General features: G+C 38.0%; 92 protein-coding genes (1 of these 92 running past the window's edge). 53 read left to right on the top strand and 39 right to left on the bottom strand.

Features of this window, described 5'->3' with window-relative positions; genetic code table 11:
- The 17 genes from rpsH to rpmE form a co-directional block, all read left to right on the top strand.
- On the top strand, positions 1-357 hold the 3' portion of the coding sequence (gene rpsH, locus IQ215_RS04465) for a 30S ribosomal protein S8 (RefSeq protein WP_015223448.1). It extends 45 nt beyond the left edge of the window; the window shows 357 of its 402 coding nt (coding positions 46-402); its start codon lies off the left edge, out of view; it ends in the stop codon at positions 355-357.
- Between the two features lie 134 nt (positions 358-491).
- Positions 492-1031: a 50S ribosomal protein L6 gene (gene rplF, locus IQ215_RS04460; RefSeq protein WP_015223447.1), complete on the top strand. Its 540-nt coding sequence runs from the start codon at positions 492-494 to the stop codon at positions 1029-1031.
- Between the two features lie 2 nt (positions 1032-1033).
- Positions 1034-1396 (top strand): 50S ribosomal protein L18, encoded by a 363-nt coding sequence (rplR, locus tag IQ215_RS04455; RefSeq protein WP_015223446.1) that lies wholly within the window; start codon positions 1034-1036, stop codon positions 1394-1396.
- 12 nt (positions 1397-1408) lie between these two features.
- A complete protein-coding gene (rpsE, locus tag IQ215_RS04450; protein ID WP_015223445.1) occupies positions 1409-1954 on the top strand; it encodes a 30S ribosomal protein S5 in 546 nt (181 codons plus the stop codon).
- 24 nt (positions 1955-1978) lie between these two features.
- Positions 1979-2443, top strand: coding sequence for a 50S ribosomal protein L15 (gene rplO / locus IQ215_RS04445; RefSeq protein ID WP_193800115.1), 465 nt, complete (start codon positions 1979-1981; stop codon positions 2441-2443).
- Between the two features lie 241 nt (positions 2444-2684).
- Positions 2685-3998 (top strand): preprotein translocase subunit SecY, encoded by a 1314-nt coding sequence (secY, locus tag IQ215_RS04440; RefSeq protein WP_193800114.1) that lies wholly within the window; start codon positions 2685-2687, stop codon positions 3996-3998.
- Between the two features lie 135 nt (positions 3999-4133).
- Positions 4134-4688: an adenylate kinase gene (locus tag IQ215_RS04435; RefSeq protein WP_193800113.1), complete on the top strand. Its 555-nt coding sequence runs from the start codon at positions 4134-4136 to the stop codon at positions 4686-4688.
- A 77-nt stretch (positions 4689-4765) separates the two neighbouring features.
- Positions 4766-4993, top strand: a complete 228-nt coding sequence (gene infA, locus IQ215_RS04430) for a translation initiation factor IF-1 (protein WP_193800112.1) — start codon at positions 4766-4768, stop codon at positions 4991-4993.
- A 203-nt stretch (positions 4994-5196) separates the two neighbouring features.
- On the top strand, positions 5197-5310 hold the full coding sequence (gene rpmJ, locus IQ215_RS04425; protein ID WP_015223440.1) for a 50S ribosomal protein L36: 114 nt from the start codon (positions 5197-5199) through the stop codon (positions 5308-5310).
- An 83-nt stretch (positions 5311-5393) separates the two neighbouring features.
- Positions 5394-5774 carry a 30S ribosomal protein S13 gene (gene rpsM / locus IQ215_RS04420; RefSeq protein WP_015223439.1) on the top strand — a complete coding sequence of 127 codons (381 nt, stop codon included), beginning with the start codon at positions 5394-5396 and terminating at the stop codon, positions 5772-5774.
- Between the two features lie 178 nt (positions 5775-5952).
- Positions 5953-6345 (top strand): 30S ribosomal protein S11, encoded by a 393-nt coding sequence (rpsK, locus tag IQ215_RS04415; RefSeq protein WP_015223438.1) that lies wholly within the window; start codon positions 5953-5955, stop codon positions 6343-6345.
- A 120-nt stretch (positions 6346-6465) separates the two neighbouring features.
- Positions 6466-7452, top strand: a complete 987-nt coding sequence (locus IQ215_RS04410; RefSeq protein WP_193800111.1) for a DNA-directed RNA polymerase subunit alpha — start codon at positions 6466-6468, stop codon at positions 7450-7452.
- A 75-nt stretch (positions 7453-7527) separates the two neighbouring features.
- Entirely contained in the window at positions 7528-7878 is a 351-nt protein-coding gene (gene rplQ / locus IQ215_RS04405) for a 50S ribosomal protein L17 (protein WP_193800110.1), read from the top strand.
- A gap of 23 nt (positions 7879-7901) precedes the next feature.
- Positions 7902-8720, top strand: coding sequence for a tRNA pseudouridine(38-40) synthase TruA (gene truA / locus IQ215_RS04400; RefSeq protein WP_193800109.1), 819 nt, complete (start codon positions 7902-7904; stop codon positions 8718-8720).
- Between the two features lie 18 nt (positions 8721-8738).
- Positions 8739-9194 (top strand): 50S ribosomal protein L13, encoded by a 456-nt coding sequence (gene rplM / locus IQ215_RS04395; RefSeq protein WP_193800108.1) that lies wholly within the window; start codon positions 8739-8741, stop codon positions 9192-9194.
- Positions 9195-9196: 2 nt separating this feature from the next.
- Positions 9197-9595, top strand: a complete 399-nt coding sequence (gene rpsI, locus IQ215_RS04390) for a 30S ribosomal protein S9 (protein ID WP_193800107.1) — start codon at positions 9197-9199, stop codon at positions 9593-9595.
- Between the two features lie 126 nt (positions 9596-9721).
- The gene (gene rpmE / locus IQ215_RS04385; RefSeq protein WP_193800106.1) at positions 9722-9970 is read left to right on the top strand and encodes a 50S ribosomal protein L31; all 249 of its coding nucleotides are present in this window, start codon (positions 9722-9724) and stop codon (positions 9968-9970) included.
- A gap of 239 nt (positions 9971-10209) precedes the next feature.
- On the opposite strand, the gene IQ215_RS04380 is transcribed toward rpmE, so the two are convergent.
- Genes IQ215_RS04380 through IQ215_RS04370 form a run of 3 tightly spaced genes read right to left on the bottom strand, consistent with a single transcriptional unit; the run spans position 10210 to position 11857 of the window.
- Positions 10210-10698 carry a chemotaxis protein CheW gene (locus IQ215_RS04380; RefSeq protein ID WP_193800105.1) on the bottom strand — a complete coding sequence of 163 codons (489 nt, stop codon included), beginning with the start codon at positions 10696-10698 and terminating at the stop codon, positions 10210-10212.
- Positions 10699-10716: 18 nt separating this feature from the next.
- A complete protein-coding gene (locus IQ215_RS04375; RefSeq protein ID WP_193800104.1) occupies positions 10717-11259 on the bottom strand; it encodes a hypothetical protein in 543 nt (180 codons plus the stop codon).
- A 31-nt stretch (positions 11260-11290) separates the two neighbouring features.
- Positions 11291-11857 carry a DUF2062 domain-containing protein gene (locus IQ215_RS04370; RefSeq protein WP_193800103.1) on the bottom strand — a complete coding sequence of 189 codons (567 nt, stop codon included), beginning with the start codon at positions 11855-11857 and terminating at the stop codon, positions 11291-11293.
- Positions 11858-12044: 187 nt separating this feature from the next.
- Here IQ215_RS04370 and dndC point away from each other — a divergent pair, with 187 nt between their 5' ends.
- Positions 12045-13592 carry a DNA phosphorothioation system sulfurtransferase DndC gene (gene dndC, locus IQ215_RS04365; RefSeq protein ID WP_193800102.1) on the top strand — a complete coding sequence of 516 codons (1548 nt, stop codon included), beginning with the start codon at positions 12045-12047 and terminating at the stop codon, positions 13590-13592.
- A 298-nt stretch (positions 13593-13890) separates the two neighbouring features.
- Here dndC and IQ215_RS04360 read toward each other — a convergent pair whose 3' ends face one another.
- From IQ215_RS04360 to crtB, 4 genes are all read right to left on the bottom strand, one after another.
- Entirely contained in the window at positions 13891-16143 is a 2253-nt protein-coding gene (locus IQ215_RS04360; protein WP_193800101.1) for a GumC family protein, read from the bottom strand.
- A gap of 29 nt (positions 16144-16172) precedes the next feature.
- A complete protein-coding gene (locus IQ215_RS04355) occupies positions 16173-17333 on the bottom strand; it encodes a polysaccharide biosynthesis/export family protein (RefSeq protein WP_193800100.1) in 1161 nt (386 codons plus the stop codon).
- Between the two features lie 90 nt (positions 17334-17423).
- Entirely contained in the window at positions 17424-18332 is a 909-nt protein-coding gene (locus tag IQ215_RS04350; RefSeq protein ID WP_193800099.1) for a cyanoexosortase B system-associated protein, read from the bottom strand.
- A gap of 42 nt (positions 18333-18374) precedes the next feature.
- Positions 18375-19310: a cyanoexosortase B gene (crtB, locus tag IQ215_RS04345; protein WP_193800098.1), complete on the bottom strand. Its 936-nt coding sequence runs from the start codon at positions 19308-19310 to the stop codon at positions 18375-18377.
- A gap of 475 nt (positions 19311-19785) precedes the next feature.
- On the opposite strand from crtB, the gene IQ215_RS04340 reads away from it, so the two are divergent.
- Together IQ215_RS04340 and IQ215_RS04335 are read left to right on the top strand one after the other, a co-directional pair.
- Positions 19786-20790 (top strand): ABC transporter permease subunit, encoded by a 1005-nt coding sequence (locus IQ215_RS04340; RefSeq protein WP_193800097.1) that lies wholly within the window; start codon positions 19786-19788, stop codon positions 20788-20790.
- 397 nt (positions 20791-21187) lie between these two features.
- On the top strand, positions 21188-23329 hold the full coding sequence (locus tag IQ215_RS04335; protein ID WP_193800096.1) for a Tex family protein: 2142 nt from the start codon (positions 21188-21190) through the stop codon (positions 23327-23329).
- 483 nt (positions 23330-23812) lie between these two features.
- On the opposite strand, the gene hpsP is transcribed toward IQ215_RS04335, so the two are convergent.
- The 4 genes from hpsP to psbH all read right to left on the bottom strand — a co-directional run bounded on the left by hpsP (position 23813) and on the right by psbH (position 26803).
- On the bottom strand, positions 23813-24994 hold the full coding sequence (gene hpsP / locus IQ215_RS04330; RefSeq protein WP_193800095.1) for a hormogonium polysaccharide biosynthesis glycosyltransferase HpsP: 1182 nt from the start codon (positions 24992-24994) through the stop codon (positions 23813-23815).
- 23 nt (positions 24995-25017) lie between these two features.
- The gene (gene hpsO, locus IQ215_RS04325) at positions 25018-26190 is read right to left on the bottom strand and encodes a hormogonium polysaccharide biosynthesis glycosyltransferase HpsO (protein WP_193800094.1); all 1173 of its coding nucleotides are present in this window, start codon (positions 26188-26190) and stop codon (positions 25018-25020) included.
- Positions 26191-26263: 73 nt separating this feature from the next.
- Complete coding sequence (locus IQ215_RS04320) at positions 26264-26536, bottom strand: TatA/E family twin arginine-targeting protein translocase (RefSeq protein ID WP_193800093.1); 273 nt, start codon at positions 26534-26536, stop codon at positions 26264-26266.
- Positions 26537-26599: 63 nt separating this feature from the next.
- The gene (gene psbH, locus IQ215_RS04315; protein ID WP_193800092.1) at positions 26600-26803 is read right to left on the bottom strand and encodes a photosystem II reaction center phosphoprotein PsbH; all 204 of its coding nucleotides are present in this window, start codon (positions 26801-26803) and stop codon (positions 26600-26602) included.
- 481 nt (positions 26804-27284) lie between these two features.
- On the opposite strand from psbH, the gene IQ215_RS04310 reads away from it, so the two are divergent.
- Positions 27285-29480 (top strand): Na-K-Cl cotransporter, encoded by a 2196-nt coding sequence (locus IQ215_RS04310; protein WP_193800091.1) that lies wholly within the window; start codon positions 27285-27287, stop codon positions 29478-29480.
- Between the two features lie 219 nt (positions 29481-29699).
- Here IQ215_RS04310 and hrcA read toward each other — a convergent pair whose 3' ends face one another.
- From hrcA to IQ215_RS04295, 3 genes are all read right to left on the bottom strand, one after another.
- Positions 29700-30785: a heat-inducible transcriptional repressor HrcA gene (gene hrcA / locus IQ215_RS04305; protein WP_193800090.1), complete on the bottom strand. Its 1086-nt coding sequence runs from the start codon at positions 30783-30785 to the stop codon at positions 29700-29702.
- A gap of 330 nt (positions 30786-31115) precedes the next feature.
- Entirely contained in the window at positions 31116-31754 is a 639-nt protein-coding gene (gene cbiM / locus IQ215_RS04300; protein WP_193800089.1) for a cobalt transporter CbiM, read from the bottom strand.
- Positions 31755-31792: 38 nt separating this feature from the next.
- Positions 31793-32329, bottom strand: a complete 537-nt coding sequence (locus IQ215_RS04295) for a carboxypeptidase-like regulatory domain-containing protein (protein ID WP_193800088.1) — start codon at positions 32327-32329, stop codon at positions 31793-31795.
- Positions 32330-32482: 153 nt separating this feature from the next.
- Here IQ215_RS04295 and IQ215_RS04290 point away from each other — a divergent pair, with 153 nt between their 5' ends.
- Positions 32483-32938, top strand: coding sequence for a peroxiredoxin (locus IQ215_RS04290; protein ID WP_193800087.1), 456 nt, complete (start codon positions 32483-32485; stop codon positions 32936-32938).
- A gap of 51 nt (positions 32939-32989) precedes the next feature.
- Here IQ215_RS04290 and hslO read toward each other — a convergent pair whose 3' ends face one another.
- Positions 32990-33883, bottom strand: a complete 894-nt coding sequence (hslO, locus tag IQ215_RS04285) for an Hsp33 family molecular chaperone HslO (protein ID WP_193800129.1) — start codon at positions 33881-33883, stop codon at positions 32990-32992.
- Between the two features lie 270 nt (positions 33884-34153).
- Positions 34154-39442 (bottom strand): tetratricopeptide repeat protein, encoded by a 5289-nt coding sequence (locus tag IQ215_RS04280; RefSeq protein ID WP_193800086.1) that lies wholly within the window; start codon positions 39440-39442, stop codon positions 34154-34156.
- Positions 39443-40110: 668 nt separating this feature from the next.
- Between IQ215_RS04280 and IQ215_RS04275 the strand changes: the two genes are divergently transcribed.
- From IQ215_RS04275 to IQ215_RS04245, 7 genes are all read left to right on the top strand, one after another.
- Positions 40111-41559 carry an FAD-binding domain-containing protein gene (locus IQ215_RS04275; RefSeq protein ID WP_193800085.1) on the top strand — a complete coding sequence of 483 codons (1449 nt, stop codon included), beginning with the start codon at positions 40111-40113 and terminating at the stop codon, positions 41557-41559.
- Between the two features lie 123 nt (positions 41560-41682).
- Positions 41683-43626, top strand: a complete 1944-nt coding sequence (locus IQ215_RS04270) for an ABC-F family ATP-binding cassette domain-containing protein (RefSeq protein WP_193800084.1) — start codon at positions 41683-41685, stop codon at positions 43624-43626.
- A complete protein-coding gene (locus tag IQ215_RS04265) occupies positions 43596-44735 on the top strand; it encodes a hypothetical protein (RefSeq protein ID WP_193800083.1) in 1140 nt (379 codons plus the stop codon). The genes IQ215_RS04270 and IQ215_RS04265 overlap by 31 nt, the downstream gene beginning before the upstream one ends.
- Positions 44728-45786 carry a DNA cytosine methyltransferase gene (locus tag IQ215_RS04260; RefSeq protein WP_206688504.1) on the top strand — a complete coding sequence of 353 codons (1059 nt, stop codon included), beginning with the start codon at positions 44728-44730 and terminating at the stop codon, positions 45784-45786. The genes IQ215_RS04265 and IQ215_RS04260 overlap by 8 nt, the downstream gene beginning before the upstream one ends.
- Before the next feature lie 154 nt (positions 45787-45940).
- Positions 45941-46897 carry a cytochrome c oxidase subunit II transmembrane domain-containing protein gene (locus tag IQ215_RS04255; RefSeq protein WP_193800082.1) on the top strand — a complete coding sequence of 319 codons (957 nt, stop codon included), beginning with the start codon at positions 45941-45943 and terminating at the stop codon, positions 46895-46897.
- 61 nt (positions 46898-46958) lie between these two features.
- On the top strand, positions 46959-48614 hold the full coding sequence (ctaD, locus tag IQ215_RS04250) for a cytochrome c oxidase subunit I (protein ID WP_193800081.1): 1656 nt from the start codon (positions 46959-46961) through the stop codon (positions 48612-48614).
- Between the two features lie 233 nt (positions 48615-48847).
- The gene (locus IQ215_RS04245; protein ID WP_193800080.1) at positions 48848-49468 is read left to right on the top strand and encodes a cytochrome c oxidase subunit 3; all 621 of its coding nucleotides are present in this window, start codon (positions 48848-48850) and stop codon (positions 49466-49468) included.
- Between the two features lie 66 nt (positions 49469-49534).
- Here IQ215_RS04245 and carB read toward each other — a convergent pair whose 3' ends face one another.
- The 4 genes from carB to hisG form a co-directional block, all read right to left on the bottom strand.
- On the bottom strand, positions 49535-52783 hold the full coding sequence (gene carB / locus IQ215_RS04240) for a carbamoyl-phosphate synthase large subunit (protein ID WP_193800079.1): 3249 nt from the start codon (positions 52781-52783) through the stop codon (positions 49535-49537).
- Positions 52784-53137: 354 nt separating this feature from the next.
- Positions 53138-53371, bottom strand: coding sequence for a DUF4327 family protein (locus IQ215_RS04235; protein ID WP_193800127.1), 234 nt, complete (start codon positions 53369-53371; stop codon positions 53138-53140).
- Positions 53372-53519: 148 nt separating this feature from the next.
- Positions 53520-55100: a glycoside hydrolase family 3 protein gene (locus IQ215_RS04230; protein ID WP_193800078.1), complete on the bottom strand. Its 1581-nt coding sequence runs from the start codon at positions 55098-55100 to the stop codon at positions 53520-53522.
- A 251-nt stretch (positions 55101-55351) separates the two neighbouring features.
- Positions 55352-56005 carry an ATP phosphoribosyltransferase gene (gene hisG, locus IQ215_RS04225; RefSeq protein ID WP_193800077.1) on the bottom strand — a complete coding sequence of 218 codons (654 nt, stop codon included), beginning with the start codon at positions 56003-56005 and terminating at the stop codon, positions 55352-55354.
- A 777-nt stretch (positions 56006-56782) separates the two neighbouring features.
- Here hisG and IQ215_RS04220 point away from each other — a divergent pair.
- The 3 genes from IQ215_RS04220 (at position 56783) to IQ215_RS04210 (ending at position 63181) form a co-directional block, all read left to right on the top strand.
- Positions 56783-61009, top strand: a complete 4227-nt coding sequence (locus IQ215_RS04220) for a choice-of-anchor I family protein (protein WP_193800076.1) — start codon at positions 56783-56785, stop codon at positions 61007-61009.
- Positions 61010-61126: 117 nt separating this feature from the next.
- Positions 61127-62296, top strand: coding sequence for a 1-deoxy-D-xylulose-5-phosphate reductoisomerase (gene dxr, locus IQ215_RS04215; protein ID WP_193800075.1), 1170 nt, complete (start codon positions 61127-61129; stop codon positions 62294-62296).
- Positions 62297-62314: 18 nt separating this feature from the next.
- Positions 62315-63181 carry a hypothetical protein gene (locus IQ215_RS04210; RefSeq protein WP_193800074.1) on the top strand — a complete coding sequence of 289 codons (867 nt, stop codon included), beginning with the start codon at positions 62315-62317 and terminating at the stop codon, positions 63179-63181.
- 436 nt (positions 63182-63617) lie between these two features.
- Here IQ215_RS04210 and IQ215_RS04205 read toward each other — a convergent pair whose 3' ends face one another.
- The 5 genes from IQ215_RS04205 to IQ215_RS04185 form a co-directional block, all read right to left on the bottom strand.
- Positions 63618-65480, bottom strand: coding sequence for a choice-of-anchor Q domain-containing protein (locus IQ215_RS04205; RefSeq protein ID WP_193800073.1), 1863 nt, complete (start codon positions 65478-65480; stop codon positions 63618-63620).
- Between the two features lie 148 nt (positions 65481-65628).
- Positions 65629-67059, bottom strand: a complete 1431-nt coding sequence (locus tag IQ215_RS04200; RefSeq protein ID WP_193800072.1) for a DUF4214 domain-containing protein — start codon at positions 67057-67059, stop codon at positions 65629-65631.
- Between the two features lie 522 nt (positions 67060-67581).
- Positions 67582-67731 carry a hypothetical protein gene (locus IQ215_RS04195; RefSeq protein ID WP_193800071.1) on the bottom strand — a complete coding sequence of 50 codons (150 nt, stop codon included), beginning with the start codon at positions 67729-67731 and terminating at the stop codon, positions 67582-67584.
- A gap of 295 nt (positions 67732-68026) precedes the next feature.
- Positions 68027-68770 carry a DUF3120 domain-containing protein gene (locus IQ215_RS04190; protein ID WP_241735250.1) on the bottom strand — a complete coding sequence of 248 codons (744 nt, stop codon included), beginning with the start codon at positions 68768-68770 and terminating at the stop codon, positions 68027-68029.
- Positions 68771-68845: 75 nt separating this feature from the next.
- Entirely contained in the window at positions 68846-69721 is an 876-nt protein-coding gene (locus tag IQ215_RS04185) for a mechanosensitive ion channel family protein (RefSeq protein ID WP_193800070.1), read from the bottom strand.
- A 340-nt stretch (positions 69722-70061) separates the two neighbouring features.
- On the opposite strand from IQ215_RS04185, the gene ald reads away from it, so the two are divergent.
- Positions 70062-71147, top strand: a complete 1086-nt coding sequence (gene ald, locus IQ215_RS04180; RefSeq protein WP_193800069.1) for an alanine dehydrogenase — start codon at positions 70062-70064, stop codon at positions 71145-71147.
- A 19-nt stretch (positions 71148-71166) separates the two neighbouring features.
- Here ald and IQ215_RS04175 read toward each other — a convergent pair whose 3' ends face one another.
- The gene (locus IQ215_RS04175) at positions 71167-72324 is read right to left on the bottom strand and encodes a response regulator (protein WP_193800068.1); all 1158 of its coding nucleotides are present in this window, start codon (positions 72322-72324) and stop codon (positions 71167-71169) included.
- 260 nt (positions 72325-72584) lie between these two features.
- Between IQ215_RS04175 and trpE the strand changes: the two genes are divergently transcribed.
- Positions 72585-74117: an anthranilate synthase component I gene (gene trpE / locus IQ215_RS04170; RefSeq protein ID WP_193800067.1), complete on the top strand. Its 1533-nt coding sequence runs from the start codon at positions 72585-72587 to the stop codon at positions 74115-74117.
- 224 nt (positions 74118-74341) lie between these two features.
- Complete coding sequence (gene cbiQ / locus IQ215_RS04165; RefSeq protein ID WP_193800066.1) at positions 74342-75109, top strand: cobalt ECF transporter T component CbiQ; 768 nt, start codon at positions 74342-74344, stop codon at positions 75107-75109.
- A 67-nt stretch (positions 75110-75176) separates the two neighbouring features.
- Here cbiQ and proS read toward each other — a convergent pair whose 3' ends face one another.
- Positions 75177-76961 carry a proline--tRNA ligase gene (gene proS / locus IQ215_RS04160; RefSeq protein WP_193800125.1) on the bottom strand — a complete coding sequence of 595 codons (1785 nt, stop codon included), beginning with the start codon at positions 76959-76961 and terminating at the stop codon, positions 75177-75179.
- Positions 76962-77655: 694 nt separating this feature from the next.
- On the opposite strand from proS, the gene IQ215_RS04155 reads away from it, so the two are divergent.
- The 5 genes from IQ215_RS04155 to IQ215_RS04135 all read left to right on the top strand — a co-directional run bounded on the left by IQ215_RS04155 (position 77656) and on the right by IQ215_RS04135 (position 82308).
- Positions 77656-78036 carry a DUF7682 family zinc-binding protein gene (locus IQ215_RS04155; RefSeq protein ID WP_193800065.1) on the top strand — a complete coding sequence of 127 codons (381 nt, stop codon included), beginning with the start codon at positions 77656-77658 and terminating at the stop codon, positions 78034-78036.
- Between the two features lie 235 nt (positions 78037-78271).
- Positions 78272-80674: a GH116 family glycosyl hydrolase gene (locus IQ215_RS04150; protein WP_193800064.1), complete on the top strand. Its 2403-nt coding sequence runs from the start codon at positions 78272-78274 to the stop codon at positions 80672-80674.
- A 163-nt stretch (positions 80675-80837) separates the two neighbouring features.
- Positions 80838-81257, top strand: a complete 420-nt coding sequence (locus IQ215_RS04145; protein WP_193800063.1) for a hypothetical protein — start codon at positions 80838-80840, stop codon at positions 81255-81257.
- 110 nt (positions 81258-81367) lie between these two features.
- On the top strand, positions 81368-81718 hold the full coding sequence (locus tag IQ215_RS04140) for a helix-turn-helix domain-containing protein (RefSeq protein ID WP_193800062.1): 351 nt from the start codon (positions 81368-81370) through the stop codon (positions 81716-81718).
- Positions 81719-81741: 23 nt separating this feature from the next.
- Positions 81742-82308: a PIN domain-containing protein gene (locus IQ215_RS04135; RefSeq protein ID WP_193800061.1), complete on the top strand. Its 567-nt coding sequence runs from the start codon at positions 81742-81744 to the stop codon at positions 82306-82308.
- A gap of 70 nt (positions 82309-82378) precedes the next feature.
- Here IQ215_RS04135 and IQ215_RS04130 read toward each other — a convergent pair whose 3' ends face one another.
- The 3 genes from IQ215_RS04130 to IQ215_RS04120 all read right to left on the bottom strand — a co-directional run bounded on the left by IQ215_RS04130 (position 82379) and on the right by IQ215_RS04120 (position 86593).
- Positions 82379-82552 (bottom strand): type II toxin-antitoxin system Phd/YefM family antitoxin, encoded by a 174-nt coding sequence (locus tag IQ215_RS04130; RefSeq protein ID WP_193800060.1) that lies wholly within the window; start codon positions 82550-82552, stop codon positions 82379-82381.
- Positions 82553-82698: 146 nt separating this feature from the next.
- Positions 82699-84114, bottom strand: coding sequence for an acyl-CoA dehydrogenase family protein (locus IQ215_RS04125; RefSeq protein WP_193800059.1), 1416 nt, complete (start codon positions 84112-84114; stop codon positions 82699-82701).
- Between the two features lie 160 nt (positions 84115-84274).
- Positions 84275-86593, bottom strand: a complete 2319-nt coding sequence (locus IQ215_RS04120; RefSeq protein ID WP_193800058.1) for a DUF3769 domain-containing protein — start codon at positions 86591-86593, stop codon at positions 84275-84277.
- A gap of 266 nt (positions 86594-86859) precedes the next feature.
- Here IQ215_RS04120 and hemE point away from each other — a divergent pair, with 266 nt between their 5' ends.
- Positions 86860-87897, top strand: coding sequence for a uroporphyrinogen decarboxylase (hemE, locus tag IQ215_RS04115; RefSeq protein WP_206688503.1), 1038 nt, complete (start codon positions 86860-86862; stop codon positions 87895-87897).
- Positions 87898-88269: 372 nt separating this feature from the next.
- Here the strand turns inward: hemE and IQ215_RS04110 are convergent, their stop codons facing one another.
- Positions 88270-89433 carry a GuaB3 family IMP dehydrogenase-related protein gene (locus tag IQ215_RS04110; protein WP_193800057.1) on the bottom strand — a complete coding sequence of 388 codons (1164 nt, stop codon included), beginning with the start codon at positions 89431-89433 and terminating at the stop codon, positions 88270-88272.
- Between the two features lie 262 nt (positions 89434-89695).
- Between IQ215_RS04110 and petM the strand changes: the two genes are divergently transcribed.
- From petM to IQ215_RS04085, 5 genes are all read left to right on the top strand, one after another.
- Positions 89696-89806: a cytochrome b6-f complex subunit PetM gene (petM, locus tag IQ215_RS04105; protein WP_015221724.1), complete on the top strand. Its 111-nt coding sequence runs from the start codon at positions 89696-89698 to the stop codon at positions 89804-89806.
- Positions 89807-89868: 62 nt separating this feature from the next.
- Positions 89869-90786, top strand: a complete 918-nt coding sequence (gene thyD, locus IQ215_RS04100; RefSeq protein WP_193800056.1) for a thylakoid membrane protein ThyD — start codon at positions 89869-89871, stop codon at positions 90784-90786.
- A gap of 212 nt (positions 90787-90998) precedes the next feature.
- A complete protein-coding gene (gene tkt, locus IQ215_RS04095; RefSeq protein ID WP_193800055.1) occupies positions 90999-93011 on the top strand; it encodes a transketolase in 2013 nt (670 codons plus the stop codon).
- A gap of 47 nt (positions 93012-93058) precedes the next feature.
- Positions 93059-94240 (top strand): glycosyltransferase, encoded by a 1182-nt coding sequence (locus tag IQ215_RS04090; protein WP_241735249.1) that lies wholly within the window; start codon positions 93059-93061, stop codon positions 94238-94240.
- A gap of 226 nt (positions 94241-94466) precedes the next feature.
- Positions 94467-95726, top strand: a complete 1260-nt coding sequence (locus IQ215_RS04085; protein WP_193800054.1) for a glycosyltransferase — start codon at positions 94467-94469, stop codon at positions 95724-95726.
- A gap of 43 nt (positions 95727-95769) precedes the next feature.
- Here the strand turns inward: IQ215_RS04085 and IQ215_RS04080 are convergent, their stop codons facing one another.
- On the bottom strand, positions 95770-96096 hold the full coding sequence (locus IQ215_RS04080; protein WP_193800053.1) for a DUF3155 domain-containing protein: 327 nt from the start codon (positions 96094-96096) through the stop codon (positions 95770-95772).
- Positions 96097-96416: 320 nt separating this feature from the next.
- Between IQ215_RS04080 and IQ215_RS04075 the strand changes: the two genes are divergently transcribed.
- Positions 96417-98534, top strand: a complete 2118-nt coding sequence (locus IQ215_RS04075) for a TIGR00300 family protein (RefSeq protein ID WP_193800052.1) — start codon at positions 96417-96419, stop codon at positions 98532-98534.
- A gap of 286 nt (positions 98535-98820) precedes the next feature.
- Positions 98821-99501, top strand: coding sequence for an NlpC/P60 family protein (locus IQ215_RS04070; protein WP_193800122.1), 681 nt, complete (start codon positions 98821-98823; stop codon positions 99499-99501).
- A 77-nt stretch (positions 99502-99578) separates the two neighbouring features.
- On the opposite strand, the gene IQ215_RS04065 is transcribed toward IQ215_RS04070, so the two are convergent.
- The 4 genes from IQ215_RS04065 to IQ215_RS04050 form a co-directional block, all read right to left on the bottom strand.
- On the bottom strand, positions 99579-101168 hold the full coding sequence (locus IQ215_RS04065; protein ID WP_193800051.1) for an NAD(P)H-quinone oxidoreductase subunit 4: 1590 nt from the start codon (positions 101166-101168) through the stop codon (positions 99579-99581).
- Positions 101169-101662: 494 nt separating this feature from the next.
- Positions 101663-105853: a CHAT domain-containing protein gene (locus tag IQ215_RS04060; RefSeq protein WP_193800050.1), complete on the bottom strand. Its 4191-nt coding sequence runs from the start codon at positions 105851-105853 to the stop codon at positions 101663-101665.
- Positions 105854-106178: 325 nt separating this feature from the next.
- Positions 106179-107834 (bottom strand): ABC1 kinase family protein, encoded by a 1656-nt coding sequence (locus IQ215_RS04055; protein ID WP_193800049.1) that lies wholly within the window; start codon positions 107832-107834, stop codon positions 106179-106181.
- A 77-nt stretch (positions 107835-107911) separates the two neighbouring features.
- Positions 107912-108235, bottom strand: coding sequence for a hypothetical protein (locus tag IQ215_RS04050; protein WP_193800048.1), 324 nt, complete (start codon positions 108233-108235; stop codon positions 107912-107914).
- Positions 108236-108453: 218 nt separating this feature from the next.
- Between IQ215_RS04050 and IQ215_RS04045 the strand changes: the two genes are divergently transcribed.
- From IQ215_RS04045 to IQ215_RS04035, 3 genes are all read left to right on the top strand, one after another.
- Positions 108454-108834 (top strand): DUF4346 domain-containing protein, encoded by a 381-nt coding sequence (locus IQ215_RS04045; protein WP_193800047.1) that lies wholly within the window; start codon positions 108454-108456, stop codon positions 108832-108834.
- A 216-nt stretch (positions 108835-109050) separates the two neighbouring features.
- Positions 109051-110004, top strand: a complete 954-nt coding sequence (locus IQ215_RS04040) for a succinylglutamate desuccinylase/aspartoacylase domain-containing protein (protein WP_193800046.1) — start codon at positions 109051-109053, stop codon at positions 110002-110004.
- 64 nt (positions 110005-110068) lie between these two features.
- Positions 110069-110452: a hypothetical protein gene (locus tag IQ215_RS04035; protein WP_193800045.1), complete on the top strand. Its 384-nt coding sequence runs from the start codon at positions 110069-110071 to the stop codon at positions 110450-110452.
- 34 nt (positions 110453-110486) lie between these two features.
- On the opposite strand, the gene IQ215_RS04030 is transcribed toward IQ215_RS04035, so the two are convergent.
- Both IQ215_RS04030 and IQ215_RS04025 read right to left on the bottom strand, forming a co-directional pair.
- Positions 110487-111731, bottom strand: coding sequence for an FGGY family carbohydrate kinase (locus IQ215_RS04030; RefSeq protein WP_193800044.1), 1245 nt, complete (start codon positions 111729-111731; stop codon positions 110487-110489).
- A gap of 71 nt (positions 111732-111802) precedes the next feature.
- Complete coding sequence (locus IQ215_RS04025) at positions 111803-112108, bottom strand: hypothetical protein (RefSeq protein WP_193800043.1); 306 nt, start codon at positions 112106-112108, stop codon at positions 111803-111805.
- 206 nt (positions 112109-112314) lie between these two features.
- On the opposite strand from IQ215_RS04025, the gene IQ215_RS04020 reads away from it, so the two are divergent.
- Positions 112315-113496: a TRC40/GET3/ArsA family transport-energizing ATPase gene (locus IQ215_RS04020; protein WP_193800042.1), complete on the top strand. Its 1182-nt coding sequence runs from the start codon at positions 112315-112317 to the stop codon at positions 113494-113496.
- Between the two features lie 376 nt (positions 113497-113872).
- Here the strand turns inward: IQ215_RS04020 and IQ215_RS04015 are convergent, their stop codons facing one another.
- Positions 113873-114898 (bottom strand): ABC transporter permease, encoded by a 1026-nt coding sequence (locus IQ215_RS04015; RefSeq protein WP_193800041.1) that lies wholly within the window; start codon positions 114896-114898, stop codon positions 113873-113875.
- A gap of 97 nt (positions 114899-114995) precedes the next feature.
- On the opposite strand from IQ215_RS04015, the gene IQ215_RS04010 reads away from it, so the two are divergent.
- Positions 114996-115343 (top strand): hypothetical protein (locus tag IQ215_RS04010; RefSeq protein ID WP_206688502.1); only part of this gene is annotated, 348 nt, incomplete at its 3' end.

Below are 115343 nucleotides of genomic sequence, written 5' to 3'. Positions count from 1 at the left end.
AACGCTTGTGCCGTACGCCACCCGACCGTGGCAATCCCCAGCACTCGCATGACTCGCAGTATCGCTGAGGTATTAAAAACCGAAGGCTTTATCGGCACTTACGAAGAAGTCGGCGAAGGAGTAAAAAAAGACATCGTACTCTCCTTAAAATACAAAGGCAGAAATCGTCAGCCTATTATTCATAACATCCGTAGAGTAAGTACCCCCGGTTTAAGGGTTTATAGTAAGAAAAAAGACTTACCCAGAGTCCTCGGTGGTATTGGGGTAGCAATTATTTCTACTTCCCACGGCATCATGACCGACAGAGAAGCCAGAAAACAAGGTATCGGCGGAGAAATTCTCTGCTACATCTGGTAACAATTGACAATAAACAATGGACAATTAACAATAACTTAATTCCTAACCCCTGTGGTTTTGTAAACAGAATATTGAAAATTATTAGTTGTTTATTGCTTAGACAAATTCACAATTTAGAACTTAGAAATTAAATCATGTCTCGTATTGGAAAACGTCCCATAGCGATACCTGCCAAAGTAAACGTCGATATTAACGGTCAAAACGTTAGCGTTTCCGGCCCTAAAGGCAACCTGGCCAGAGAATTACCCTCTTTGGTTACCGTTGTCCAAGAAGGGGAAACCATCCAAGTAAACCGTGAAAACGACTCCCGCAAAGCTAGAGAAAGACACGGCCTATGCCGTACCCTCGTAGCCAACATGATTGACGGAGTCAGTCAAGGTTTCGAGAAAAAACTCGAAATTCAAGGGGTAGGTTATCGTGCCCAAGCACAAGGATCAAAATTAACCCTTAACGTCGGTTATTCTAAACCCGTAGAAATGCAAATGCCCGAAGGCATCTCCGTTGCTGTTAACAGCAATACCGAGGTCGTCGTCAGCGGTATTGATAAAGAATTAGTAGGCAACATGGCGGCGAAAATCCGTGCGGTTCGTCCTCCTGAAGTTTATAAAGGAAAAGGTATTCGCTACGCTGGTGAATATGTAAGACGTAAAGTAGGTAAAGCAGGTAAGAAATAATTATGACTATTAACCGTAAAAATCTAGTCCAACGTCGCCATCTTCGCATTCGCAAAAAAGTAACTGGCACCGCTGAACGCCCTCGTTTAGCCGTATTTCGTTCCAATTTACATATTTATGCTCAATTAATTGACGATGTAGCCCAACATACCTTGGCGAGCGCATCTACTTTGGATAAGGAATTAAGAGATAAACTTGGTTCTAGCTCCAACTGTGATGCTTCCGCTGAAGTTGGTAAATTAGTCGCTCAAAGAGCATTATCCAAAGGCATTGAGAAAGTAGTTTTTGACCGTGGTGGTAACTTATACCATGGACGAGTCAAGGCCTTAGCTGATGCCGCCCGTGAAACAGGTCTTAACTTTTAAGAGGAAATCATCATGGCAAAAGAGCGCGAACAAAAAGATCAACGCAAAGGCAAACAAAGAAAACGTAGAGAAAAAGACAACAGCTGGCAAGAAAGAGTGGTTCAAATCCGCCGTGTTAGTAAGGTTGTTAAAGGTGGTAAAAAACTTAGCTTCCGTGCGATCGTTGTTGTTGGCAACGAAAAAGGTCAGGTGGGAGTGGGAGTTGGTAAAGCAGGAGACGTAATTAATGCGGTTCGTAAAGCTGTTACCGACGGTAAAAAACACCTTATCACCGTTAAAATCAACAAAGCTAGTTCTATTACCCATGTCAGCAATGGTGTAGCTGGTGGAGCAAAAGTATTCATGCGTCCCGCCGCTCCCGGTACTGGGGTAATTGCAGGGGGTGCCGTGCGTACCGTCTTAGAATTAGCAGGAATTAAAAATATTTTAGCTAAACAACAAGGATCTAATAATCCTCTCAATAACGCTCGTGCGGCGGTTAATGCCCTTGAGCAAATCCGTAGTTTCTCTGAGGCTGCCCAAGAGAGAGATATTCCTTTAGAACAAATTTATTCATAAGCCCATTGCTAAATAGTAATAACTATGAGACTTCATAATATTGGACCCAAACCCTCATCTAAAAAGCGTCGTCGCCGTATCGGTAGAGGTATTTCTGCTGGACAGGGTGCAAGTGGCGGTTTTGGGATGAGAGGTCAAAAATCTCGTTCTGGTACTGGTACTAAACCGGGTTTTGAAGGGGGACAAATGCCCCTTTACAGACGAGTACCTAAGTTAAAACACTTTACTGTTGTCAATCGTAAGGAATACACCATTATTAACGTAGAAAAGTTGGCAGGTTTACCTGCTAATTCTGAAGTTACCCTAGAATCTTTAATGGATGCGGGTATCATCACCACCAATGATGGTCCTTTAAAAGTTTTAGGTAATGGAGATTTAGGAGTTGCTTTAACTGTTAAGGCGGCTGCTTGGTCTAAATCTGCTCAGGAGAAAATTGAGACCGCTGGTGGTTCAATTTCCGCCCCTGACCATGGCAATACTGATCAATAAATGTCAAGATACTAAGGGGAGAGGTCAAATAATTGATAGGAAGTGATTGACAATTGATGGTTAATTACTTTTAACTTAAATTTAGACGGTTATTTATTTAACTTAAGTTCTGAATAAGAACTATCAGTCTGATTAGGTTTGAGGATTCTGATTGCAGGTTACAAGTTGTTAACTGTCAATTGTCCATTGTTTGACCCTTAATTGTAATTTATTCACCATCATTATATTGATATTTTAAATCATGGTTGTCAGCAGAGAAAAAACACCTACTGCTCAGGAAACCTTCATGCAAATGGCACAAGCCGCAGGGCTTCGCAGTCGTTTGCTTATTACGGTAGGTTTATTAATTGTAGTTCGTTTGGGAATTTATATTCCCATACCAGGTATTGATCGTGATGCTTTTGAAGCGGCGGTTCAAAATTTACCTTTTTTAGGTTTTTTAGATCTCTTCACGGGGGGCGGTTTGGCTACTGTGGGGATTTTTGCGTTGGGAATTTTACCTTACATTAATGCTTCTATCATCATTCAACTTTTAACTTCTGCGATTCCTGCTTTAGAGGATTTACAGAAAAATGAAGGGGAAGCCGGACGCCGTAAAATTGCCCAAATCACCCGTTATGTGGCTCTTGGTTGGGCGATAATTCAATCCACAGGTATTACTATCGGTTTATTACGCCCCTATGCAGTGGATAATAGTCCTATTTTTATTGTTGAAACAGTACTGGCTCTGGCTGCTGGTTCAATGTTTGTGATGTGGGTGTCTGAGTTAATTACTGAAAGGGGTTTAGGAAATGGTGCTTCTTTGTTGATTTTTGTCAACATTGTAGCGGTATTACCCCGTACTTTGGGTAATACTATCGATTATGCTCAAACTGGAGGGCGGGAGGCGATCGCCCAGGTTGTCTTACTCATCCTTGTTTTCTTGGTCATGATCGTGGGTATTGTCTTTGTACAGGAAGGAACTCGTCGTATTCCTATCATTTCTGCCCGGCGTCAAGTGGGGCGCCGCTTATACCGTGAGCGCACCAGTTACCTACCTTTAAGACTTAATCAAGGTGGGGTAATGCCGATCATTTTCGCTTCTGCGGTTTTGGTTTTACCATCTTCTGTGGCAGGATTTGCCGATGGTACACCTTTCAACAGTTTTATTAACAACGTGGCTTTAGCACTACGTCCAGGTTCTATCTGGTATGTGGTTGTTTACTCTGTGTTAATTATCTTCTTCAGTTATTTTTATGCTTCTTTGATTTCTAATCCTGAAGACATTGCCCAAAACTTGAAGAAAATGGGGTCTAGTATCCCCGGGATTCGCCCGGGTAAAGCTACTGTGGCTTACATTGAAGGGGTTTTAAATCGTTTAACTTTATTGGGGGCGATTTTCTTAACCATCGTGGCCACTGTGCCTACTTTTGTGGAAAGCGCGACGGGAGTAACTACTTTCCAAGGTTTCGGTGCTACTTCTTTACTGATTTTGGTGGGGGTTGCCATTGATACTGCGAAACAGGTTCAAACCTATGTTATCTCTCAACGTTATGAAGGTATGGTTAAAGACTAAAGTCTTTTCCCCTCTTTTGGGGGGCTTTACTATTCCTTTTTTCTTTGGTGTGATTTATACGCCATCTGATATTTGATTCTGATAAGTAAATATTTCATTGTCAATTGTCAATTATCAATTATCAATTACGAAAACATGACTAGATTAATTTTTTTAGGAGCTCCAGGGGCAGGAAAGGGTACTCAGGCTGAGATTTTGGCAAAAGGTTTGAGTATTCCCCACATTTCTACTGGAGATATTTTACGGAGTGCGATCGCCCAGCAGACTCCTTTAGGAATCAAAGCTAAATCCTATGTGGATAACGGCGATTTAGTACCCGATGAGTTAATCCTTGATCTAATCAAAGATAGATTGAGTCAAGATGATGCTCAGAAAGGTTGGATTTTAGACGGTTTCCCCCGTAATGTTCCCCAAGCGGAGTTTCTTTCCACTCTCTTGAGGGGATTAGATCAAAATTGTACGGCAGTAATTAACCTCGCAGTACCTGATTCTACTTTAATGCAAAGGCTTTTAGGTCGTGGCAGAAAAGACGACAACGAGGAAACCATCGCCAACCGTTTAGAGGTTTACCGTCAGAAAACTGCTCCCCTCATTGATTTTTATCAACATACAGGGTTATTGAAAACAGTTAATGGCGATCGCACCTTAGAAGAAATCAGTACCGACTTACAAACAATAGTGAAATCCTAACCATAACCGTAATTTCTTAAAACAAAGAGATTTGGTATGATCAACAAGGATTTAAAAAATATAAAGAGGACTATTGTATGTCAAAAAAAGATCTGATTGAAATGGAAGGCACCGTAACAGAATCCTTGCCTAACGCCATGTTTCGTGTGGACTTAGATAATGGATTTAACGTACTTGCCCATATCGCCGGGAAGATTAGACGTAATTACATCAAAATTTTACCGGGCGATCGTGTCAAAGTAGAACTCACGCCCTATGATTTGAGTAAAGGAAGAATTACTTATCGTCTCAAAGGGAAAAAATAATATTTATTTTCAGATTCAAATTCAACAAATCGAGAGGAAAATTCAAAGAATTATTTTTTAATCATTATAAAAATGTTAGAGAATCATGACATAAAAAAGCTCTCGGAAAACCGTTGAAAACAGCTGAAAATAGGTAAATTAGTATATTTGACACAAAAATAAAATATTGTTATAATTAAAGGCTTGCAGTGTAAACTAATACTATGAAAGTTAGAGCATCAGTCAAAAAAATCTGTGACAAATGCCGTGTAATCCGCCGTAAAGGGCGAGTTATGGTAATTTGCGAAAACCCAAAACATAAACAACGCCAAGGGTAAACTTTAACCACAAGTTTAACCTAAGAAAACCAAAAGTTGACCAAATTGGGAAAAAATAAAGAAACAAAAGGAAACTATTAGACATGGCACGGATATCCGGTATTGACTTACCTCGTGATAAACGAGTAGAAATAGGACTAACCTACTTATACGGCATCGGTTTAGTAACCTCACAAAAAATCTTAGCTGCCACAGGAGTAAATCCTGATACCAGAGTTAAAGATTTAAGTGACGAAGATATTGCTAAACTCAGAGCCCATATCGAAGAAAATTATCAAATAGAAGGGGATTTGCGTCGTTTAGAAGCGATGAACATCAAGCGACTAGGGGATATTGGCACCTACCGTGGTCGTCGTCATCGTCAGGGTTTACCCGTCAGAGGGCAAAGAACCAAAACCAACGCCAGAACCCGTAGAGGTCGCAGAGTTGCTATTGCAGGGAAGAAAAAAGCTCCTAAGAAATAAAATATTGTTTATGTGGAAGCAAAAACATATAGGCGGAAAAACGTTGCATCCAAATATTGTTATTCTTCCCTTAGCGATTTCCCAGAGGAGAAAAAAAATTAGTGCCTAAAAGTAGAAATTAGATTAATTAACAACCAGAACTAAATTAAACAAATTCAGTAAAAGAGGTAAAAAAACCATGGCAAAACCCACAAAACGGGGAGGTCCAAAAAAACAAAAGAAAAATATTCCTAGTGGTACTGCTTACATCAAATCCACATTTAACAATACCATTGTTACTATTACCGACACCACTGGCAACGTAATCTCTTGGGCAACTGCGGGATCTAGTGGTTTTAAAGGCGCAAAAAAAGGAACTCCTTTCGCGGCTCAAACCGCTGCCGACAGCGCCGCTCGTACCGCCATGGATAACGGTATGAAACAAGTAGAAGTGATGGTCAGTGGACCAGGGGCAGGAAGAGAAACCGCCATTAGAGCATTACAAGGAGCAGGATTAGAAATCACTTTAATTCGTGACATCACCCCCATTCCTCACAATGGTTGTCGTCCTCCGAAAAGAAGAAGAGTATAGTTTTGTTTCCAGTCCTATTTATGCTGTTATCACGACCACTAATTAGGATCAATCAACAGAACTGTTACTTATCAAAACTCAAATCCAAACCTGACTTCATACATCGAGGAAATAATCACTGTGGCTGTGTTTAAAATAGACTGTTTAGAAAATAAAACTCAAAAAAATCAAGGTCAATACGGAAAGTTTGTCCTAGAACCTTTGGAAAGAGGTCAGGGCATTACCGTTGGTAACTCCTTGAGAAGGGTTCTTTTATCTAACTTAGAGGGTGCAGCAGTGACTGCCGTAAGAATTGCGGGGGTTAACCACGAGTTTGCTGTGATTGACGGGGTGAGGGAAGATGTGTTGGAAATTATGCTAAACATGAAAGAACTCGTGTTTAAGAGCTACAGTGACACACCCCAAATCGGTCGTTTGGTGGCAACAGGTCCTGACACGGTAACCGCCGCTCAGTTCAGTTTACCATCAGAGATTGAGATAATTGAACCAAATCACTATATTTGTACCTTGGGCAAGGGTGCAAAATTAGAAATGGAATTTAAGGTAGAAAAAGGTAGGGGTTATCGTGCCATTGAGAAAGGTAATGATGAAACTTCTTCCCTTGATTTTCTGCAAATAGATTCAGTATTTATGCCTGTTTCTAAGGTTAACTTTACGGTGGAAGAAGTACGCCATGAAGGACAGTTAGCGGATCGCTTAATTTTAGAAATCTGGACTAATGGCAGTATGAAACCTGAGGAAGCTCTTTCTGAGGCGGCCTCTATTTTAATAGGTTTATTTACTCCCTTAGAAGATGTGGATAACATCAGAGGAAAAACTGAGGTTCAACCCGTAGAGGAAGATCCTACCAGTCAAATTCCCATTGAAGAATTAAATCTATCTGTAAGGGCTTACAACTGTCTAAAACGGGCTCAAATTAATACCGTGGCAGATTTACTTGAGTATTCCCAAGATGATTTATTAGAAATCAAAAACTTTGGTCAAAAGTCAGCAGAGGAAGTTATAGAGGCTTTACAACAGCGTCTAGGCATCACTTTAGCGGAAGGGAAGGCTAAAGATGTGACGGGGGATTTGATTGATAATCAAGAGCCTGTTGCGACACCCTAGGGTTATCAATCTTGTTTTTGAACAGTAATCTAAGATCAAAAAATCTTTATTTATCATTTATTAAGGAGGAAATCCATGAGACATCGTCGTAAGGTAGCCCAGTTGGGTTTACCTGCTGATCAAAGAAAGGCTCTTTTAAGGGCTTTGACTACTCAGTTATTGAGAGAAGGGGAAATTGTAACTACCAAGGCTCGTGCTAAGGCTGTTCGTTCTACTGCGGATAAAATGATCACTTTAGCTAAGGATGGTTCTGTGGCAGCTCGTAGAAGAGCTTTAGGCTTCATCTATGATAAGGATTTAGTTAATGATATTTTTGCTAAAGCAGCGGAACGTTATGGCAACCGTAACGGTGGTTATACCCGTTTAATTCGTACTAAAAACCGTCGTGGGGATAATGCTGAAATGGCTATCCTTCAGTTAGTATAGTTATTTCTTTGGCTATTGATCTGATGAATTCTTCTAACCTTGACTTAAAAAGAATTGCTTTGGTAGTTCAGTATATCGGTACTAACTTTCATGGTTGGCAAAGACAACCTCATCATCGTAGCATACAGGAAGAAATTGAAACGGCGATCGCCCTTACCCTTGGTCATGATGTAACCATTCATGGAGCAGGTAGGACAGATAGTGGAGTCCATGGAGCGGCTCAGGTGGCTCACTTTGATGCGGTATCAAGTATTCCCCCCGAACGTTGGGCAAAGGTGTTAAATACTCGCCTAGGGGATGATGTTTTGATCAGAGCATCGGCAGAGGTTAGCCAAGACTGGCACGCTTGTTTTTCCGCTTTAGCTCGTCGTTATCGTTATACTATATATACTGGGAAAATTCCCAATTTATTCTTAAAACCCTTTACTTGGCATTACTATCATCACCCCTTAGATGCGGAAATCATGGCAGAGGCTTTACAACCTTTGTTAGGGACTCATGATTTTAGTGCTTTTCGCCGTGCAGGTTCTCCCCGTCCCCATTCTTTTTTAGAAGTTCAAGATGTCTCCTGCCAAAGAATCAAAGACTTAATCCATATTGAGATTCAAGCCAGTGGTTTTTTGTATGGTATGGTGCGCTTGTTAGTAGGATTGTTAGTGGAGGTAGGATCTAGAGTGCGATCGCCCTTAGAATTTAAAAACATTTGGGTCAATCAACGTCGAGATCTTGTCAAATACTCAGCACCAGCCAAGGGACTATGCTTTTTAAGAGTTCATTATCCAGAGTTTCCCATCCCCGAATCGGTGTGGTATAACAGTCAACCTATTTTTACTTTTAGTTAAAATTGACCATCAAATAAAATGAATAAAACAACAGTACCCAAAATAGAAGACATCGATAAAAAGTGGTTCGTTGTCGATGCCGAAAATCAACGTCTAGGACGTTTAGCCACCGAAATTGCTAACGTTTTAAGAGGTAAAAACAAACCTAACTTTACTCCCCACCTAGATACAGGAGACTTCGTTATCGTTGTTAACGCCGAAAAAGTTGTAGTAACTGGTAACAAAAGCTCCCAAAAATTATACCGTCGCCATTCAGGGCGCCCAGGCGGTATGAAAACTGAAACCTTTGAAAAATTACAAAACCGCATTCCCGAAAGAATTATCGAAGTGGCAGTTAAAGGAATGCTTCCTAAAAATAGCTTAGGACGTAGTTTATTTACTAAACTTAAAGTTTACACCGGGCCTAGTCATCCCCATGAGGCACAACAACCCGAAGCATTAAACATCCAAACCATTCCCGCAGGAGGTAAATAAGAATGTCTGATAAAGTAGTTTACTTAGGAACAGGTCGCCGTAAGGCTTCCGTTGCTCGTGTTCGTTTAGTTCCAGGATCTGGATCAATTACGGTTAATGGAAAAGATGCTGTTGATTATTTTCAACAAATTCAAGGATACATTCAAGCTGTAAAAGCTCCCCTCGAAACCCTAGGTTTAGAAAGTGAATATGACATTTTAGTTAATGCCCATGGTGGTGGTTTAACTGGTCAGTCGGATGCGGTTAAATTAGGAGTAGCTAGGGCTTTATGTCAGCTTGATCCTGAAAATCGTCAACCCCTAAAAACCGAAGGTTATTTAACCCGTGATCCCCGTGCGAAAGAGCGTAAGAAATACGGTTTACGTAAAGCCCGTAAAGCTCCTCAATTCTCTAAACGTTAATATTATTTACGGAGGTTTTAGGTACTGCTATATTAACGATTTGGTTAATTGAAGTGTACTTAAACTCCTTTTTAATATTTTGTTCATTTTCATAATTTATTATCAATTTATAGTTAGGAGAAAATAATGCCTAAGTCTGGAATTCATCCTGAATGGTATCCCGATGCCAAAGTAATTTGTAACGGTGAAGTCGTTATGCACGTTGGTTCTACTAGACCCGAAATTAATGTGGAGGTTTGGTCTGGAAACCATCCTTTTTATACTGGAACTCAAAAAATTATTGACGCTGAAGGTCGTGTGGATCGTTTCTTACGTAAATACGGTATGCTCTCAGGGAATCAACCCAAAGAGAATAAAACCGAAGAAAATAAATAGTTTTGACCTTATTGCTACTATTCAAACCCTTCTCTTATTTTGAGGGGGGTTTTTTATATTGGAGTTTCTGAATTTATACAAAACAAACTAAACCACCATAATATGATGCCAAATCCGATTCAGAAAACATATCATCACTCCCCTTGCAATGAATTACAAGGCTAACAGATAGTTTATCGTTCAATAAATTGACCTGAGGTATATTTTGATTCACGGATTTAGTATGATTTAGCAAATCCTTATTTATTGATTGGTAAAACTAACTCATCTGGATCTAGAATAAATACAGTTATTTGGTTCTCATTTTCCTCAATCATTGTTACATGGGAAGCTATTTTAAAAGTATCCGCTTGACGATAGGATGGGGGTAATGCTCTGATATTGTCGGGGGAAACATCATATAAACTCGGGGTGTTGCTTACGATGATGCCAAACTTTTCTCCAGTGCTGTTGGTAACAAGGAGTAAGTATTTTTTGTCTTCTCCTTTAAAGGTACTCGGGGTATTAAAAAATTTTTTGTGTAAGTCAATGACAGTTATTTCTTCTCCTTCTATGGTAGCCATGCCGTAGTGATTTAAACCGCTACTGTAGATGGTGGAAAAATTGACTACCTTTTGGACAACGTCTATATGAAAAGCTGTGTTGAGTTTACCAATGGGAAAACTTAGTAGTTTTATTTTACTTACTACGGTATTAGGTTCGGGGGAAGATAGGTTGGCAAGATTCATGAACTTAGTGTTTTATTGTTAGATATTTTTGTAAACCACAGCACCATCACTATGTCTATTGTACCCACAAATTAACTGCTCTGTTTCTAGTTTCAATAATGTTTCTTTAACGATGGTGGGGCTTAATTCTGTGGCGATAATTAAGTCGGAAACGGTCATTTCTCCTTGTTTTTTAATAGCTTTAAGAATTTGAAGTTCGAGGCTCTGAGGTTGGGGATTATTGGGGGGTGATAGAGGTAATTGGTTTTGGATTAGGCTAAAAGGTAGGGGGTTATTTCCAGTCTGGGAACTCTGGGCGATCGCCAATTTGTCCCGTGCATGACGAACAGAAATAATATTTTCAATGGTGCCACCTACGGCAACTACCCCCCAGATGTCTTCAAAGTCTGGTTCTTCTACCATGGCAAAAAAGATGAAAAAAGTAATGGCAGCCGCCCAATAACGATTAGTATATAGGTAGCCGAATGGAGAGAAAAGAAATGTTAAAATTCCTGTAACAAAAAGATTTTTTTTTGCTCTTTTTTCGAGGTTATATAGTTTCTCAAGATTTTTTTCACCCATGGTATTAACCTCAACTTACTATAGTTTTATTTTAACATTTATCTTTTTTTTTCCAATATTTTTTATGTAAAGTTTTATTTTGTTTTTTAATAAGAATTAATATCAAATAGTAAGCAAGAATAGAAAGGGTTAGTCCGACAAAAAAAGAACCTGTTAAGAGTGTTACGGTAATTTCTGCCCCTGAATCAGCTAAATTTTGCCATGACTCGGAATTAAATTCATCTAGGTTATTGATGGAAATTTGAAAAATATTTTCGAGGATAAATAAACCAATTTGATAATTGAATAAAAAGATAGGAACATAGGTAAAAGGGTTACTAATCCAAGTACCCATCATAGCGGTTGCTTTATTTGCTCTTAAAATAATTGCTAATAGTAAAGCGACGATCATTTGTAAACCAAAAAAAGGAAAACTACCTGTAAAAACACCGATAGCAAAACCACGGGCGATCGCCTTTGGCTTTTCTTTAACCCTTAAAATACGTAAAATAAAATATTGATAATAACGTTTAATAAATGATTTTTTTGGCTTTTTCTTCAAGGAAATATCTTTTTTTTCAGAAAGATTATGAATAGATTTTGATTTATTTTTTAGCATTGAGCTATAATATAAATGTTGTTTTTAATATATTTATCTTTATAGACAAAATATAAACATGATAGGTTTATTTTTAAGATTATAATAACAAATTATTTTCATAGTAAAAGTTGAGTAACCCTTGACATTTTCGACTTTCCCGATTTTCTCAGATAAATAATATTGTCGATATTCTATTTTCTCTTCAATGACAACTAACAAGCAAATTCCCCTATTTCCACCCCGTACCGTCGATGAATTAGTGGCTGATATTGAATTGCTCACCGCAGAAATTCAAGAACTATATTGTCAAGATCAAGTACCGTGGATAATTGGATATAGTGGCGGTAAAGATAGCTCCTGTATTTTACAATTAATCTGGAGTGCGATCGCCCTGTTGCCCCCCAAAAAAAGACAAAAAAAAGTTTACGTCATTACCAACGATACCTTTGTGGAAAATCCCATCGTATCCCATTGGGTAAAAGGCTGTATTAACACCATCAACCAATCAGCCCAAGAACAAAATATGCCCTTCATTGCCCATATTACCCACCCTGTCGTTAAAGACACCTTCTGGGTATGCCTCATCGGAAAAGGCTACCCTGCCCCCCGCCAAGGCTTTCGCTGGTGTACCGATAGAATGAAAATTCAACCAGCGAATCAATTTATTAGGGAAACTGTCCGAGCCAATGGAGAAGTTATTCTCGTATTAGGCACTCGTAAAGCAGAAAGTACCACCCGCAAAAAAAATATGGAAAAACATGAAAAAGGTAGATTTAGAGCTAGATTAAATATCAATTCTCGTTTACCTAACTCCTATATTTATACCCCCATCGAAGATTGGCGCACCGATGAAGTGTGGATGTATTTACTTCAATGGCAAAATCCATGGGGAGGAGATAATCAAGACTTATTCACCATGTATCGAGGCGCTACCGCCGACAACGAATGTCCTTTAGTAGTGGATACATCAACCCCTAGTTGTGGGGATTCTCGCTTTGGTTGTTGGGTGTGTACCATGGTAAGCAAAGATAAATCCATGGAAGCCATGATTCAAAATGACGAAGATAAAGAATGGTTACAACCTCTGTTAGATTTGAGAAATGAATTAGATATTCGGGATGATCGAGATAAAAGAGATTTTAGGCGTATTTATGGTAAAGTCGAGCTTTTTGAGCGTAATATCGATGGAGAAACCACCGTACAAAATATCCCTGGCCCTTATTTAAAACAATGGCGAGAATATTGGTTAACCAAAGTCTTAGAAGCCCAAATGAGTATTAGAAATAATGCTCCCCCCGAATTTCGTGACATAGATTTAATCTCCATTGCTGAATTGAGTGAAATTAGAAAAATTTGGCTAGAGGAAAAACACGAATTTGATGATAGCTTACCCCGTATTTACCAAGAAATAATTGGCGAAGAATTTCCAGATCCTCGTATCGGTGCAGGTAATTCCCTTTTAGGTTCAGAGGAATGGCAAACCCTAGAGGAATTGTGCGAAGGAGATAGTATGCACCTAGAATTAATGACTCGTTTATTAGATACTGAAAGACAATATGTCACCAAAGTTCGTCGTGTGGGTATTTATCAAGCCCTTGAAAAATGTTTTCACACAAGTTCTCGTTCTCAAGAAGAGGCGATCGCCAATGCCGAGTACATTAGAGAGGTCAAAAATGCAGCTAAAAAAGGGGATATAAAAGAATTACAACAGAAACTCTCTTGGGGCAAAATGAAGTTTAACGGAAAACAGTAAAGGTGTAAATAATGGACAAGTGACAATTAATAAACGCTTACCTGCAACCAGTTACCTAAAACCTCACAATATTAATAACGGCGTTGGTGAATTAAGGTATGATTCTTAGTGGAGTTTGGCAATATAGAACGGGCAATGGGCAATATTAATAATAGTTTTAATAGTGTACATTTACTGTAATTCAATAATGCTTCATACTTAAAATCAGCAATGCTTTAACAACTGTTATCCCGAACTGAGGTTTAATTATTATTACCTAAACCCCCCATCACCCACACTGTCAACTATTATGCCAAACTTAAGTTGCATCACCAGAGAAGAAAGAAGAACTATCATCATTATCATCCTCTCCATAATTAGTATTTAAAAAGCTAGACTCATCATCCTCTAACGGTTCAATTTCCTGATTGTCAAAACCAACATTATTAATCACCGCCCCAATGATAGGTAACTCCTCCTCAATAAAATCATCAATGGTAGTGCCTAAAAGATTTCTCAAACTCTTACCAGGATGAGTAACCAAAACAATACCATCCACAAAAGGTTCTAACAATAAAGCATCATTACAACTAGATAAAGATGGAGTATCGATGACCACAAAATCATACTGCGATCGCACATAGCGCAAGAAAGACTTAATCTCGCTAGACTCAAGAATAGCCGGGGCTTGTTTTTGAAAACCAGGACTAGGAACAATGGAAAAATTAGGAATTTCTGGCACACGCTGAACCAAAGAACTTAAATCTCCATTACCTCCCCCTTGAAAATCATAATAACTAACAGGATTAATCGATAAAGCCGGATCAGGTTGTAACTGAAAATACTTACGAGAACCAGGATTCTTATCCCGTAAATCTAACTCCACCAACAAAGTACGTTTCCCCGCATTAGCAGAGGCGATCGCCAAATTATAAGCAGTGACAGTGCGTCCTTCATCAGCAATCACACTAGCCATCATCACCACTTTAGTATTATCACCACCTAAGCGACGAATATTACTACGAAAACGCTCATAAAACCTTGAATAAGGAGAATCAGACTCAAATATGATCGGCATAGCCTTACGAAAAGGCTCAGGATTTTGTACCATCGGCAACTCCGCCAACAAAGGAACATCCCGCTCTCCAAAAAAGTCTTGTAACTCCTTAGAAGTATGTAATCTTTCATCCAAAGTAGCAAAGAGGAAAACTACCCCCATAGCCGAAGCAAAACCAATAACCACACCGATACCCACAATTAAAATGGGACTCGTAGCAGGAGGTACAGGGGGACTAGGCTCACGAATCAAAAAAGCAGGTTGCACAATGGTAAAACTACTATCGGCCTCCGCCTCCGCCGATTGAGCATCCACCAAAGCCGCAAAAATAGTCTCATATAAAACCCTCTGAGCCTGAACTTCTTGAATGAGGGAAGTTTGTTGGGTTTGTCTTTCAGGAAACTGCTCATACTCTTGACGCAAAGTATTTTGCACCTCCTCCACCGCCCTTAACTGTCCTGCCACCGCATTTCGTTGGCCCTGTAAATCAATTAACCGTGCGGCTAACTGCGCCCTCGTTTGATCTAAATTACTAGCATCACGGACGCTACCATCAACGGGTTGAAAAACTCGATCAGTGCCAATCACCTCCCTACCCCTTTCCTCCAATAATCTTTCATTGAGGGCTTTTTGTTCCCTTAACTCAACCATAGTAGGATGATCATCCCTTAAGTCCGTTTGTAGTCGCTCCAACTCCAAATCATTTTGTAAAATCAAAGCCCTTAAATTAGCAATAATGGGATCAGCACTCAGAGCAGAAGAAACATAAGCCTCCTCAGGGGTTAACTGTAACTGCTCTTGTAAGGTTTGAATTTCCGCATCAATTCCCGACAACAATACATCTAATTGCCTTTTTTGTTGTTCAGAACTGGTAATTCCCCCAAACAAACTGCCATCTTGCACAGATAACAGTAAAGCTCCCTCATTGGAAATATAACTATAGTAGTCTTGTTCGGCTTCTCTTACATCCTCTCGAACCTGATTGAGTCTTGTTTGTAAATCCGTAATCTTATTTTGTAGGCGAATGGTATTGATACGATAACTTTCATTAACAATCTCCTCCATAAAAACCTGTAACACCGTTCTTGACTCCTCTGGAGTTCTGCCCCCGTCATAGCGAAAGGTTATCAACGGTACTCGGTTATCGGGAGTTGCCGTGGGGGCGGGTTCTTCCTCTGGTAAACCTAGAATTAAATCAGCCACAGCCCTTTCGGTTTGTCTCAAATTAAAATCAATACGATTAGCAATATTTTGAATTACCTGTTGAGAAATAAGATCTTGAATATTACTTGAGCGCCCCTGACTTCTTAATTCTTCCCCCGCCGAAGTGAAAATAGGTAAAGGACTATTTACAGATAAACGACCAAAGGCCAAAATTTGGTCTTCTGCCCTTTCTGGTTCGGGGACGAGGGTAAAAAGGAAAGAACCCCCCGTAATCACTGTAAAGACAATTAAACCAAGCCATTTATGTTCATTAAGGGAAATTAAAAAACGGGTAACAATAGGAGGTGCCATAAAGAATAGTTACTATCAATGAATTTATTTTAAAAACGGAAATTATTATTACGATTATTGCTATCAAATAAGTTGCCATCAAAGACATCTTGGATAAAGTTAGTAAAACCAAAAATATCTCTGATAGGTTGAGTGATAATCCTGATTCCCCCCAAAATTCTGCCTAAAAGAGTTCGACTAACCACAATAACATCATCTTCCCTTAGGGGAACATTTTGGGCCATATCTCCTTGTTCGATGGTTTGACGGACATTAAGGGATTGGGTGACAACCCTTCCCAATTCGGGGTCAAAACGCATTAAGGTAACTTCGTTATTGGTGACTAGGGGAATAAATTCGGGAAGCAGTGCTACCGCATCAAGGAAGGTACTACCGTTAGGAATATTAATATTACGGAGGGTTGCCCCTGCCGCCCCTGTGGGTGCTACTACCCTGACTTGGATTAGGGGTTGGGGAACATTAGTACGGGAGATAAATACTTGGTCATAGTCTTGATCTTCTCCTACTTCTAGGGCAGAAACTACTACGGTATCTCCCGGTTGAAGGCGGATGCGGGGTTCTCCTGTGCCTTCAATGAGTGGTTTATAAAGATCTACTTCTTCTTCTATTAGGGTATCATCGGTAAGGCGACGACGAACGATAATTGAACGCATATCAGCTCGATTGGTTGTTCCCCCTGCTAGGGTAAGGAGAGAACTCATGGGGATTCCATCACTAACGGTATAATAGCCCGGTCTGGCAACTTCTCCAATAACGGTAAGGTTAAATGGTCGTTGCCCTGTGAGTACGGCTAAAACTTGGGGGGGTTCTCTAAGGTAGCGGTTTCCTAGTTCAAAACTAATTTTGTTTTCTATTTCTTCGGTGGTTAAACCTTTGAGGGATATGCGTCCAAGGATTGGTACAACGACGTTTCCTTGAGCGTCTAATGTTCCGGAGAAGTTAAATTCGGGAAATCTGGCTACGGAGACGTTAATGGAGTCGCCAAAGTCGAGGCGATAATCGTTGAGGTGTTGGGCGTTGCCTTGGTCAAAGGGTTCTGGTTCGTAGCCTCTGGGTACGGAGGGAAAGTTGCTTGGGGGGGTAGTTTGTAAGGGGGAGTTATTTTGTGACCATGCTATTTTTTGGGGTGTAAGAATCACGACTAGGAGAGGGTATAAGAGTATGAGGAGGAGATTAAACTTATTAGCCATTGTGATCTTGGTTATTTTTATGTTTCAGAGTATAGCAATTTTGATGGCGGGAAGAAAGGGAATTTTGGTGATGATTTTTTGATTGGTAAATTATTTTTCTGGGGTGATTTTGGTCATGATTTGGGTTTGAACTTGTTGGGCGAGGGTTGTTATTTCTTCTTGTTTTGGTTTTATTTCGGCTAGAGGTTCTATGTATAGTCTTAAACTGATGGCTACCCACCCAGTGCGATCGCCCTTTATTTGACTTTTCAAATCACTAAAAAACCAATGATAGGGTTTATGGTGTCCACCATCTTTCCATGTGTACCAATTCATCATTGCCACGGTGTTATTATTATTCCAACCCCTTTGAAATAATGCGGTAATCGTATCATTATTGTCAGCATTAAAGGTAATGGTTTGTTGGGAATCCGTTGACCAATCTTGAGGATCAATTAGGGGAATTATTGTTTGTTGATTGTCTCTATTGGTGATGGTAAAAGCTCGAGAACATCTTGTATCTAGGGATTCTAAAATGATGTTTAATGTGTTTTTATCAACGTTTTTTTGACTTATTAATTCACCAATATTTTTTGCTGATGATTGTATATTTAGTTCTTCTGGTGCTAGGGTAAGTTTATCGGAGATTTCCTGTAAACAAAAGGAAGCACTTACGTTTAAATTTTCTAAATCAGTCCATTCTACACTTGGTTTATCCTTAAAATAGGGCTGAGGATGTATTAACAAACTAACTGTTTGATTATCTTTTTCCATGATTTGCCAATACCAATTTTTACCATTTAGTCTGACTAGATTTCTATCAATAAGTTCCCAATCCTCTAACAAAATTGGCTCATTTCTCAACTGACGAATTAACCCCATATTGCTAGGTTCATTTTCTTGACTCCAACTCCAATTACCTCCTTTAAAATAGCCAGGTAGAATACCAATAATAATTAATAGCATTAATACTATTATTAAGATTATATAGTAATATTTTTTTTGTTTTTTAGTAGTCATTTTATGACATTATTAATGTGTATTGTATATTGATTTAATGTCCTAAAAATTAAAATTAAAATCATCTTCGTCATTAGTTGTTAATTGATTTAATTTTGGTTCTGAATTAGAGTAAAAGTTGATTTTTTCAATCCATAAAAGTAGTCCAAAAATACAAATTAACATTCCCGTGGAATAAACTTCTCCTCCCCAACTATCATGAAACCAAACAAATAAAGAATCTTGTCTTGCACCGTGAAAAAATGCCAAAATAGTATTACGAAACACATTGCCGATGACGCTAATAAATACCGCCCCTACTAATAATAATAAAGAGCGAGTGCGATCGCCCAAAACACCCCGCCAATAGAGTAAAATAAGGGAAATATATAAACTGGTAAAAAGCATCTTTAATCCCGCACAATAGGGGGCAACTTCTACCAAACGCCCATTGACGGAGATATAAATACCATTAACACTCACATCAAAACCGAGATGAAACAATAAAAACCCTGAAAGGGTAGCAATCAATCTTTGTAACCAAAGGGTATAAGGAGTAATCAGATAGGGAATAGAATTAGGAGTAGCAAGGATAATGAGGATAAAGGGAAACCAAAGTAACTTCAAACCAGCCTTACCTTTCAAAAAGTAACATATTCCCAACAAAATAATGGGAAATGAAAGATTAACTAATTCTGGCACTCCTGAAAGATAAAAAATACTAGCGATGGTAATGGGGAAAAATCCTTGTGGGCGATATTGATTGGGTAATTGATGCCATTTTTTTCTATCCAACCAACATAGATAGAAAGCGAAGGGAATTCCAATCACTCCATGGCTAAAATATTCATGCTCAATACTAATGGTTTTATTTAACCAACCATCATACCAGTGCCACATAAGGGGAAAATACATCAAACATAGAAATCCTAAGATTATGTAAAATATTTTTTCCTCATTTAGATTGAGGTAGGTTTGTTTACTTTTTATGAGTGCCATTGTTATTATTTTTTAGTAAATTATGATTAATCTTTTCTGTAGAAAGAATTTATTGTAATTATATCTTTCTATATTTGTTATTTTATCTAAAATATACGTAAGTAGATTATATTTTTAATGAAGATTGACTACTATAAAGATATTATAATTATGAATTAGTGATAATAAAAATAATTATTGTTTCTAAAAAGTGAACGTTTATTTGTATTTTTGATTATAAAAACACTCTCAGTCAATTTAATATTAATAGTAATAACTCACATTAACAAGTTTAAGTTTAAAAAAAAATCTTATCTATAATAAATGAGATCATTAATAATTAAAAATAACCTTTCTCAAACTAAGATGAGTGATAATTTATGAGTGAGTATTTGAATCAGATTTATATTATTTATAAACTAAGTTGCTCTCCATAATCTAAAAATGTTAATCTAAACGTGACTAATAGACATTATAAATAAGACTATATATATCTGTGAAAAGTTTTTTATTGAGTGAAAACACCATTTATGTTTTTAAAAGACTCTCCCAAGGATTGTTGACTCTTTTATTGGCTTCTATGCTTAGCTTTATGATTATTCAGTTAGCGCCTGGAGATTATCTTGATAACTTACGACAAAATCCAACAATCTCCCCTGAAACCATTGACGAGTTACAAATACGTTTTGGGCTAGATAAATCACCTCTACAACAATATTTATTATGGTTTAGACAAGTAATTACTAGATTTGATTTTGGAGAGAGTTTTGTTTACTCGCGCTCGGTTTCTTCCCTGATTCTTGAACGTATTCCCGCTACTTTATTATTAGCCATTTCATCTATTATAGTAACATGGGCGATCGCCCTTCCCCTAGGAATAATCAGCGCCGTTAATCAAAATAAAACCATCGATAAAGTTTTAAGGGTAGTTAGTTACTTTGGGCAAGGATTCCCTAGCTTTATCACCGCCTTAATTTTATTAGTTGTCGCCCAAAATTTATCCCCCCTTTTTCCCGTAGGTGGCATGACAAGTATTAATCATAATCAACTGTCTCCCCTAGGTAAATTTTTAGATATTGTTTGGCATATGATATTACCCACCATCGCCCTTAGTATTACCAGTTTTGCAGGATTACAACGACTAACCCGAGGGCAATTATTAGATGTATTAAGACAAGATTATATTCAAACCGCTAGGGCAAAAGGGCTTCCAAAAAATCGAGTTTTATATGTCCATGCCTTACGCAATGCCATTAACCCTCTGATTACGCTACTCGGTTTTGAGTTTGCCAGTTTATTAAGCGGTGCGTTTATTGCCGAATTTTTCTTTAACTGGCCAGGTTTAGGTAGATTAATATTACAGGCAGTACAAGCCCAAGATTTATATTTAGTTATGGCTAGTTTGATGATGGGGGCTACCATGTTAATTGTCGGTAATTTAATGGCGGATTTATTATTAAAATTTGTTGACCCTCGTATTAAATTGGAAAACTTGGAATAAACTCATTAATAATTTTATCACCATAATTATTTATATAGAGTTATACAAACTTTAAATAAATTATTTTTGTCAGTAGTGATTTATTATCATAAATTTAAAATAATTTCATCATAGAATCAAAATTCATACTCAGTTAATTTTAATCTCACTGAATATAAATAATCTCAATTCAGGATAATATTTGTAAGCATGATTATATTTTTTTGGTGACTGCTTGGACATTGATAGTTTGTTAATTTTCCAGATCAATTTTTAACTTGAAAATATTAAAAATGTTATACCTAACTTAAGTTAAATGAATAAACATAGTATTATTTATTAACTTACTTTACTTTTTTTTTAAATAAATACCATCATATTCAATTACGAATTATTCATTAAATTATTCTCAAAATAAATGATTAACATTTCTCAAATTATTGCCCAAGAATTATGCTTAAAAATAGAGCAAGTAAATAGTGCTTTAAATTTATTTTCAGAAGGAGCAACAATCCCTTTTATTGCCCGTTACCGTAAAGAAATAACAGGTTCTCTTAATGAGATACAATTGAGGGATATTCAAGAACGTTTTAACTATTTACAGGAACTAGAACAACGTAAACAAGTTATCTTAGAGGCGATCGCCCTTAAAAATCAACTCAGTGACTCTTTAAAAGCTCAAATCACCGCCTGTTTACAAAAAAATGAACTTGAAGACCTTTACCTACCCTTTAAAACTAAAAGGCGCACCCGTGCCACCATGGCAAAAGAAAAAGGATTAACTCCTTTAATAGAATTAATTAAACAACATAACTATCCTCAAACAAAATCTTTTAACTTAGAAAAAGAAGCCCAAAAATATCTTAATGAAGAAGTAGCCACCATCGAAGAAGCCATTGCAGGGGCAGGGGATATATTAGCCGAAGAAATTGCCGAAAAAGCACAATTAAGAGCCTATTTAAGAGACTTTATTTTAAAAAATGGTTGGTTTGCATCTACCATAAAAAAAGATTACGAAGAAGGTACAACCAAATATGAAATGTATCGCAACTTTCAAGGAAAACTAACAAAAATTGCCCCCCATAATATCCTCGCATTATACAGGGGAGAAAATGAAAAAATATTGACCTTAGATATTACCTTTGATGAAGAAAAAAGCCTTATCTACCTAGCATCAAAAACCATCAAAACCAAAGAAAATAACCTAGTTAATTTCTACGAAAATACCATCAAAGATAGCTTTAATCGTTTAATTAAACCTGCCATATTAAGAGAAGTAAGAGCAGAAAAAAAAGCATGGGCTGACGGTGAATCTATCAAAACCTTTGAAGCCAATTTACGAGAATTGTTATTATCTGCCCCCGCAGGAATGAAACCCACCATGGGAATTGACCCGGGATTTAGGACAGGTTGTAAAGTCGCTATTCTTTCGGAAACAGGGCAATTTTTAGACTATCAAACCATATTTCCCCATTCAGGAGATAAAAAAAGACAGATCTCCACTAATACAATTCAAAATCTTATTCGTGAGTATAACATAAAATTGATTGCCATCGGTAATGGTACAGCGGGGAGAGAAACCGAGCAATTTATCACCGAGACGATCGCCCCTTTAAACCCCAAACCAATTAAAGTAATGGTCAATGAATCAGGGGCTTCCATCTATTCAGCTAGTGATATAGCCATCGCCGAATTTCCTCACCTTGACATTACTGTTAGGGGTGCTATTAGTATCGGTAGGAGACTGCAAGACCCTCTAGCCGAATTAGTGAAAATTGACCCCAAATCCATTGGCGTAGGACAATATCAACATGACGTTGACCAAAAATTACTCAAGAAAAAATTAGAAGAAACCGTCGAAAGCTGTGTTAATTACGTGGGAGTAGATTTAAACACCGCCTCCCAAGAATTACTAACCTTCGTATCAGGTATTAATCCCACCATTGCCAACAATATTGTTAATTATCGCAACGAATATGGGGCATTTAAAAGCCGAAAAGAATTACTCAAAGTCAAAAAATTAGGAGCAAAAACCTTTGAGTTGGCCGCAGGTTTTCTCAAAATTCGGGGGGGAAAAAATCCTTTAGATAATACCGCCGTGCATCCTGAAAGTTACGCCATCGTTGAAAGTATTGCCCAAGATATTAACATATCTCTCAATCAAATTAACAAATTTAGCTCCCATCTTCCTCAGTTAGACTTAAAAAAATACGTTACCGATACCGTTGGTTTACCCACCCTAGAAGATATTCGGCAAGAATTAGAAAAACCAGGTAGAGATCCTCGCGCGGAGTTTCGCTATGCTACTTTTAAGGAGGGTATTAATGAAATTAGTGATCTTCAAGAGGGTATGGAGTTAGAAGGGGTTGTTACTAATGTAGTGAATTTTGGTGCTTTTGTCGATGTAGGAGTCCATCAAGATGGTTTAATTCATATTTCCCAATTAGCGGATAAATTTATTGAAGATACCAATGAGGTGATTAAGGTAGGAGAGGTTGTAAGGGTAAGGGTTTTGGAGGTTAATCAAAAACTTAAACGCATTGGTTTAAAAAGAATTTAATGGATGGGGTTTATTAAAAAAGTGGTGTCATGGGGGCAGAGAATGGGCAATGATTTTTTTCTTTTTATCAAAAAGAATGGATTGGATAATTCGTTATAAATGGATTGTATCTTTGCCCACTGTGTAATAAATTACAAGGCTAACGGTTTATCGTTCAATAAATTGAACTAAGATAACCTCAGTTCGGAATATATAGGTCATAATCTATTAATCATCAATTATCAATTATCAATATAAATGGATTGTATCTTCACCCACCTTGTAATAAATTACAAGGCTAACGGTTTATCGTTCAATAAATTGAACTAAGATAACCTCAGTTCGGAATATGTGCGTCATAATTTATTAATTGTCAATTATCAATATAAATGGATTGTATCTTCACCCACCTTGTAATAAATTACAAGGCTAACGGTTTATCGTTCAATAAATTGAACTAAGATAACCTCAGTTCGGAATGTATAGGTCATAATCTATTAATTATCAATTATTTTTAATAGCCTTGGTATATATTTCTATGAGTTGACGGGCGATCGCACTCCAGCTATAATTTTGTTTGACTAAGTTAAAACCATTTAAGCCCCGTTGCTGTCTTTCTTCCTCACCACTTTCTAGGGCAACCATTAACTTTTTAACTAAATCATCCTCATTAAGACTACATATCCACCCTGCCTTAGCTTTCTCAATTTCCCGATAAATATAAACTTGGTCAGAAATTAAAACAGGTGTACTAAAGGCGATCGCCTCTACCACGGCAATGCCAAAATTTTCGTAAAAAGAAGGAAGTAAAAATAAATCAGCTTTTTGTAACAAAGCCATCTTTTCATCCCCCGTTACAAAGCCAGTTATAGTAGTACAATCAGACAAACTAGAAGAAGTAATTTGAGTCTGTATCTGTGCCTCATAACTCCTATCTTGAGGATTTGCCCCCGCCAAGACAAAATGAAAATCGTATCCTTGATTTAATAACCGTTGTAAAGCAGGAATCAGAAATTGTAAACCCTTTTTTGGCTCAATGCGAGACATAAACAATAATAAAGGTTTACCACGGGGAATTTGATACCTATCATAAATCATATCATCATCTAAAGTGCGATCGGGAATTTCCACCCCCAAAGGCACTATTAAACGGTTAATTCCTGCCCCGAAATCCTCAGAAACATCCGCTTCCTGCTGACTCGTAAAATGTACCCCAAAACTGCCCCTTAAATTAGCTTTCTCCAGCAAATTACCATATATTTTTTTTAAACCTCTCTTTTTTTGTAAATCCTTAGGGTCTAAAGTTCCTAAAGGACGTAAAATATAAGGTAAACCTTTTTGACGACAAATCCAAGCCGCCATGGTAGTTACAGGAGAAAATAAAGCATGGATATGCGCCACATCATAATCACCACAGTGCGTCCATAACCAGCGCAACAAATCCACAGAAAACTTATAACGGCGGAAAGGGGCGCAATTAAAATAAACTACCCTATAACCATCTTTTTCCACCGCACATTGCAAAGGCACATCCAAAGGAAACTGCCCTTGATCTCCATTAGCATTAGTGGTGATAATAGTAACATCCTCCCCCTCCTTTGCCAAAGCCTTAGATAAGCCTAAAATCATTTGAGAAGGGCCACCATAAACCAAAGAAATAGAAGGGATAATTTGTAAAATTTTCATAGTTTTATTTTTTCACCTAATCCCTAGGACATTAAAACCTGTTCATAAAACTTTAATAAATCCCTCGCCAAAGCCTTATTAGTGTATTTTTCCATGGTTTTTTGATAACCCCTTTCTCCCAAATCCCTAGCCAAATCAGGATTATTCATCAATTGCTCAAGACAATCCTTTAAACCCTTATCATCCTTCTCCTGGAATACTAAACCATCGTCCCCAATTACATAGGGAATCTCCCCTGAATTAGAGCCAATGACAGGCACTTTACAAGCCATTGCTTCTATTAAAACATGACCAAACTGTTCTTTCCATCCCTTTGCCGAAATCGTTTTAAAACTCTCATCGGTTTGCGAAGGTAATACCAAGGTATCCATTAAATTAATATAACGGGGGACTTGATTATGGGCAACACTAGGGATAATAATTAACTTATCTTTTAGTCCTAGTTTTGTGACTTCTTCAATTATTTTTTGTTCTAATTCTCCCCTACCCAAAAGTAACAATTTCCAGTGATTATTTTCTAAACTGCTAACTGCTTTTATTAGGGTTAAAATGCCTTTTTCAGAAACAAATCTACCCACAAAACCAATTACAAATTCATTATTTTTAATCCCTATTTCATCTTTTAGATAAGGTTCTTTTTTGGGGGCAAATAAAATATCATCAATACCCAAATTAGGCATTACAACAGACTTACCACGGTAACCATGGTCATTAATAATATCTAAAGCATCTTGATTTCCTGCAATAAATCCATGGGTATTATTAAGGTTAAATTTTTCTAGCCAACTAAAGGGAAATTTAAGATCGTAGGGAATATTCCACCAAGTAAAAAAGAAATTTTTAGCTTTTAGTCCTAGTATTTTATTTAAGATAATTAATTGGGCATAGGCAAAGGATTTTATTCCTTGTTCTACATGAATAATATGGGGTTTAAAATCTTTTAAAAAACTAATTATTTCTGGACTAAAGGTTAATAAACCTTGATGATTTTGACTATAATTAGTAATGGGAATAATTTTAAAATTACCCTCGTCTTTAAACTCAGATGTAATAATTTTATTTTGTACCCCCCCCGGATTCCAAATTTTAGGCACAACTACCCTAACTTGAATTTCGGGGCTGATTTTGGCTAATTCCCTTAGTTTTTCACAGTTTAAATCTACTATGTAGGAATGTCCCACTACTAATATATTCATGATGATGGCAATTATTAACTATGCTTAATCAAATAATAGTGGAAAACAAAAAACATTGACCATTTGTTAGTTATTACTCAGATTTAGAATTAGCATTTTCTGTGGGGCTAGGAACTTTTTCTTGATCCTTGCTAGACTCTATTTGAGCATTCATGGAAATAGTTTCTTCAATTTGTTGAGCTTCTTTTTTAAACTCATCTTGAAACTCTTTAGAGGCATCTTGAAAACCTTTGAGGGTTTTTCCTAAAGTCTTACCGATTTCTGGTAATTTTTTCGGGCCAAAAACTAAAAGGGCTACCACAAAAATCAAAATTAATTCAGGAAGTCCGATGCCAAAAACATTCATAATAATCTTGTCTTAACTAAAGAGTCTGTAAATCAACAATCAACCTTATATCAATAGGAGAATTTATCTTCCTAAACTTGACCAATCTACCACGATTCCATCAAGAAGGAGAGAGGAGTTATAAATTTGGAGAATAATGAGCAGGAATACTAAAAATAAGAGCATGAAAACACCCATTAAAGGGGTGGTACTCCAACCGGGGGCTACTTTTCCGTATTCGGAGTTAAGGGGTTTTAGTAAATCGCCTAAAGGGGTACGTTGTGACATATTGAATCTTATATATATTTTAAATTTTTCGATGGTCTTTTTCGACAAGACGATTATAGCAAAATATGGGTCGTTTTTTTTGCAACTAAATGGGACGTTGAGGGGGAATATGAGGGATAGGGAGTGTGGGTGATGGGGAGTATGGGTGATGATAGTTCAATTATTTATTGTTAGTTGTCAATGGTTTACATTTTTGAAGATTATACATTTTATTCTGAACTCAAGTTAATTAAGATATAAGTGATCAAAAATATAGCTAAAATTTAAAGGTTATTATTTGATGGTTTGAATGATAATAAACTTTGGTTAATGATTTGTTTTTTAATGGTTAATATTAGACGATCGCCCTTAATAAGTTAATACTATTATGATCAAAAAATATATAGATCAGAGAACATTAATCAAGAAAGCATAACCGATAAAATAATCAAAATTGCTTAAAAAGCATATCTAAAAATAAATTTTTAATTAGTTGAATTATATGAATGTTAACGAACAAAAATCCTCCGGCTTAAGTGCCTTTGGGGGAGTTTACACCCCGTCTATTCTGACTATTTTGGGGGTAATTATGTATCTCCGTTTTGGTTGGGTGGTGGGTAATGTGGGTTTACTCGGCACTTTTATCATTGTTACTCTTTCTAACGCCATTACCTTTTTAACGGCTTTGTCGGTATGTGCGATCGCCACGGATCGAGTGGTTAAGGCCGGGGGTGCGTATTATATGATTAGTCGCTCTTTGGGCATTGAAACAGGGGGAGCGGTGGGAATCCCTTTATATATCGCTCAGGCGTTGTCGGTGGCGCTTTATACCCTTGGTTTTGCGGAGAGTGTCACCCAAATAGTACCTGCTTGGGCAGAATATCAACTTTACATAGCCTTAGCTATCACCATTGGCGTGGGTGTGTTAGCCCTCACCAGTGCTGAAATTGCCATTAAAGCTCAATATTTTATCATGGGGGCGATCGCCCTTTCCCTAGTATCTTTCTTTTTGGGGCAACCTGTGGAAGAGACACAAATGGAGCTATGGAGAAGCACAGATCAATCTTTTTGGCAAGTGTTTGCGGTGTTTTTTCCTGCGGTGACGGGCATCATGGCAGGGGTGAATATGTCGGGGGATTTGAAAGATCCTAGCAAAGCCTTACCCATTGGTACTTTGGCCGCCGTTGGCACTGGTTATGTCATTTATATGATTATTCCGATTTTTCTAGGTTTTAGGGCTGATGCTCAAACCTTGATTGATGAACCCTTTATCATGGCGAGGATGTCTTTTTGGGGAGGGGCGATCGCCCTTGGAGTATGGGGAGCGACATTAAGTAGCGCCATTGGTAGCATTTTGGGCGCACCGAGGGTATTACAAGCCCTAGTCAGAGATAATATTTTTCCCAAATCCCTCAGTTTTTTGGGGCAAGGGGCAGGTAAAAATGATGAACCAAGATTAGGTACAGCGGTAACTTTAGGCATTGCCGTAGCGGCGGTATGTTTAGGGGATTTAAACTTGATTGCTCCCATTTTAACCATGTTTTTCCTGACTACTTACCTAGTGTTAAACGCCTCCGCAGGTATTGAAAGTTTCCTCGATTCCCCTTCCTTTCGCCCCACCTTCAAAATCCATTGGAGTTTGTCGGTAACTGGTGCTTTGGGTTGTTTAGGGGTAATGTTTCTCATAAATGCGATCGCCACTATAGTCGCCGCCATTATCGTCTTAGGTATTTATCTATATCTGCAAAGACAGGAATTACAAGTAACTTGGGGGGATAGCCGTCGGGGAATGTGGATGGCATTACTACGCACAGGGATTTATCAAGTAGAAGAAGAAATCCCAGATCCCAAAAATTGGCGTCCCCATATCCTCACTTTCTTCCATTCTCCCCAGAAAAATTGGTCATTGGTCAAATTAGCCGACAGTTTTAACCACAAAGGCTTTTTAACCGTTGCCAGTGTCATTCCCGAAAGACGAGACTATCAAAGTAAACAAAACCTCGAAAATACCGTCAAGGAATACTTAACCAAAAATGAAGTACAAGGATTAGTAAAAATTGTTCGCTCTGATGACACCTTTGGCATCGTGCCTAAATTGGTAGAAAGCTACGGGATTGGTGCTTTAACCCCTAATACCATCATTCTCGGTAGTAGCACCGCTTGGCTAAGGGATGATTGGCAAGGGCATCAAGACTATTGCCAGATGGTTAGCCAAATTCATCAATTAAACAGAAATATCCTTATCCTCAAACAAAACCCCACCAATCCACTGGGTAAGCATCGCCGTATCGATGTTTGGTGGGGGGGAATGCAAGCCAATGGTAGTCTGATGATTTTACTTGCTTATCTGCTCAAAAACGACTGGCACTGGTCACGGGCGAACATTTACCTCAAATTAGTTGTCGGTAATCCTAACGCCCTAGAACCGACAAAAAACAACATTAGGGAGCTTATTCAAAAACTAAATATAGAACTGATTCCCGAAGTTATTGTCAGTGAAGAAAGTTCCTTTGATGATATTTTGCAGGAAAACTCTCGGGGCGCTGATTTAATCTTTTTGGGTTTAGCCCCCGCCGATGAAAACTTTGCCGAATATTACCATAGTTGGTTGAAAAGAACGGAAAATTTACCTACCGTTGCTTTTGTCATGGCCGCCAATGATTTTCCCTTTGAGGAAGTTTTACAAAAAGAAGGATGATTTATTATCAAATTTTCTGGTTAAGGCAGGGAATGGGCAATAGTAGATGTACTGCCCACCGTATAATGAATTACACGGCTAAGAGTAGTTCGTTCAATAAATTGAACTAATTGATATTACTAATTTATAAGTGGTCAGGCGGACTTGATATGATTCACTAACTTAAACAATATTTTATATCGAGGATCAGTTATTAAAATAACCTACTCCCCATCACCCCTACTCCTCCATGGCATTGGTAAGATAATCGGCGGTGGATTCCACAAGGGCGATCGCATCTTCATAGGCTATGCGAGTGGGGCCAATAATGCCCACACTGCCCACAGGGTAAGTACCTTGATAATAATTAGAAGAAATTAAACTGCAATAGTGCATAGATTGAAGGGGATTTTCCGAACCGATGGTAATTTTTACTTTGGAAAAAGATTCCTTTTGTTCATCTAAATTAAATACCACAGGGAAAAGTTTTTCCTGTTCCTCTTCTAGTAATTGTAATAAAATTTGTAAATGTTCTATCTGGGCAAATTCAGGCTGACGCACCATCTTGGCAATACCTTGTACCAGAATGGGACTGTAATTGGAAATACGGTAGTTTTCGGTAATTTTATCCAAAAGATGGTTAATAAAGTGGGCATATTGTTTAAAATCTTGTTCTAACTCACTCCAATCTAAATTATCTATGTCTAAGAGCGATCGCCCCTTGAGTTTATGATTAAGAAAATTAGACAACATCTGCAATTCCTGATCAATTACCTCCCCCATCTGATGATCATGATCTAAATTAAAATCTTGATGGTCAAATAATACCGACTCCGTTTGATAATTATCAATCACCATCACCAACATAATTTTTTGTTCCCCAATCCTCAACAACTGTAAATGGTAGATAATATTACTAGCAGTTTGGGGAAGGGTAACTAAGGCAATACAACCACTCAAATCCGATAAAACCTGAGTAATTTTTTTAAATAAAATCTCATAATTTTTCTGTGGCGCTCCCATTTGACGACTGAGATTTTTCGCCAAAGACTTTTTTAAAGGTTTTTTAGAAGGTAAAAGTCGATCTACATAAATACGATAACCCGAATCCGAAGGAATACGCCCCGCCGAAGTATAAGGCTGATAAAGAAAACCTGCTTTCTCCAACTTACCCATGACATTACGCACAGTGGCAGAACTTACACTAAAATCATATTCTTGAATTAAGGTTTTTGAGCCAACAGGTTCGGCAGTAGCTATATAATGTTTAACCGTTGCCTGTAATATTCTTTGATGGCGTTCATTAAGGTTAACTTGAACAGTCATCGTACAAAAATTGGTTGATGGTGAACAAAACGAAGTTTTATAAAATATTTATATTTTGATAGTATAACGTTTCATTCTCATTATGGTTAGTTTGCAGATTACTGGTTGATGGGGGGTTAAGGAGATGAGGAGTAGGGGAGATGAGGTGTTAGATATCGGGTATCAGGTTCAAAAATTTAGAACAACTCTACATTAATTAATGGTCTTATTTTCACTTCCTCAATAACTTAATAAAAACTTTTCATATTTTTAACCTGCCACCTGCTAAAAAAAATATGAGAACGTAAAATCAGTTAATAAAACGAAAAAGATATTAGTATTATAAAAAAATTAGTTACTAATAATTTCTGGCTTAATTTTTTCAAAAAAAGAAATAACAATAACTACTAAAATACCTTCAATAATTCCTTGAATACCGTAACCTATTAGAGAGGTAAAAAAAGTTGCTCTTTCTAATTCTATATTTAAATCAGGGCTGATATTAGCAAGATTAATAGAAATAAATAATAATGCCGATAGAAAAACTCCTAAAAATCCACCCAAAAAAAATATAATATTTTTGTCTATCTTAAAGTTAAATAAACTATACTTTTTGCAATGCCATAAAAAATAACTAATCAAAGCAGGTAAACCCAAAATAATACCATTAATTCCTAGGGTAGATAAACCACCATGTTGAAAAAAAACTGCCTGAAAACATAGGCCAATTAAAATGCCCAGAAAAGAAAAATATCCTAACATAATACCCATTAAACCGTTTAAAATTAAATGAATACTAAAAGGAGGAATGGGAATATGTATCAGTGAAGAAACGAAAAAAACAGCAGTTAATAAAGAGGCTTTAGGTATTTGTTCTTGATAGTTAGGTATTTTATGAATTTGTCGGAGACAAAACCACGTTAAGCCCCCTGTCATAGCATAACCCGAAATTGAAACGGTGGGAGATAGTAAACCATCAGGAATGTGCATTTGAGCAAATATATTTTAATAATAAATAGTAATAATTGTTATTGAAATTTTTCTTTATTAGAACGGGAAAAAAATAGAGCCGTGCCGACTAATCCCCATACCCCTGACATCGCCATTAATAACTTTTGTCCATTGTTGGGAGTTGCTGATATGTTATTAGAAATTTGACCTTGACTAGAATTAAAAATAACATTGTTATTTTCTTGGTTATTAATATTATTATCTGGGGTAATTTTCCCCACATCAGATGATAGAATAGGTATATTAATAATACTGCCATGACCTGCGGTGGTAACCTTTACAGTCCAAGTTCCCGTAGTATTTTGAGCCGGATAAAAAGTAAAATTACCATTTTCATCGGTTATACCTTGTAAATAAGGCTCTTGACTTGTATCTGGTGCATATATCAGCACTTGGGCATTTTTCATCGGTTGTCCAGTGTCATATTGAGCTTTAAGGGCGATCGCCCCTACCTTTTCATATTCAAGCAAAACCCCATGGGCAGAGGTTTTAACAGGAGAAAATAAAGTAGAAATAATCAAAATAGAACTAAACCATAATGATTTTTTTAACATGGAAAATATAGTAAAGATAATATACCCTTTCTATGTTTTAATATCGTCGTTATTTTTTCAATACCCCTATAGGGCATCAACTTTTATAACCCTCTAACATAGAGTCATAAGGCAATATAGAATATTACTATAAACCTTTATATATCATTAATTATGTCTGCATTGAAAATAGGCGATCGCATTCCTAACTTTACCTTACCTTCAGCAAACGGAGAAAAAATTAATATCGAAGACTTCATCGGCAAAAAATCCCTCGTTATTTACTTTTATCCCAAAGACGACACCCCCGGATGTACCGCCGAATCTTGCGCCTTTAGAGATAGCTACGAAGTATTTACCGATGCAGGGGCAGAAGTCATCGGCATCAGTGGAGATAGCCCCCAATCCCATCAACAATTTGCCCAAAAATATAACCTTCCCTTCATCTTACTAAGCGATCAAGGAAATAAAGTCAGAAAACTATTTGGTGTACCCTCCACCCTTTTTATTCTACCAGGGAGAGTTACTTACGTCATTGATAAAGAAGGTATTGTTAAACATATCTTTGACTCCATGCTAGACTTTAAAGCCCACGTTGACGAAGCCATAAAAACCATTCAATCCATGTAATAACAAACAAGGGGTTTTACCCCCTTGGCAAGAAATTGTTTAACTATGAATTTACTGAGCCTTAATATTTTCGATAACTTCCCGTAAATGCTCAGGGGTAGCATGGTAAACCTCATTGCAAAAATGACAAGTAGCCTCCGCACCGCCATCAGTGACAATCATATCTTCCAATTCATCCACCCCCAACATTCTCAAAGCCCCTAACATACGATCAAAAGAGCAACTACAATCAAACCTAACCATTTGTACCTCAGGGAAAATATGTAAACCAAAATCCCCCAACAAATCATTAAAAATATCCGTTAAACTTTTACCCTGTCTAAGTAGAGGAGTAAAACCCTTTAACTGCCCAACGCGCCCTTCCAAGGTAGCAATCAAATTTTCATCATGGGAAGCCTTGGGTAACACTTGTAATAAAATTCCCCCGGAAGCAGTAACTCCATCCTTGCCCACAAATACCCCCACCAACAAAGCCGATGCGGTTTGCTCGGAATTTACTAAATAATTGGCAATATCTTCCCCTACTTCTCCAGAAATAAGTTCTACGGTACTAGAATAAGGGTAGCCATAGCCCACATCCTTGATGACATACAAAAAACCTTCTTTACCCACTGCCTTACCAACGTCTAATTTTCCCATGGCATTGGGGGGTAATTCCACGGAAGGATTAGCCACATAACCCCTGACGGTACCATCTAACCCTGCATCTACTAATATTCCCCCTAAAGGCCCATTTCCTTTAATTTTGATATTTACCCTTGAGCCTTCTTGTTTCATGCTAGAGGCGAGTAATAAACCCGAAGACATCGCCCTACCTAGGGCGGCGGTGGCAACATAGGATAAGTTATGTCTATCTTTGGCTACTTGTACACTTTTGGTGGTGATTACTCCCACTGCACGGATACCGCCATCGGCTGCGGTTGCTCTAATTAGTTGATCGGCCATTTTGTTACATTTCTCAATATTTACTTTTTTATTATCGAATATTGCTGGGAAATCGACAAAAAGATCTTGGTTAATCTGAATTTGGGATAATATTTGATGGAGGACGGGCAATGGGCAATGGGCTAAAGATTTGAGGTGGGTGATAGTAAACTTTACTAATCGCATTTTACATAATTGATTATACTTTGGCTAAATCATTAACCTGACACCCAAAACCTGAAACCGAAGCATATTGACAAATCCCGAGCGGAGTTTATTTATAAGAGATTACTAACTTGAGATAAAAATACCTGCGGCCTCCTTCCATTTTCCAGCGCGCCGTAATAGATTGGCTGCTTTTAATTTATTACCCGCATTTAACCATGCTTCAATGGCTAAATCTTCTTTTTCTTTGCCTTGTTTTTCACAACAAAGGGCGATTTTATCCCAACGGGGAATGGTGCGCCAACATTCTTCTGCCAAATCCCATTGCTCGGCTAATTCATAATTCACTGCGGCTTTTTCCTGTTTATCCTCTAAGTCTGTTTTTAACCATATTTGGGCTGCCTGATCATAAATTTTACCTTGTTCAAGAGCGATCGCACCTTTAACCCAATTACCATCAGTTTCCCAAGCCCCGAAGGCTTCGAGCCAATAACCACCCTTTTCATAGGCCAAAGCGCAAGAATGCCAATTTTGAATCATTGCCCAAGCCTTTCCTGCCTCCCGCCACTTCGATTGTTGCTCACAAACATAGGCTACCTTCTGCCAATCCTTTAACTCAATCCAGCATTTTTCTGCCTCTGCATATCCTAGAATTTGTTCATATATTGCCCCAGCTTTCGCCCATTCTTGGGCTTGTTCATAGGCATAACCAACTTTTTGCCATTTTTGCTGTTTTTCACAAACGTATGCTAATTTTAGCCAATTTTCTTGCCTCTCCCAAAGAATCTCAGCTTTTGCCCAAAAACCGCCATTTTCATAGCATAGAGCTGATTTTTCGGTATTTTCCGCCTGTAGCCAAGCATCTCCTGCTTTTTGCCAATTTTGCAAAGACTCCCAAGTTTGGGCGGCATTTGCCCATTTATCAAGTTTTTGCAGACAAATGGCCACCTTATGATAATTTTGTAACTTCTGCCAACAATCTTGGGCATCCTGCCAACTATTTCCCTTTTGAAAACAGATAGCCGCCTTTTCCCATTCCTCTACCTTTAACCAAGCCTCCCCTGCATTCTGCCAATCCCTTTGTTTTTCGCAACACATTGCCACTTGACTATAATTTTGTAATTTCTGCCAACAACCTTGGGCATCTTGCCAACTATTTCCCTTTTGAAAACAGATAGCCGCCTTTTCCCATTCCTCTACCTTTAACCAAGCCTCTCCCGCATTCTGCCAATCCCTTTGTTTTTCGCAACACATTGCCACTTGACTATAATTTTGTAACTTTTGCCAACAACTTTGGGCATCCTGCCAACTATTTCCTTTTTCAAAACAGATAGCAGCCTTTTCCAACTCCCCTACCTTTAACCAAGCCTCCCCCGCATTCTGCCAAGCGCTTTGTTTTTCGCAACAGATTGCCACCTGACGAAAATCATTTAACCTCAACCAGCAATTTTGTGCCTCCTGCCAACTATTATCACGCTGATAACAAAGGGCTGCTTTTTTGATTTCCTCTGCTTTTTCCCAAGCCTTTCCAGCATTAAACCATTGCTTTTCTTCTTCCCAAATGTGGGCCGCTTTTTGCCAATCTCCTTGAAATTCAGCCAGAAGGGCAAGGTTATCAATATTACCCACTTGTTGCCAACAATATTCTGCCTCTTGCCACAATTGGGCTTTTTCGTAACAGGGGGCCGCTAATTCTAGTTGATTAATTTTAGCCCATATTTTAGCCGCTCTTTCCCATTCTTGTAAGTCTTGCCAAATTTGGGCGGCTTCTGCCCATTTTTCTTGGGCTTCACATATTCTAGCCACCTTTACCCAATTAGATTCTTTTCTCCATAGTGTTTCTGCCTTTTCCCAATCTTGTATTTTTTCGTAACAAAGTGCTGATTTTACCAAGGGGTTAACTTCCTTCCAAGCCTGGGCAGCTTCTAACCATTTACCTTGTTTTTCACAACATATCGCCACACAAGCCCACTGTTTTAATTGTCGCCATCCTTTTTCTGCTTTTTGCCATTGTCTGGCTAATTCATAACAACGGGAGGCATTGGGAATTTGTTGTAATTTTTGCCACATATCTCCTGCTTCTAACCATTTTTCTTGTTTTTCACAGGCAGAAGCAACTTTTGCCCATTGTTGTTGTTGACGATAAATCCTTTCTATTTCTTGCCAGTGATTACCTTTTTCATAGGCGATAATGGCTTTATGGATGTCGTTTTGTTTTTCCCATGCTTCTCCTGCTAGTTGCCATTGCCCAAGGGTTTGCCAAATTTGGGCGGCGGTTTCATATTTTTCTAGTTGGTAACAGGTAAAGGCTACTTTTTGAGGGTTATGGAGTTGTTGCCATAATTCCAAGGCTTGTTGCCATGCTTCTATTTTTTCGTAGGCGAGGGCAGCTTTTTCTATTTCCCCTAAATTTTGCCAAATATTTCCTGCGTCTAACCATTTATCTTGTTTTTCGAGGGTGATGGCGATGTGATGGGGTTGGTTGAGTTGTCGCCAACAGTTTTCTGCTTTTTGCCATTGTTGACATTTTTGATAACAGTGGGCGGCTTTTAAGATTTCGGTTGCCATTTCCCATGCAAATCCAGCCCTCAACCATTCTTGTAAGTCTTGCCAAATTTGGGCGGCTTTTTCCCATTTGTTTTGACATTCACAGGCGATAGCTATTTGGGGAAGTTGGTTTAATTCTCGCCAACAGATTTCGGCTTTTGCCCACTCCATAGCGTTTTGATAACAATGGGCAGCGGATTCTATTTCTTGGGCTTGGGTAAAGCAGTGGGCTGCCTTTTCCCATTCTTTTAGTTGTTGCCAAATTTGGGCGGCTTGTAACCATTTATCTTGTTTTTCACAGGCGATAGCTATTTGGGGAAGTTGGTTTAATTCTCGCCAATGGATTTCTGCTTTATCCCAATGGTTACTTTTTTCATAACATTGGGCTGTTTTTTCTGGGTTGTTTTCTTTTAGCCAATTTTCGGCGGCGGTTTCCCATGCACCTAGTTTTTCCCAGATGAGGGCTGCTTTTTCCCACATACCCAGTTTTTCCCACATTTTTCCTGCGGGGGCGAGGTTTTGTTGTTTGAGGTAATTTTCTTCGGCTAGGATGTAGTTTTGTTGGGCTTTTTCTTGTTGATTATTTTGTTGGTAAATGTCGGCGATGGTTTCCCATTGTTTATTTTTTTCCAGACAATGGATATAGCCTTCTTGGTTATTGGATTTTTGGTAACAAATTTTGGCAAGGGTATATTGATGTTTTTGGGCGAGATAGTCTGCTTTTTCTTGCCATGCTTCGGGGGTTAAGTCTGCCCATTTTTCTAACCATAGTTGGGGGTGTATTTCTTGCCATGCTAATACGGCTTTATCCCATTGTTGTAGTTGATTCCATAAGTCTCCTGCTAAATCCCATTTTCCTTCTAATTCGGCAATGGGGGTTTGAAGATATTTTATTTGTTTATGGTTACCTAGGGTTTGATAACATTGTTGGGCTATTTCCCAGGCGCTTTGTTGGTGATAGTGGTGGGCTAGTTTTGTGATTTCGTCTCGATTTTTTTGGTTAAGGATAGGGGCGATCGCCTTTAGTCCTGATTTATGAATATAATTGTTAAGGATGGGATAATGTTCAAAAATATCGTAGTCACTTTCGTAGAAAAAGACTTTTTGGTTAACGGTGTTAAGACAAGGATAGAGGTATCTTTGAATAATTTGGCATAGGGATTGGGCATTGATGTGGTTAAAATGGGTGAAGAAATTCCAAATGATAACTTGATGGAATTGATAGTTATTGATTTGGTGAATGGTTAATATTTGTGCTGTTTTTTTATCTAGTTTGGCAACTTGATTGAGGAGGGTTTGTTTTTCTTCTACACTAGGTACAATAATGACGGTATCGGGCTGTAATTCTTCTAGGGCAGAGATAATATTTTCATGGCTTGATATTAACCAATGACAGTTTTCAATGGTGTTAATTACATGATTAATTTTTGGTTGATATTCGAGTTTATTACTTAAGTCTAGGATGATTTTTTCTAACTCAATCAATTCATAGTTATCTGTTTGGGCAACGGTTAGGGTTAATGGCTTGGGAAAATTATGATGTAATGATTCTAGTTTACATTCTTCTAAAATCATCTCAAATATATTATCTAATTTTTCATAGAGAGTTGATTGTCGTGTATGTAATAAGGCTTCATCGTAGGTAAAAATAACTTTGGCTTTTGTCTGTTGAGGATTTATTTTGACTAATCTTAATAATAGTTTTAGGGATAAGTCACTTAAGTTATGAATATCATCGGCAAAAATTATGTCATATTCTCCTCTAAAATAAGAGGGTAATTTGTTTAATACTGTTTGGGTTAAGTCTTCTACATCCCAATATTTATTCTCTTTTAACCAGTCTTGATATTTTTCAGCAATTCTATAAATATTATCTGCTTCTAGGCTCTGTTTTTTTGCAAATTGCTCTAAATAATTACTAAGGGATATTAATCCTTTATTATCTAAGGAAGAGTCAATATTTCCTTTTAATACAAATTGTATTTCTTCCCATAGATAAATAACTTCTATTTCTGGTAAATCCCAATCTCCGACAAATAATTCTTTGAATTTATTATAATCAATAAGGTGCGATCGTCTGTAGCTATTTTCGGGAATTAATTGTAAACTATGGGCAGTGTTTCTAACTAAATCAATATAGTTATTAATCCGTAAATTGCAATTATTTTTTTCCGTTAATTGTTGATAAGCATTTTCTAAACGATATTGACTAATTCTATCGGTGCTAACTAATGCTAAATCTTGATAATCATTATTTACACTAGCATTAAAAGCGTTTAGTAATAAGTTTTTTGTTTTACCCATTTTACCATTACCCTTTAATAACAAAGGTAATGGAGATTCAATAATTTTTATTTGTTCTTCTGAAAGTAAAAGAGATAAACTGAGGTTATCATCTTGATTTTCAATTATATAGGGATAAAAATCATTGGACTTAATTTCAAAATCGGTTTTATTAACTCTAACACTATTTTGCCCTTGAAAAATTTTCAAATCTTCTGGTTTTAAAGCAATCTTATTTTGATCAGTGTTAATATCAATGTCAATAATTTGATGAGGAATATTGTTACTAACTAATATGGCTTGTTTTAATTTTGTTTTATCAGAAATACTCAGAAATTTAATTATTTTTTGTTCATTTTGTACTATGGAAATAGCAATTAATTCGAGACGGTAATTATAATTAATACGATGAATAACATTAACATCCTCTTTTACTTTTTTATTAATACTTTTGGCAAAAGAAGGATTTTCAATAATTGCTTCAAAATATCCTAGTAAATCTGCCCGTAGTCTCGTGGGCAAACTATTCATTTTTTGATAAAGTTTAAAATCGATACTGAATAAATAGCTATTACTAGGAGTCATGATAAATAATGAATTATGTAATTAGTTAGTAACGAATAAGGAATAATTTATAGTTAGTTAGCATTTCGGTAATTATTTGAAAAGATAAAACTTCGATAATTGACCTAATTTTCTAAGATTGTAGCAAGATAGTTTACGATAAGGGGACAGGTGATAAGGATTTTTTGAAATAGGAAAGAAGATAGACTTGTTTAAAACTATTTTTTTGTTTTAATGAAAAGGATATATGAATGACCATTATATTGTTTTGCTTATCAAATTCTCAAGTTTATAATAGTATCAAATCAATTCTTGCTGGTTTATTTAGATAGTAGTTGTAAACTATAAAATATAGCACTAATGACCATAATTTATCTTTAAATATGAGATTCAAAGTTTAATGGTCGATGGTTGATTATCATCAAACCTTTGATACTTTTTTTAAAAGGATAATTTATCACATCGAAAGTAGCAAAGTCAAATAAGAAAATTATCTAGTATCAATGGGAGTTATTTAGTGATAAAAAATAATCTAGTCTGATAATAAGGACTTTATTATTTAGATAATTATTAAAAAAATAGATAATGAGAATTTAGAGTATATAACAAAATAATAAATTACAAACTTATAATAAAATATGTTGGAGAAATTATAGTATGATAATAAATCAGTTAAAGCGATAATATTTATGGACAATTTAATTTTATTTTGGCATAGAAAAGACTTACGTATTAATGATAATATAGGGCTAAGTGAAGCCGAAAAATATAGTAAAAAAATAATAGGCTTTTTTTGTTTAGATCCTTATATTTTAAATGGTGATGACGTTGCCCCTGCTCGGGTAAAGTATATGATGGGTTGCTTGGCTGAATTAAGGCAAAAGTATCAAGAAAGAGGGGGAACTTTTTTAATTTTTAAAGAAAGCCCTAAAAATATTATTCCTTCTTTAATGAAAAAACTTCAAGGAAAAGCAATTTTTTGGAATAAAGATGTAGAACCTTATAGTCGAAATAGAGATAGAGAAATTGCTCAAATTCTCAAAGACGAAAACATTGAATATAATGTATTTTGGGATCAATTAATGCATCCTCCGGGGGATGTTTTAACTAAAAGTAATAATAGCCCTTATAGTGTTTATGGTCCTTTTTGGCGTAGTTGGGAAAAATTAGAAAAACGATCTCCTTTTTTTGCCCCTACTTCCCTAATTGGTTTAGATGAAAAAGAAACAGAAATTGTTAATCAGTTAGGGGCTATGGATTTACCAACGGCTGAAGCATTGGGATATGACTGGCAAGGTAATTTTATGTTAGCCCCCGGGGAAAATGCAGCATTGGAAAGATTAGATTACTTTTGTTCTGATTTATTGGTAAACTATGATGAGCATCGTAATTTCCCTGCTATGGATGGTACTTCCTTATTAAGTGCTGCTCTTAAGTTTGGTGCGATCGCCCCTAGAACCATTTGGCAAAAAACCGTCGAAGAATGGGAAAACACCCAGAGTGATGAAGCAAGGGAAAACATTACCGCATGGCGTAAAGAATTAGCATGGCGAGAATTTTATCAACATTGCCTATACTTCTTTCCTGAATTAGCCCAAGGGCCTTATCGAGAACATTTCAAAAACTTTCCTTGGGAAAACGACGAGAAAAAATTTCAGGCATGGTGTGAAGGCAAAACAGGTTATCCCATCGTAGATGCCGCCATGCGTCAACTAAACGAAACAGGGTGGATGCACAATCGCTGTCGTATGATTGTCGCCAGTTTTCTTACCAAAGACTTAATCATTGATTGGCGTTGGGGGGAAAAATATTTCATGCAAAAACTCTACGACGGCGATTTAGCCGCCAATAACGGTGGTTGGCAGTGGAGTGCTTCCAGTGGAATGGATCCCAAGCCTTTGCGGATTTTTAACCCCGCTTCCCAAGCCCAAAAATTCGACCCAGAAGCCCAGTATATTCGCCAATGGTTGCCCGAAATTAGATTTTTGGACACAAAAGACCTCGTGACAGGGAAAATAACCCCTATGGACGCAACGAGTTATGGATATGTTCCCCCCATCGTAGATCATAAAGAACAACAAAGAAAATTTAAGGCATTATACGCCCAGGTTAAAGAGCAATGGACAATGGACAATTGACAATGGACAATTATTATTTTTTGCCGAGTTGATGAGGGTAGTCGAATCAGCAAGAGTGCTCACCAAATTTTATCCCGAACTCAGGTTAAACTAGATATTAGTTTTTGTTAGTATTACCCAAACATGACCATTTTAACCGTTCAATCCCTCAAAAAAGACTTTGGTATCAAAGAAATCATCAAAGATGCCAGTTTTAGCATTGAAGATAATGATAAGGTGGGTTTGATTGGGGTAAATGGCGCTGGTAAGTCAACTTTACTGAAAATGTTGGCGAGTATCGAACCCACAGACGGGGGAGAAATGGTAACTAAATCGGGGGCGAGAATTATTTATCTACCTCAACAGCCTGATATTGACCCTGATCATACAGTATTAGAACAGGTATTTGCCGATTGTGGAGAACAAATGCAGTGGATAAGGGAATATGAGGATTTATCCCACCGCATCGCCCATGCGGATACGGCAACCCAAGAGCAGTTGATGGGGCAGTTGGCAAGGGTTACGGAAAAAATTGATAGTCATAATGCTTGGAATCTGGAGGCGGAGGCAAAAATTATCCTCGATAAGTTGGGGATTCAGGATTTTGAGGCAAAAATGGGTAGTTTATCGGGGGGTTATCGTAAACGGGTTGCCCTTGCTTCGGTTTTAATGGCTGAACCTGATTTATTATTGATGGATGAACCTACTAACCATCTCGATGCGGAGTCGGTGGAATGGTTGCAGGAGTATTTGAAACAGTTTTCGGGGGCTATTTTTTTGATTACTCACGATCGCTACTTTCTCGATCAGGTAACTACCCGTATATTAGAGGTGGATAGGGGTGAAGTGTTTAGTTATGCAGGAAACTACAGTTATTATCTGGAGAAAAAAGCCCTAGCGGAAGAATCTGAGGCGAGTAGTGAGCGCAAACATCAAGGGGTATTACGCAGGGAGTTGGAGTGGCTAAAACGAGGGCCAAAGGCTCGTAGCACGAAGCAAAAGGCGAGAATTGATCGCATCTCGGATATGAAAAATAAGCAGTTTCGTAAGGCTCAAGGGAAGGTGGAAATTGATACCCCCAGTCGTCGCATTGGTAAGAAGGTAATTGAGTTACACGGTATTGGTAAGAGTTATGGCGATCGCACTTTAATCAATGATTTTACCTATATTTTTGAACCCGATGACAGGGTGGGCATTATCGGCGGAAATGGGGTAGGAAAATCCACTTTAATGAATATGATTATGGGTAAGGTAGAACCTGATGATGGTTATGTGGATATTGGTGGTACTATAAAAATTGGTTATTTTGACCAACATTCCGATGATTTAATTACCGCTAAAGAACAACAATTAAGGGCGATCGAGTATATCAAAGAAGTCGCCACCTACATCGAAACCTCCGACGGTGGACAAATCAGCGCCTCCCAACTCCTCGAACGATTTTTATTCACCCCCAACCAACAATACGCCCCCATCGAAAAATTATCAGGGGGAGAAAAAAGACGATTATTTTTACTGAGAATGCTCATTAGTAATCCTAACGTTTTAATTCTCGATGAACCTACTAACGATTTAGATGTACAAACCCTTGCGGTATTAGAAGAATATATAGAAACCTTCAAAGGCTGCGTCATTGTAGTATCCCATGATCGCTACTTTTTAGATCGCACCGTAGAAACTATTTTTGCTTTCCAACAAGATGGCACATTAAAACAATATCCTGGTAATTATTCCATTTATTTAGAGTACAAAAGAAGACAAGAAGCCAGGGAAAAAGAAGAACTAGAACAAGTTAAGGCAGTTGAAAAAAACAAGAAAAAACAACAACATTCTAATAAAAAAGAAATCAAAAATCAAAAATCAAATAAAAAATTATCTAACTTTGAACTAAGAGAATTAGATAAATTAGAGAATAAAACTATTCCAAATTTAGAAGAAAAAAAAGCGAACATAGAAAATAAACTATATCAAAATCAAGGAATAGACTACGAAGAATTACAAAACTTGACCCAAGAATTAGCGAATATTAATAAAGAGTTAGACAACGCCACCGAAAAATGGATGGAACTAGCGGAAATGGTAGATTAATGAACTATAAAGAACTATTAATATCTATTTATAACGAAGCAAAACAAAGAAATTGCTACAAAGCAGAATTAAATGAAAAAACATTAAATAACATAAAGATTATTGCTGACAAATGCTTTAGTCAAAAGGGTGTTTATACTGTACTAATTACCTTATCTATTTATAAAATTCTTCATCCTAAACAAGATATTAGAAATCATCAAACACAAATTAAAAATGGTTTCTCAGGAAGAACTATTGATACGCAATTTATAACACCAACATTAAAGCAATTAAATTTGCCCTCAATGGCAGAAAGCGGTTGGCTTACTCGTTCATTAGAACAACCATATCCTTATAAGTTAAACTATCAAGGAAAAATAGGTAATAAAAAAGTAAAAAATGCATTTTTAGAATTAGTAAATACCATCCAAGTTGACCAAGTTAATCCTAAATATATCTTGGTAGAATTATTGAGACATATAATTCAAATCCAAGCACAAAATACCATAAAGATTCAACCTTTAAGTAATCCAGAAAAATCAACTATTTCTAAAGTAATCAATATTTTAAATGAGCAATTTTCTTTTAACTACAATGCTTTTGGTGGTTCTAAATTACCTGTTTTAGCTTTTTATGCCATCTATCAAGTTCTATTACAGGAAATTATTCGCTATAATACTTGTGAATTAAAATCATTGGGTAGTCATACTGCTTCGGATAAAACATCTAAAGCTGCAGGAGATATTGAGATTGTAAAAAATAAGAAGTTATTTGAGGTTTTAGAAATTAAATTAGATAAACCTATTGATAGTAATATAGTCAGAATTGCCCAAGAAAAAATTATAAAATATAATCCAGAAAGATATTATATTCTATCTTATTTAGAAGTTAAGCAAGATGATTTTAATGTTATTAATGATATTATCAATGAGGTAAAAAATAATCATGGCTGCCAAATTATAGTCAACGGAATAATTCCCACGCTTAAATATTATTTAAGATTAATTTCTAGCTTAGATAAATTCATTGATCTATATTCTAATCTCATAGAAAATGACTCAGAATTAAAAATTATTCATAAACAAAAATGGAGCGAATTAATAAAACAATTAGAAGATAATGTATAAATTTATTGATTTATTTGCGGGAATAGGGGGCTTTAGAATAGGCTTTGCAAAGGTTGGTTTTAAATGTGTTTTTAGCTCAGAAATAGATTCCCATGCTAGACAGATGTATTTTCATAATTTTGGAGAATTACCAGCAGGAGACATACAAGCAATTAAAATTAAAGAAATTCCCAGTTTCGATATTTTATTAGCTGGATTTCCTTGCCAACCTTTTAGTATTGCTGGAGAAAAAAAAGGATTTAATGATATTAGGGGAACTTTATTTTTTGATATTGCTAGAATTGTTGAATATCATAGACCAAAAGTGATCGTTTTAGAAAATGTAAAACATTTTAAAAATCATGATAACGGTCAAACTCTAGGGACAGTATTAAAAACTTTAAATAGTCTGGGTTATACAACTAATTGGAGTTTATTAAATGCCATTGATTTTGGAGTTCCACAAAATAGAGAAAGAACCATTATTGTTGGTTGCTTAGATAACGTCAAATTTAATTTTAGTTGCTTAAAAAAACGTCAATTACCAAAACTAAAATTTATTTTAGAAGATGAGAATAAACAAGAGTTTGAGTATTTAAAAGAAGAAGACTATACTTTAATTGATAATCCTAAACAACAAGTATCAGGCTTGATTTTTGCTGGTTATAGAAATAAAAATATAAGAGTAAATGGCATCCGCCCTAACACAAAGCATTTATCAAGAGTGCATAAACAACCCAACCGAATTTACTCCTCCGAAGGTACTCACCCGACTTTATCTTCTCAAGAATCTGCAGGTAGATATTACATCCTACACCATGGAAAAGTAAGAAAATTAACCATCAGAGAATGTTATCGCTTAATGGGTTTTCCTGATGATTTTAAATTAGTCGGTAGTAAGGGAAAACTTTATAACAGAGTAGGAAACTCCATAGTTATTCCCATGGTTGAGGAAATAGCAAAACAGGTTAAAGAGCAATTATTTAATCCTAGTCATGGAATACAACACCATTCATCTCCACAGCAAATGTCCTTATTTGACTTAGGACTGTTGCTAGAATCATCAAAATAAGCATTTTAAGAATATTCCTTGAATCCAAGGCACAACCTAAAAAAAACCTAAAGAATCGTCACACAAACATAACAAAACCGTAACAGATCAAGAAAATTATCTTATCCTAGGAACTAGATGATTAAATTATCGAACAAGATTAGGATAAATAATTGTGAATATTCCAGGTAATATTATCACGCTGATCGCAGGAATCGCTCTAACCCTGATCAGTTTGTGGTATGGACAAAATCATGGTCTGATGCCCATAGAAGCATCTCAAGGAGCGCAAGACGTTGACGAATTATTTAACCTAATGATGACCATTGCAACGGGCTTATTCCTTATTGTAGAAGGGGTAATCGTCTATTGCATGATTAGATTTAGGCGCAAAAAAGGAGATCAAACCGATGGACCTGGCATTGAGGGTAATGTTCCCCTAGAGATTGTCTGGACTGCTATTCCGACGGTGGTAGTGTTTATTTTGGCATTATACAGTTTTGAAGTATATAACAATCTGGGGGGTTTAGATCCTGAAACGTCGAGGGATTTTCCCCAAGAGGAAATGCAAATGGCAGAGGGTGGCAATCAAGGCAAAATGGTTGCTTATAACCCTCATCAAGGACATTTATCTTTAGGTATTGGTAATGCCAATGCTGATATGGAGGTGGATGTTAATGGTATTCAGTATGCGTGGATTTTTACTGGGCAGGATAATGGTATTGTTTCTGGTGAGCTTCATGTGCCTGTGAATAAAAGGGTTAAGTTAAATATGAAGGCTGGGGATGTTATCCATGCTTTTTGGGTACCTCAACTTAGGTTAAAGCAAGATGTTTTACCGGGTAGAGACTCTAATTTGACTTTTATCGCCAATAGGGAAGGTAAGTATCCCATTATCTGTGCGGAGTTGTGTGGCCCTTATCATGGTGGTATGAAAACTTTTCTCTATGTCCACAGTGAGGAGGAGTATGAGCAATGGGTTCAAGATAACACTTTTGCTAATGCCCAAGAAAAGGCTGATACCATGGCAAGTTTATCAGCGCCCATAACCGATGAAAGTCGTTTACAAATGCACTCCCATCATTTGGGTATTGATGAGGATGTTTTAAAACAATTGACAATTGATAATTGACAATTATGGGGTTTTATTATCTCAATTTAGTTTCTAAAAATTTTTCATAGTAATATTTTTTATGTCAAGCAATAGTATTTCAGAAAATACGCACCATAAGGAGCGTAAGTTAATTGATTACTTTACCTTTAATACGGATCATAAGGTAATTGGTATTCAATATCTTGTTACTTCGTTTTTGTTTTATTTCATTGGCGGAGCGTTTGCGGAGGTGGTGCGCACGGAGTTGGCTACCCCTGATCCCGATTTTGTTTCCCCTGAGTTGTATAACCAGATTTTTACGCTCCATGGTACGATTATGATCTTTTTGTGGATTGTACCTGCGGGGGCTGCTTTTGCTAATTATCTGATTCCTTTGATGATTGGTACTGATGATATGGCTTTTCCTCGCTTAAATGCGATCGCCTTTTGGATGATTCCTCCAGGGGGTATTTTGCTATTAAGTAGTTTCCTTGTGGGTGCGCCTCAGTCGGGTTGGACTTCTTACCCTCCCCTTAGTTTGATGACGGGGAAATGGGGTGAGGAATTTTGGATTTTGAGCCTACTATTATTGGGTACATCGTCTATTTTAGGGGGTATTAACTTCGCCACTACCATCTTAAAAATGCGCATGAAGGATATGGATTTGCACAGTATGCCCCTATTTTGTTGGGCTATGTTGGCAACTTCTGCCCTCATTTTACTTTCTACCCCCGTATTGGCAGGGGCATTAATTCTTCTTTCCTTTGATTTGATGGCGGGGACAAATTTCTTCAACCCCTCTGGTGGCGGTGATCCTGTTGTATATCAACATCTATTTTGGTTCTACTCCCATCCTGCGGTGTATATCATGATTTTGCCCTTCTTTGGCATTGTCTCAGAGGTGATTCCTGTGCATTCAAGAAAGCCTATTTTTGGTTACCGTGCGATCGCCTATTCTAGTTTAGCCATCAGCTTCCTAGGATTAATCGTCTGGGCTCACCATATGTTTACCAGTGGTACTCCCGGTTGGTTAAGAATGTTTTTCATGGCAACCACCATGTTAATTGCTGTACCCACAGGCATTAAAGTATTTAGTTGGTGTGCCACCATGTGGGGTGGTAAAATTGAACTTAATAGCCCCATGTTATTCTCCATCGGCTTTTTGTCATCCTTCCTCATCGGCGGTATTACAGGGGTAATGGTAGCTTCTGTACCTTTCGATATTCATGTCCATGATACTTATTTCATCGTAGGACACTTCCATTATGTATTGTTTGGAGGTTCAGCCCTAGCCCTATTTTCTGGTTTTTACCACTGGTTTCCCAAAATGACAGGGAAAAACTACCATGAAGGCTTAGGACAACTACACTTTATCCTTACCTTTGTGGGTTTAAACCTTACCTTTATGCCCATGCACCAATTGGGCTTGATGGGAATGAATCGCCGTATCGCCTTATACGATATTGAATTTCAACCCCTAAACCTTCTTAGCACTGCGGGGGCTTACACCATGGCTATCTCTACCCTTCCTTTCGTCATCAATGTAGCATGGAGTTTATTTAAAGGTACTCAAGCCGAGCGTAATCCTTGGCGGGCGCTTACCCTCGAATGGCAAACCGCTTCCCCTCCAATTATTGAAAATTTTGAGGAAGAGCCTGTTTTATGGAGCGGCCCCTATGATTACGGTATTGATGAAGAATATGACTATGAGCAGGAAACTGTCTCGGATATGTTGGCGGATGTGGGAGTTAAATAATTGAGAATTGACAATGGACAATGGACAATTAATTTTTATTTGATATTGTCTTGTTGATTATCAACGGCTTTGGTCAATTCATCATTAAACATATCTAAAAATTAGTATTTTTGCACCATATTTCTGGACAAATATATTAACAAAAAAAATAAGCCTCATAGTCGGGTGGGCATTGCCCACCATTCCCCTCTTCTGCTAAAGATTTTATGCACATTATAAGAAAATAAGGAATTATGCAAAGTACAGATATAAATTCACAAGTTACCGTCGGTTATGAGAAAGAAGCCGAAGGTGGACATCATGGACATCCAGATTTTAGGATGTTTGGTTTGGTGTTATTTTTGGTGGCGGAAAGTATGATCTTTTTTGGTCTTTTCAGCGCCTATATGATTTACTATGCCACCATGCCAGAATGGCCCATGGGTGATATTGAGTTAGAGTTACTTTTACCTAGTATTAACAGCGTCATTCTGATTTCTAGTAGCTTTGTGATGCACAAGGGGCAAAGCTGCATTAAAAATAATGATGAAAAGGGTTTAAGAATCTGGTTTGGTATTACTGCCCTGATGGGGGCTATTTTCCTTGTGGGGCAGGGTTACGAATATGCTACCACTGGTTTTAGTTTGACAGACAATCTTTTTGCTAGTTGTTTTTATGTGTTGACTGGTTTCCACGGTTTACACGTTGCCGCTGGTTTATCGTTTATTTTGGCGGTTTTGTGGCGATCGCGCCAGGCTGGTCATTATTCGGCTGAAAATCATTTTGGTGTGGAAGCTGCGGAGTTATATTGGCACTTTGTGGATGTGGTTTGGATAATCCTTTTCGGTTTAGTTTATCTTTTACCTCTAAGTTAAAGCCATTGATAAATCACCCCAAAAACTAATAGGGGGTTAAACCCCTACTAGAAATAAATATATTATTTAGGCAAAGTAGTCTTGAAGAGCTTTAACTTGGAGAGGTTCAGACTGTAGAGAACGAATGGCTTCTACGGTGGCTCTTGCCCCTGCAATGGTGGTAATAATGGGTAACTTATAATCTAGTGCCGAACGGCGAATTTTACGACCATCATATTGGGATTCTTCCTCGGCACTGGGGGTATTGATAATAAATTGAATTTGATTGTTTTTAATCCAATCAATGACGTGGGGACGACCTTCATGGAGTTTTAATACTAATTCTACATCTTCAATACCATGGTCAAGGAGGGTTTGACGGGTGCCAGAGGTGGCGACTAATTTAAAACCTAAATTAACCAAGTCTTTAGCTACAGGAACGATCGCCTCTTTATCCCGATCACTCATGGAAATGAACACTGTACCAGAAGTATGGATAGCAACCCCTGCACCGATTTCCGCCTTAGCAAAAGCCTTACCAAAATCGCTATCTATACCCATTACCTCCCCTGTACTACGCATTTCAGGGCCTAAAAGAGTATCTGCCCCCACAAACTTATTAAAAGGTAATACTGCCTCTTTTACTGCCACATGGCGAGGGATAATTTCTTCGGTGGCGTTTAATTCCCTTAAGGTTTTGCCTGACATTACCAAGGAAGCAACTTTGGCGAGGGGGCGACCTGTGGCTTTAGACACATAAGGCACGGTACGGGAAGCCCGAGGATTAGCTTCAAGAATGTAGGCGGTTTCCCCCTGCACGGCATATTGAATATTCATCAAGCCCACCACTTGTAATGATTGAGCTAGTTTGACTGTCCAATCTCGAAGGACATGGACAATGTCATCACTTAGGGTAGTATAAGGGATAGAACAGGCAGAATCCCCAGAATGTACCCCCGCTTCTTCGATATGTTCCATGATACCGCCAATGACCACTTGTCCTGTGTGATCACAGATAGCATCTACATCTACTTCGATGGCATTTTGTAGGAATTTATCAATTAAAATGGGGTGTTCAGGTTCTATACGTACCGCATATTTCATGTACTCCTCTAATTCAGTAACATTATAAACCACACGCATACCCCGTCCCCCGAGAACGTAGGAAGGACGTACCACCACGGGATAACCAATTTTTTCGGCAACGATGAGCGCTTCTTCAAAACTTCTGGCAATGCCGTTAGGAGGTTGTTTTATTCCTAAGTCATCGAGGATGGCTTCAAATTTTTCCCGATCTTCGGCGGTGTCGATGGAGTCGGGGGACGTTCCCCAAATCTTGGTTTTTACGGGGCAATTAGCCTCAGCCAGATAGTTTTTTAAGGGTACGGCTAATTTGAGGGGGGTTTGTCCTCCAAATTGAATAATTACTGCGTCGGGGTTTTCCGATTCGATGATGTTTAATACGTCTTCTTTGGTTAAGGGTTCAAAGTAAAGGCGATCGCTCGTATCATAGTCGGTGGAAACGGTTTCGGGGTTAGAGTTAACCATGATCGTTTCAAACCCTGCATCTTGGAGGGAAAAGGAGGCATGACAACAACAGTAGTCGAATTCTATACCTTGCCCGATACGGTTAGGCCCACCGCCCAATATCATTACCTTGGATTTATTGGTAACGTTATTTTCACTTTCCCCAGATTCATAGGTGGAGTAGTAATAGGGGGTAAAGGCTTCAAATTCAGCGGCACAGGTATCCACCAATTTATAAACGGGTAAAACTCCTAAGGATTTACGATAGGCCCTTACTTCGTCTTCTTTGGTTTTGGTGGCAAAGGCAATTTGATAATCACTGAATCCTTGTTTTTTAATTTCTAACATCTCCTCTTTACTAATTTTTTTAAGGGGAGTACGTTTCATGAATTTTTCGATCTCGACAATTTCTTGCATTTTATCTAAAAACCAAGGATCGATCGCACTTAACCCATGAATATCTTCTACGCTCATGCCCAATTTAAAGCCATGGTAAACACTGAAGATGCGATCGGGGGTAGGTGTGCGTAAATGGGAGCTAATTTGTGATAATGTGGGTAGGGTTTCATGGCGATCGCACCCAAAGCCAAAACGACCAGTTTCAAGGGATCTCAACGCCTTTTGAAAAGACTCATTAAAAGTACGTCCAATGGCCATGGCTTCCCCCACGGACTTCATTTGAGTTGTCAGAGTAGAGGATGAGCCTGGAAACTTCTCAAAAGCAAAACGAGGAATTTTTGTGACCACATAATCGATGGTAGGCTCAAAGGAAGCAGGGGTTTTTTTTGTAATGTCATTGGAAATCTCATCCAAAGAATAACCCACCGCCAACTTAGCCGCAAATTTCGCAATGGGAAAACCGGTGGCTTTAGAAGCTAAAGCAGAGGAGCGAGAAACCCGAGGATTCATTTCAATAACAATCACCTCTCCATTAACAGGATTAATGGAAAACTGAATATTAGAACCCCCCGTTTCTACCCCAATTTCTCGAATAATCGCCTTTGCATAGTCCCTGAGGCGCTGATATTCCTTGTCTGTTAAGGTTTGAGCAGGGGCAACGGTAATAGAATCCCCCGTATGTACCCCCATGGGGTCAATATTTTCAATGGAACAGATAATAACCACATTATCCGCCATATCCCTCATTACTTCTAATTCATATTCCTTCCAGCCAATGAGGGATTTTTCAATCAAAATTTGGGACATGGGAGAAGCATCAATACCAAACTTTGCCATTTCCTCAAATTCCTCTTGGTTATAGGCAATACCGCCCCCTGTACCACCCATGGTAAAAGCAGGACGAATAATCAAAGGATAAGAACCAATTTCAGCGGCTACGGCTTTGGCTTCTTCCCAATTACTGGCAATACCAGAAGGACACACAGGCACTCCAATTCTTGCCATGGCATCTTTAAATAATTCTCTATCTTCAGCCATTTTGATGGCGGGTAGTTTTGCACCGATTAAATCTACACCATATTTATTTAATACCCCTGATTCAGCCAAAGAAACCGCTGTATTAAGCGCGGTTTGCCCCCCCATGGTAGGCAGTAAAGCATCGGGGCGCTCTTTGGCGATCACTTTTTCGACAATTTCTGGGGTAATGGGTTCGATATAGGTACGTTCAGCCGTATCAGGATCGGTCATAATGGTTGCTGGGTTGGAGTTTACAAGAACAACCTCATAACCTTCCTCTCTTAGGGCTTTACAGGCTTGAGTTCCTGAATAATCAAATTCACAGGCTTGTCCAATGATAATCGGTCCAGAACCTAAAATAAGGATTTTGTTTATATCTTCACGACGTGGCATATATCTTTACCGCCTCAACTCTTTAATTTATCTTAATCTCAAATATTCTAATGCCTATCGTTCTTTATTTTTCTTTTACTTTATGTTTGTTCAATGACAATCCCATTTTATGAGGAGATAGGGAGATGGAGAGATGAGGGGTGGGGGTAATTGTTTTAAATCGGTTTAATTTGAAAAGTGATTAAGTTTTTTTGCTTATCATCACAACTATAGTTGTCTTACAGATAATATTTTTTTCTGTTAGCGATTATGTCTGCTTTATTTTTTTCTCAAAAAACCCATAAAAGTGATTATAAGATGTGACAATTATTTTTATTAATAGCAGTATAAAAGCTAACTTATTTTTGGTTTTATTTAGTCATTTTCCCATTGTTCAGAGGCAATCAAATCACCGATTTGATCTCTTAATAAATAGTCGCATTTTTCGAGTTCACATTCTACACATACCCACTCTCTGGCGGGAATATACTGACAAAGGATATAAATGGGTTGATGACGACTGACAGTTCCTTTTTCTACTAACTGTCTTACTTCATCTTTGATCATATCGATGGAATATTTGGTTGCAGTTTTTTCTAGGGTTTTCATCTGCTTTTTCCTCGTTGATTGATTTTGTTCACTTTCCACTATAGTCTAACTCATCAAACTGGGAAATAAAGTGTTTCTGTATAATTTATTACTTTTCCTTAAGATTTTCTATGGATGTCTATCTATATATGGCTTTTTGTTGTTTATGTTACAAAAAGTTGCCTTTATTGATGTCAAGGTTTGTTGATATTTGAAATATTTGTTCACATAAAAGCTGTTGGGCGATCGCCATTTGACCATAGGAAAAAGCCCAAGGAAGGTTTTGTTTTAATTGTTGAGTAAACCACTCTTTGATGTATGGGCTTCCATATACCATTACCCCTTGGATTTGGGGATCTTGAAGTAGTTTGGTATAGGTTTTAAGGGCGATCGCACTTAATCCGGCACTACCACGAAAAGGATTACCACGGATAAATACTTGGAGGATAAAAGGTTGATTGATGGGTTGATTTTCCCAGATATGAAGGTTACGCTGATCAAATACTTGGCAATGATAACCAAAAGTGGCAGGAATCGTAATGGCGGGAGTTTGGCGATCTAAAAAATCACAGTTTAAAAGGTCATCCACTACCACTATATTTATGCCCTGATCAACCTTTTTGACACTCTTTAATACCTTTGTTTGATTACTTTGGATTAAAATTTCCTTGACCACCCCTTGAGATGTGCTATTACTAATTTCTGAAAAAGAAACATCGGGAGGAATATGAGATAATTTCCCCTTCGCCCTTTCTATCCGTTGTAAACTCTCATCAATGCGACTTTCAGTAATTTCCCCCCTTTCCACCGCCTCCATAATTGATTGGATGGCAATTAGGGGATTTTCAGGCATTAATAAAATATCTGCTCCTGCCTGTAGCGCTTTGACGGCTATTTTTTCAGGGGGTGCATATTTCGCCACCCCTCCCATGATGAGGGCATCGGTAACAATTAAACCATCAAAGCCCATATTTTCCCTCAATTGTTGAGTAAGAATGGCGTGGGAAAGGGTAGCAGGATTTTGATTATCATAGGCCTTAACTAACAAATGTGCCGTCATAATAGCATCAATCCCGAGGGCGATCGCCCCTTGAAACGGTACTAACTCTATCTCCTCTAACCTTGCGGGGGAATGGTTAATTATCGGTAAATCCAAATGAGAATCCGTAGAAGTATCTCCATGGCCTGGAAAATGCTTCGCCCCATTCAAAATAGGATAACATTGAGTACCCCGAATAAAAGCCGAACTTAACTCCCTCACCACCTCAGGATTATCCCCAAAAGCCCGAACATTAATCACAGGATTATCAGGATTATTATTCACATCCACCACAGGGGCAAGAATCCAATTAACCCCCATACTCAAAGCCTCATGGGCAGTAATTTGCCCCATCTGTTGCGCATACTTTTTGGCTAACTCCATATCATCCCTTGCAATTTGGGCTAACGCCATGGGAGGAGGAAACCAAGAAGCCCCCGTAAACCTTTGCCCCACCCCTTCTTCAATATCCGCCGCCACCAACAAAGGAGTCTTTGCCCAATCATTTAACTGTTTAGTGCGTTGGGCAATTTCCGCACAACTTCCCCCCAAAAGAATTACTCCACCAATGTTATATTCCCATAACCATGTCTGCAATTGTTGGTTATTGGCTTCCCATGCAGGATAACGAATTTGATGATCAAATAAATAGCCCGTGGTGCGTACGACTATTAACTGTCCTATTTTTTCCTGGAGAGATAAATTTTTCATGGAAGATTGGGAAATTAGCTTTACTGATTCTATATCACTTCTAGGGTTAGCGGGGAATAGGCAACAGGCAATAGGCAATAGTGGTAATATTTTTGACAATCAATATTGTAGTTCAATTTATTGAACGAACTACCATTTAGCCGTGTAATTCATTACACGGTGGATTAGGGTAAATTAACTTTAATATTGATCTCTTGTGAGCCTTCCTTAAGTAAGATAAGATTTATGGCTTTAAAGATAGAATTTAATTGTCAATTGCCCATTGTCAATTGTCCATTGTTAACCGTCATTTGTTCCACAAAATCAGCAATATTATCACGGTTAAGACGATAGAGAAGGGGATTCGCCACCAGATAGGCGCTACTTTCAAAGAGAACATCTATTTCAATCAAACCATTTTCCCGTAGGGTTTTGCCCGTAGAAACCAAATCCACGATCGCCTCTGACATCCCCGTAATCGGGCCCAATTCTACCGAGCCGTAGAGGGGTACAATCTCCACAGGTAAATCTAAAGCCCGAAAATGTTCCTTGGCACAGTTAACAAATTTTGAAGCCACGATACCATGGGCAGGTAAATCAATGGATTTACGGTAGGGGCTATCCTTTGGCACTGCCACAGACATACGACAATAACCAAATCCCAAATCCGCTAGGTGTGCGATATTGGCTTTCTTTTCCTTGAGGACATCAAAACCGGCAATACCAAGATGGGCTTGACCATATTCTACATATACCGGAACATCTTGGGCCCTTACCAATAAGGCTTTGGCTACCCCCGTGGGATCTTCTATTTGTAGTTGACGGTTACTAGATGATAAAAATAAGCTAAAATCTAGCCCTGCTTTTTGGCATAGTTCGATACTGTCTTTTAATAATGCGCCTTTAGGAAGTGCGATCGTTAACATGGATTTACTTTTGCAATGGTGACTCAACCAATTATTAAGTGAACTACCACACACCAAATCAAAGATTATGATGTAGGCTTCCTACCCAAAGAAACGCTTTTTAATCTTCGTAGATTACTGAGTCTTACTTTCTGGCGATAGGCTTTATCCCTCGTTCCGAAGGTAGTAATTCTGTTTAATGATTTCACCCGCCTTTGTTCATTTACGCTTATTGCTTACAAGAGGAACATTGAGGCATTGGGGCTATCAATTAATTAATTAATTGATTGACAGGTAGTCTCTAGCCTTTATACAACGGGGAGTTCGCTGACTACGGCTACATCTCTCTAGCACCGCTTGATCGGATTATACCATAAACCTTGACCGTAATTCATCTCGCACTTGTTTGATTAGTATTTTTGTTGAAAACTAGATGTGAGGATTCTTAAGGAAGAAAAGCTAAAATCTGTCATCACACAATGGGTTGTTGGAGGGAGATGAGAGGTAAGGGAGATAGGATAATGATAGTTAGATTATTTATTGTTCGGCATTGCTGATTTTGAGTATGAAACATTATTGAATTACAGTAAATGTATAGTATTAAAACTGTTATTACTATTGCCCATTCCCTGTTCTCTTCCTGAACTAAAATCATACCTTAATTCACCCACACCTTTTTTCTTAATCATCTCTTATTCAAAAGTTAATTAGTCGTTAAACCTGCTACGGTACTTTGTTAGACGGCGTTGGTAATACTAAGCCCTTATTTCGAGACTACAATTAACTATATCAATTATAATGAGTATAAATCTTAATCTACTGGGTACTTACAACACTGGTTTTTTTGATGAGAGTGCGGCAGAAATTCCCGCCTATGATCCAGATAATCAGATTCTTTTCATTGTTAATGCTCAATCGGTTACCGTTGATGTTATTGATCTTAGTGCTCCTACTAACCCCATAAAATTGGGGGAAATAGATGTTTCTGCCTTGGGTGGTGTGGCCAATAGTGTAGCGATTAAAGATGGTATAGTTGCGATCGCCCTTGAAGCAAACACAAAAACCGATCCTGGTAGTGTTGTCTTTTTTGATAGCAACAGTGATTTTTCTAACCCTGTAACCCCTCTCAATACCGTTACAGTGGGAGCATTACCCGATATGCTTACCTTTACCCCCGATGGAACTAAAATATTAGTGGCCAATGAGGGAGAACCCAACGACTACAATACAGACGCATCCATCGATCCAGAAGGTTCAATCAGTATCATTGACATCAGTAATGGGGTACTTAATGCCACCGTTACCACCGCTGATTTTAATGCTTTTGATGCTCAAAAAGATAGTTTAATCGCTCAGGGAGTGAGAATTTTTGGGCCTAATGCCACGGTTTCTCAAGATTTAGAACCCGAATATATTACCGTTTCTGCCGATTCTACCACCGCTTATGTGGCATTACAGGAAAACAACGCTTTGGCGGTGGTGGACATTGCTTCTAGTACCGTCACCAATATAATTCCCCTCGGATTCAAGGATCATAGTTTAGCTGGTAATGAGCTAGATGCGAGTAACCGTGATGATGCTATCAATATTCGTAACTGGCCAGTGAAAGGAATGTTTCAGCCCGATGCGATCGCCTCTTACACCGTTAACGGCATGAACTACATTGTCACCGCCAACGAAGGGGATGCCCGAGATTACGACAACTTCAGTGAAGAAGCAAGGGTAGGAGATTTAAACCTTGATCCCACCGTCTTTCCTAATGCTGCTGTGTTACAAGAAAATAGTGAATTAGGACGTTTAAATATTACCACCACCCTAGGGGATGCTGACGATGATGGAGATTATGAAGAAATATATGCTTACGGTGCGCGTTCTTTTTCCATCTGGGATGAATCTGGTAACCTAGTATTTGATAGCGGTAGCCAATTTGAAAATATCGTAGCCCAACAAATCCCCGCATACTTCAACAGTAACAACGATGATAACGATTCCTTTGACTCTCGTTCCGACGACAAAGGGCCAGAGCCTGAAGGGGTAGTAATCGGTGAAATCGATGGCACTCCCTATGCCTTCATTGGCTTAGAAAGGGTAGGGGGTATTATGGTATATGATATTAGTGATCCCACTGATGCTCAGTTTGTTCAATATATCAACAACCGTGATTTTACTGTGGATGCTCAATTGGAAGATGGTTCTTCTAATCCTGCAGCAGGGGATTTAGGACCAGAAGGTTTAGTTTTTATCAGTGCTGATGATAGCCCCAATGGTGTTCCTTTATTGGTGGTTTCTAACGAAGTGAGTGGCTCCACTAGCGTTTATGAAATAGAACCAAAAACCTTTACTTTACAAATCCTCCATGCTTCGGATCAAGAAGCTGGTATTCCAGCCTTACAAGATGCCATCGGTTTTTCAGCCGTAATGAATGCATTAGATGCAGGTTATGAGAATACCCTGAAACTCACTTCTGGTGACTTATTTATCGCTGGCCCCTTCTTTAATGCTAGTCTTGATATTTATGGGCAGTTAGGTATTGCAGACATCTTAGTTCAAAATGCCTTAGGTTGGGATGCCGCCGCCGTCGGTAATCACGAATTTGACGCCGGACCTGGTGCTTTCTATAATGCGATCGATAGTAACCCTTTTATTCAAGGAGTCGGTATTGATCCTGAAACGGGTTATGAGGGAGCATTGTTCCCCTACTTAGCTACTAACCTAGACTATTCCACCGATAGCTCTGATTTGAAAGATTTAGTAGTAGAATCTGGTGAGGCACCTCAACCCAATAGCCTAACTGAAAGTGTGGTAATTGATGTTAATGGTGAAGAAGTGGGGATTATTGGGGCGGTTGTGCCTTATCTTCCTCAAATTGCCAATATCGGTGGCATCACCATGTTAACTGACCCCACCAGTCGAGATATTGAAGTTAATGCTCAACTTTTAGCTGACAATATTCAACCCTTTGTGGATGAATTAGTAAATCAAGGCATCAATAAAATAGTCTTGATGACTCACTCACAACAGTTTGAGATTGAACAGGCTTTGGCAACTAAACTCACCGACGTTGATATTATCATGGGCGGTGGTTCTAATCGTGTCATGGCCAATGATGACGATATTTTGCGTCAAGATGAAACTCAAGTAGCTCCCGAATTATTACAACCTTATCCCCAAGTATTCCAAGATGCTGAAGGTAATGACGTTTACTTAGTCAATACAGGGGGGAATTATCGTTATTTAGGACAATTAATCATCGATTTTGATTCTGAAGGTCAAATTATCGAAATTGGCGATGATAGCGGTACTTTCGCTACGGATATTGCGGGGGTTGATCGTCTCTACGAAGAAGATATTACTACTTTTGAGCAAGTAAGAAATGTTGCCAATCAAGACTTAGTAGCTGTTGTGGATAACGTAGGTGACTTCATTAATTCCCAAGATGGTACAATATTCGGCAATACAGAAGTTTATCTTAACGGATTGCGTACCAGTGTCAGAGCAGAAGAAACCAACCTCGGTAACTTAACCGCCGATGCTAACCTTTGGTATGCCGAACAATATGGCTTTGACATCGATATTTCCGTGAAAAATGGTGGCGGTATCCGAGATCAAATTGGGGTATCCTTTATTGAAGGTGGTACAAACGAGTTAGTACAATTGCCTCCCCAAGCTAATCCTGCCGTGGGTAAAGAAGAAGGAGATGTTTCCCGCTTAGATATTGCCAACTCCCTCCGTTTTGATAATAAACTCTCCGTTGCTGATATTTCAGCCCAAGGAATCAAAGATTTAGCAGAGCATTTTGTGGCACAATGGGTAGAAGGTTCAACCTCTGGACAATTTGGACAAATTGGCGGTTTTAGTTTTAGTTTTGACCCTGATAATACAGCAATCCAATTTACCCGTGATGATAACGGGGATGCCACTGGGGTCGCCGTAGCAGGGGAAAGAATCAGAAACCTTGTCTTAGATCGTGAAGATGGTACTCAAGAGGCGATCGTTGTTAATGGTGATTTAGTAGTTGATCCTAATAGTACCTATAAAATGGCAATTTTGGATTTCTTAGCCACTGGAGGTGACGGCTATCCCGCTTTCTATTTTGAAAATGTTGTCACCCTAGACAGTTTAACGGTTGATAATTTACCCAGTAATTCTGACCTACCCATTGGCGGAGAGCAAGATGCTTTGGCGGAATATTTAGCAGAATTTCATCCCGATGCAGATCGAGCCTTTAATCAAGCGGACACTCCCATTGAAGAAGATACCCGCATCCAAAACCTCAATTTCCGTGAAGATTCTTTAATCAATAGCTCTGGCTCTGGCGGAGGCGGAGGGGGTAATAACAACCAAGGAGGCAATAATGTCGATGATAACGTTAGTTTCACCATCCAAGAAGTGGGTAACGGAGAAGGTATCATCGTTAATTTATCTCAAAATCCCCAAAACGTATTCGTCAGGGTAGAAGATAACATCTTAAATCGTACGGATGCTAGTTTCCATAACATTATCGGCTTATATCAAGTACAAAATGTCAATGGGTCAATTTTCGATACCTTCGATTCTAACAATAATGGCTCTACCAACGACTTATTAAACCCAGGTGACGAAGGTTATGCTTTTACTGCCATTTCCAATGCGGTTAATAACTTTAACCTTGAATTAGGGGCAAATGGAGATCCCAATAAAAATACCAATGCCGATGACTTTGGTGATGCTTTATTACAAGGGGGAAGAATTTACGCTCCTTTCATCATTACCAATGGGGGTAATTTAATTCCCGATGGCGGTAACATAGGAGATGCTATCAATGCTTTCCTTGAGCTGAATCCCTCTAATGTGGCGGCAACCTTAGAAAACTTTGACACTGAAATTGTGGCTTATTTTAGCTACCTCGGTGCTAATCCTGATAATTCTGCGCATATTCGTAGTTTGGGTAATAATATTTTCGGCTTTGAAGATTTACCAGGTAATTTGGGAGTTAGTGACTCCGACTTTAATGATGCGGTGGTTAGATTTACCCCTGTAGTTTAGGTGAAAAAAATCTTTAGAGTTTGGGTGGGCTATGCCCATCCTCCATCAACCTAAAACCAATATTTTTTGTAGCGAAGTCGGGTTAAGATATTGATTATCACCATGACACACTAAGCTATGAAATTAATTTCTATATTAGGATCAACAGGATCGATCGGTACTCAAACTTTAGATATTGTAAGGGAAAATCCTCAACAATTTCGGGTAATTGGATTGGCAGCAGGTAATAATTTAACTCTCCTTGCCCAACAAATTAAGGAATTTAAGCCAGAAATTGTGGCCATTCGAGATGAAAATAATCTATCTTCCCTAAAAGAATTATTGACGGGTATAGATTATCAACCGATTCTCTTGGGAGGTAGTGATGGTATCTGTGAGGTGGCAAGATATGGAAGCGCCCAAAGTGTTGTTACTGGTATTGTCGGTTGTGCCGGATTATTACCCACCATTGCCGCCATTAAGGCAGGAAAAGATATTGCTCTTGCTAATAAGGAAACCTTGATCGCCGGGGGACCAGTGGTGTTACCTTTAATTGAACAATATGGGGTAAAGTTGTTTCCTGCGGACTCTGAACATTCTGCCATTTTTCAATGTTTACAGGGTGTGCCGGATAAAGGTTTGAGAAAAATTATCTTAACTGCTTCTGGGGGCTCATTTCGTGATTTACCCGTGGAGAAGTTGGCTTCAGTAACGGTTAAAGATGCTTTGAAACATCCTAATTGGTCCATGGGTCAAAAAATTACCATTGATTCTGCTACCCTGATGAATAAGGGGTTAGAGGTCATTGAAGCCCATTATCTTTTTGGTATGGATTATGATGATATTGATATTGTGATTCATCCTCAAAGTATTATTCATTCTATGGTTGAATTGCAAGATACTTCTGTGTTAGCTCAGTTGGGTTGGGCGGATATGCGTTTACCTTTACTTTATGCCCTTTCCTATCCCGATCGCCTTTACACTAATTGGGAGTCTTTGGATTTGGTAAAAGTCGGTAGTCTTACTTTCCGTGAACCTGATCATCAGAAATATCCTTGTATGCAACTAGCTTACTCGGCAGGTAGGGCGGGGGGTTGTTTACCTGCGGTGTTAAATGCGGCCAATGAACAGGCGGTGGCTCTTTTCCTTGAAGAAAAAATTGCTTTTCTCGATATTCCCCGTTTGATTGAGACTGTGTGCGATCGCTTCTCGACCCAAAACAAAGCCCAACCATCCTTAGATGATATAATTGAAGCCGATCAATGGGCCAGAAAAGAGGTGTTACAATCCCTCACAGTATTAGCTTAAAACAAGAAAAAATAAACTATGGTATGGAATTTTGAGCCAAAAATCTTATTACAGGGTATCAACGAACCCGATGCCCTATGTTACGTCAAGGCTACCCAGTGGAAAAACATTAATCAACTTGTGGGAGTACCATCGACCTACATTGGCGATTCATACCATGATATACCTCTATTTGACCTTGTGAGCGAAGCGGTGGAACATCTTGGGGGTATCAACACCAGCATCATTTTTAACCATCCCTACAGCGTCTTAGATGCCACCCTAGAAGCCATGGACGCAGGGATAAAGCAAATTATTATCAATGCGGGGGGAATTCCTCCCCTTGACTTATTTAAGTTAAAACAAAAAGCCCAACAAAAACAAGTACAACTTTTAGGCACAAACGGCGCAGGAATATTATTAGCCAATAAAGCTAGTTATGGGGTGTTAAATCCTCAACTGTACCCCACGGGTAACATTGGTATTATTAATTATGGAGATAGTAAAATAAGTTTTGAATTGGCTTTGCTATACCAAAACCATAATCAAGGGGTATCTACTGTGATTAATTTGGGTAATTGTACCTTTCAGGAAGTGGATTGGGAAATGTTACTTTCAACCCTTAATAATGATCCTGATACACAGAAAATCATCATCAATATTAATAATATTCTTTCCATCAATTACGAAAAACTAGCCCATAACATTCTTAACTATGGAGACAAACCAGTTTTTATCTATAACCTAGATGTCCATAATCTTAATGCCATCATGAGAGCGGCTCAACCCAGAATTATCACCGATCAAATTCCGCTCCATCTCAATCAGGTACAATCCCCCCAAGAAATTATTAATTATTGGCAGGAATTAGGTTTAAATATTATTTCTAATCCCCTCGATATTTAGTTAACCTCAATTCAGGATAACGAGTTATGAGTGGCACAAGTTTTGGAGTCTAGGTTTGATTTGGGATATTGTTTAATTACAGTACGAAATATATTTTTGATTACCAAAGTTATTGATTCTGAGCAATATCACTACTGTTGCCTGTTCCCTGTTCCCCACCTTTACCAGAAAATTTTATCCCGAATTCAGGTTATCTTAGTTCAATTTATTGAACGATAAACTGTTAGCCTTGTAATTCATTGCAAGGCGAGTGATGATATATTTTCTAAATCGGATTGGGTATCATTCATTACACGGTGGGGCGAGGAAGATATAATCTATTTATAACTGATTATCCGAACTTGATTTTATAGGGGGTTTGCCTCTTAAATCCCCCAATAATGGGGGACTTTTTATTGTAATAATCAACCCTAACTTGATATAACTGGATTTTTAGTTACAAATTAAAGAAAGAAAAAAATGCTTGACCAATTCCAAGACTATTATTAGCCACAGGCACAATGTTATTAGCAGTTTCTAGGGGGGGAGCAACATTTTCCGCCGCAACACTATCCGCCCCAAACTCAAAACTACCAATATCCACCGTACCATTAACAATACGGTTTAATCCTCTTTGATCAGTTAACACCTCCTCAAAAATAGAAACTTGTTCAATAAAAGTGTTATTTCCTGCATTGATAGCGGGGCTACCTTCTAATAAAGGATAAAAACCAGCTCCATCAAAACTACCCAAAAGAGGATCAACAGGATTATTGATGCCCCCTGCAATGTTGCCATTAATTCCATCGACAATTAAGCCATTACCATTACCCACAAGGTTAGAAGCACTACCAATGCTGAAAAAACCTTCAATATCAGGGCTATCTATATTTTTGGCAATAATACTATTTCGGATTAGAATGCCTTCCAAATCTCCGTTGGATAAGATACCAGAACCTAACTCGGCACTGTTTTCTACGATAGTAGCATTGACGATGGTTACTTGTCCTGGGCCACCTTCATCCACTAAATCGATGAGAATTCCACCGCCCCCAGCAAAGGCATCATTGTTAGGATTGGTGGGTTCAACGGCTTTAAAACCTGCTAGTAAGGCTCTATTTTGGGCAATGGTGGTGTTGAGAATGGTAAGGCTTCCTCCACTGTGCCAAATGCCCCCACCCCCTTCTACTTGGTCAACATAAAAGGTTCTCACGTTGGCATCGTTACCGATAATGGCACTATTACTAATGGTCATGGCTCCATTGTTGAACAGTCCTCCTCCATTGACCTCTGATTGGTTATTTCTGATGATGGAGTTATTAATGTTTACTGTACCAAGGAGATTGGCGATCGCACCGCCGTTCACATTTGCGGGGGAACTAGCCCCATCCCAACCTGCGGTATTTTCTTGGAGAATACTGTTATTAACTGTCAGTTCACCATTTTGCAACACTCGAATCGCACCGCCGAGAAAAGAATCAGGATCTAAACTTTGATCCACCGGCCCACCTTCTGCGAATGTTCCTTGGGTTAAACCATTTTGAAGGGTAAGGTTTTCTAAGATTAAACTACCTCCTTCCTTAATGTCAAAGATGCGATCGCCCAGCGCCCCTGCATCAATAATTGTATTACTAGGATCTTCACCCACAATGGTTACACGGGTACTAATATCTAAATCCCCAGTCCGAAGAACCGTATTATCAAATAACCCTAAAACACTTTCTTGGGTTTCTGGTTGTTCCCCTTCACCATTACCATTATCACCATTATCAGTATCATCCTGATTTTCTCCACCACTATCACCACCGCCATTTTCTCCCTCATCTCCTGAGTCCTCTTGATTTTCATCTCCTGTGTCTTCTTGATTCTCATCAACGGTTTCTTCTTCCTGTTGTTCTTCTTCTTGCCCATCATCTCCTTCTACCCCCTCTGTCTCAGCGGGAGAACCAACTTGCTCTTGAAACCGAAAATCCTCCCTACCCTCAATGGTTAAATTATAAGTCCCTGCGGCCAATTGAATGATATATTGTCTAGCAGGATCTCTATGGGCAATGATAATCGCATCCCGTAAAGATAAACCATTACTAGCATTACCATCATTTTGATCCTCAAAAACATCCACCACCAAGGTAATCGGCTCTGACATTTCTCCATTATTCATCTCATTAAGAATAATAGAATTATTATCAACAAACTCACTAAATCCCTCATCATCAAAGGAATCGCCCAGGCCCTCCATCATACCGTTATTTCCCCCAAAAAAACTGACGATACGATCAAATTCAGCCACCCTCGCATCAAAATCAATACGCTCTAACATATGATTTATAACCTATTTATTTATATTTGTTCATTTCCCCCATGATACCCTTTCTTTCCTATCAAACATAACAAATATGCAAAAGAAAAAAGCCCTCTAAACTTAGAGGGCTTCAAATTTATATTAACTGACAAAGATCTTCTTAATCCTAGGCGGGGAGAGAGTTAATGGCAGTATCAACTTGACCTTGTAAGGCACTAGGAATGCTAAACTGATCAATACTACTAACAAAGTTTCGACCTATTTGACGAGCAGTTTCACCGTTATAGCGATTAATTACACCTTGAGAAATAAGATTATCGGTGAATAAGTCAGCACCCTCAATTTTATTGTTAAGAGCAACTATATCAGTAGCCTGAGCACCTAAAGCGATTTCTAAGGCGATCGCAGCTTGAGGGAAACCTTCATTGAGTTTTCCAGTCCAGAATGCTAAACCTTCAGCTTCAGCATTCCGGTTAAAAGCATTTCTGTATATTCTGTTGACTATTCCTGCCGCATTTAAGCCTCCGAAGACTTCAAGGGCTTCTGGTTGAGAATCTACATTCCCAAAGTCATTGGTAAATGTATTGTAAAGATTTAACGCTTCAGGAGATAGAGTATCAATACCAGACCCAGATCTAGGAGAATAAACTACATTTTCACGAGCCAAAACATCGCTCCAAAAGTCACGACCCTCAGGATCTGCAGGTCTGCCATAGTATGCAACATAAGCAATTTGTACGTTGTCACTGTTTAAAGTTAATGGTTCTACACTGGGGGTCTCCGGTACACTAGGAACACCCGGAGCTTGAGATAACCTTTCTGAAACTGTAATGTTACGGTTTACAGAGGATACCACTAAGGAATAAGGAAGGTTAGCATCACCGTCTAATCCAGCTATATTAGGACCATTTGCTTCAAAACCTGCGACTTTAATTCTGATGGAATCTCCGTCTTGAACTAGCGTATCAATTATTCCTTCTGGAATAGTAACTGATGTGGAGCCATTGTTAAGGAAAGTAAACACTTGTCCACCAGGTAGTATTTCGCCTGTACTATCATTAACTACGGATATATATGGTCTAGTATCATCATTGGCTCCTAATCCGTTAGTAGTGCGAGTGTTAACAGTAACAACTAAATCTCCCCCATTGGAAGACTGAGTAGAGTTGACAATATCAACTTTGAACTCGTCTGCATAGCCCACAGCACTTATATTATTGGTGAGGTTATTAGGAGTTAAAATGTTAGTAGTGGTAAAGCCTGATGGACCTATGAGATTAGCAGTGGGAAAGGCAACCAAAAAGTTGTCAGATCCCTGAAGTACGCCATCTAAAGATACACTATTAGCTCCTGCACCTCTTTGACTAAAGCCACTGGTGCGAGGAATAAAACTTCCTGCTTGAAACTCAGCTACAGAAGTAAGAGAGAGCTCTGCACTTACATTGTATGTAACGGGGTTCCCAGTGTTAAAAGTGAATAAATTATTATCATTATTATTTTGCCGACCAACTATTTGAAGGCGATAAGTGCGATTGGCACTCAAGTTGCTTGGAGGGGTTAAAGTAGCTTCACCACCAACAGACCCAGCAGACGCCACAACTTCGTTATTGCTTGTATTAATTAGAATCAACTTGAACGCCTGTGGTCCATTAAGAGGGGTTGCACTTGATTCTACTTTTATTGTGGGAGATCCAGATGCAGTAAGTCTAAATTCATATTCATCAACAGGTTTACCCTGACGACCTGTCTGAGGGGGTTGAGTACCAAAACTACGAAAGAAATCAGTGGGAGTAAATGTTCCCTGTAATTGTACTAATTTGGTCATTGTTTTTAACTGATATTTGAGCTAAATTATTTTTCTGTCGCTACATACTATCATGATTTTTAAATTTGTGTCAATTTAATTTGAGCGTTTTATAAACTTTTAATTTTCTCTAGAATTAACACTTTTTACTCATTCTTGATAAATATATAGCTACTCTATATATTAGTACCATTTTTTTTTGTTGGGTTATATTATTTAATTTTATGAATTACCTGTAATAAAATTACAAGAAAGAGTGCTCAAATCCTCAAAAAAATTGTCATTCACATATTGACTTACTAATAACTCTCAAAATTAGTTTCTAGGGGCAGATTTCTGGCTTTTTATTCCTTGTCCTTCACAGTCAGGACAGGCAATGGGATAATAGTCGAAAGAGTTGATATAGTCTGATAGTCTTCTTTCTAAGACTTTTCCGCTTCCTTTACACTTTAGACAAAATCTCATATCTGATAACCTCTTTCAAATGTAATAATTGCTTATTTATAATCTACCCAAGTTATCGTAATGATAACTCGTTATATTTGTCTATTTTTGGTTAAGAAGTGTTAACAATATTTTCGTTATGTTACTTAGGGTAAAGGACCATAAATGGTATTTCGTGATACTTGAGGGATAATTTGGTAGTTAATAAAACAAATGTAAGTGTTTTGTAACTAAGTGTATTTACTTATAAAGCGATACAAATGTTTATATTTGTAATTCAAGTAGGAATGACCATGGGTTGTAAGGATGCGTTAGTTTACCCTGCGATGCCGAAATAGGCGGCTACGAGAAATAGTCCGTCGGTGATGATGGTGCTTACCACAGCCCCGGCAAAGGCAAGGTGATGGAGTTTCTTTTGTTGAAGGGCATAGAGACTGATGCCCAGAAGGATGTTAGCTAGTAGGATAGCCCAACTGATCCCCCATGGGGTGTTGACTTGGGCGATCGCCCCTTGTAATATAGGTTTAAGGAGGTTAGGATCACTGTCCATGATTTCTACCCAATAGGGAATTAAGCCTGTGATGTAGAAATATAAATCGGTGATGGCGGTGCCTAGTAATGAGCCTAAATAAAAATAATTGCCGATGAGGCCCCAACCACGATAAATGCCCCAAAGGGCGAAGGGTAAGCCGATGGCTTCGATGGGAATGTGAATGGCGGGAGTCCATCTTAACCAACCCCAATAAATTGAGCCACAAAGCCAACTCCAGCTAAAACCAATGATTATGTCTCCCCATAGATATGTTTTAGGGTGCGATCGCAACTTAAGACCAAAAAAAACCCAAATCAGAGTCGAACATAAACTTAAAATGGGAAAGGTACGGACTAAGGGCGCTTGAAAAAAAACAGGAATGGACACAAGGAAAGCCGAGGCCAGAAAAATGAGAACTCCTTGACGCTTTCCTTCATCTCGCCATACCCCTTGCTGATACTGTACCACTGCCCCCATCACCGTCGGGAAATATGAACTAATTTGGGTTAAAAAAGTATTATTAAACAAAATTTCTTAAAATATCTTTACTTATCGTTACTTAAATCTTAATGTATTTTACAAGTAAAGACAAAAAAATGACCATTAGGATTGGGCAGGGGGAAGATAATCATTAAATTTCTCCTGATTAAAATGGTACACCGTACGGATAGGATAAGGAATGACAATATCTTCATTATCAAAGGCCTGTTTAATAGCTGCGATCGCCTTAGTTTGAATGCGACGAACATCAGCCTGTCGAGAATCCGTCCAATATCGAACCACCAAATCAATGGAACTGTCATTAAAAGCCACCAAATCCACCTCAGGAGCAGGTTCATGGGTAACACCACCAATGGTATTAATAATCTGCTCTAAAATCGCCTTAGCTTGGGGTAAAGAAGTATTGTAATCTACCCCTACCATTAAATCAGTACGTCGAGAAGGAAAAGCCGTTTTAATTTTAATGGCGCTAGTAAACACCGTGGAATTAGGAATTAGTATTTTTTCTCCCTGATAAGTTTTGATTTCTGTGGTACGAATATTAATATTTTCCACCGTCCCTTCATGATCATCCACCTGAATTTGATCTTGAATTACAAAGGGTTCTTCTAATAAAATTAAAATACCCGCCAAGAAGTTTTTAAATATGTCTTGAAAAGCAAAACCCACCGCCACAGAACCGAGTCCGAGGGTAGCAATAATATCCCCTAATCTTAAGCCAGGAAAGGCAATAATGGAGGCAATTACTATTCCCACAATCCAAGTTATGATGTAAGTCGCTTTTAAAAATAGTAGTCTTAACGAGGTACTTTTGATCGTTTTATCCGCCACTTTTTTAGCGAGATTATGGGTAAATTCTGCTCCGTATCTAGTCAGAGCAACAATTATTAAGGCGCTAATGAGACCGGGTAAAATCGTTATGGAGTTACCTATTAGCTCGTTAATACTGTTTTGTATAGTATCAATAATTCCAGTCATTATCTTTAGTAAAATTAACTATGGTTAGTGTAGCATTAATTCTTAATATTACAAAATTTATTGGTAATTGTTATGGTTATAAAATATTTTAATTATCTTTTTAATATCACCTTAATATCATTGTTGCTTCTGTGGAAAATATAATAGTATATTGCCATTCAGATTTTGTAGATTGATCGTCTCCAGACCACATTAAGATGAGAATATCTTTTAAATTAAATGAAATAAGTAGAAGATTATTTTTGAGAATCAACTATTTTGAAAAAAAATATGATCAGAACTGATCATCAATTGATCCTATAATAATTCGGTGGTAAAGTAAGAAAACAAAAATAATCTAATGAAGATAGGTATTCCCAAAGAAATAAAAGACCAAGAATTTAGGGTAGGTTTAACCCCCGCCAGTGTCAAAATATTATCAGAGCAAAATCATCAAGTATTTGTGGAAGATGGGGCTGGTTTAGGCTCAGGATTCACCAACGAAGATTATCAATGGGCAGGGGCTACCATCACCGACTATAAAACCGTTTGGGAGCAAGAAATGGTCGTAAAAGTAAAAGAGCCATTACCCCAAGAATATCCTCATCTAAAGCAGGGACAAATCTTATTTACCTATCTTCATTTGGCCGCCGATCGCACCTTAACCGAATCCTTAATCAAAAGTGGTGTAACGGCGATCGCCTATGAAACCGTACAACTACCCGATGGCAGACTACCCCTGCTCACCCCCATGAGCATCATTGCAGGACGTTTATCCGTACAAATAGGCGCAAGATACCTCGAAAAACAACAAGGAGGAAAAGGAATACTCCTAGGAGGTATCCCAGGCGTTGCCCAAGGAAATATCGTCATCCTCGGAGGGGGCATCGTCGGCACAGAAGCAGCTAAAATAGCCGTAGGCATGGGAGCAAAAGTAACCATCTTAGACGTAAATATTGACCGATTAGCCTACCTAGAAAACATCTTCGGCTCAAGGGTAGAACTACTTTACAGCAACTCCCAAACCATTGCCAAAAGCGTCATTAATGCCGACTTACTCATTGGAGCGGTATTAATTACAGGGAAAAAAACCCCCATCCTAGTATCAAGAGACTTAGTCAAAAAAATGTCCCCCGGTTCAGTTATCCTTGATGTAGCAGTAGATCAAGGGGGTTGCATCGAAACCCTGCGCACCACCTCCCACAGTAACCCCAGTTACACCGAAGAAGACATAATCCATCTCGGTATCCCCAACTTACCCGGTGCCGTGCCTCGCACCTCCACCCAAGCCCTCAATAACAATACCCTCCCCTATGTAATTAAACTAGCCAATCAGGGTATCGGAGCATTAAAACAAGATGCCACCCTCGCTCAAGGTTTAAATATTCATTATTATCGTCTAGTCCATCCCGCTGTCCAACAAGTTTTCCCCGACTTACCCCAATAACTTAAAATCTGAAAGCATTCTAATTGTGATTAGACAATAAAGTTTCAATTTTCTGAATTACCTTTTCTTCATTAATGGGCTTCCCTAAAAATCCCGAAGCCCCCACCAACTTACTCCTTACCCGATCTACCATACCATCATTGCTAGTGAGAATAATAATGGGAATATGCTTAAGATTAGAAACTCGCCGAATCTGAGAACAAATTTCATAACCGTTGATAATAGGCATCATCACATCTAAAAAAATTAAATCAGGTTTATGGGTAATAATTTCAGGTAAAGCCTTTAAAGGATTTTGAATGGCAATGAATTGATAGCCAGACTTAGTGACGATATGCTTCATAATTTCGCATATTTGAATACTATCATCTACACAGATAATTAATTTTTGACGAGTGGGTTTGGTAATTTTGTAATTTTTATTATCACTAACTCCAATTAAAGTAACATTTAAAGAAGTATCACTCACCGAAACTAACTCAATAATATCCCTCTCAAAATAAGGTCTCAACCAGATAGTAACTTTAACAACGCTTAATTTGAGTCTGTCCGCAACTTCCTTTAAAGTTAATTTTCCATTGAAAAGAGAGACTAATTTAGTATAAGTAGGGGTGTTAAAATTTTTTCGGAGGATGGCAGGATTTTTGATAATTGGTGCAGTATTAGGAGACCAACGAGTTAATTTTTCCTTTTGCCAGATTAACCATAAATTTTCGGCTTGGGTTAATGGTTCATCAAAGTGAAACAAATTGAGAGAATTTTTTAACCCTGATTCTTCGGAAAAACCTTTTTCCGCCACAATAAAATCATAGGATAAATTATGTTTTGACCCTGCATATAATATATCAAACAATATTTCTATAATTCTTGATTTAATAATAGATAATGCTTGTTCTTTGTTGATAAGAAAGCGGTTGAGTAGATTTACAATAATTTGATAATTCCAGCATTCATAATCCTTTGAAGAAGCTAAGTCAATTAAATCTAAATCTAGTTGAGGACAAGACTTTGTAATTAATCTTTGCCATGAACGATAGGGATGATCGCCGCCATCGGCCCAAACGATTCTACCTAAACAGAAATATATGCGCCAAGTTTTACCTTTATTTCCAACTATATCTAATCTACCCGTTACCTTTTTTTCATTGGAAGATTCAAATTTTTCTCTTAGCGTCATTGCCCTTTTTTTTTTGAATAATCTACTTTTATTATCTATTGTTCCCTGACTTCTAGCCAATATTTATGCTTATTTTTGGCGTTGATGTGATCACACTTACTGGCATTGGAAAATTAAATTTTAAAGAAGGAAAAAAATTGATTTAATTGTGTTTTATGCTCGATCGCCCTTCTTTTTCCAAGGTCTTAACTGATATTTTACCCCGTAAATTATGGTAGGATAGATATTGCTCTATATTTCTTATAAATTACTGGTAATTAATGATTTACCCTGATTTCGATGAATTTTCTTCGTTAACCAACCAAGGAAACTTTATTCCTGTCTATCAAGAATTAGTGGCAGATTTAGAAACTCCCGTTTCCGCTTGGTATAAGGTATGCGCAGATCAACCCTACAGTTTTTTATTGGAATCAGTGGAAGGCGGAGAAAACTTAGGGCGTTATAGTTTTTTAGGTTGTGATCCTGTTTGGACATTGGAAGCTAGGGGACATCATACCACCAAAACCCATCGACAGGGTAAAGTAGAGGTTTTTACTGGTAATCCTTTCGATATTCTTTCTAGTTGTCTCGAATCCATTAAGCCCGTTCATTTACCGCAATTACCCCCAGATATTGGCGGTTTGTTTGGTTATTGGGGTTATGAGTTGATTTCTTGGATTGAACCCAAGGTGAAGGTATATGCTCCCAAGGAGGGTGATTTACCCGATGGAATGTGGATGCAAATTGATAATCTTTTGATTTTTGATCAGGTAAAACGTAAAATATGGGCGATCGCCTATGCCGATTTAAGACAAAAACACCTTACCCTAGAAGAAATCTATCAACAAGCCTGTGACAAAATTAATAAATTAGTCCTCAAACTCCAGTTACCCCTACCCACCACCGCCAAACCCCTTGAGTTTAACCCCAACAAACCCATTAACTCCACTAACCTAGAAAACTATCAGAGTAACACCACCAAAGAACAATTTAACGCCAGTGTTGCTAAGGCCAAGGAATATATTAAGGCAGGAGATATTTTTCAAGTAGTAATTTCCCAGAGATTACAATCTTATTACAGTGGTCACCCCTTTGAATTGTATCGCTCCTTAAGATTAATCAATCCTTCCCCCTATATGGCTTTCTATAACTTTGATGGATGGCAATTAATCGGCTCATCTCCTGAGGTGATGGTTAAAGCCGAAAAAGACGAACAAGGCAAAACCAAAGCCACCCTACGCCCCATTGCTGGAACTCGCCCTAGGGGCAAAACCCTTCAAGAAGATCAAGCCCTCGCCCAAGATTTGTTACAAGATCCCAAAGAGGTGGCAGAACACGTGATGTTAGTGGATTTGGGTAGAAATGACCTCGGTAGGGTATGCCATAAAGGTACTGTTACCGTAGATGAATTGATGGTAATTGAGCGTTATTCCCACGTGATGCACATTGTCAGCAACGTTACGGGAGAATTAGAGGAGAAATATACCCCTTGGGATTTACTTAAAGCCGCTTTTCCCGCAGGTACTGTCAGCGGTGCGCCTAAAATCCGAGCCATGGAAATTATCAATGAATTAGAGCCTGAAAGGAGAGGGCCTTATTCTGGGGTGTATGGTTATTATAATTTTGAAGGTCAATTAAATACCGCTATCACTATTCGCACCATGATTGTGGAAAAAGCGCAAGGGGCAGAAAATCACCGAGTTTATCTTCAAGCAGGGGCTGGATTAGTGGCAGATTCTGATCCCGATAAGGAATATCAGGAAACTATCAATAAGGCTAAGGGTTTATTAGAAGCCATCAGGAGTTTGGGTTAACTTGAGTTGGGGATAACATGTGTAGTCTTGTAAAGGCTTGAATAATTGACAATTGACAATTGACAATGAATAATTGAACTATTTTACTCTTACTCCCAATCCCCCGTACTCCTTATCTCCTAGCCGTACGGACGTACCATGGTATGTCCCCTACCATATAACACAACTCTTATCCCAAGCTGAAGTTATTTTAATGTCTATTAGTCTTAGATATTTAATATTAAATGAAATTATTTTTAGATCGATATGCTTATTTAAATTCTCCAATACATAGATGGGAGCAAAAGCCAAAGTTTATTGCTTTGATGAGTTTGATTATGGCTTTTTCTTTTATTAATAAATTAAAGTTATTACCTGTAATGGTATTAACTACAGTATTTTTTTTTGTAATATCTAAATTGCCAATCACCTTTTTAATTTCTCGCTTACGTTATCCAGGTTTATTTATTATTGGATTAATTATTTTTTTGCCTTTCGTAATTGGAGAAAATATTATCTTTAATTGGAGTTTTATAAGTGTAAAAATAGAGGGTATTTTAATGGTGATTGTGATTATAATAAGATTTTTATCTATTTTAACTATTAGTTTAATTCTCTTTGCCACTGCACCTTTTATTTCTACCTTAAAAACTCTTCAATCCTTGGGGCTTTCACCTATCATCAATGATATGATGTTACTTACTTATCGTTATTTAGAGCAGATGGGCGATCGCCTTTTAACCATGGAAAAAGCGTTACAATTAAAAGGTTTTAAACTTCATAAATTAAGCCGTAGAAATTTAAAAATTATTGCTAATTTAATTGCCAGTCTATTAATAAGAAGTTATGAAGAGTCAAAATTAGTATATCAAGCTATGATTTTGAGGGGTTATGGCATAAGAATAAAACAAGATAACTATAATTATCCATCCATAAAATCTGTACATTGGTTAGCTTGTTATGGAGTAGTTTTAATCAGTTTAACTTTAATTTTTTTAGAATATTTCCTGTGATAAAAAGAAACTATTTTTATAATTTATTCCCTAAGCAAAATCCCCCAATGTAGGGGGAATTAACAATCTAATCGTTGAGGATAGTTTCAACTACGGCTTCGATGGGGATGTCTTGGGCTTCTTTGGTGGCTCGTTTAACAAACTCTACTTTACCATCTTTTAACGATCGCCCCGTAACTACTCGATAGGGAATACCCACTAAATCAGCATCTTTGAATTTTACCCCTGCCCTCTCATTACGATCATCTAAAAGGGTATCAATACCAGCTTTATTGAGGTCATTATATAGCTGTTCGGCGACTCTTACTTGTTGTTCGTCGCTGATGTTAGGAATAATAACGATGGCTTGATAGGGTGCGATCGCCCTTGGCCATATGATACCATCTTTATCATAGGATTGCTCTACCGCTGCCTGGGCAAGACGGGATACACCAATACCATAACATCCCATCACGAAAGGTTCTTCTTTTCCTGCCTCACTGGTATAGGTAGCGCCCATGGCTTGGGAATATTTCGTACCCAGTTGGAAAATATGCCCTACCTCAATACCTCTGGCGGTTTGTAACAATTGTGTAGAATCGTGTAAACTGCGATCGCCCACAGACGCTTTACGAACATCCACCACGGTAGGTAAAGTAAATTCCTTACCCCAATTTGCGCCCACGGTATGATAACCCATTTCATTGCTACCCGTGACGAAGTTGGCTAAATCTTTGACGGTTTCATCGGCTAAACGTAAAAAACTACCCTCTACCTGTGCTGAGGGTGCAATGTAATCATCACTTAAATCAGGGGCAATATAACCCAAGGGTAAAGATTTACTAGCCCATTTTTGTTGGGCGTTTTCATCGGGAACAGTTAAACTAATGATGGTTTTAGCATCATAATTATGGGCAATTTTGACCAATTCATTATTTAATTTAACTTCATTAACATCTTGATCCCCCCTAATACTGACTAAAATTAAGACAGTTTTTCCTGAATCGTAAACCGCTTGATATAAAACATTTTTGACAATATTAGTAGGAGAGCAGTTTAAAAATTCACTTACTTTGGCAATGGTTTCAGTGTTAGGAGTTTCTTTCTTTTCAAAACTACTAAAAGGAGAAGCCACCACATCCGCAGGTAAAGAAACCGCCTTTTCTACGTTAGCCGCATATTTACCATCCTCGGTGTATAAAATCTCGTCTTCCCCCGCATCCGCCAATACCATAAATTCTTGAGAACCTGAACCGCCAATGGCCCCCGAATCGGCTTCTACTGCCCGAAAACTTAGCCCACAACGGCTTAAAATATTGCGGTAAGCCCGATCCATATCTGCATAGGTTTCCTTGAGGGATTCAGGGCTAGTATGGAACGAATAACCATCCTTCATGATAAATTCTCGACCACGCATCAAGCCAAAACGGGGGCGAATTTCATCCCTAAATTTGGTTTGAATTTGGTATAGGTGTTGGGGTAACTGACGGTATGATTTGATCATATCACTGGCGATCGCCGTTATCACCTCCTCATGGGTAGGGCCTAAACCCAACTCCCTTTTTTGCCTATCCACCAAAGAAAACATAATCCCTTCTGCCTTGGTGTAAGTATCCCAGCGCCCCGACTCCTGCCACAAATCCGCAGGTTGAATCTGGGGTAATAAACATTCCAACGCCCCCGTTGCGTTCATTTCTTCTCGGACTATCTGGGAAACTTTTTGTAATACACGCCACATCAACGGCATATAAGCATAAACACCGCTACCAATACGGCGAATAAAACCAGCCCTCAACAATAGCTTATGACTAGGGATTTCAGCTTCCGCAGGGTCTTCTCGTAAAGTAACCCATAACATCTGAGATAAACGCATATTTAAATTGACCATCCATTTGACAATGTTTGATTGTATCAGAAATTCTCCTATTCACAATCATAGAAAAACAACCAACGGTATAGAAGTCGGTAATAGATTTTACAAAGATAAAGAATCACCAACATCCATAAATAAACTTTAGATGGTTATCTCCATGTTCTTTATATGAAGTTTTGTAAAGAGATTTTTTAATAATTTGCAACAATAATTGTCTGTTTGTAGTAGATTCTTGTATCCTAAAAAAGTGGGGATCAATGCTCAATTAAAGCCTTTGAGGTTTTCTGATTACCAGTAATGCTGGAAATGTGAGAACCACGAAAAATAATATCAGTTAACATAACTACAAAAATTAATTATTACAATTAAGAGCATAGTTAAATAACATAACAAAATTAAAAGTTATGGTTTTTATCAATTTGTCTTAGTTTTTAGAGTCATATTTGTCCATAGAATTTAGATTTTAAAAACAAAAAACAAATTACTAAGGACTATTAGCTTAAAACTTTGTTCTTACAAAAAATAATTAAAAAAATAAAAACTATCAATTGATATTATTCAATTAATCATAGTTAAATGATGCAATTTGTAATTAACACAATTGCAAAAAGAACATTATAAATCATAATTTAATTAATCATTGATCTCCATTTTTTTAGTTAATTAAAGTTGTTATATAATTGAGGGAAAGACCATGCCTAGAAGAAAGAAAAATTTTGCTTGTGGTCATGTCGGATATGGTAGTAAATGTCATAGATGCGCCCATCAAGACTCCATGAGAGAAGAAAAAAGGAGGGCAAAAAACGCTTGGAGACAAAGTTTTAACCATGATCCCATTGACTTAAGTTCATTACCAAAAAACGTAGTTTTAAAGGCTAGGGACATTATTAAAAAACTGCAAAACAAAACTAGCTATACCAATTTTAGGGGAAAAAGACTAAGACATAATCGCTTCATCATTAGTATTCCCGTAACGAGGCATTATCGCCTAATTTGTCGAGACTGTGGCAGTTTTGTAGCGCCAGAAGCGGTGGTATCCCATGAAGATTATAATGTTTGTAAACCAGGAATTTAGTTATTAGGTTTTAAGTGTTAGGGTTGATTGGATTTGTGTTTAAGCCTAGTACCATTTATCTGAGTTCAATTCATTAAACGATAAAATGTTAGCCTTGTAATTTATTGCAAGGTAACTAAAAATATTATTCCGAACTCAAGTTAGGTTTAAGGTGAGCTGGTACAAATTAAAATATAGATCAAAAAAATACCCAAGACCTTAAAATGGTTAAATTGTTAACTATCAACTGCTAACCATGCTCAAAATCGAACTACCTAATATTCCTCCTCAATCTTGGCAATGTGAAATCGGTAAAAAATGGGATCATCCCTATACTGTGCGCTACGAGAGTAATTTGGATGATGGGGCAAACCATGGGATGCCTTTGGGGGGTTTTGGGGCAGGTTGTATCGGTAGGGCGCCTAGTGGAGATTTTAATTTGTGGCACATTGACGGGGGAAATCATACTTTTACGACTCTCCCTGCTTGTCAGTTTGCGGTATTTGAACACCCGGAAGGGGAAGATGCCCAAGTATATGCCCTCAGTACCAATGCTCCCGAGGATGGTAGTTTATCGAGTTGGTCATGGTATCCTCAAGGAAAGGGTACTTATTCGGCACTGTATCCCCGTAGTTGGTTTAGTTATGAAGGGGTGTTTAAATCCCAGTTGGTATGTGAACAATTTTCTCCCGTCTGGGCAGGGAGTTATCAGGAGTCTAGTTATCCCATGGCGGTGTTTGAGTGGAGTATTCATAATCCCACTGATAAACCCATTACCATGAGCATTATGGTATCCTGGCAAAATACGGTGGGTTGGTTTACCAATGCCATTAAATCGCCCACGGTGAAGGTGAGGGATGATGGTAGCCCTGAGTATGAGTATAAACCCCGTTGGGGCAACAGTACGGGCAATCTTAATCAATGGATACAGGATGGTTTTCGGGTAGGTTGTTTATTCGATCGCATCAGGTTAGAGGATGAACCCACGGAAGGGGAAGGGCAATGGGCGATCGCAACTACTACCAATCCTACCTTAGAGGTATTTTATCACACCCGTTGGAATCCCAAAGGAGACGGCAGCGAAATTTGGGATAGATTTGCCATGAATGGCTCTTTACCAGACTTTCAGGACGAAACCCCCGCCGAACCAGGGGAACAAATTGCAGGGGCAATGGCGATCAGATTTACCATTCGCCCTGGGAAAACCAAAAAGATTCCTTTTATTTTAGGGTGGGATTTCCCCGTAACGGAATTTGCCCAAGGAGTTAACTATTTTCGTCGCTATACCGACTTTTTTGGCAGAAATGGGCGTAATGTGTGGTCAATGATTCGCACGGGCTTAAAACACCATGATATGTGGCAAAATAAGATAAAAATGTGGCAAGAGCCGATTTTGAGTCGTTCTAATTTGCCTGATTGGCTGAAAATGGCTCTGTTTAATGAATTATATTTGCTTACCCAAGGGGGTACATTGTGGACAGCCGCCACGGAGGATGATCCGGTGGGTCAATTTGGGGTGTTAGAATGTATTGATTATCGTTGGTATGAAAGTTTAGATGTCCGTTTATACGGCTCTTTTGGACTTTTACAACTTTTCCCCCGTCTCGAAAAGTCCGTTATGGAAGCCTTTGCCCGTGCCATTCCCACGGCGGATGATACTCCCCGTATTATCGGTTATAACGGTGCTTCGGCAATTAGGAAGGCAAAAGGGGCAACTCCCCACGATTTGGGCGCACCTAATGAGCATCCTTGGATAAAAAGCAACTATACCAGTTACCAAGATTGTAATTTGTGGAAGGATTTGGGTTCGGATTTTGTGCTGTTGGTATATCGGGATTATCTTTATACGGGTAAAAATGATCAGGATTTCTTGTGGGAATGTTGGGATAGTGTGGTGGAAACTTTGCACTATGTGAAGGGTTTTGACCTTGATAATGATGGTATTCCCGAAAATTCTGGTGCGCCTGATCAAACTTTTGATGATTGGCGTTTACAGGGTATCAGCGCCTATTGTGGTGGTTTGTGGATATGTGCGTTGGAAGCGGCCATCGCCATTGGTACTATATTATTAGATAATCCCCCTGTAAATCCTGCTTTGGAGAAGGAAAACGCTCAGGAAAATATCCAAGGTGCGATCGCCCTTTTCCGTCAATGGTTACATCAATCAAGGGCAATTTACCATGACACCCTCTGGAATGGGGAATATTACAACCTAGACAGTAAAAGCGGTTCGGATGTAGTAATGGCAGATCAACTCTGCGGACAATATTACGCCCAATTGTTGAAGTTACCTGATGTGGTGGAAAAGGAATATGTCACCGCTACCCTGCAAAAAATTTATGATGCTTGTTATCTCAAATTCCATAACGGCACCCTCGGCATCGCCAACGGGGTTAAACCCGATGGAAGTCCAGAAAAGGAAAATGATACCCACCCCCTCGAAATTTGGACAGGAATTAACTATGGTATCGTCGCCTTTATGATTCTCAATGGCATGAAGGAGGAGGGTTTACAGGTAGCAGAAACAGTGGTTAATCAAGTTTATGGCAATGGTTTACAATTCCGCACCCCCGAAGCAATTACGGCGGTTAATACTTTCCGTGCTAGTCATTATTTAAGGGCGATGGCGATTTGGGCTATTTATCAGGCACTTAGTTGAAATAAACGGACTTTTACTTTTAATATTAAGATTTTACTAACAGTAAAAAAAATATATGTACCATAGTTTCTTTCTGGTCTACGCCACTATCTTGAACCCATCTAATTACTGAATATTATTTAATATTAGCTTCTCATTATCTAACTAATTAACTAGACGACTCATGAACATTATACTTAACTTACTAGCCGGAGCAATAATCTCTTATGGATGTTCACTGTATTTCGCAAATAGAAAAAAAAATATTCATAGGAAAATAGCGGAGATAGATTCCTATTCTAAATATATTAATCAATTGAGACAATTATCCATAGAACTTAATGGAATAGCTTATGTAAATCTTTTTTTAGTTCTTTCTCTTTTATCTATTGGATTCGCAATTCCTGTATTGGTAGAATATCTAAATTTTGATGATAGCTTGAATGATTTTGTTTTACTATTTCAAGCTATCATTTATATTGTTTCAGCAATGATTTCCTTTAGTGCTTATACAACGTATTGTGATATATTGAACTATCAAAAAAAGCTCCAGCGACTTGAAAAGAAGAAAGCCGATTTAAAGGAAAATCTTGAGCATCTTTAAATACATAAACATCGAATTGTGTAACCAATTTACCGTCATTGTGATCGAGGTTAAATGTGAATGTTATAACTAATGATATGATGAAAAAAGAGTCACTCTAAGATAGCCATATGGAAGATATAAAAAGAGCAGAGAAAGAAACAAAAAACACACCTGTTACAAAAAAAAGGTACTTAAGAAATGAGCTAAATTTACAATTGCAAAGAGATGTTCAATCAGTAATTGTCATTTGTCGTGATGAATATATGACTATAGGGGAGACAGCAGATTTTCTTAACGTTTCACCTGCTTATCTCAATAAAATGTTAAAAAATAGGGAGCTTTCTTATATAAAAATCGGTAAGAGACGTAAAATCAAAACCAAAGATGTAGTACAGTATCAGCAAATCAGAGACAAAAAGCGTAATCATTTATTGAACAGTTTTTCACAAGGGCTAAAAGAAGATGGATTATATGACTAGAATCTAAAATTAGGACATAATTCATGAGGAAGTTAGTAGTAGTTTTAGATGCTTGTGTCATCATTCCTATGCCCCTTTGCGATACTTTGCTAAGAATGGTTCAGGCAAATTTATTTCGGTTTCATACTTCGGAACAAATATTAGAAGAAACCACAAGAAATCTAGCTAAAATGTTAGCAAAAAGACCTAATATAACCATAGAAACAGCTTTATCAAAAGCAAAAAAAAGAGTTGAACAGATCAAGTTAGCCTTTCCTGAATCTTTAGTTGAACCGAAACAGAAAATTATTAATACACTGAAGAATGACCCGAAAGATCGTCATGTTCTTGCCACTGCCATAGAAGCGAAAGCAAGTCTTATTATTACAGCTAATCTTAAAGATTTTCCTGATTATGCCACTGAATCTTATGCTATAAAGGCAATCTCCCCTGATGACTTCCTTGTTACTCTACTAAATCTTTATGGTTCTCTGAAAATTAAAGATATACTCCATAGACAAGCAAAAGCAGTTAATCTTGACGTAAATGATATATTAATGAACCTCAAAAATAATAGTAATATTTCTAAGTTCGTGAATATGCTTAGTTAAAAATATTTGATTGATAACCATAACCTTTGATATGACTGCTTACAGATTGCTTTATTTGCTTGATTAAACTTTAATTTTGCAGAACATAAAGAGTTTCCTGTTCACGCTCCCAATCTTCTGCACTAATAACTACAAAATCGCCTCCACTACGACGAGTTACTTTCAGTGGCACATGGTCATTGGCCGCTTGTTCCACAAAACTTTTAATGTTGGAGCGAAATTGGTTCACGCTAACTGTTTCCATAAAACAACTCCTTTTAGGTACCGATAATCAGTACTTATTATAACTTCTGAGTCAAAGAAATAACCTAAAATAAAATACCTCTATGCAAAATTGAAAAGAGCATGGGAACTTAAAAAAAGCTAAGGTACGATCGCACTTTAGACTATTCATTTAACTAACATCTCAAAACTTCCCTCTAAAATGGGAATGGTTTGCCCAGAAACACTGTAAACCAATGCTTCTTTATACAGTCTTTGGGCTGTGTGATTATGTAAATTAGCCGAACCTTTACTGGTGATTACCGCCCCTTGGGCGCAACGAAAACCTAAGTTAATGGCCTTTATCCTTAAATTCAGTTTTTCTTGAGTTGTTTTTGATGGTTTTTCGATTTCTGTCAAAATAGTTTGTTTAATATTTTTCAATTCAATCATTAATTTTTCAGAATTTAAAAATACTGATTCAAGTTGTAATTTATTAGCATTTTGATTGATTAATTCTAAACTTTTTTCAGCACAACCAAGGGCAAAAGCACTATTATTTAATATCTGTTTTTCACTATCTTTAATAATCGTTTGAGGGGGATTAATTTTAATAATATCATCATGATGAATATACCATTTTTCCATGGTTGCACTTACTGTATTTGTTGCATCGAGCGCCCCTAGTTGCATCGGTGAATTAATAATTATTTTTCCACCGTTTTTCTCAATATTCCTAAAAGGTGCGATCGCATATAATTCCCCCCCATCCTCTAAAACAGCACCCACAATAAAATATTCAAAAATATTAAACCCTGTAATCCAAAAAATATCCCCCGTTAACTGATAACCATCTCCATGGGCAATGGCTTTTAAAGGAGCATTTTTTAAACGACGTAAATGGGAAAAAGCCACCCCACAAAAACTTAATCCCTTAGCAATATTAGGTAGATATTTTTCCTTTACTATTTGATTATCAGATTTAGACAACATTCCCACAGCGGTTTGATGTTGTGCCTGTAAAAAAGCTAACGCCCCTGAATATTTTGCCATCATCATCTTAGACGTAAAAAAGGTTTTATTACTTACTCCTAAGCCACCCCATTCCACGGGTAATTTTAGACTAAGCCATAAAGGATTATCTTTTGCAATGGTTAAAAAAACTTGTTTTAATAACTCCTTACTATGATCTAATTTATTTGCTTTTTTACTAATATTTTCCTCTAAATATTTTTCTAAATTATTAATAAAATTAATATCATTATCTAATCCCTTATCTTCTTGGTTACTGACTGAAACTAACTGTATTTTTTTATCGAATTTACCCTTTTCTTGTGCTTTATTTTGCCTAATGGTTTCAATAGTTTCTTTGTTTAAACCATAAGCATTAATCGTGGCAGATAATACCTCATAAATATCTGCGATTTCTTCCATTAAATTATCTTCATGAGCTTCTAAAAATTCATTTACTTCTTCTAACAACTTTTGTTTCAAAGAGTTTTTATATTCTTCAGAAGAAAGAGTTTTTATCTGATATGTTTTATTGCTTTTTGTTATTATTTCTGGTATTTTATCCCTGATAAGTTTGTTATATATAATAGTCATTGATTATTAAGTAGAAAGCGATTGCTTTATCGATATAGTATCTATAATAATTTTAATTACCCAATTTCATGTTGACACATTCAATAAAACAAAATGGTAGAACTGTATCATTATCCATGGTTAATTGATAAAAACGATCGCCCTTAAACAAAACAATAAATTAATCCCTACCATCAAAAGAAGTAGTATTGCCAGACCAATTAAAATTGCTAATGCGAAAATTCACCGAACCGATTTCCAAAACAGGATTATAACGTAACAAAATACCATAGGCACGACGGCTGTATTCTACAATATAATCCGTGCTGATAGCCTCATCAGTATCAAGATTAATAAAAGTTTGAAAACCAGCCCTCACAGGGCCATAAACCTGTTGATTTAATCCCAAAGATAACACACGGGAATCAGTAAAACGGTCAAACAAAAAAGGAGAATTACTATTAGCCAAACTCTGACTATAAGTCACATTAAACCCAGTATAATCAAAGGTTTTCCGTGAAAAATTCCCAAACTGCCCCTGTAAACCAACACTACCCGTTAACGAACCTTGGGTATCCCCATTACTATAATAATTACCAATGGCCGTAACACCGTTAGTAATAGCCACAAAAGGAGTTACAGGCACGGGGGTATATTTTAAACCCTCATTAGGAGTAGGGGGCAAAGATTCTCCCCGCCACAAAAAGATATTACCATTTATTAATCCCGCCACCTGACCACGGGTAAGATTGGTTTCATTATCGGTGCGATCGCCACTACCTAATAAATCAAGTCGATCAGTATCTGCCGTAATATTTTGGATAGAACCCTGATAAACTAGACCATAACCACTATTACCCAAAGGAATATTAGGAGAAGAAATAATCGCTCCAATACTGCGTTCTACTGTCTGAAAGCCCAAAGAGCCATTAAATAACCTTTCTCTACTGGTAAACTCCCCCGTAAGACGATAAGGGTTAGCCAAATCACCCATCTTATGATTAAGACGAATATTAGCCCGGAGGCGATCGCCAAAATTTTCCAAATCCAACCCCGTTAAATGGGTAGTTGAAATTAACTCCGTCCGTTCACTAAAAGTAGCATCCAACTTAACCACTAAACCATAACTAGAAGCATTAGTTAAACCCCCATTATCCTCAGGATTAGGAATGTTAGTATCTTCAATAGAATCAGGAAATAAGGCCCTTTGCACCAAAAATTGAGGGGTAATACTTAAAACAATGTCATTTTTGTCATAGATATTAAAATCCCGTTCAATAAACAAACCCCCTAAATCCTCCCCATCAAAACCCACAGAAAAGAAGAAAGGACGACGACGACGAGAACTAAAAGTAAACTGACTAAAGAATAAAGGTAAAGAAAGACTTTGATCTAAAACTACCCTAGCATTATCCGCACTCAAATCATCCCGAAAAGGACTAATATTAGTTAAAGTAGCCTCCCTCGCCCTTACCTCCAAATCTGGAGGAGAAAAAGGATCATTAGTTACCCTAATATTAAAAGCCTTCCAATCCCTGCCGTCAAACTCTACCCTCTCAGCCTCAAATCTTAAGCGAGTTATGGTTTCGTCCTCCTCAGTAACAGGAATACCCAATCTATTTTGTAGGGCTTCCAAATCATCTTCGCTACCCAATAACAAATTTAAAGAACCACTAGAATTAACTTGAGAAACAGAACCTCCACTAGTGCCGATTTGTCCCGAAAAAGGTAATGCAGGACGAATACTAGAAGTATCTCCAAGGCTAACATCTTCATCGAGGGTAGGTTGATAAATTGTTCCCCGAGCATTTTCGATAGTACCCTCATTTTGTACAAAAAAGTACTCGAAGCGATCGCCCCTTAAAAGTTGTTCGCCCCGCTGAAGAGAAACATCACCTTCGGCCACCGCAATTCTCGTATTAAGATTTACCGAAACCTGATCCGCCGCCAAAACCCCATTAGCAAAACGAATTACCACATTCCCTCGGGCATTTACCACATTATCTTGATCCAAAAATTCTTGTTCATCGGCGACAATTTCCACCACATTCGCCAAATCATCACTGATAATGGTGCGGTTAGGTTGGTCATTTTCTTGGGCTATCTCAAAAGAATGGGAATGTTTATTAAAATCAAACTGATATTTTCCGCCCCCCCTTTGACTGGTAATCAATCGCACCGTATCATTATCTAAGCTCTGAGCCAGAGAAAAATTATTTTGACCACTACCCCATCTGAGACTTCTTTCTTGCCCAATCACCTCGTTAAGCACCCCTTGAGGATTTTTTATTCCTAGCCATGGAGATAATTCCAGATTCGGTAACCCTTGTAAAGATAATTGTTCCAAGGAAGAATTTTTGTGCAGAGAATCATTCAAATTACCATCATTATTGGTGTTGAGATCAATAGTTTCTTGATGGTTAATCGTTGTTAATTCCTCTTGAAAATCAACATTGACAGGGGAAACAGCAATTAGGGAGCTAGTAAGAATCGGAATCATCGTAGTTAATTTTCCACTAAATTAGTTTGATCATGAGCCATGGCCATTGAACAATTTTTAATACTTTTAGCCCAAAATTTCAAGCCATAGCAAACTATGCTAAATCATTAATCGCAATTTTTGGTTATTTTTTCCTTTCATGATATTTTCATTTCCTTATCAAACCCAGTTTTTTTGCAAATAAACTTAACATTTCTTGGATAACAAATAGGTCTAATGATAAGCTGATTGTTGCACTAAAATTTGAGATAAAAAATATATATCTAATGAGCGATTTACCTCTTTTATTAAGGGTTGCAAGGGGAGAAAATGGCGATCGCCCTCCCGTGTGGATGATGCGTCAAGCGGGACGTTATATGAAAGTATATAGAGATTTAAGAGATAAATATCCCAGTTTCCGGGAACGCTCAGAAAATCCAGACCTAGCCATTGAAATATCCCTACAGCCTTGGAGGGCATTTCAACCTGACGGGGTAATCATGTTTTCCGACATCCTCACCCCCTTACCCGGCATGGGCATCCCCTTCGACATCGTCGAAAGCAAAGGACCTATTATCGATCCTCCCATCCGTAGTTTAGAACAAATTGAGCAACTACACCCCCTCGATCCCGAAGAATCATTACCTTTTATAAAAACTATTTTAAAAACTCTCCGTTCGGAAGTTGGTAACAAATCCACCGTTTTGGGGTTTGTTGGTTCTCCCTGGACTCTTGCTGCCTATGCCATTGAAGGAAAAAGCTCCAAAAATTATGCCGTTATCAAACGTATGGCATTTTCTGAGCCTGAAATGTTACACAAACTCCTTGGTAAGATAGCCGATGCGATCGCAGTTTACGTCCGTTATCAAATCGACTGCGGAGCGCAAGTAGTACAACTATTCGACTCCTGGGCAGGACAACTCAGCCCCCAAGACTACGAAACCTTTGCCCTCCCCTATCAACAAAGAGTAGTAAAACAAGTAAAAGAAACCCATCCCGACACCCCCTTAATTCTCTATATCAGCGGTAGTGCTGGAGTATTAGAAAAAATGGGACAATCAGGGGTTGACATTGTCAGTGTTGATTGGACAGTAGATATGGCTCAAGCCAGAGCCAGACTAGGCAAAGACATGAAAGTTCAAGGTAATATGGACCCTGGGGCATTATTTGGCACTCCCGAATTTATCAAAGCCAGAATCCACGACACCGTTAAAAAAGCAGGAAATCAAGGACATATTATGAACCTTGGTCATGGTGTATTAGTAGGCACACCTGAAGATCATGTTAGAGTTTTCTTTGAAACCGCTAAAAGCATCCGTTACTAAATTTTAGTAACCTCAGTTCGGGATATTACCAATATTAATATCTTAGTTCAACTTATTGAACGAACTACCGTTAGCCGTGTAATGAATTACACGGTGGGGCAACTGCAAAGAAATCTATTTATAACGAATTATCCGAACTGGATATAATTCATTGCAAGGGGGCTGTGATAATACACTTTATACGTCGGATTTGATATTTATTATCTCAAGTTTGACAAAAAAAAGCCCCTCCCCCATAGGAGAGAGGTTATTATGAAAGTTGTTTAAAAGAATTTAGATATGCTGGATAAATAAAAACGATTAAGAGGTATTGAAAACCCCCACAAATGACAATTATCAATTATCCATTGTCAATTATTAATTCCTATTAAACTACTTACCCATACCTAACTGTTGAGCCTTCTGATATACCTTACCTTCCGTTAACAAAGAAGGAGCGATAACCACCTCAACTTGTTGCATTTCCTTAATGTCCTTTGCTCCCAAAGTACCCATACTGGTTTTTAACGCACCCAATAAATTATGAGTACCATCATCCAACTTCGCAGGACCTGTGAGGATTTCCTTGATCGTACCAGTAGTACCCACATTAATACGAGTACCACGGGGTAACACAGGGCTAGGAGTTGCCATACCCCAATGGAAACCACGACCGGGGGCTTCGGCACTACGGGCAATGGGAGAACCAATCATCACCGCATCCGCACCACAGGCGATACACTTACAAATATCACCCCCAGTGATGATACCACCATCAGCAATGATCGATACATACTTACCAGTTTCCCGATAAAAATCATCCCTAGCGGCTGCACAATCAGCCACCGCCGTTGCTTGGGGAATACCTACCCCTAAAACCCCACGGGAAGTACAGGCTGCCCCAGGTCCAATACCCACTAAGATACCCGCTGCCCCTGCTTTCATCAAATTCATAGCCACTTCATAAGTAACGCAGTTACCAAGGAATACAGGCATAGGCATTCTTTCACAAAAACCAGCTAAATCCAAAGGATCAATGGATTCAGGGGAAAGGTGCGCTGTAGATACCACTGTCGCTTGGATAAAGACGATGTCCGCCCCTGCTTCGGCTACCGCATCACCATAATTAGCAGCCCCTGCGGGAGTTAAACTAACGGCGGCAATACCTCCTTTTTCTTTGATTTCGGTAATTCTTTTTTTAATTAATTCTGCTTTAACTGGTTCACTATACAACTCCTGCATTAATCCCACAAATTCAGATTTACCCACCGAGGCAATACGATCTAAAATCGGGTTAGGATCTTCGTAACGGGTTTGGATGCCCTCAAGGTTAAGCACTCCCATAGATCCTAATTCGGAGAGTAAGACTGCCATTTGTACATCAACAACACCATCCATCGCGCTAGCAATAATGGGGATTTCTCTTTCGATGCCCCCTAGTTCTACTTTTGTATCTGCTAATATAGGGTCTAGGGTTCTCATGCCTGGTACTAAGGCGATTTCATCTATACCATAAGCTCGACGAGCTGTTTTTCCACGACCAATTACGATTTCCACTTTAATATTTAGATTTTCTGCTATAAGTTATCTGCCTAGATTATCAAATTTTGACATCTTTAGGCAAGATAGGAGTAGTGGAGAATTGATAATTGATAATGGACAATGAGCCGTTATTAATTTTGTTGTATGGAGTAATCAATCTCATGTGCTTTTTTGTCAGTGAAGGCGTTGCTATGGAGCTTTAATTTTTCTAGGGTAAAGGGTTAGGATATAATTGTTGGGATAAATAAATTAATAATTAATCAGGAGATATTAAACCATGACTGCTGAAAGTATGTTATTTGGCGGAGCAATTCTTTGTTTTAGTGTTGTATTAGTGGGTTTGGCTTGGGGTTTCTTACTTTTAAAAGTTACAGGGGAAGCTGAATAAAATTTAGATTCGGTTAAGTGTTAGGTAACTAAGATATTGGTCATTTTTTATTAAAAGTTTTCATGAAAATTGCTATTACCGGCGCCACGGGATTTGTGGGCAAGGAGTTAGTTAAAAAACTAGCGGTAAATCATCAAATTGTTGTTCTAACCCGTAATGTTGATAAAGCAAGATCTGTTTTTCCTAGCAACTTACAATCCAATTTAGAGTATATTAGTTATAACCCTAAACAGGCAGGAGATTGGCAAAAACAATTAAATGGTTGTGATGGGGTGGTAAATTTGGCGGGGGCCCCCATTGGAGAAAGATGGAGTCCTAGTTATAAGCAGGAAATTCTTGATAGTCGTCAATTAGGTACTAGAAATCTTGTTGAGGGTATCAAATCTTGTGAGCAAAAACCTGCTTTTTTGATTAATGCCTCTGCTATTGGTTTTTATGGCACTAGCGAAACGGCTACTTATACTGAGGTTAGCCCTGCGGGAGATGATTTTTTGGCTAAGGTATGTGTAGCCTGGGAGGAAGAAGCCCAAAAGGTGAAAGATGTAGATGTGCGCTTGGTTATCTTCCGTTTTGGTATTGTATTGGGGGATGGAGGTGCTTTGGCGAAGATGATTCCTCCTTTTAAAATTTTTGCGGGAGGCCCCATTGGGGAGGGGAAACAGTGGTTTTCTTGGATTCATATTGATGATCTGGTTAATTTGTTAGTAAGGGCGATCGCCCATAGTAGTATTGAAGGAACTTTTAATGCTACTGCTCCTTATCCTGTAACAATGAATCAACTATGTGAGACTTTAGGGGATGTAATGAATCGTCCTTCTTGGTTACCTGTGCCTGGTTTTGCTTTAGAATTACTTCTCGGAGATGGTGCCAAAGTAGTATTAGAAGGACAAAAGGTATTACCAGAAAAAACCACCCAAACCATGGGTTATGACTTCCAATATGCGGATCTTGAATCCGCCCTCAAGGACATCGTAAATTAATTGTCATGGTTGAAGTGTTCGCATCTTCAAAGAAATAAAACCATTGCCTAGTCCCTATTCCCCATTCCCTAACTTCATGACAACTTTTTTTCAACATCTCTCTATAATTGTTGTGGGGAAAACTTGCGATCTCTGCTAAACAATGAGAAGATAAACGGTAAATTCTCTAACAATTTTTAAATTAAAAGTCAAATCGAGTACAAAAAATAATTATGGTGGTTGCAACCCAATCTATTCAAGAACTTTGCATTAATGCTATTCGTTTTCTCTCTATTGATGGGGTAGAAAAAGCTAAGTCTGGACACCCTGGTTTACCTATGGGGGCGGCTCCTATGGCTTTCGTGCTATGGGATCAATTCATGAAGTTTAACCCCAAAAATCCTCAGTGGATTAACCGCGATCGCTTCGTACTTTCTGCCGGTCACGGTTCTATGCTTCAATACTCCCTATTACACCTCTATGGATATGATAGCGTTAGTATCGATGATATTAAACAATTCCGTCAGTGGAAATCTAAAACCCCCGGTCACCCCGAAAACTTCGTTACCGCAGGGGTAGAAGTCACCACAGGCCCTCTGGGTCAAGGTATCGCTAATGGTGTTGGTTTAGCCCTAGCTGAAGCCCATTTGGCGGCTAAATATAATAAGCCTGATTGCACCCTCATCGACCACTACACCTATGTAATTATGGGTGATGGTTGTAACATGGAAGGTATTTCTGGGGAGGCTGCTTCTATTGCTGGACACTGGGGTTTAGGTAAACTTATTGCTTTATACGATGATAACCACATTTCCATCGATGGTTCTACCGACATCGCTTTCACCGAAGATGTTTCCAAGCGTTTTGAGGCTTACGGTTGGCACGTTCTCCATGTGGAAAATGGTAACACCGATTTAGAAGCCATTGCAAGGGCGATCGAAGAAGCTAAATCCGTTACCGACAAACCTTCTATGATCAAAGTAACCACCACCATCGGTTATGGTTCTCCTAAAAAAGCTAATACCGCAGGGGTACATGGTGCCGCTTTAGGTGGTGATGAAGTGGATGCAACCCGTAAAAACCTCGGTTGGAATTATGAACCCTTTGAAGTTCCCCAAGATGCTTACAATCATTTCCAAAAAGCAGGGGCAAAAGGTTCTGATTTAGAAGCACAGTGGAATGAAACCCTCGCTACTTATAAATCTAAATATCCCACCGAAGCCGCCGAATTTGAAACCATCACTTCTGGTAAACTTCCCGAAAACTGGGCCGATTGTCTTCCTATCTATACCCCCGAAGATAAAGCCTTGGCTAGTCGTAAACACTCTGAAATCTGCTTAAATGCTATTTCTAAAGTGTTACCTCAGTTAGTGGGTGGCTCTGCGGATTTAACTCACTCCAACTTAACTCAAATTGAAGTTTCTGGAGACTTCCAAAAAGGTGCTTACGAAAACCGTAACATCCACTTTGGAGTTAGAGAACACGCCATGGGTGCTATCTGTAACGGGATTGCTCTCCATAACACTGGTTTAATTCCTTACGGTGCTACCTTCTTGGTATTCACTGACTACATGAGAAATGCAATCCGTCTTTCTGCCCTTTCTGAAGCTCAAACCATCTGGGTAATGACCCATGATTCTATTGCCCTAGGTGAAGATGGCCCCACTCACCAGCCCATCGAACACGTTGCTTCTTTACGTTTAATCCCTGATTTACTCGTATTCCGTCCTGCTGATGGTAACGAAACTTCTGGGGCGTACAAAGTGGCGATCGAAACCAAGAAAACTCCTTCCCTCATGGCTTTAACCCGTCAAGGCTTACCTAACCTCGCTGGTTCTTCCATCGAGGGTGTGTCCAAAGGTGGTTATGTGGTTGCCTGTGGTTTCCCCCCCGAAGAATTAGATTTAATCCTTATTGGTACTGGAAGCGAAGTTTCTCTGTGTGTAGATGCCGCTGAAAAACTAAAAGCAGAAGGCTTAAAAGTTCGTGTGGTTTCCATGCCTTGTGTGGAACTATTCGACAAACAAAGCGATGAGTACAAAGAATCTGTATTACCTAAGGCTATTAAAAAACGTATTTCCGTCGAAGCTGGTACAACCTTCGGTTGGGAACGTTTCGTAGGTGATGAAGGCTTATGTATCGGGGTTAATACCTATGGTGCATCTGCCCCCGGTGGAGTTGTCATGGAAAAATTCGGTTTCACCGTTGATAACGTTGTCGCTAAAGCAAAATCTATTCTTGGTTAATTTTGGTTAACTGATAAACTTTTGAGTCACTAAGGGCAAAATTGACTATGATAAGTCAGAAGCCTTTGGTGGCTTTTTTTGTTGATAATAAATATGACTTAATAATGGTTGATAAAAAAAAGATTGCTGTATATGCTCCGTACTTTGCAGGAGGAGGTGCAGAAGCAGTGGAACTGGCGATCGTTGATGCCTTACAACATGATTATAAAGTAACTTTATTTACTTTTGTTGATGTTAATATTGACAAATTAAATAAATTTTATAGCACCAATATTAATACACAAAATATTAAAATTAATTATATTTTATCTCGCCCTTTATCCAAATTAGTTACTTATTTATCTTCTAATAATAAATTTTTTCGAGCTTTTATTTTATATTCTGTTCTGGCACATATTAAGTATTACAAAGATGATTATGATCTGATCATTTCAGGGTATAACGGAGTGGATTTAGGAAAAAAAGGGATTCAGTATTTACACTGGGTTAAAGTTGTAGATGGACAAAATAATTTTTTAGCTCAATTATTTAACTTTTCTAAAGAACAAATTAAGGAAAATATTACAATTACTAATTCTAATTTTACCGCTGAAGCTGTAAAACAAGTATATGGTTTAGATTCTACCGTAATTTATCCTTGTGTGATGCTAGAAGGTTCTAATATTCCTTGGCATGAAAAGGAGGATGCTTTTATTTGCAGTGGTAGGTTAGTGATGGAAAAAGCACCCCATCGGGCTTTAAATATGCTCAAGGAAGTGAGAAAAAGGGGTTTCAATATTAAACTATATTTAACTGGGGGTACAAGTAGCATTTATCAGAGTAAGTATTATCGTTTTTTAAAGAAAGTAGTTAAGGAAAATAGTGATTGGGTTACTCTCTGTGAAAATTTGAGTTATCAAGAATATACACAGATTTTAAATAAGTGTAAATATGGTATTCATTTTAAATTTGAACCTTTTGGTATATCGGTAGCTGAAATGATGAAGGCTGGGGCTATTCCTTTTGTTAAAAATAGGGGAGGACAAATGGAAATTATTGGTATAGATAATAATGATTTATTTTTTGAGAAGGAAAAGGATGGTATAGAAAAAATAGTTGATGTTCTTAAAAATGAAGAAAAGCAGAAAATTTTTAGAAGTATATTAAATGAGCGTCAAAATTTATTCTCTAAAGAAAAGTTTTCTCAAGAAATTAAGAAAATTGTGGATGAATATATTATTTCAATTTAATATTATTATTAAATATTAAAGGTTTTTATTCACATATAATAATGCTTGATGTTATTTATCTATTAACTGTAAATTATGTTCAAAATATTAATTTTATACTATGAATTTAAATTAATAATATAATAGAGGATATACTTTTTAAATTAGAATTTGTTTTCTATCTGAACAAAAAGTAAGTTATCTTAATTGTGTATTATCACATAATTTTTTATTATCAATAGTGTTTATGAAGTTACTTTTTTATGTTCCCTATAATCGGATTGGTGGTGTTGAAAGGGTTATTATCTCTTTAGTGAACGAGCTTAGTCAACAGGTTGAACAACTTATTTTAGTTGCTTCTCCTTCTCTTTTGAGTTATTATCAAAGTCAAATTATTGATAGTGATAAGATAGTTTATCAGCCTTTTACGTTAGTTAATTCTTCTTACAAAAATAAGCTCTTAGGATTAATTAACAAAATCAACATTTTTGCAAACAAAATTAATTTAGATATTTTTAAAAATTTTAAACAAAGTTACTATCAAAACTTGGTTTTTGAACAAATTATTAATAAATATAATATTACTCATTGTCTATATGCGATCGCCAATAGAATCAATCCTCCAAAAGTAAAAGTTCCCCTATTCATGATTAGTTATGATATATTTTGGCATTTTTCACCGCTAACCTATAGTAAAGAATATACTAATGAATATGATTCTAGCTTATTACAATGGCTTCAAAAATCTAACGGCGTAATTACCATTTCCCAGCAAACAAAACAGGATATTACGACACTTTTTCCGCAGTATCAATCCCAGATTAAATGTATTCCCATTGCAGGTTTTTTCTGCTCAGATAATTTATCCAATACTACTAATACAGAAAATAAAAAGGAGATTATTTTTTTATTTCCATCTTCTTTTGGCATTTATAAAGATCATCTTACTGTAATAAAAGCAGGGATTATTTTAGCTAAAGAAAAAAATTATAACTTTAAGGTGGTTTTCATAGGAAAAGAAACTGATAAAATTCTGTCATCAAAGATTAATTTATCTCAACAAAATAGCACCAAAGAATATCAAACCTACATTAAAGAATTAGAATATATATGTCAAGAAAACGAACAAATTATTGATCAACATTTTACAGGATTAGGCTACTGTAGTGATGAAGAATTAGAACATTGGTATCAAAAAAGTAATTGTGTTATTTTTCCCTCCCGTTATGAAGGTTTTGGATTGGCTATTTCAGAAGCCATAGTAAGGGGGATTCCCGTAATTGCCTCTGATTTAACGGTATTCAAAGAGCAAGTAGATTTATATCAATGTCCTGAAAGGGTAATATTATTTCCTTGCCATGATAGTCAAGAGTTATCAAGAGAAATAGAGCATTTTATACAAAATCCCATTGAACCTTTAAATGAAACTGATATAGAACATTATCGAAATACTTGGAATTGGGGCAAAGTAGCTCAAACCTATATTGAATACCTTAAGCAATGGTGAGGATAACTAATATATTGTGTGGTGGGCGTTGCCCACCTAAAAACTAATTACTAAGAGATAAAGCAGGGTTTGTGGTCGTATTTTTTACCTGAGGTTTGATACTACGAAGACTGGGAAAAAGAAAATGATTCTCCTCCACATATTGAGCGCCAAATAAACCTTTTTCTGCCCAAAAATAGCGATCTGTTGTATGTTCGTTCCTTTTTACTACCAATAAAGCTGGGGGAGTAATACCATTGGCCCGAATATGTTTTCTAGCTGCGGTTACGGGCTTATCTTCTCCACTTTCAATATAGTGATGGGGTACTAACTCTAATATTTTTCTTCCTTCAAGACGGCGACGGCTTTTACGCTTTCTTTTTCTAGCCAAGTTTATTTCCTCCTTGTTATTGTTGTCTCGGATGTCTTACGGGCTACATCTGATTCCATGGAGTGATTATATAATTTTTCCCTAAATCTGTCAATGGTTAAAGGGGTTGTTTTTACTAAGTCTTGGTGTGGTATGACGATCGCCCTTAGACCATTTCAAAAGAACAAAAAATAAAGTCATCATTTCAAAACATAGTAATGATTATAGAGGGAAAATGAGCAACTAGAGCGAGGTATAATAAGAGCCTGGTTGTGAATAAAATGTCAGCAAAAATAAAGCAACCATACTTATTTTGAGCCTAAAAAATATCAAGAATTTTTATGAGTGACAATATCCGCATTTTAATGTGCGCTCCAGATCATTATGATGTTGACTATGTAATTAACCCTTGGATGGAAGGAAACATCCACAAATCGAGTCAACAAAAAGCGGTGGAACAATGGAAAAACCTACACAACATCATTAAACAATACGCTACAGTCGATCTAGTTAACCCCGAAAAAGGTGTTCCTGACATGGTATTTACCGCCAATGCAGGATTAGTATTAGGAGACAACGTAGTCTTAAGTCGTTTTTATCATCCCGAAAGACAGGGAGAAGAACCCTATTTTAAAGCATGGTTTGAACAAAACGGCTTTACGGTTTATGAATTACCTAAGGATTTACCCTTTGAGGGAGCAGGGGATGCCCTTTTTGACAGGGAAGGACGTTGGCTATGGGCAGGTTATGGTTTTCGTTCGGAGTTAGATTCTCACCCCTACATCGCCCGATGGCTAGATACAGAGGTTTTATCCTTGAGGTTGATTGATAATCGCTTTTATCACCTTGATACCTGTTTTTGCCCCTTGAGCAATGGTTATTTACTTTACTATCCCGAGGCCTTTGATAGTTATTCAAATCGCCTCATTGAAATGCGCGTCCCTGAAGATAAACGTATTATCGTAGAAGAACCTGATGCGGTGAATTTTGCTTGTAATGCGGTAAATATCAATGATGTGGTAATCATGAATAAGATTAGCCAAGATCTTGAACAGCGTATTACCCACAAAGGTTTTAAGGTAGTGCAGACTTCTTTAACAGAGTTTCTCAAAGCAGGGGGCGCCGCTAAATGTTTAACCTTGAGAGTTACTGAGCCTATTTTAGAGGATGTCCACGCCAATGACTATGTGGAAAGTCGAGTTATTAAAATGGAAGGCCATTTACTCGATAGCGGTATGATGAATCGAGCCTTAGATTTAATCGTTTATGAAGGCGGTAGTTTTAAGGTACTCAATTTTAATTTAGGAGTGGAAAGACAAAGCCCCTCTTGTGCGGAAGTGAGAATTTCTGCGCCTTCTAAGGATGTCATGGAAGATATTATCAGTCAATTGATTGACTTGGGAGCCGTATCTCCTCCCGAAAAAGAATCTGATGTGATATTAGAAACTGTGGTTAAGGCTGGGGTTTCCCCCGATGATTTTTATGTAACAACTATTTATCCCACAGAAATCAGGGTAAATGGTAACTGGATTCAGGTAACTAATCAAAGGATGGACGGTGCGATCGCCCTTAAGGAAGAAAACGGCACGTTAACCGCTACCTGTAAACTATTGCGTGATTTAGAAGCAGGGGAAAAAGTAGTAGTAGGAGTCGATGGCATTCGTACCATTCGAGCCTCCCAATCCCGTGAGCAACGCAACAAACCCCAAGAATTTAGCTTCATGAGTGGCGGAGTATCTAGCGAACGTCGAGTAGAATTATTGGTTGAACAAATTGCCTGGGAAATGCGCCATATCCGAGATCAAGGGGGTAAAGTAACCGTGGTGGCAGGCCCTGTGGTTATCCATACAGGGGGAGCAATTCATCTATCTCGATTAATTGAAGATGGTTACGTACAATGTTTGTTGGGGGGAAATGCGATCGCCGTTCATGACATGGAACAAGCTATGATGGGAACATCCCTAGGAGTTGACATGGGTAAAGGAATACCCGTTAGCGGAGGCCATCGCCATCATCTTAAAGTAATTAATATGGTGCGCCGTGCGGGTAGCATCGCCAACGCCGTAGAGCAAGGATTAGTAACCAAAGGTATCATGTATCAATGTGTTAAAAATAACGTTCCTTTTTGCCTTGCGGGTTCAATTCGAGATGATGGCCCCTTACCTGATACCCAAATGGATTTAATTAAGGCTCAGAGCGAATATTCTCGCCTAGTACAAGGATCAAACATGATCTTAATGCTCTCTACCATGTTACACTCCATTGGCGTAGGCAATATGACCCCTGCGGGAGTAAAAATGGTATGTGTGGACATTAATCCTGCCGTGGTAACCAAACTGAGCGATCGAGGTTCGGTGGAATCTGTGGGCATCGTTACAGATGTTGGTTTATTCCTCAGTCTTTTGGTACAACAGTTAGACAAATTAACTAACCGTTATCAAGTGGCTCAAACCGTCTAAGATTATTTGGTGGGCATTGCCCACCCGACAAAGTTTCCAAAATTTCTTAACATTAACCTGAGTTGGGAATAAAATTTATAGTCTGGTAATTCATTGCAAGGGGAGTGATGATATATTATCTATTTACTATTATCCCTGAGGTTAATTACCCACCTTAAAACCCTCAACAATCTCCATAGAAGTGCAAAAGGAGATCATTAAATATGGTTTCAAACCAAACAAAAGACCTAAAAACCCCATTCAAGTTATCATAGATTTTTTATTATCAATGGTTTATTGACACCTAATAACAGTCGTGCTTTTATCTCCATCTAATACAGAAGAATATATTTGTTCACAAAATATCAACTTGTTTATCAACGCTGAATGTAAAGAATTATCCACCCAAGGGGCAAAAGGGAGATATTTAAAACTAATTTCTAATGTGCCAGAAAAAGAGGCACTAAAAGTATGTTTATGTGAAGACAATTATCAGGGATGGTTACCCCTATCATCCATAAAATACTTACAACCTGCCAAGGAAAAATATCAGAAAAAAACTGTTTTTCGTGAATACATTGCCCAAAAAATTCCTGCCATTATCAATTTTTGCTTACAAGCCCATCAAGTATCTAATTATTATTTATGGGGTGGCACCGTAGCCCCTAACTATGATTGCTCGGGTTTAATCCAGTCAGCCTTTGCCAGTGAGGGAATATGGTTACCAAGGGATTCTTATCAACAAGAAGATTTTTGTCAAAAAATAAATAGAGAGGAATTAGAAAAAGGGGATTTAATTTTTTTTGGTGTTCAAAAAGTTACCCATGTAGCCCTTTATTTGGGAAATAATCAATACATTCATAGTTCAGGTAAGGATATGGGTAATAATGGCATTGGTATTAATCATTTAACTGATGATCTTGATCAAGTTAGTGGTAATTATTATCGAGAATTGTGGAGTTATGGTAAAGTCATGCAGTCTTTGTAATTATCCACTTTAACTTTTACGCAAAAAAAATCCCCTCTCTGTTACGGAAAGGGGAAAGAAAAAAGATTCAATGTCAATTAACGCTCTATTTGAGGCATGGCAGATAAATCAACTTCTGCAACCTTGACGGCAGTTACATGATTTTCCACAATCACAGGTAAAGAAGCCCTTACCTTAGATGCTACTTGCACCGTATCCACATCATAGGTGGTAGTAATTAGCTTAGGATATAAACCAATACCGATAATGGGTAGAATTAAACAAGCGGTAATAAATACTTCACGGGGTTTGGCATCTACCCCAAAACTAGGTAATTGGAGGTTGTTTTCTTCTTTGCCATAGAATACTACTCTCAACATGGAAAGTAGATAAATAGGGGTTAAGATTAAACCGACTCCTGCTAAAAAGGTAACGACTATTTTAAAGGTAGAGCTGTAAGCGTCACTTTGAGCAATACCGAGGAAGATAGATAATTCACTGACAAAACCACTCATACCAGGTAGGGCAAGGGATGCCATTGATGCGGCAGTGAAAAGGGCGAAGGTTTTAGGCATTAGTTTTGCCATACCTCCCATTTCGTCCATCATTAGGGTGTGGGTGCGCTCGTAGGCAACCCCAGAAAGATAGAATAAAGCAGCGGCAATTAAACCATGGGAAAGCATTTGTAACATTGCTCCATTCATTCCTAAATCAGTAAAGGAGGCAATACCCACCAACACAAAACCCATGTGAGAAATAGAAGAAGATGCAAGACGACGTTTGAGGTTAGTTTGTCCAAAAGCCGTAAATGCACCATACACAATGTTTACTACCCCAAGGGTAATTAAAATGGGGGCAAATTTTATATGGGCATCGGGTAATATCTCCATGTTGAAGCGAATTAAACCGTAACCACCCATTTTTAATAAAACCCCTGCTAAAACCATGGATACAGGGGCAGAAGCCTCGCTATGGGCGTCGGGTAACCAGGTATGGAATGGGAAAATGGGGAGTTTTACGCCAAAGGCGATGAGGAAACCTGTATAGGCTAAGACTTCGAGGGCAAGGGGATAATTTTTTAATCCTAATTCGGTAATGTTGAGAGTGAAGGTGTCGCCATAGAATGCTAAAGCTAGTCCTGAAACGAGAATAAAAATAGAAGCTAAAGCGGTGTATAAAATAAATTTAGTGGCTGCATAAAGACGTTTTTTGCCCCCCCAGATAGAAATTAATATATAAACGGGAACTAATTCCAATTCCCACATGATGAAGAATAATAATAAGTCTTGGGCTGCAAATACGCCAATTTGAGCGCTGTAGAGAACTAATAATAAGAAATAGTATAGTCTTGGTTTGTTATCAACTTTCCAAGATGCGAGAATGGATAATGTGGAGATAAAACCTGATAAAACAATCAGGGGCATGGATATACCATCGATGGCTAATGACCAATTTAAACCGATTTGGGGTAGCCATTCATAGGTTTCTTGCATTTGGAAATCGCTAATACCCATGGTGTAATTTTGGGAAATACCGTAGATAATAAGTCCAAAGTTAACTAGGGCGATGAATAGCGCATAGGTTTTGGTGTTTTTGCCGTATTTGTCGGGAATGAGGGGAATGGCTAAGGCACCGATTAAGGGTAAGGCTATAATTGCTGTAAGGTACGGAAAATCATAAGTAAACATGATAAATAGTAATTTATACTCATTACGTTTTCCATTATATGAACTTTTGTAAAGATTGACAACTGGTTGTGAAGGTTTGGTCGTGTAAGGTAAGTTTGGGGTGATAAACAGGGAAAATTTTTGGATGGCTATTGATAATCTAACCTCTGTTCGGGATTTGATGGTAGGGATGTAGCATTATACGTCCGTGTAGGTTATGTGAAGTTCGGAAAATTAGTTATATAAAATACTTAAATGTTTGCGACAAATAAAGCCTCTAAAATGACGTCCCAGCCGAGTTATATTTATAGCAATCTTTTTTATATTTCATATTATCAATAGATTGTATCTTCGTACCCCCACCGTGTAATGAATTACACGGCTAACGATAGTTCATTCAATAAATTGAACTTATTGTACCTTTACTCCCTATCCCCCTTACTCCTGATCTTCAAACCATTGCCTATTGCCAAACTATAAAAATCATACCTTCATTCATCAACGCCAATTTTTGATTACCAGGGACTACCAATCATAGTGAAAGGGGCCCAGTAAAAGGGATGGGAAAAATCCTCTGATTGTCGAGATATTTCGGGTAGTTGTTCGAGGGAAATATTTAAATTAGGGGTAATGATGTTATTACCATCTTCACTTTTTTGAGTGTCTCCTTTTAATAAACTTAATTGGGCTTGACGTAGGGCTTCGGCTTTGATGGTATTGTTTCTTAGGTTGCTATAAAAAGTAGTCATTAAAGCCAAAGTTCCTGTATCACTAACCGGCCAGACACTACCGAGCGCACTTTTAACCCCTGCTTGAACGGCTAATCCTGCAAATCCTAGTTCGGCGATTTCATTACCAAAGGCGGTGTTACAAGCACTTAAGACTAATAATTCAACGCCGAGATCATTTAGTCCTAAACTACGTAATTCGTTGAGGTTCAGGCGATCGTTGTACAATTGAATATAACTTAAGTCTTCTTGGATGGTGTTAAATTCTCCATGAGTACCAAAGTGGACTATGCCATAGGAATTTTGAGCCAAGTTACGACGAATGTTGTCATAGGTAAAGTTTTCATTGGTGAATAAATTTTCTTCCGATGCCTCTTGCCATACCCTCGCAATGGTGGGTAATTCTAAACCCGCTGCGGGTAAGGGGGTAACGGATTGATCCTCAAAGGTTGATGCACCCATGGCTAGTAAGCTGCGATCGCCCACAGGACTATATTCATTATCATTAAGATTAAGACTAGGAGTCAGGGAAATACTATAATTTTCCACTAAATATTGTTGATTTTGAGCATCATATAAAGCCGCCAAAGGCAAAAAGCGCATGTCATTGGGCAACATAAAAACTAAATTATCAATCTCCCGTTCAGTTAATAACTCCTCCAAGGGCTCTATTAACCATTGATAAAGTTGACTGGCATCTTTTAAGTGGCGATCGCCCTGCTCAAAAATATCCGATACCCCAGACCATAAACCATTAACCGCATTAGTAACCTCCTCCCGACTCACAGGCACTACAACCCTCAAAGGATCACCCTCTGCCGTAACAATTAAAATATCCAACTGAGTACCTTCCAAATTTTCAAAATCCGTCACAGGATCGAGATCGGGAACATTACCAATTACCCGCCCAAACTCATTAGTTTTTTGAGCCTCTCGCCTTGCCATATCCTCATCAAAACTCCTTGGCACATAATTACGAGGAGAAAAACCCACATAGATAAAGCCACTTTTAACCCCCGTTCGACTCTCAATGGTGGTTAATATTTCCTTTGCTTGATCAATACTCAAAATTAATAAACTCTCCTCACCCCTCATGGGAATATTTTCCCCCACCGTAGGATTATAGGATGTTTGACTATTACTCGGATCATTCTCATTGGACTGAATTAAAAAAGAAAGCAATTCATCCCGAGGATCGATGATTTCAGGCTCAGGTTCAGGTTCAGGTTCAGGCTCAGGTTCAGGCTCAGGTTCAGGCTCAGGCTCAGGCTCAGGTTCAGGCTCAGGCTCAGGTTCAGGCTCAGGTTCAGGCTCAGGTTCAGGCTCAGGTTCAGGCTTAGGGCGAGGAGGAGTAGTCGGCCTCGTGGGTTGATTCGGAGGGCTTAATGGCTGAACTTCAAAAGTGATATTGATTTCACCACTACCAGAACCCGTTATTTTAGTGGGTTCAGTAATATTATCAGGATCATTTCCCCCCTCAGGAATTCTTAAAAAACCAGCTTGAATAGTTCCCGCCGTACCATTAGGGGTATCGAGAATCAAAGCCCCCACATTTACATCAAAACTAAAATCAGCGGGTACAACTTCAGTATATGTAATAAAAATATTGCCCCCATCTCCACTAGCTCCGTTACTCAACAAACTAGCATCACTAGCCTCCACCAGCCCCAAAGCCCTGAAATTATTTCCCGTGATAATAGATATATTCCCCGCAAAAAGGTCTGAACTAACATCAACACTGTTAACCACCACCGTATCTCCCCCCTGAAGATTGACATCCCCCGACTGAATAAAGGACTTTGAAACAATATCTTGGCTGGTTATGTTGCCCTGAGAAGCATTGACGGTAATATCATCACTATCACCATTAAAAGATAAAGAAATCAGATCCCCTGTTTCCACATTCCCCGTCACAGAAGTAAGAGTAATACCTCCTGCATCACCGCTGTCAAACGCTTCAGAGATAATGTTACCCGTGAGAATATTTTCTTGGGCTTCAATGGTGACAAATCCTGCTTTATTGGTTATTCCAGCCGTTCTGCTTTCCACATCTGATATTTTAATATTCTTTCCTGAAGTGATAGTTATATTACCACCGTTACCATTGGAGAAGTCGCTATTAGCACTGATGGTGGTGGTAAAAATGTCTCCCCCTGCGTTGATGTTTATATTTCCCCCATCAAAAGTAGATGCTGATGAGCTAATGTCGTTGGCCAAAAGAGCGTTACTCGCTTCAATGAAAATATCACCCCCCAAACTATTTAAAGATGTGTCGATGTTAATGTTTTCTCCCTTGAGGGTAATTGAGCCAACGTTGGTAAATGCTGATGTGGTGATAATGGACGAACCATTATTGATGTTGACATCACCGAGATTATTTTCATCTATGTCACTATTAAAAACTAGATTGAGAAAATCATTAGTCGATGAAGGTTCAATTTTTCCGTTAAAGTCAATGTTTCCTGATGCTTCTAGGGTTAGGGTATGGTTATCATCGGTTTCATAGGATAAGGTGGCGTTATCATTCCAAGTTATATTCCCTTCTTGAGTTCCCCCCGTACCTGTGGCAATGGTTACACTACCTTTTGTTAAGGCATTTTTAATGGATTCGACGGGTAAAATGGCGCTATCGTTTTCGGCAGTGAAAGAGTTATTATCGTCATTTATGTTGGTTAATGTTCCACTGTCAACGATTTCTATATTGTAGGGATCTATTAACCATTCTCCCCCTTGTCCGTTGAAGGCACTTACATCGGGTATGGAAGTAATGGTAAAACTTTTTAAACCGCTGGTTTCGATAAATCCTCCGTTTCCTTTGCTCTGACCTCCTGTGGCGCTGAGATTACCGTTAATTCGGGCAAAGTCTTGGGCGAAAATGATGATATTACCGCCGTCCCCTTCATTGATGGCGTTGGCGGTGATATTTGATTCTGGGCTTATGTAGGTAACCGAGGCGTTAGGAATTGTACCTTGTCCCCTGGTGTCTCCGCCGATTTTGATGTTTCCTCCCCCTGTGATGCCGTTGGCGGTGATGGTAGAGTCGATCGCCCCTACATTTTTCCCTAAAATAGTAATATCCCCTCCCATATTATTACCATTGGTGGAGATCGTACCTGAGGCGATCGCACTTCCTTGCCCTTGGGGTATCAACTGATTATTTACCCGCACCTGTCCACTTTCTACCCTGACTCCATCTATTTCTGTCCCTGTTAACAAAGATGGTAAATCTTGAGGGGTGAACCCTAATAAATTTCCTTGCTCATTCTGCGGTATATCAATCTCTAAACTCAGTAAACTACCTTCGGGGGTTATTTTTATCCTTGAAGTACCTTCGACTGCCTGTATATTAATTTTGCCCCCAGAGGTTTCCACGATTCCCCCATGGATGACATTCCCGCCGATTAGGTTAAGATTTTGCCCGACACCAAGGGTTAGGTTTCCGTTGTTGATGATACTACCAATATTATCTTGACTAAAAATAAAACTTTGGGGGTTTCCCACTAATTTACTATAATCATTAGAACCTATGGCGCTAAAAACCCCATCAGCAAAACCGATACCCGTGGCAGTGGTGGCACTAAAATTGGCCGGAACATTTAAACTAGCCCCTTTTCCAAAAATAATTCCCGCAGGATTCATCAAAAATAAATTGGAGTTACCACCCATTACCTGTAATAAACCATTGATTTGGGATGGGTTACCCCCTGTGATACGGGTGAGGATATTTTGGATATTGGGATTGGTTAAAAATGTGGCGATTTGTTCACTACTTAAGCCAAATTCTTGAAAACTATGGAATAAATTTTGACCGTCAGCCGATAGGGTTTGACCGTTAATGATAATATTATTACCTTCTATTTTAATGGTAGTGTCTGTGGTGCGATCGATCACAATTTCTTGACCATAAACCACCGGGCTATAAAAGATACTTAACCCCGACACAAAAGAAACCAGCAAAGTCGACCTTCTAGCCATCATAGTTTCACTCTCAAAAAAATAGTTTTATTACCCTATCAATGTTGAAATTACCTACGTTTAAAACCGTCTGTTTTTACCAAATTTTAGCACTAGATTTTTATTTCTAAAAAAATGTTTACAAAGAGTATTAAAACAATGGACAACTAACCTATTATCAGCCTTACCCCCCATCTCCCTAACACTTGTAACCTAACACTTTAATAATATTTACCTAACCTCCGTTCGAGATTTGTAATTATTATGAGGTTTCAGGTTGTAATTTATTAATTGTCCATTGTCAATTATCAATTGTTTACACGACTATAAATTTTATCCTTAACTCAGATTACCTAAGTCTTCCCGAGCGTAAAATACTAATTACCAACCACAAACCGAGGAAACTAGCCACAGCAAATAATATGTTACTCAGTAACATCAATTGGGGTGTTGTTGCCCCCGTGGAAATAATTGCCGCCCCGACAATCAGCGCCCCTACCACAATACTAAACGAGAGGCGGTTAGCAGAATCATCAAGGCTACGACGTAGGCTATCTAATTCCCTGATTTGTAAATTAAATTGCAGGGTTTCTGAACTTAATCTATCTAAAATTACATCAAGTTGACGGGGCGATCGTAATCCCACCGACTTTAAATCTAACACCGTACGAAAAACCGTTTGTAAAGGAGTTTCCCCCAACAACTGACGACGGAGTAAATCAATGGTTAAAGGTTTAATCTCATCCAAAAGATTAATTTGTGGGTTAAATTTTCGGGCAACTCCTTCTAAATTCGCCAAACTTTTAGCATACAAACCCATATTACCTGGCAACTTAACCTTATTGTTTCTACTTACCTCTAAAATCTCATAAAAAACCTCACTAAAATTAATCTGAGAAAGACTTAAATTATAATACTTCCTCAGCATAATATTATAGTCATTTTCTAACCTAGCAATATTTGTTTTTAAAGAAATATTTTCCGATAATTCTAAAGTTAATTGAGCACATTTTTGAGCATCAATATCTACCACAGCCAACAACATTTCCGTTAATAATTGTTGAGTGCGAGGATCTAAACGCCCTATCATACCACAGTCAATGAGGGCAAGACGACCATCATCAAGATAGAAAATATTACCGGGATGGGGGTCAGCATGGAAAAAACCATCTATGTATATTTGTTGAAAAAAAGCCCTAAATAAAATAGTGCTTAATTCTGTTCTAATATTATTATCAGGCTTCTCCTCAAAAGTAGGAATATCAGCTTCTAAAATAGGCTTACCATCTAACCATTCCATCACCAAAATTTTCTTAGTTGTGTAGTCCCAAAAAATTTCAGGAATTACTATTTTTTGAGGATCAAACCATTTACTCTTAGACAAATTTTGCCTTAATTTATCAGTGAAAGTAGCCTCTTTCCTAAAATCTAATTCCGCTAATACTGCGCTCGTAAACTCCTCAGCTAAACTCACCACATCATAATCATTACCAAAATCACTCAAGGCGACTAAATCGGCAATGCCCTTAATAATATTAATATCCTGATTAACAATTCTCTCAATATTAGGACGTTGCACCTTAATGGCCACATCAACCCCTGATACCAAAGTAGCACGATGTACTTGAGCAATGGAACCGGCCGCCACAGGTTGGCGATTAAAACTAGAAAAAATGTTCTCTAGGGGTTGATTATATTCTTGCTCCAAACTTTTTTCTACCTCCCCCCAAGATACAGGAGGCACATTGGCTTGTAATGCTGTTAATGCTTCAATATATTTTGGAGGTAATAAATCGGGGCGAGTGCTTAATAATTGCCCGAATTTCACATAAAATGGGCCCAATTCCACTAAGATACGGCTTAAAACTTCGGGGGTTGGTAGTTGTGGTTTATCTGATTTTCCCCCCGTCAAAATCCCCCGCATATAATCCCAGCCATTACCCAAGACAATTTCAATGATTTCTCTTTGGCGGGAACTTGTTTTTGTTTTTGTAATAGATGACATAAATAATTTTTTGGGATAATAGCTATTTGTTTTCCATTAATATAGCAATTTGACCTCAAGATCATCTGATATTTTTTTTATTCTTTTTTACTAGCCCACAATTTGAGTAGAAAAAATAAACATAATAGAAAATAACCCGTGGTTAACATCCCATTAAGATACATTAAACGAAGGGAAAATAAATCATTACTTAAAACACTGCCCAACCATAAACTACTATAAATTATCAACCATCCACCTCCTAACTTGAGAGATAAACGGCTAATTTTTTTTATTTGAGTAGTTTTATATTCCGAGGAGGAAAGAACGCTAATTAAGGCAAAAATAAGACCAATTACAGGCATTAAATATAGTGACAACCAAAATTTATTTGGGTTTTCTTCGGGGTTATTATTTTTCATATAACTTGAGTTCGGGATAAAAGTTTTAGGAATTTTAAAGATATGAACAATGAACAATTAAACTATTATCACCCTTACCCCTCACATCCCATACTCCTTAACCTGACAATGAAAATCTAGTTTTATACAAATTGTAATCTAATTGACAATTTATCGAAAAATGATCGACAATGGAGGGGTAGTCAATACAACTTGTGAGCTTTAAAAATTAAGTATTAATGACGAAATTATTAGAATTTACTGAATCCGATAATAGATTGTCTAATCGTTTCATTGAGCTAGATCCCCAAGGATATTTTATCATTTCCATTGACCGAGAAAAAGAGTTAATTTGTGCAGAACATTACAGCAATGCGATTAATGAGCAGGGTTTGGCTGTTGATCCTGATACGGGGGAGGTGATAGCCTGTAAGGGTGCTAAACCTCGTCAGGCGGTGACAAAATTTACGGGGACGACGGCGAAGGAAATTTGTATTAAACTTTTTGAGGAAAGTTGTCCCCCTCCTGTTAGTATGTTTGACCATGCTGCTTATTTAGGTAGGGAGTTTGTCAGGGCGGAAATTGCTCTTAAAACTGGAGAGGATTATATTCAAGATTAGGCCCTATTAATTATTTTTTTGGCGTTGGTGAATTAAGGTATGATTTTTGGTTTAGTTTGGCAATGGGCAATAGTAATAATAGTTTTAATACTATACATTTACTGTAATTCAATAATGTTTCATGCTCAAAATCAGCAATGCCATTTCACGGTAATAAGGAATTTAAATTCCTTGCCTCACAATTAATCAACGTTGTTCATTATAAGCATTAATCTGGTGAGTAAAATAATAATTGCGGGGGAAGAAGTTGCCCCTTCTCAGGTGAAGCAGATACAAATTCCCGTGGCGAAGTTGCCGACTCAGACAATGATGTCTTTGCCTGTGACGGTGATTAATGGTAAGGAGGATGGGGCAAGGTTATGGTTAAGTGCGGCGATTCATGGAGATGAGATTAATGGGGTGGAGATTATCCGCCGTGTGGTTTCGTTAATTAATCCTGAGCGGTTAAAGGGTTGTATTATTGCGGTGCCTATTGTCAATGTGTTTGGTTTTATTGAACAATCGCGCTATTTGCCTGATAGAAGGGATTTGAATCGCTCTTTTCCTGGTTCGGAATCTGGCTCTTTGGCTTCTCGTTTGGCGGAACTTTTTATGCGGGAGGTGGTGGCGAATTGTACCCATGGTATTGATTTACATACGGCGGCCATTCACCGTGTTAATTTACCCCAAATTCGGGCTAACCTTGAGGATGAGGAAACAAGACTATGTGCGATCGCCTTTAATACCCCAGTGATGATTCATGCTACCACAAGGGACGGTTCTTTGCGTCAAGCGGCTAGTAAAAAAGGTATTCCTATTTTGTTATATGAAGGGGGAGAGGCGCTCAGATTTGACGGTAAAGCCATTGATACAGGAGTCAGAGGAATTTTAAGGGTAATGAATTACCTAAAAATGTACAATATCTATAACCATGATCTCGAAAAAAAATCTATCATGGTTCATAAATCCAAATGGATAAGGGCATCTAGTAGCGGAATCTATCTTTTAGAAACGGAATTAGGGGCAGAGGTGAGGAAAAAGCAGGTTTTAGGTAAAATTACTGATCCCTTTGGTAATAAAAGTGTTGCCATCAAAGCACCTTTTAGCGGTATAGTAATCGGTCATGTACAAAATCCCTTGGTTAATCAGGGAGATGCTATCATTCACCTGGCTTCTGCTGAAGAAACATAGATGATACTTAATTCAGAAACTATCGGCAAATTAGCATAGCTAATAAATATATTTTCTCAAAAAAATGATTATAAGAATAGTTCTTGTTTGGATTTTAATTGCCATAATAGAAACCATTCAAGGTATTGTCAGAGTTAAATTTGTGAGCCGAAAAATAGGAGAACCTTTAGCAAAAAAAATAGGTATAGTTAGTGGTTGTTTTTTTATTTTTTTAATTACTTGGTTTACATTTTCTTGGATTAAACCTATGAATATTTTTGATAGTTTGTTAGTAGGTTTATTGTGGTTAATTTTAATGGTTGTTTTTGATATTTTATTGGGTAGATATATATTTCATTATTCATGGAAAAGAATTGGATATGACTTCAATATTTATCGAGGAGGTTTTTTAGGAATAGGCATGATGTTTTTATTTTTTGCCCCTACATTAGTGTTTGTTTTAAGATAAAAATTATTATTAATTGATTATTTTTTGCTTTTTATTAATTTCCTTTTGCTAGGATAGCAACTCCATAACAGGCTTCTGAGTAGGGCGATTTAGTGACAGGCACATTTAATTTTAAGGCTCTTATTTCTTGCCATTTCTCATTAACAGAACCTCCCCCTGCTGTATATACTTTAGTAAGATGATTAGCCCCTAATTCTTGTAATAGTTGATAGCCTTTTTGTTCAATTTCTGCGATTCCTTCTAATATTCCTTGTAAAAAAAGAGTAGGATTATTAGGTTTTGGAGTTAATTTTGGTGGTAATTCAGGATTATTAATAGGAAAACGATCGCCCTTATTAATTAAAGGATAATAATGATAATTAACAAGACTATTAGGATTAATATCAGCACTTAATTCCTCCAACTGTTGAGATGAAAAAAAATGTTTTAACACAGCCCCCCCCGTATTAGAAGCCCCCCCAGTTAACCATAGGTTACCAAAACGATGACTATAAATACCATAACGACTATCATCAATTTTAGTTTCACTAAGGAGTTTTAGCACAAGGGTTGAGCCTAGGGAAGTTACTCCCTCCCCTGGAGTTGTGACACCACTAGCCAAAAAAGCGGCAATACTATCGGTTGTACCTGTTTTAATCACACATCGAGGATTAATATTAAATTTTTTACTAATGTCTTCGGTGATAGTCGCCACGGTTTCTCCTGGCTGTTTAACCATGGGTAAAAGATGGGAAAAAGGTTGATTTTTCAACCATGGGGGATAGATTAAATTTTCTACGTCATAACCTAACTTAAGGGCGTTATGGTAATCGCTGATGCCCAATTTACCATGTAATAAAAAACCAAGATAGTCTGCTTGATGAAGAAAATAACGGGCTTGGTTAAAAATAGATTGTCCATACCACCAATAAAGTTTGGCGAGGCTAGAAGTGGCGCTGAGGGTAAGATGATTTTGGGGTACAAACTCCCTTAGATACTTGAGAGTATCTTTTCCCCGACTGTCATGATACCAAAGGGGATTGGTGAGGGGTTTCCCCATCTCATCACATAATAAAACAGTGCTTGATGTACCTGAAAGGGCGATCGCCCTTAAATTTTGCCTTATATTAAGAGGTAACTGAGACAAAATCTGCCATAATACTTCAGACCAATGGGAACAATGATCATAATTAGAAGATTCTATTTTAATCATATCTCCAAACCGATGATTTTGATCCACCGTAACAGCCCTTACCCCCGAAGTACCAAAATCAAAGCCAAGATAAAAACTATCCACCACAGTACCTAAAAAAGCAACTGTTTAATTATGCCATGAAAAATTATTCAATAGTCCCAAACCATTATCAGCAACTATTCCTCCTCATCCTCCTGTAACAACTTCTCACACAAACTTTTTAACCTCATTCGTGGAATATAAGGCCATCCGCCCACCTCCTCCATATGACGTACCAAAAGATAAAGACGATGACGATTAGTAGGCAAAGCAGGGTTTAAAAAACTATCACTAACATGGCGATGGGTTGCCTCTAACTCCCTTAAAACGTGCAGTATTTTCAAACAGTCACCATCGCAACTTTGAGCTAAATCCGTAATTTGCTCATTAATCAATGCTATTTTTTCCTGTAAATCCTGATATTTTACTTCTTGATTGTCCATTCGGCGTTAATATGATTATCCCATTGTCAATGATAATCACTTGAGCTGATATTTATCTAGTTTTTCGAGAATATTTATCTATATTTTTAACTTTAGCATTGAACGGATTTCGGTAAACACCCCACAACTACGTTACAAAACGTTATATTCTAAAAGAATAGAAATAATAATATCTTCAGCCATAAAAATATAACTGAGTATCAAAAATGCGAGTAATTTTAATGACAGGAAAAGGCGGAGTCGGAAAAACCTCCGTTGCGGCCGCCACAGGGTTAAGGTGCGCTGAATTAGGACATAAAACCCTAGTGTTAAGTACCGATCCAGCCCATTCCCTAGCGGACAGTTTTGATTTAGAATTAGGTCATGAACCCAAAAAAGTTAAAGAAAATCTTTGGGGTGCAGAATTAGACGCTCTCATGGAATTAGAAGGTAATTGGGGAGCAGTAAAAAAATATATTACCGAAGTATTACAAGCAAGGGGCCTAGATGGTGTACAAGCCGAAGAATTAGCCATTTTACCAGGGATGGATGAAATTTTTGGTTTGGTGAGAATGAAACGCCACTACGACGAAGGGGAATTTGATGTTTTAATTATCGATTCTGCGCCCACGGGTACAGCCCTAAGACTCCTTAGCCTTCCGGAAGTGGGGGGATGGTACATGAGAAGGTTTTACAAACCCCTACAGAGTATGTCAGCTACATTACGTCCTCTTTTTGAGCCTTTCTTTAAACCCATTACGGGTTTTTCTTTGCCCACCAATGAGGTAATGGATGCCCCCTATGAGTTTTATCAACAAATTGAAGCCTTAGAAAAGGTTTTAACCGATAACACCCAAACATCTGTGCGGTTGGTAACTAATCCTGAGAGGATGGTTATTAAAGAATCTTTGAGAGCCCATGCTTATTTGAGTCTTTATAATGTCTCCACTGATTTGGTGGTGGCTAATAGAATTATACCTGATCAGGTGGATGATCCTTTTTTCCAAAGATGGAAGGAAAATCAATCGGTTTATAAACAAGAAATTTATGATAATTTCCATCCTCTCCCTGTGAAGGAAGTTCCTTTGTTTTCTGAGGAGATGTGCGGTTTAGAGGCATTAGAGCGTTTGAAGGATACTTTATATAAAGATGAAGATCCTAGTCAAGTGTATTATGCAGAAAATACCATTAGGGTAATTCAAGATGACGCTAATTATAGTTTAGAGCTTTATTTACCTGGTATTCCTAAGGAGCAAATTAAACTTAATAAGACGGGAGATGAATTAAATGTCAGAATTGGTAATCATCGCCGTAATTTAGTTTTACCCCAAGCCTTGGCGGCTTTACAACCTTCTGGGGCAAAAATTGAGGAAGATTATCTTAAAATTAAGTTTTCTAGCCCTTCTTAATAAATCGGTTTAGGTTAAATTGGTGGGCTTTGCCCACCTCCATATATTAATAACGGGCGTTGTTAATTTTGAATATAAAATATTATTGAATTATATAAAGTTCGGATAATTTGTTGTAAATAGATTAATTGTACTTTCGCAGTTGCCCCACCGTGTAAACAATTAACAATTAATATCTTTTGCCTGTTCCCCGTTCCCCGTTCCCTGCCTTAATTAGTATATTATTGACACAGGATTTAGTATAAGATATTGCTAATTGGTAAGTTATCAAGTGGACTTGATATTACGCCAAATATTAAGTATTAAAACTTTTTTTACCATTGTCCGTTGCCTATTCCCTAACTAAACTATAAATCATACTTTTATTCATTAAGCCCTAATAACGGATGCGAGGATCAATATAAGCATTTACAATGTCAATGGTGATACTGGCAATAACAACGATCGCACCGAAAAAAACCATAATTCCTTGTACGGTGGGATAATCTCTTTGGGATATGGCTTCATATAGTCTATTACCAAGGCCTGGCCAAGAGAAAGTCACTTCCGTTAAAACAGCGCCTCCTAGGAGGGATGCAAAGGTTAAACCCATGACGGTAATAACGGGAATAAGGGCGTTTTTGAGGGCGTGGGCAAAAAGGATTTGTCTTTCTGGTATTCCCCTTGCCCTAGCGGCTTCTACATAATCAGATTGAAGGGTTTTTTTGAGATTTACCCTAACTATTCTTTCAAAAATACCGCTAATTAAAATACCGAGGGTAACGGAGGGCAGGGCGAGGTAGTGAAGGGCGGTGAGTAGTTGCCCCGGGTTGAGGGTTAAAAGGCTATCTAAGACATATAAGCCCGTGATGTGGCTAGGGGTGGCGGTGGCAATGGGAAAACGAGTGCCGAGGGGAAACCATCCTAGTTGCACGGAAAAAATAATCTGCATTACCATGCCCATCCAAAATAGGGGTAGGGCGTAGGTGATGATGCCAAATAGTCTCCCTGCTACATCATATATGGTGTTTGGTTTGGAGGCCGAGATGAGTCCGATGGTTACTCCAAGGGCGATCGCCACTACCATGGCAAAGAAGGATAATTCAAGGGTGGCGGGAAAGTATTGACTGATAACTTCTTTTACTTCTAAACCACGGCTAGTAATAGAAGATCCTAAATCAAGCCGTAATAATTGCCCTAAATAACTAATATATTGGATAAAAAGGGGCTTATCTAAACCCATTTGTTCCCGGAGGGCTTGTTTTGCGGATTCTGGCGCTCTACCTCCTAAAATAGCATCGGCAGGATCTCCGGGGGTAGCCCTTAATAGTAAAAAAACGATGGTTACGATAGTCCATAGCATTAATGGTGCTAATAAAATACGGGCAATGATATAGTATTGCAGAGATTTAGAACGGGACATACATTAATTTAAGATATTTAGGGCGGGGAATGGGAAATGATGATAATATTTTTATCTTTTGTATTATTATTTAATCAAAAAATTGCGAGAAAAATTAATGGCTCAGTCTTGGTTAAAGAATATTAATAATAAGGTTAGATCTTTATTTATAAAAACTCAAACCATTAATCAAAATGAAGATGATTTATTGGAACTTCCTCAATTTTTAAAGATTGATATTAAAGAGTATATAGAATCGTTGGATTGTCCCATAGCTTATCAGGAAAGTGTTCAAGGGGCGATCGCCCCTACCCTAGAAAAGTGGTTAAAAGATCCAGAAGCCGAAAATAGCGTTGTTATTGTAGGAAATCCTGTGGAAAATCTTAGTAAGATAATTGACAATAGTATCGAAAATTGGAAGGGCGATCGCCCCACCCTCGAAATTATTACCCCCCTACCATTTCCC

This window comes from Cyanobacterium stanieri LEGE 03274 (assembly GCF_015207825.1).
In the GTDB taxonomy this organism is placed as follows: domain Bacteria; phylum Cyanobacteriota; class Cyanobacteriia; order Cyanobacteriales; family Cyanobacteriaceae; genus Cyanobacterium; species Cyanobacterium stanieri_B.
This window is presented reverse-complemented; position numbering and strand designations above follow the sequence as displayed.

Bases quoted from the DNA above. Each gene is read 5' to 3' on its own strand.
- rplF (WP_015223447.1), top strand. From the start codon at position 492: ATGTCTCGTATTGGAAAACGTCCCATAGCGATACCTGCCAAAGTAAAC.
- rplR (WP_015223446.1), top strand. From the start codon at position 1,034: ATGACTATTAACCGTAAAAATCTAGTCCAACGTCGCCATCTTCGCATT.
- rpsE (WP_015223445.1), top strand. From the start codon at position 1,409: ATGGCAAAAGAGCGCGAACAAAAAGATCAACGCAAAGGCAAACAAAGA.
- rplO (WP_193800115.1), top strand. From the start codon at position 1,979: ATGAGACTTCATAATATTGGACCCAAACCCTCATCTAAAAAGCGTCGT.
- secY (WP_193800114.1), top strand. From the start codon at position 2,685: ATGGTTGTCAGCAGAGAAAAAACACCTACTGCTCAGGAAACCTTCATG.
- IQ215_RS04435 (WP_193800113.1), top strand. From the start codon at position 4,134: ATGACTAGATTAATTTTTTTAGGAGCTCCAGGGGCAGGAAAGGGTACT.
- infA (WP_193800112.1), top strand. From the start codon at position 4,766: ATGTCAAAAAAAGATCTGATTGAAATGGAAGGCACCGTAACAGAATCC.
- rpmJ (WP_015223440.1), top strand. From the start codon at position 5,197: ATGAAAGTTAGAGCATCAGTCAAAAAAATCTGTGACAAATGCCGTGTA.
- rpsM (WP_015223439.1), top strand. From the start codon at position 5,394: ATGGCACGGATATCCGGTATTGACTTACCTCGTGATAAACGAGTAGAA.
- rpsK (WP_015223438.1), top strand. From the start codon at position 5,953: ATGGCAAAACCCACAAAACGGGGAGGTCCAAAAAAACAAAAGAAAAAT.
- rplQ (WP_193800110.1), top strand. From the start codon at position 7,528: ATGAGACATCGTCGTAAGGTAGCCCAGTTGGGTTTACCTGCTGATCAA.
- truA (WP_193800109.1), top strand. From the start codon at position 7,902: ATGAATTCTTCTAACCTTGACTTAAAAAGAATTGCTTTGGTAGTTCAG.
- rplM (WP_193800108.1), top strand. From the start codon at position 8,739: ATGAATAAAACAACAGTACCCAAAATAGAAGACATCGATAAAAAGTGG.
- rpsI (WP_193800107.1), top strand. From the start codon at position 9,197: ATGTCTGATAAAGTAGTTTACTTAGGAACAGGTCGCCGTAAGGCTTCC.
- rpmE (WP_193800106.1), top strand. From the start codon at position 9,722: ATGCCTAAGTCTGGAATTCATCCTGAATGGTATCCCGATGCCAAAGTA.
- IQ215_RS04380 (WP_193800105.1), bottom strand. From the start codon at position 10,698: ATGAATCTTGCCAACCTATCTTCCCCCGAACCTAATACCGTAGTAAGT.
- IQ215_RS04375 (WP_193800104.1), bottom strand. From the start codon at position 11,259: ATGGGTGAAAAAAATCTTGAGAAACTATATAACCTCGAAAAAAGAGCA.
- IQ215_RS04370 (WP_193800103.1), bottom strand. From the start codon at position 11,857: ATGCTAAAAAATAAATCAAAATCTATTCATAATCTTTCTGAAAAAAAA.
- dndC (WP_193800102.1), top strand. From the start codon at position 12,045: ATGACAACTAACAAGCAAATTCCCCTATTTCCACCCCGTACCGTCGAT.
- IQ215_RS04360 (WP_193800101.1), bottom strand. From the start codon at position 16,143: ATGGCACCTCCTATTGTTACCCGTTTTTTAATTTCCCTTAATGAACAT.
- IQ215_RS04355 (WP_193800100.1), bottom strand. From the start codon at position 17,333: ATGGCTAATAAGTTTAATCTCCTCCTCATACTCTTATACCCTCTCCTA.
- IQ215_RS04350 (WP_193800099.1), bottom strand. From the start codon at position 18,332: ATGACTACTAAAAAACAAAAAAAATATTACTATATAATCTTAATAATA.
- crtB (WP_193800098.1), bottom strand. From the start codon at position 19,310: ATGGCACTCATAAAAAGTAAACAAACCTACCTCAATCTAAATGAGGAA.
- IQ215_RS04335 (WP_193800096.1), top strand. From the start codon at position 21,188: ATGATTAACATTTCTCAAATTATTGCCCAAGAATTATGCTTAAAAATA.
- hpsP (WP_193800095.1), bottom strand. From the start codon at position 24,994: ATGAAAATTTTACAAATTATCCCTTCTATTTCTTTGGTTTATGGTGGC.
- hpsO (WP_193800094.1), bottom strand. From the start codon at position 26,190: ATGAATATATTAGTAGTGGGACATTCCTACATAGTAGATTTAAACTGT.
- IQ215_RS04320 (WP_193800093.1), bottom strand. From the start codon at position 26,536: ATGAATGTTTTTGGCATCGGACTTCCTGAATTAATTTTGATTTTTGTG.
- psbH (WP_193800092.1), bottom strand. From the start codon at position 26,803: ATGTCACAACGTACCCCTTTAGGCGATTTACTAAAACCCCTTAACTCC.
- IQ215_RS04310 (WP_193800091.1), top strand. From the start codon at position 27,285: ATGAATGTTAACGAACAAAAATCCTCCGGCTTAAGTGCCTTTGGGGGA.
- hrcA (WP_193800090.1), bottom strand. From the start codon at position 30,785: ATGACTGTTCAAGTTAACCTTAATGAACGCCATCAAAGAATATTACAG.
- cbiM (WP_193800089.1), bottom strand. From the start codon at position 31,754: ATGCACATTCCTGATGGTTTACTATCTCCCACCGTTTCAATTTCGGGT.
- IQ215_RS04295 (WP_193800088.1), bottom strand. From the start codon at position 32,329: ATGTTAAAAAAATCATTATGGTTTAGTTCTATTTTGATTATTTCTACT.
- IQ215_RS04290 (WP_193800087.1), top strand. From the start codon at position 32,483: ATGTCTGCATTGAAAATAGGCGATCGCATTCCTAACTTTACCTTACCT.
- hslO (WP_193800129.1), bottom strand. From the start codon at position 33,883: ATGGCCGATCAACTAATTAGAGCAACCGCAGCCGATGGCGGTATCCGT.
- IQ215_RS04280 (WP_193800086.1), bottom strand. From the start codon at position 39,442: ATGACTCCTAGTAATAGCTATTTATTCAGTATCGATTTTAAACTTTAT.
- IQ215_RS04275 (WP_193800085.1), top strand. From the start codon at position 40,111: ATGGACAATTTAATTTTATTTTGGCATAGAAAAGACTTACGTATTAAT.
- IQ215_RS04270 (WP_193800084.1), top strand. From the start codon at position 41,683: ATGACCATTTTAACCGTTCAATCCCTCAAAAAAGACTTTGGTATCAAA.
- IQ215_RS04265 (WP_193800083.1), top strand. From the start codon at position 43,596: ATGGATGGAACTAGCGGAAATGGTAGATTAATGAACTATAAAGAACTA.
- IQ215_RS04260 (WP_206688504.1), top strand. From the start codon at position 44,728: ATGTATAAATTTATTGATTTATTTGCGGGAATAGGGGGCTTTAGAATA.
- ctaD (WP_193800081.1), top strand. From the start codon at position 46,959: ATGTCAAGCAATAGTATTTCAGAAAATACGCACCATAAGGAGCGTAAG.
- IQ215_RS04245 (WP_193800080.1), top strand. From the start codon at position 48,848: ATGCAAAGTACAGATATAAATTCACAAGTTACCGTCGGTTATGAGAAA.
- carB (WP_193800079.1), bottom strand. From the start codon at position 52,783: ATGCCACGTCGTGAAGATATAAACAAAATCCTTATTTTAGGTTCTGGA.
- IQ215_RS04235 (WP_193800127.1), bottom strand. From the start codon at position 53,371: ATGAAAACCCTAGAAAAAACTGCAACCAAATATTCCATCGATATGATC.
- IQ215_RS04230 (WP_193800078.1), bottom strand. From the start codon at position 55,100: ATGAAAAATTTATCTCTCCAGGAAAAAATAGGACAGTTAATAGTCGTA.
- hisG (WP_193800077.1), bottom strand. From the start codon at position 56,005: ATGTTAACGATCGCACTTCCTAAAGGCGCATTATTAAAAGACAGTATC.
- IQ215_RS04220 (WP_193800076.1), top strand. From the start codon at position 56,783: ATGAGTATAAATCTTAATCTACTGGGTACTTACAACACTGGTTTTTTT.
- dxr (WP_193800075.1), top strand. From the start codon at position 61,127: ATGAAATTAATTTCTATATTAGGATCAACAGGATCGATCGGTACTCAA.
- IQ215_RS04210 (WP_193800074.1), top strand. From the start codon at position 62,315: ATGGTATGGAATTTTGAGCCAAAAATCTTATTACAGGGTATCAACGAA.
- IQ215_RS04205 (WP_193800073.1), bottom strand. From the start codon at position 65,480: ATGTTAGAGCGTATTGATTTTGATGCGAGGGTGGCTGAATTTGATCGT.
- IQ215_RS04195 (WP_193800071.1), bottom strand. From the start codon at position 67,731: ATGAGATTTTGTCTAAAGTGTAAAGGAAGCGGAAAAGTCTTAGAAAGA.
- IQ215_RS04185 (WP_193800070.1), bottom strand. From the start codon at position 69,721: ATGACTGGAATTATTGATACTATACAAAACAGTATTAACGAGCTAATA.
- ald (WP_193800069.1), top strand. From the start codon at position 70,062: ATGAAGATAGGTATTCCCAAAGAAATAAAAGACCAAGAATTTAGGGTA.
- IQ215_RS04175 (WP_193800068.1), bottom strand. From the start codon at position 72,324: ATGACGCTAAGAGAAAAATTTGAATCTTCCAATGAAAAAAAGGTAACG.
- trpE (WP_193800067.1), top strand. From the start codon at position 72,585: ATGATTTACCCTGATTTCGATGAATTTTCTTCGTTAACCAACCAAGGA.
- cbiQ (WP_193800066.1), top strand. From the start codon at position 74,342: ATGAAATTATTTTTAGATCGATATGCTTATTTAAATTCTCCAATACAT.
- proS (WP_193800125.1), bottom strand. From the start codon at position 76,961: ATGCGTTTATCTCAGATGTTATGGGTTACTTTACGAGAAGACCCTGCG.
- IQ215_RS04155 (WP_193800065.1), top strand. From the start codon at position 77,656: ATGCCTAGAAGAAAGAAAAATTTTGCTTGTGGTCATGTCGGATATGGT.
- IQ215_RS04150 (WP_193800064.1), top strand. From the start codon at position 78,272: ATGCTCAAAATCGAACTACCTAATATTCCTCCTCAATCTTGGCAATGT.
- IQ215_RS04145 (WP_193800063.1), top strand. From the start codon at position 80,838: ATGAACATTATACTTAACTTACTAGCCGGAGCAATAATCTCTTATGGA.
- IQ215_RS04140 (WP_193800062.1), top strand. From the start codon at position 81,368: ATGGAAGATATAAAAAGAGCAGAGAAAGAAACAAAAAACACACCTGTT.
- IQ215_RS04135 (WP_193800061.1), top strand. From the start codon at position 81,742: ATGAGGAAGTTAGTAGTAGTTTTAGATGCTTGTGTCATCATTCCTATG.
- IQ215_RS04130 (WP_193800060.1), bottom strand. From the start codon at position 82,552: ATGGAAACAGTTAGCGTGAACCAATTTCGCTCCAACATTAAAAGTTTT.
- IQ215_RS04125 (WP_193800059.1), bottom strand. From the start codon at position 84,114: ATGACTATTATATATAACAAACTTATCAGGGATAAAATACCAGAAATA.
- IQ215_RS04120 (WP_193800058.1), bottom strand. From the start codon at position 86,593: ATGATTCCGATTCTTACTAGCTCCCTAATTGCTGTTTCCCCTGTCAAT.
- hemE (WP_206688503.1), top strand. From the start codon at position 86,860: ATGAGCGATTTACCTCTTTTATTAAGGGTTGCAAGGGGAGAAAATGGC.
- petM (WP_015221724.1), top strand. From the start codon at position 89,696: ATGACTGCTGAAAGTATGTTATTTGGCGGAGCAATTCTTTGTTTTAGT.
- thyD (WP_193800056.1), top strand. From the start codon at position 89,869: ATGAAAATTGCTATTACCGGCGCCACGGGATTTGTGGGCAAGGAGTTA.
- tkt (WP_193800055.1), top strand. From the start codon at position 90,999: ATGGTGGTTGCAACCCAATCTATTCAAGAACTTTGCATTAATGCTATT.
- IQ215_RS04090 (WP_241735249.1), top strand. From the start codon at position 93,059: ATGATAAGTCAGAAGCCTTTGGTGGCTTTTTTTGTTGATAATAAATAT.
- IQ215_RS04085 (WP_193800054.1), top strand. From the start codon at position 94,467: ATGAAGTTACTTTTTTATGTTCCCTATAATCGGATTGGTGGTGTTGAA.
- IQ215_RS04075 (WP_193800052.1), top strand. From the start codon at position 96,417: ATGAGTGACAATATCCGCATTTTAATGTGCGCTCCAGATCATTATGAT.
- IQ215_RS04065 (WP_193800051.1), bottom strand. From the start codon at position 101,168: ATGTTTACTTATGATTTTCCGTACCTTACAGCAATTATAGCCTTACCC.
- IQ215_RS04060 (WP_193800050.1), bottom strand. From the start codon at position 105,853: ATGATGGCTAGAAGGTCGACTTTGCTGGTTTCTTTTGTGTCGGGGTTA.
- IQ215_RS04055 (WP_193800049.1), bottom strand. From the start codon at position 107,834: ATGTCATCTATTACAAAAACAAAAACAAGTTCCCGCCAAAGAGAAATC.
- IQ215_RS04050 (WP_193800048.1), bottom strand. From the start codon at position 108,235: ATGAAAAATAATAACCCCGAAGAAAACCCAAATAAATTTTGGTTGTCA.
- IQ215_RS04045 (WP_193800047.1), top strand. From the start codon at position 108,454: ATGACGAAATTATTAGAATTTACTGAATCCGATAATAGATTGTCTAAT.
- IQ215_RS04035 (WP_193800045.1), top strand. From the start codon at position 110,069: ATGATTATAAGAATAGTTCTTGTTTGGATTTTAATTGCCATAATAGAA.
- IQ215_RS04025 (WP_193800043.1), bottom strand. From the start codon at position 112,108: ATGGACAATCAAGAAGTAAAATATCAGGATTTACAGGAAAAAATAGCA.
- IQ215_RS04020 (WP_193800042.1), top strand. From the start codon at position 112,315: ATGCGAGTAATTTTAATGACAGGAAAAGGCGGAGTCGGAAAAACCTCC.
- IQ215_RS04015 (WP_193800041.1), bottom strand. From the start codon at position 114,898: ATGTCCCGTTCTAAATCTCTGCAATACTATATCATTGCCCGTATTTTA.